A 102,504-nucleotide genomic window follows, 5' to 3' on the forward strand; every position below is an offset into this window, starting at 1 on the left:
CCCAAATCTTGTTTTCCGAATTTATACTCAACTCCAACCCCTGAGGTATTATTGGGTATATCGCCCAAGTTATTGGCATACATGATAATGTAGTTACTACCGGGTTGCAGTTTCACCTGCACAGCTTGCTTTTCTTTTTTAAGGCGAAGGTTTTGAACTACCCAAACCCCGTTAAGGTTGATGGAAATAGTATCGTTATCCTCTACGCCGCTATCCCAAAAATAAAGGGTTACCATCGTGTCACTCACATTGGTGCAGCCTTGTATTTCAACATCGCGGGCGGGCTCATTGCTGTATCGCTTCATACCTGAGTACAAGAAGTTAAACTTGGGGTTAGCCAAATCAGGATTGGCGCGTACCTGCTGGTTTTCATCGTCCATAAAAATCTGCTGCTCTTTGGGGCAGCCGGTCATTATTTGTGCGGCAGGATTGTTACCCGTAACCAACAAACGCAGTGTTCCGTTGGTGTGCAGGTTACTGCTAAGGGTTGCTTTTCCTTCGTGCCCGTTTTCTTTTATGGCCATTGCGGCGGTATTGTCGTGCAAGTCGCCCAAATTATTGGCAAACAACAACAGTTGGTTTCCGCCGGGGGCAAGCACCACGTCCATTTCTTGTTTGGCATTTGTTAAACGGAAATTACTCAATATCCACTGACCGTTCAGTTGCACCGATACAGTATCGTTATCCTCCACTCCGCAATCCCACAATACCAGTTTCACGGTGGTTTGTTTCACCTCCATGCAGGCTTGGTTATTGGGCAACCGTTTTTGGGTAGCTGCCGTAAGAGCCGCCGCTTGTTGAGCCGAAATTGGCTGGGTAGTAATGGGTGTTATGTTTTGCGCTATCGACGGAAGTGCCAATGCGCCGCTAAGCAGATAAAAGGCAAGTGTGTATAGTTTTTTCATAGCGATAGTAATTTACTCATTTACAGTACACCAAAATAATGCCATAAGTTCAATTTATTGCTGTGAATAATTTGTAATGAATTGATTGACGGGTATAAAACCTCATAACTAATGAAAAAAAGCCCCGAAGAAGTTTGCACAACCCCGGGGCTTTATATAACAAATGGTGGCCTGTGTGTTCAGGAAATTATTTTAGGATTACTTTCTGATAAAAACGTTGGTTGCTATCATCAGTAATGATTATAAAATATGTGCCTTTTGATTGACGGCTCAAATCGATGGCCGTAGTAGTGCCTGTTACTGCTTCATCAAACACTTTGCGCCCGTCTGTCGTATAGGCTTTTACATTTTTAAGCGCATTGGTTGATGTAAGCAGAGAGATGTTTAACACTCCATCGGTGGGGTTAGGATAGGAAGAAACAATACCTGTAGCGGGTGTAATCCCTTCGGTAGTTAATACTTCCTCTATACTTTCTTTTGTGGCGTTGGTAAGCATTGCATCCATTTCGTCAACCGCTGGTTCTGACCCGTCAATTGAAGGGGTAAGCAATGGTGGCGGGAAATTATACACCGCTGATTGCGAATCGGTTTGGCATCCATTGTTCACTACCAATGATACAGTGTACGACCCATAGCTTGCATACGCATGTGTTGGGTTGCGCAGGGTACTTGTATTACCGTCGCCAAAATACCATTTGTAGGTGTGGGTGTAAGCGTTACAAGTATCATAACCATGCTTGTACTTTATTTTTCTGCCTTCGATAGCTCCGTTTGAAACCACTGCATTTACAAACGAAGTAAGCTGTTTTAATACACCGGAGCTCTGGTTATAATAAGTTCCGCTGGGTGATGTTTGCAGTTTTACGGCTTTTACATATAAATGGTTGGTGGCATAAGGCAAGCAATTGTATGTATAAGTGCTGTCGGTAATTAGGCTGTCGTTAAGTTTTGTATATACACTGTCGCCATTACTTACATAAACGTTATACCCCAAAACAGTATCGGTGGTTTTATTCCATTTTAGTTTACCGCTGCCAAACATCGGCGTTGAAGTAACGTTTGAAGCCGGTTTTATAACATCATTGCGCAAAGTTAAATCGCCCATTAATGCCTGATGAATTGCACGGGCGTAAAAACCGGTGGGCGCATATAACGATACATTGTTTTGCGATACATTGGTGCTGTACCCAATGTTTTCGCCCATTGCCATGTGATGGAAGAACCAATTTGGTCTGCCGCCCCAAACATTGGTAAGCGTAGTACCCGAACATAAAGGGGCACGCAAAAAGCAATTGCTGGCATCCCAATCTCCAAAGTAGCTGCCAAACAAAATGCTAAAGGTGGCTTTTATGCTATTATTCACAAAGCTATCGGTATTTCCTATGCCGCCGGCACTGGTGTAGCTTCCGCCACCGCAACCATACGCCCATTGGTATGATGAGTTTTTAAGGGTTGATATATAGTCTAACGATGATACATTGCTGCTGCCCACAATGGGTGCAATATTGCGCCAACCGTTAGCAGCAAAAGCCTCACCGCCAAAGTAGCCAAAGTTGTCGTCTACCAAACCGCGCTGAATGGTGGTATAATTTTTCACCCTGTAATCATGGTCTTTGGTAAAGTAATCCTGCATTAACTGCAATTCGGTTTTTGTGCTAAAAGCAGGCATATTGGCCAAATCAATACGGCCTACTTGTAACTCAACTGTACCGTCGGGCACATAGGTTTGGTCAAATTTTCCGTCGCCGGGTATATTATCGTTTTGTGTGCGCGATGCAGATGTGTTGTTAACGGATACATCCGTCCAGGTACCGTTCATATCACCATAATACACATCGGCAGGCCAAGCCCCAATATGGTCGCCATGCCCGTCAGGAGCAAAATTACCGCTGTAAGGTACAGGCACATGCCCCACCAGCATTACCGCTTTTGTGTTCGGCGAATCAACATTATAGGCAGTAACAATAGTACTTTTTACGGATGCCGCCGTTGCCGAACGACTTACGTAAAAGGTTTTCACCCGCCAGCCGTCGGCTTTCATATCAGCTATGTAAGTTCCTATTTCTGTGCTGAGTGATGAAACAAAAGTACTGTCGATAATCAGTAACAGTATGCCCCTGTTGGCTACGGCAGCAAGGTTTATCCCTGTGTTTATGTAGCCGTATCCGGTGTATGTGGTTGCTCCTATTGTGGCGGTGCGGGTAACTTTATATTCATAGGCTGTGTTTACGGTTACGTTTGTATCTTGAAATGAAGTGGCTGAGCCGCTAAGTGTGGCAATTGCACTGGGCCATGTTTTATCGGCTTTGGTTTTACGGTAAACAGTGAACCCGGTGGCTGTGGCTCCTGAAACGGCTGCCCACGATACTGTAATTGAAGGTGGACTTACTTCTGTGGTGGCTTGTAGTTTAACACTAACTGTTTCTGACGTTTGCGCTGTTAAACCGGAGAAAAGCATAAAAAGTATGCTTGTAAGCAATAATGGTTTGATAGTTTTTTTCATGATAAGATTGATAATGATTAAAAAAAATCCTGCCCTTTGCACGGCCGTTGCAAAATGAAGGTTGGGACAGCTTAAATTGATAGTTTTTTAGCGGTCTTTTCCCGTTTTCAGGATAATAAACAATGCGAATCGATTCTAAAACGAAGATAATGAGCGGGTTTTAAAAAACAAAGTTAACTTACCATTAACTAAACACGCTTACAAAAAAAAGCACCTCCCCTGCCGGAAAGATGCTTTTATACTAGCTACAAGAAATCATGTTATAGTCCTACCAACTCCGCAAACTGTTTTGCGTTCTTTACCCCACTAGCGTCTACTTTTTTCATGGCAATAGCTCTCCGCCCAACTGCATTTTCGGCTTTACCGTCGATACAATACACCGTCTCGTCTTCCCCAATGGCTATAATTGTTTTTGTACTTTTCTTGCTCAAACTCACATAACTTGAGCTGTAGGTAAGCAAGCCATTTATTTTTCTATCAACAACAAATACAGTAAGCGGTGTAATGGTTGTATCCTGTGTTTTCACCAACACATCGGCAATAACTGTCGGTGGGATATCAAACTTGTAAAAGGCATCGCAGTTAAATACGCCCAATCCTGTAAGTCGCAACGTCCTGCCTACCGCACCTCTCATTGTCCCGTCATCAACATAGCCTTCAAGGCCTATACGAGCCATTTTTTTGCGTTGTTCCAAAGCATTGTTCAATCGTTCAATACGCTTGTTTAATGAACGTTCGTATCTTTTATACCTGCGCGCAAAGGCCTGTTTAGCATACGTTTCCCCAAACCCGCTTTTTCCTTGAGTAATGTCCGCCACCAAATCAATAAACCCTTTTGCAGTTTTTAAACGAATGGTGCAGTAATCGTTGCCCTTTTCATATTCAATCCGAACATCGTTGTATTGCTGCTTGCGCACATACATTTTCTTAAACTCTTTGCGGGTGGTTTCGTTAGCTGCATAAAAAGTATAACCTTTAAACGCTATCAACTCATTAAAAAACGGATGCTTGCTTTTAGCAATCCCTGTATACAGCTTAAATTTTACTTGGTGTACACTATCCGCTTTCACCTTTTCGGCAGCATCCACCTGTACTTTAAATAAAGTCCGTTGTTTGCCAATAATCTTTGAAACTCTATATCCAAGCCTGCCCTTGCGGCTTTTCGCTATTTCACCCACATCGCCTTGTTTTTCATTTTCATCAAGCATGTATCGGTAATTCACGTTTGCAAAACGTTCTTCAAACACAGTGGTATCAAATCCATACGTAAAATCTGTATCCACAATTTGCAAAGGCTTGCTTTTGGTTGAATCTTGTGCCGGTTTTTCACGATTATCCGCAGTTCCCTCAAACTCCCAGTTGGCGGTTTCGGGGTTCAGCTTGTAAAGATTAAACCCGTTGTTTGCATCTGCTGAAACAAACTCAACATCAATGGTTTTATCTTGAGCCAGTGTTAAAGGTTCGCCTTCTTTAAACGCCAATAATTCAAAATTACCGGCCGATACAAACTGGTTGGTTACCCCGCCTGAATCGTAGGCCATCGGCACCCCGCTCATCAGCATATCCAAAGGGGTTATAATTTCGCGGTAAGTAATGTTTACATTGCCCGTAACGGGTTTGCCGGTTGCATCTACAAAAGCATCCTGCGGAATGGTAATTTTAGTACCGCTGTTTACTTTGATGCTTACTGCGCTTTCAGCGGGAATATTAAACACTTTGCGTTTTACATCGGCTTGAGGTAACAGCGGTTTGAAACCTACAGTTGAGGCAAAAACATCCGCGTTAGCCACTTCATTTGCCGTTGCTGCGGGCTTTTCTTGATTTTCTTTTTCACCCAACAAGTAAAAATCACTAAACAATGAGGTAAAGGCTTGTCGTTCGGCATCACTCATATCCGCCATTGTGTTGTAGGTAATGCTAAGTAAACGGGTACACTCATGGCCCTCTTTTGCCATACGAAACCTTTTTGCCACCAAGTCAGCCTCAGCTGCATCTATGTCCTTTGCTTTTATTACCTCTAGATTTTTAAGCTTGGTAAGGGATTTTAATTCAGCGGGCAGGCTGCTTATGCTTTCTGTTGTAATTAAAACTGAGGTTAGTTTTTCAAGCCCTATTAATTTCCCAACCAACACATCATTTTTTGAAGGTTGTTTTGAAAGTATTTCTATTTCTTCTAACTGCTCAGGAAATTCAAAGTCTTTAGGAAGTTTTACCCTTGTTGAAGAGTTCAGGGTTAAAGCAGGACTTTTTAGTTTCTTAATGTCTAAAAAGGCTTCGCTTCTAAGTGTAAACGGCTCAATCAACGTGATTTTATCAACGGTTTGCAAACCGGCCAATATCTCTATTAACCCCGTAAGGCTATCGCATTCTACAATAACCTCGTCAAGCTCAAGGTGTTTAATGCCGTTTATTACGTGTTTTAATTCATCGGCTGTAAACCCTCTTTGCAAGTACACCGTGCTTAGTGCATCAAATTTGTTGATACGTCTTAAAAATTTATTGGTCTTGCGGGTTTCGTAGGGATTTATAATTACCCCTTCGCAGTATGAAGGATGGTCAAGAGCTTCGCTAATGCTTTCGCAACTTACCTGCCCCCTAGAAATGAGTACTGATACAAGAAATACAGTTAGTGCGGCAATCTTCTTCATAGCAAAAAGTATTTATACCTCTATAATTCCCTTACGGGTAAAACGATACAGTATAAATGCTAAAAGCCGGTTTTTATTTTAATTCAAGAATTAACTTACTGTCTTTCAGCGACAAAATATTTTCAGGGTCGTAAAATCTTTTTACTTGGGGCATACTTCGCACCCGCTTTGTAACCTCGTTTTTCAACACTCCGTTTCCTTTGCCGTGTACCACTGTTACTGTGCGCACCCCTTGCTGCAATGCCAGCGCCAATTTATAATCCAAATAATCCAATTGGCCTTGCAATACAGGCGTAGTACGGTAGTTTTTGGGCAATTTTTCAGTGTGTAAATCAATGGTGATATGCTTGGGTACGGTTCCTGTTGGGATTTCTTTTTTAACGGAAGTTTTTGCCGTTAGCTCTTCGTACGAAGCCTCTACTAAAATTAATGTATGAATGGAATAGTCCATTTCCATCCCTGTTTCATCGTCCAAAATCACCACGTGGCGACTGTCGAGCAGCTTCACCACCTCCCCTTTTAGTGAGGTGTTCTTGCAACATACTTTATCGCCTACTTTAAATTTCATCTTCTGCTTGCTGTGTGATTTGGTTTATTTTGCGGGTGCAAAATACAAAATCTATGCAGCACGATATTGTGATAGTGGGCGGAGGTATTGTGGGCCTTGCCACAGCTTACCAACTAAAGCAGCTTAATCCTTCTTATAAAATTGCCCTTGTTGAAAAGGAAAACATGCTGGGCAAACACCAAACAGGCCACAACAGCGGTGTGATACACAGCGGCTTGTATTACAAACCGGGGAGCCTTAAAGCACAAAACTGCATAAACGGCTATGCCATGATGATTGATTTTTGCAATACCCACGGTATTAAGTATGAACTGTGCGGCAAACTGGTAGTAGCAACCCAACCGCACGAACTGCCTTTGCTGGATAATTTGTACAAACGCGGACTTGAAAACGGTCTGAATAAAATCAGCTACTTAGAAAAGGAAGCCGCCCACGAGGTTGAACCCCACGTGGATATGCTAAAGGCTATCAATGTGCCTTACACGGGTATTATTGACTATTTGGAGGTGTGTGAAAAGCTGGGCGAGCTGTTTAAAAATAATGGCGGTGAGATTTTTATGGGTGAAAAGGTAACCGACATTACTGAAAAAAAAGGATTTAGCGAGGTGATTACCCCCAACCGCACTTTGCTGGCAAAATTAGTGGTTAACTGTGCGGGCTTGTATTGTGATAAAGTAGCTGCTTACACACAAAAAAATCTGGATACACGCATCATCCCTTTTAGGGGGGAATATTATATGCTGAAAGAGGAGAAAAAACACTTGGTAAAAAACCTGATATACCCCGTGCCCGACCCTAATTTTCCATTCTTAGGCGTGCATTTTACCCGCATGATTGACGGCGGGGTTGAGGCAGGCCCGAATGCAGTGTTTGCTTTTGCCCGCGAGGGATACACCAAAAGTGATATTAATTTGAAAGAGCTTTTTGAATCGCTGGCATGGCCGGGTTTTCAGAAAGTGATGTGGAAGTATTGGAAAACAGGTATGGGCGAAATGTACCGTTCGTTTTCAAAGGCCGCATTTACTAAAGCTCTTCAACGGTTGATTCCTGAATTGCAGGAAGACGACCTTGTGCCTGCCGAGGCCGGTGTTAGGGCGCAGGCTTGCGACCGCACGGGTGGTTTGATTGATGATTTTAAGATTGTAGAAGATGCGCTAACGATAAACATTCTTAATGCTCCGTCGCCTGCTGCAACCTCTTCGCTATCCATCGGAAAAACGGTAGCTGAAATGGCGGTAAGGAAGCTGTAACTGTTTTATTGTTTTAAAACTTCTTCTTACGAGGGTTTTGACGAGTATCGTAAAACCTTAGTAATTCTATGTGAGAGGGTTTGATACGGTAAATAAGCAAGTTGTGCTTTGTAATAAGTACTTCGTGAACGTTTTCCCTGCCCGATGACCTAAATTTTATGTTACCAGTACTAATTAAGGATAATACCTTTTCAACTTTAGCAACGAAACTAAACACTTCTTTCTCTGTCCATTCTTGTTCCAAATACTCGATAACCTTTGCAAAGGTTTGCTTGGAGCGTGGAGACCAGATTATTTCTTTCTCCATTTTGAAAACTCTTGCATTACAACTGCATGAGGAATACCCTCGCCCCTATCAAGTTCAGCGATGGCCTCCTCAACATCCTTCCGCACCTCATCGTCCCATTCGTCCCAAATATCGCTTTTGGTTCGTGAATCAAACACGGCTTTTAGTTGCTTAAGTATACTTTTATCCTCAGTTTCCAAAAGCATCTTCATCAATTGAAGCTTTTCGGTTTGTATATCCATTTTGATTCGCTATTTATTCTTCGTACCGTAATTCAAAGTTACAAAAAACCTTCTGTTTTATGACCCTCAGAAAAGATCCTAATCATTAACAATTCTTTAGTTCTGTGGATTTAAACTCTCATTCAAAACTGTCGAAGACGCGCTAACGATAAACATTCTTAATGCTCCGTCGCCTGCAGCAACCTCTTCACTATCCATCGGAAAAACGGTAGCTGAAATGGCGGTTAGAAAGCTATAACTACTTTATTGACTTAGAAACTGTAACTTGAAAGTGAAGAAATAAGCTTACAGGTATCACATTTAAAATCATACAGATGACAGGTTTTTTCCTTCAATAACCACTCACCGCCACAGCATGGACATTTTCGTTTAATATCCTGCGAGTGTCTAATTCTCCTGTAGTTAAACAAATAATAGTAGGTAGGTATTTGGCTAAGTTCGGTTATCTTTTTACAAATTTCTATCCCTTGTTTTGACAGTTGAGAGTTAACGTCCCACATTTGTTTCATCGCCCACTTTTCACCAACTGTACAATTCATGTTTAATCTATCACAAGACTGATAATTACTTTCCCAACTTAGTATAGAGCCATATCCATGATCACTGTAAATAGGAAGTTTATAAAGAGGGACAGACCAATTACAAGTACTACAAACTATTGGTGAAGCATAAGAAACATAATTGGTTTGTAAAATATAATATTCGCTTTGGGCACATTTGCATTGCCCATTATAGTCCTTATGTGATTTTCCGACGGTTTTAAATTGGAGTTTAGACTTTGCCATTTTTTCTATTTCTTTACTCCATTTATTTACATAGTAGTTATTATATTTTGCACTTAGTGCATCTTCTTCAAGGGTGTAAGGGTAGCAAATAATGGTGTCATTTGTAACAAATTGGCTTTCAACCTTTCCTTGTGTCTGCCCACTTGTACGATACGAACTCATGAGTAAATCAAAAGTTTCTATTAACAAATCATAGTCAGCACTATCATTAATTTCTATTGATATTTCTTGCGTGTACATAGTTGGGGTTCAAAATTATCAAATCAACAAATCTCAAAATCACTCAATGTTACTACTTGGTCTTGTTTGAAATCATCCCAGTTAACCTCCCCTACTGGCCTAATCCCGTAAGTATTAAGTCGAGGTGTTCCATCCTTATTTAATATTCTTAAAAGATGAAATAGAGGTTCAATGGGATACCCGGCAAGTTTAGAGTTTTCTGTAAGCTTAAAATTGATTTCCGGATTCAAAATTTCAACCACCACAAATCTCGATTTTCGACCTGTAATTTTAAAAACCGCAACAACCAAACATTTAATTTCCATGCTTTACTTCAACCTATCCGGGTTATTTTTAATAAAACTTTCCCAACTGCCGTGTTTTACTCCTTTGCCTTTTAATGATGTATTTTGAAAGAAATGACACACTGCCGCTGCCAAGCCATCCGTAGCATCAAGGTAAGTGGGCATTTCTTCAAATTTTAAAAGGGTTTGCAACATAGCTGCCACCTGTTCTTTGCTCGCAGTACCCTTGCCGGTAATACTTTGTTTAATCTTTTTGGGGGCATACTCAAAAATAGGGACATCGCGCTGCAAGGCCGCTGCAATAGCAACGCCTTGCGCCCTGCCCAGCTTCAACATACTTTGTACGTTTTTTCCGAAAAAGGGAGCTTCAATGGCCATCTCATCAGGGTGGTAAGTATCAATCAAATACGTAATGCGTTCAAAAATCTTTTTCAGCTTCAACGCATGGTCTTCTAATTTGCTCAGGTGGATAACCCCGGCATTTATTAACTCAAATTTTTTGCCCGTACACCCCAACAAGCCATATCCCATTATATTTGTGCCCGGGTCGATACCCAGGATGATTTTCTCAAAGTTATCTTGACTGTTGCCCACCATACTAAACCCCAAAAATAGCGCATACCTGTTTGAAAACCCCTACCCTGCTAAAAAAACACTGGTTGCTACTGCTGAAAGTAGTGGTGCTTGCCGTGAGTTTGTGGGTGCTGTACGACAAACTAGTAATCGACGGGGGTACTACCTCTGTTTCAATTCAAGGCCATCATTTTATTGCATTACTCTCAAACCCCATGCTGGGGGGAGTGGTTTTGCTGATGTGCCTTAACTGGAGCATTGAAGCCCTGAAATGGAAATTGCTTATCAACCGTTTTGAGCAGGTAAGTTTTTTAACGGCCATAAAAAGTGTTTGCACAGGAGTGTTTATCAGCCTGTTTGTAAATATTCTTGTGCCCAACCGCATTGGTGAGTTTGCAGGCAGGATTATCTACGTTAAAATAAATAAAATCAAAGCTGCCCTTATTACCACTATCGGCAGTTATGCGCAGTTTGCGGCTACCGCCATTTTTGGGGCTATTGCCTACTTACTGTTTTGGCACACCTTTTCGGCCTCGCAGTGGGAGGAGTACCAAGGTTATTTGCTAATAGCAACCGTAGCCTTTGTGGGCTTACTTATTCCATTGCTGTATTTTAATATTAACGTGGTTTCGTGGGTGCTTGGCAAACCCAAACTATTACGTAGGTTTAAGAAAATCACCTCGGTATTTTATTTTTATAACAACGTACTGTTACTTAAAGTCTTTGTACTTGCAGTGCTGCGTTACGCCGTATTTTGCACCCAATTTATATTGCTTTTGCAGTTGTGCGGAGTGCAAATAACCCCAAGCCAAGGATTGCTTGCCGTACCTGTTATCTTTTTGGTGCAAACCGTAGTGCCCAGCAATGCCCTCAGCGATTTGGGCGTTCGCGGGGCGGCATCGGTTAGTTTTTTAAATTACTACAGCGATAACAACACAGGTATTTTAACTGCCGCCTACCTGCTTTGGGGCATCAATATTCTGTTGCCCGGATTACTTGGGGCTGCCTTTTTTGCTGTTTTTAAATACCGTAACGGGAATGGTTCTAATCAGTAGCATAGTTATACTTCTTACCGTATTTTATACAGTGCTGATGGGTGCCTACCGCAAGGGCTGGCGACAAATACCCGCGTTTGAGACAACCCAAACTGCACCTACCCTGTTTGTAACCGTTATTATCCCTGCCCGCAACGAGGCACAGAACATTGTACGCATACTTAATTGCCTGCAACGGCAAAATTATCCGATGGGTAGTTTTGAAATTATTTTGGCCGATGACCACTCTGACGACCAAACGGTGGTTGTAGCCAACTCATTAGGCATTGCCAACTTACGAATTATAGAATTGGCTCAAATACCCGGAAAACGGTATAAAAAAGCAGCTATTACCGAAGCTATAAAACAGGCCAAAGGTGAGATTATTGTTACTACGGATGCCGATTGCTCAATGAATGAATATTGGTTAAGTACCATCGTATCGTTTTTTGAACAAACGAACGCTGCACTGGCAAGCGGTCCGGTATTGTTTGATTGGGAAAAATCATTTTTTAAGTCCCCTGCTAATTTTTTACTTACCATACAGCAAGTTGAGTTTGCCGGTTTGGTAGGCATTGGCGGTGCGGCATTGCAATTAAAATTCCCCAATATGTGCAACGGAGCCAACTTGGCCTACCGCAGGCAGGTATTTGATGAAGTAGGCGGTTATATGGGCAATGACAACCTGTTATCAGGCGATGATGAGTTTTTAATGCACAAAGTATTTAGCCGCTATCCTGATAGAGTTCACTTTTTAAAGCACCCTTCCGCTATCGTAAAAACCCCGCCGTCGTTTACTTGGGGGCAATTTTGGGGGCAGCGGATGCGTTGGGTATCAAAAAGTACTAAATACAGCGATAAGCGCATTACTGCTGTGTTGGCAATGGCTTATGTATTTAATCTGTTAATTGTTGTCAATTTGATTGCTGGCTTTGCAAACCCTTTCTATTGGGTGCTTTTTGCCCTGCAACTGGCTGCCAAAATTATCATCGAGTACTATTTTTATACACCACTGCTCAACTTTTTCGGGCTACCGAAGTTGCGCAGGTACATTATACTTGCCGAGCCTTTTCACATAGGCTATGTGCTGGCCATTGGTATTTTGGGTAATTTTGGCACTTATAACTGGAAAGGGAGAAAACAATGAGTACCATGCCGCCCGTGCTGGAGAAGAAGATTTTAACATCGCTGCTGTTTACAGAGAGTTTTGAAACCATACTGGAAGAAACTAAGCAAAATGAGTTTTTGGTGGCAAATGTGCTAAAGTGGCTTATCACCCGCAGGTACGTAACTCCGATGAAATACAACGAGACCAAAAAAGACTACGAGCCCAGCTTTATATACGATAGCGATAATATGCGGGCATTCCATTACCGCATCACGGCTGAAGGGCTTAAGTTCATTGGTACAAAGTTCTGAACGCGGTATTCCCGATGGGGTATTTCAGGTTTCAAATCTATAATTTCATTACTTTGCAGTTGTGCAGGCAAAAAGCCCGTTTTATAAAAAGTTTGTAGCAAACAAACTGGCTGTGGCCGGTGCTGTATTTATTGCTGTTATCATACTAATGGCAACATTTGCCTATCTGTTTATACCTGATAAAACCACGTATGCCAATAGTATGCAGCTATCGCTGGCATTACAAAAACCCGGTTTTAGTACCCAATTTTTCAAAATCCCCCAAACCACTGAAAAAACAAGTTTTATCAGTCGTGTGTTTAATGGGACAGAAGAGGAACACCGACTTATCCCTTTAGAAAAATTTGAAGTGGTGGGCGACACCGTAGTTATCTACGAATACTTTGGGGTAGACGGCATACAAGGCCCAATTACCAAACTGGGCAAAAGCGACCTGCAATTACCCGATTTAAGCAAGGAAACCATCCAAAAGCTGTGCATTACCAACAATACTTATTTATTGGGTACTGACCGTTTTGGACGTGATATGTTTAGCCGAATGGTACTTGGTTCAAGGGTTTCATTGGCAGTGGGTTTGGTTTCGGTGGCCATCTCGTTACTAATTGGCATAGTTTTGGGCGGTATTGCAGGGTATTATGGTGGCAAAGCCGATGCGGCCATCATGTGGCTGATAAACGTAATATGGTCGTTGCCTACCTTGCTAATGGTAATAGCCGTTAGCGTGGCATTGGGCAAAGGCTTTTGGCAGATATTTATAGCAGTGGGGCTTACCATGTGGGTTGAAGTAGCCCGTGTAGTACGCGGACAGGTAATGGCTTTGAAGGAAAAAGACTTTATAAAGGCTGCCCAAATGTTGGGGTATACCGATATGCGTATTATTTTCAGGCATATTTTGCCCAACGTTACCGCCCCTGTGATAGTAATAGCCGCAGCCAATTTTGCATCGGCTATCTTGTTAGAAGCAGGGTTGAGTTTTTTGGGCATTGGCGTACAGCCGCCCATACCCAGTTGGGGCATGATGATAAAAGAACACTACGGCTACATTGTGCTTGATACTGCTTACCTTGCTATAGTGCCGGGAGTAGCCATTATGTTGCTGGTAATGGCATTTAATTTTGTAGGTAACGGATTGCGCGATGCGCTGGATGTGCGTATGAAAGGATAAATTTTATCAGGTTTTAAGTTGTAGAGGACATATATGAAGGTTTGGTTAGCTTTTTTTAAAAACAGGTGGTTGGCGCTGGGAGTATCGGTATTGATACTTTCGGTAGCTTATTACATTGATAACTACCGCCAAAAAGCTGAAAGCAATTATGAGGAGCTGACCCGAACCCTGCAAACCCATCTTCACGACAAAGAAAAAGGTATTGAAAAACTACTTGCCAACGACTCTTTTCTAAACAGTTTTATTAAAGACGGTTTTAGCCTTGAAGGAAGAAAAAGGCTGGATAAGCGCGATTTCTCCCTGATGGTGTATAAAGACACCTCGCTGGTGTTTTGGTCGGATAATGAGGCCGACCCTGACGTGGTGCGGGAAAAAAAATCGGAAGAGATTGATGTATTAAAAACCAACAACGGTTGGTACTTGCACAAAACCCGCAAAATTGGTCGTCATAGTTTTGTACTGTTATACCGTTTTTATACCCGTTACCAATACCAAAACCGTTACCTGCGCAGCAGTTTTGCAGACGGTGTGGGCATAAAAAACACCGCTGAAATATCGCCCAAGGCGGTACAGGATTTTGCCCCTGTAAAAAGTATTTACGGCAAAAAACTGTTCTATTTAGCTCTGCATCCCTACACGCATAACTCGTTTACTATTCCCGTGGTGGTGCTTACCCTGCTTGGGTTGTGGTTGTTCTTTATTTTCCTTTCCAACCAATACGAATGGTTTTTAGATAATGGCCGAACATTAGCAGGCACATTGTTTTTTGCCCTTGTACTTATACTGGTTAAAATACTTATTGTCGACTTAAAGTTCCCGTCGTTTCTGCAATCCAGCTTATTGTTCGATCCCGGAGTGTATGCCTCTTCGGGATTATTCTCCTCGTTGGGGGCCTTGCTGGTAAACGTGGTACTGCTGTTTGTGTTTGTATTTACGCTTTCAAAACAAATGGCCAGTGCAAAAGACGATGATAAACCGATTGTCGGAGGTATTAGCTCCTCGTTGCTGTTCATCCCTGCATTTTTTGTACTGATTGTTTTCACTGGGTTTATTATTAATATCATCCGTAGCCTTATTATCGATTCAAACATCCCGTTTGATATCGCCAACATATTCCATTTTACTTGGTTCAGTCTCATCGGCCTTTTGATTACATCGTTGCTAGTTTCCATCCATTTCTTTTCAAGCAGCATGGTGTATCACTTAATGAACAGGCTTAAACTAAGTAACAAAATGCTGCTTATAAACGCTGCGGCTTCTATAGCATGCTATGCGGTGTACCAACTGTTTTCAGGCCAATGGCAGCCCTCACTGCTGGTACAGGGGCCCGCTTATGCTTTTGCTATTATCATCGTTTTACAGCTTAGTAAAGATTTAAAAGTCGCCCAGCGTACGTTAGGCTATGTATTGGTAGTATCTGTGTTTGTAGCGTTACTTTTTTACCGGTTTAATATTGACAAGGAACACGAGATACGGAAGCTATACGCCATACAACTGAGCGACGCTAAAGATATTGAGGCTGAAAACACTTTTACGGATATTGAACACCAAATAGCTAACGACCCGCGTATTTTTAATTATTTCACCAACGCCATTTTCTCAAAACGCGACCTTGAAAAACACATCAATCAGTTGTATTTCACAGGGTATTTGGGCAAGTATGATGTAGAAATATTTGACTACGATACCATTGGCAACTTTTTCAGGGAGAACAATTATTACACTTACGAGTTTGTAAACACGCTGTATAACAGCCATTCGCAGCCTACCCTCAGCAATTATTTTTATTACATCGTATATCCTTCGGTGCAGTATTCATACATCGCCAAATACGATTATTGCGCAGGCAAGCACACTATGGGCAGTTTATTTATCCTGCTCAAACGTAAACTTACCCAAGACCCCAGTTTATTTACCCAACTGCTTTCGCAATCCAATTCTGATAACAAAACACCGCCCTACAATTACTCGTATGCCTTGTACCAGAACGATAAGTTGGTAAACAAGGGGGGCAAATACAGCTACAGCCTCAATTTTACATTTGATACTACTGAACGGAAAGAATTTGTAGTATCCGACGGGTATTCTCACCATATAAAGCACGAACCCAATAATTTAATTGTGGTAGTAAGCAAAAAGGTTGACAGTGTGCTGCAACCGCTGGCCGTGTTCTCTTTTTTGTTTTTAATGCTGCTGCTGTTTATTGCCCTGCTGTTTGCTTATAACGGCTTAGTAGTACTGATACGGGCAGGATTGGCGTATTACACGGGCAAATGGAAATCGCTGTACCGGCTGCATCATTTTGCACGGTGGTTAATCCCGATACGGCGTATGCGAGGACTGCTGTTCAGCACCCGTATCCAAGTTACCATCTTTTCGCTGGTATCGGCTATTTTGCTGCTTTCGGGCTATATCTTCCTCCGATACATTGATTATAAGTACACCGAGCGGCAGCGGGATAAGATGGTGCAAAAGATAAAATCGGTAAGCGGTGCTTTTGAAAACCGTGCACAGCTTGAAATGCAACTGATGCTGCCTACTGAATTAACGGCTTTTGTAAACCAAATCGGCGACTCTTACGAAACGGATATTAACTTTTACAATGTAGATGGGCAGTTGGTAACCTCTACCAAAAACAAAATTTACACCAGCGGTTTGGTGGGAAGGCAAATTCACCCCGAAGCCTTTGTAAAATTGCAAAAAGAGGCGCAGTCGTTTTATATCCACGATGAAAAAATAGGTTCGCTTAAATACATTTCAGCCTACGTGCCTGTGCTGGATGCTAAACACACGGTAATAGCCTACCTGAACCTGCCGTTTTTTACCAACGAAGCCGAGTTGAACGATGAGATTTCAGCCTTCTTTGTCAACTTTGTTAACCTATATATTCTTTTCTTCTTGGTGGCTGCATTGATAGCCTACCTAATCACCCAACGGGTAACCGCACCCCTTACCATCATTCAGAACAAACTTTCTAAACTAAGCCTTAGCAGTAAAAACGAGGTGATTGAATGGAAAGGCGATGATGAAATTGGCGAGCTGGTAGCACAGTACAATAAAATGCTGATAGCCCTTGAGGAAAGTGCAGGCAGGCTTGCACAAAGCGAGCGCGAAGGGGCTTGGCGTGAAATGGCCAAACAAATTGCCCACGAAATAAAAAACCCGCTTACTCCCATGAAACTCAGCGTGCAACATTTGCAGCGCGCTTGGGCTGCCAAGGGAGATAATTTAGAAGACACTTTTAAACGGGTAACACAGGTATTGATTGAGCAAATTGATAGTTTATCAAACCTTGCATCGGAGTTTTCGGCGTTTGCAAAAATGCCTGAACCTGTTTCTGAAAGGCTTGAACTAAATGAGTTGGTATTGCTTACGGCTACCTTGTACGAAACGACCGAAAACCTGTCGGTATCGTTTTTCCCCTTACCCGTAAAGGCATATATTAATGGGGATAAAGACCAGCTTTCGCGAGTGCTTACCAACATTATTACCAACGCAATACAAGCCATCCCCGAGGAGAACCAAGGCAAAATTGAAATCAGAATTGTGCACGAGGGGGATATTTATAAAATTGAGGTGAGCGACAACGGTAAAGGCATCCCCGATGATGAAGCTAACAAGGTATTTATTCCCAGTTTTAGTACAAAAAATTCAGGTATGGGATTGGGATTGGCTATTTCTAAGAAAATTGTTGAGGGGATGGGCGGTAAAATTTACTTTGTATCGCAAGAGGGCATCGGAACAACTTTCTTTATTGAGTTACCCAAGGTAGAAGCTCCTATTGAATAAGCTCAGGCAACTTTTTTTACTCTTACCGCGTTTAGTACTTTAATATCAATATACTAACCAACCATGCAAAGAATTATTTTCTGCTTATCTGCTACATTATTGTTGTTTATAGCGGCTTGCAAGAAAGATAAGGGAGACAATAAAGATACTGCACAATACCCCGCAATTCTGCCCTTTACTACTCCCGAAATGGAAACATACGGAGTGGGTATGGTACGCAATAATAATGGCCGTTTTACTGTTCAATTGGTGGATAAACAAGATGGAGGGGTGCTTCACTTTGCAAAAGCGTTGAGTTTAAGAATTGATCCTTCAAGTACTAACATAGTAGCATCTCAACGACAATTAACTGCCGGTCCATCACCAATTTCGGGTAGTCTTCATTTCGATAAACTGAATAGCAACAGCGTTTCAATTGCACAAACAAAGGGAGCCGGTGATACGGTTTCCTTCTTTACGTTCCATAAATTTAGTGAGGTATTATTGCCTCTTGAGATACGCAACACATCAGAAGCGAATTTTGAGTTGAGCAAAATGATACCTGTAGCCAATGGTTATCTATTTATCGGTTCAGTGCTAAAAAACAATCAGCGTGATGTATGTGTAATAAAATACTCTAAAACCTTAAATAGGGTTTGGACGAAAACTTTTGGCGGTAATTTGAATGATGCTGGGATGGACGGTGTTGAACTTTGTGACAATAACTACGGGATTCTTGCATATACCTATAGCATTGGTTCAGGTGACCGTGATATATGGTACTTGAAACTCAACACGAATGGTGATTTTATTTCAGGAACTACCTATGGCGGCAGCGGCTATGAAGAACCCCAACAGATTATTAACAATGGGTGCGATGTTTATATTGCAGGGCACTCTGCAAGTTTCGGTAATCCTGAACATCACGGGTATTTGCTAAAAATAACCGATAACGGCACTAAAATTTGGGAGAACACCTACGGTACAGGAAACCACGACGGTTTTCAAACAGTTACGTTTACTGCTGATAAATCGGGCTTAATTGCTGCGGGAAGAAGTATGCAAAGTACGACAGGCCCTGAAGATTTGTTTATTGTGTGTACTGATTTGAATGGCAACGAACTATGGCGTAAAAAATACGGAGAGGCTGATTTAACTGAAAACCCTGTTGCTATTCTTGCTGACGAAGAATTTTATTATGTGCTCTGCAACCGTATTGACTTAACGGGCAAATTCACCGCTGTTTTTATAAAGGATAAGTTACCTCAATAGTTTTACTTCCAAACGTGCACCACACTTTTGGTTTCAAAAAATTCTTCGGTGTAATATTCTGATAAGGGATAGGTATCTATCACCAATTTAGGATGCGCACTTACCAATTCACTCAATTCTTCATCAAGGTCGCCTCCTTTAAGGTATAAAATACCGTTTTGTAGCGGGTTACGCTGCTCTCCCGATATTTTGTTTTTTACCCAGCCGTAAAAAGGCGTAATGCGGGTAACTGCGCGACTCACAATAAAGTCAAACTGGCCTTTTAGTGTCTCGGCACGTTGGTTCAGTGCTTTAACGTTTTGCAAGCCAAGAGCCGATGAAACCTCTTGTACTACTTTTATTTTTTTACCTATGGAATCTACCAAGGTAAACTGGCACTGCGGAAACATAATTGCCAGCGGAATACCGGGGAAACCTCCGCCCGTACCCACATCCAATATGCGGCTTCCGTTCTCAAACATTACCACTTTTGCAATGCCCAAAGAGTGCAGGATATGACGTTCATACAACGCCTCAATGTCCTTGCGCGAAATCACATTAATTTTCTCGTTCCACTCAGTATAAAGCGGCAACAACGCATCGAACTGCTTTAGCTGCTCTTCGGTAAGGTGATCAAAGTATTTGGTAATGATTTCAGGCATTTAATTTTAAAATGATAAGCGTATTTACCAAACCCATTGTTTTTGCTTTGAAAATAATGTGCGCAAGCCCACCAAAAGGTAATACACAAAGTAAAAAATATCTAACAGTATAATACCCCAAATAAGGTTGTTTTCTTTTAGCTTGTCCATTGCTAAATAATACACAGGGATAATGGCCAATAAGCGTACCCCGTATGCAATACCTACCCACATAGGCATAAACCAAAACGAAAGCAATACAATGGCGCTGGCATAAAACAATATATGACTGATGTTTAGCACAGTTAAAAGAGTCTTTGTACCGGTTTTGTAATGCTTGCCAGTGTACATATGACGGCGTTTCTGCTTGAACCAATCTCCCCATTTTGTTTTTGGGTTTGAAATGGTAAACGCTGAAGGGCGAATGCTAATCTCTGCATTAGACGCAGTTGCCACCTCATTAACAAAAAGGTCATCATCGCCTGATATAATGTGATTATGGCTGGCAAATCCCTTTACCCTAAAAAATGTATTCTTTTTGTACGAAAGGTTGCGGCCAACACCCATATAAGGTTTGCCTGCTAACGCAAACGAAAGGTATTGCAGAGCAGTATAAAAAGTTTCGTAGCGAATAAGGTAGTTTAGTAATCCGCCTGTTTTTTTGTAGGCTCCGTAGCCCAAAACAACCTCGGTTTTTTGTCCGTATGCCTGCTGCATTTGGGTAATCCAATCAGCACCAGCGGGCATACAATCGGCATCGGTAAGCAAAAGAGTATCGTATTTTGCAGCCTTTATACCCAAAGTAATGGCAAACTTTTTACCCTTTGGATAGCGTTCCTGCTCTTTAATAGTAACAATGTGCAGGTTGGGATATTGCAAGGCAAACTCTTTTAACAATTCCTCGGTTCCGTCCCACGAAACGTTGTTAACCACCACAATTTCAAACTCAGGGTGGTTTTGGTTAAAGAATAACGGCAGGTAATTACGAAGGTTTTCAACTTCGTTTTTTGCAACAATAATTACTGAAACGGGTAATACAGGCTGCGGAACAGCCTTAGCTTTATAGCCGGCCAAGCGACTAAAGAAGCCTAGAATGTATACAAGCTGGACAAGAGTAAATACCCCGAGCGCAAATAAAATTACCTGTAGCCAAATCAAATCCATCGCTGCAAAAATAAATTGCAACAACGGTTGGCTGAACAATATAATGTCCACAGTAATCTATACCTATTTGTTAATAATTTATTTGCAATAAACGCGTTGTATTAAAAATGAGTTAAATGTTTTAGATTTTTCACTCACAAAAGCACTTTTTTTGACTTTTTGTTTTGCATTTAACAAACTTTTTGATATACTTGTGAAGTTTTAAAAATAAACACTTAAGTTCTATTTATTAATGATGAGGTTTTTGAGGGGTGCTATAGCTACGGCACTTTTTTTCATTTCGGTATCTGCAGGTATTTCGCAAAGCGTTACTAAAGGCTTTGCCAGCACTTATCCGCTTGCAATGGAAGGCAGCAATACTGCCAGTGGTGAATTGTACATCTCAACAGAATTCACTGCTTGTCACTCATCATTACCCTTTAATACCTTAGTAAAGGTTACCAATCTTAAAAACAACAAATCAGTAACAGTTCGTATCAACGACCGTTTCAACTTCCGTAACTCAAGGGTTATAGATGTTTCTAACGCTGCTGCAACTGAAATCAGTTTGTTTGATGAGATTACCCCACAGGTTTCTATAGAAGTTATCGGTATTGCTGATGCCATTATGATGGCCTCTGTAAAGGCAAAACAAGATGCTGCCAAAAACCCTGTAAAAATAGCTTCAACTCCTGCACCCACACTTAAAAAGAAAGTTCCTGCCGAAAAGCAACAACCTGTTGTAGCATCTGTAACTACTACACCTGCTCAACAACCTGCAACTCCTGAAAAAACTGCTCCTGCAACTGCCAGCGTAACTCCTGATGTTGCTAAAACACAAGTTTCTTCAGCCCTTGCTTTGGCAGAGGTTAAGAAAGAGACTCCTGAGTTGCTTTCAGGAATCAAGATATCAATCCCTACTATTTCAGTAGAAGCCATCAGCAATTTGGCTACCATCTCTATCAAATACCTTTCGATGGGTTTTTTGAGAAGGTAATTGATTAGCGAAGCTTGTACATTTTTCCTGGCAAACTCTTCACCACGTTTTTCAATTCCAGTTCCAGCAATACCATTGCGGTTTGGTTTATTGTGAGGTTGGCAGCATAGCCAATATCATCCATCCCTACCCCGTTATTGTTCCTTAACACTTCAACTACTTTATGTTCGTCGTTTGACAGTTCAAACAACAGCTGCACTTGTGGTGCCGGTTGATTGGAAGTACTTGCCTCCCACCCCATCATCTGGGCAATATCTTCGGCACTTTCAATCAATGCCGCCTTGTTGGTTTTAATTAAATGATTACACCCCCTATTAGGGTTTGAAGGCGATGTAGGCACTGCAAACACATCACGGTTATAGCCAAAGGCAATTTCAGCCGTAATCATCGACCCTCCTTTCACGTCTGTTTCTATCACTACCACGGCATCGCACAATCCGGCTACAATACGGTTTCGGGTCGGGAAATTTTCTCTGTCGGGGTTAGTCCCTGTAGTATATTCTGTAAGTAATCCTCCGTTCTCAAGCATCCGCTTTGCTGTGTTTTTATGCGTAGCGGGGTACAACCTATCCAAACCGTGCGCAAGCACTGCAATGGTAGGCATTTGATTATCTATAGCGGCTTTGTGGGCGGTAATGTCAATTCCGTAAGCAAGCCCGCTAACAATGGTACAGTTATAGGTTTTTAATTCGGCAATCAATCGGGTACAAAACTCTTTGGCCTCATCGCTGGCTTTCCTCGTTCCTACAATACCCAACATTCTATGAGATTGCACGTTCATTGCCCCTAATGTGTAAACCATCATAGGCGCATCGGCAATGTGTTTTAGTTTTTCAGGATAGCCTGTATCGCTAAAGAATAACGGAGTAATGCCGTGTTTTTCAATAAAATCAAGTTCGGTTTGGGCTCGGTCAAAGGCTGAAAATGTTAAAATACTCTCAGCCACCTGCGGCCCAATGCCCGGCACCTTTAGCAATTTTGCTTTGGATTGATTAAACACGGCTTTTGCACTACCGCAATAAGCCAACAGGCTTTTGGCCAAAACATTACCCACATTAGGTATTAATGTAAGGGCAATTTTGTACAGAATATCAGGGGGCAAGTTATTGTTTGTTTTTGCGTCGTTTGTCCAATTCTTGTTTCAGACTATCATACTTACCCCTATCGTCAACACCCGGTTGAGGTGCTTGCCACAAGCTGTCGCTTGCGGGCTCAGGCTGCGCAGTTTCCTGTTTTGTTTTGCAGCCTACTATCAGTGCAAGTATGCTAACGGCTAATAATAACTTTCTCATTTTTGATGATGGCAGCACCGTTTTCAATGTTCAAATAATACACCCCGTTTGTAAGGGGCAATGTATTAAATGTGAACTTGTTGGTACCGGCCTTTACCTTTACTTCCGCCAATTTTGATACCAGTTTACCGTTAACGTCATATAAGTTGAATACCAATTGGGCCGACTGAGGTAAATCAAATTCTACATTAAACCACTCAATTGCAGGATTGGGGTAAATGTTCATATCAAATTTTGACTGTGAAGCTTCGGGGGTAGATAACGCAGGGTCGGGGTTGGTAATTTTACCAAGAACAGTAATATGGCTGGGCGATTGGGCAAGGCTACCCGCTAACCAAAACGTACGCGGCTCGTTGTATTTGCGTTGGATACCTGTATAATCTCCCCAACGTTCAAGAGTATCGGTAAGTACGTTAATTACACCTGTGCCTTGTTTCACATCAATCACATCAGAGTATTGAAAATCTCTGTTTACATACATTGCCACAGTACCTGCATTGTAATTTTTAGACACTTTTGAGAAGGTTAGCATGGCACTATTGTCCCACGATTCGCCATTACCTGCATACGCAATATCGGGATAGCCGTAATCTACTGAATCAGCACTGATAATGTTTAGGGTGGCAGTGTTTGCATTTACGTTCATATACCCGTGAAAAATACCCGCAGTGTAGTAGTTAGTGTCTACACAGTTGCCTGCAAATTGTATAATACCGTTTTGTATCATGGCAGTAAGAATACGGCCGTCGTTGGTAGATAGCCATTGCTGGCCGCCCGGTTGAGGCGCATTGGGAGGGAAACCATAACTTCTGCTGGCTTTTACCAAACGAGTGCTTAGGGTAGCCGTGCCCGAATTAAGGGTATTGGTTATTTCGTGCAGAAAAATGCTATCGTTTTGAAAATCGGTAGGGCGAACAGATAAGAAATAGGCATTAGGCCCTGCGGGAGACAAACCGCCTTGTGCAGGACAAATACTCCACACATTGCGATTGCCGTATTTAATACCGTTCCATTTGTTGTATTTCAATGCGGTGTCGCCATTGTAACCGCTATTTTTGTTTACCTGCCAAATCATCGACTCGATAAAACCATCGCGCCACCCTCCGTTGTTTTTAAGCATATTAAGGGTGATGAACAAATCTTCTTTAGTAAGGCTGATAATCGGGTAATCAGACCATGTATCGTTTTGAAACAAGTTAGCTCCGGGCAAGGCATAGGCATACCATTCGCCGGTAGGGTCGTTAGTTTTTGAAACGCATACGTATGTTTTGCTATCGGCATCCCTATCGTTCAAAAAAACAATAATAAAACGGTCGGCATCAGGGTCGTACACTACCCGTGGGTCAAATGCTGAACTTTGTGCTAAGGGAATATTACCCAAAATACGCAGGGTAAAGTTTTTAAGTATCTGCCCTGTTTCGCTAAACACCCGCATATTGCTGTTCATCACGCTCACAATCTTGCCGTCGTTGCTAATGGCAATATCGTTATCGTTGGGTGTGCCGTTGGGTGAGTTACCAAGTGAAGTAAACGCTACAGTGGGGTTTACAGCAATCCCGGCTTTGTGAATAATAGGCTGCTTGGTGCTTTTATGCTCAAGACGCAAGCGGTTCACAACTTCCTTTCTGTAGTTAAAATCGCTACCTGGTTTGGGCATCTCGGTAATGGTAAGTATGCTTGGGCTAAAACTCTTTTCAACCTCTTCAAACCTAACTGTACCAATTAACTTTACACTCCCTGTTTGAGGGGTAATAACGTTTTGCTGGGCACTAACCGCCAAAGGAGCCATACAACCCAAAAAGGCTATGTATTTAATAAACCTATTCTTCATAATAACAAATTTAAGATTTATGACCGTTGCACGAAGGATTTTGTTGTTTGGTGTAAATGTGAACCCCGGTTATTTTTTAATTAGTGCTTTGTGTTATAAATTAGCTTTATGAAATACACTAACCAAATAACTATAAACCAACCTATTGCAAAAGTTATTGAATTGTTTGACAATGCTGACAATATGCAATATTGGATGCCCGGTTTTGTGAGTTATGAGTTTATTGAAGGGGTGCCCGGCCAAGTAGGTTCTAAAATGAAGCTGACTTTTAAAATGGGCAACCGTGAAATGGTATTGACAGAGACAATTACTGTGCGCAATTTACCGCAAGAGTTTAGCGGAACGTATGAGCACAAAGGGGTTTATAATGTGGTAAAAAACTTTTTTAGTGCGGTGGATGAAAACACCACGTTGTATAAATCCGAATCGGAGTTTCAGTTCTCTACCTTTGGGATGAAACTATTGGGCTGGCTGATGCCGGGCGCTTTTAAAAAGCAATCACAAAAGTATCTTGAACAGTTTAAGGCTTTTGCAGAGAAATCGTAATAACGGCTTATCCTTTTTCGTAAATATTCATACGAAAAATAGACATATACCTTTTGGGGTCTTTTACGATGGTAAACCCAAACTGTTCGTACAGGGTATGGGCATCTTGAGTACCCAGCATAATGTTGCGCAAACCGCTTGCATACTCGTTTGAAATAAAGTGAGCTACCATAGCTTTTGATAAGCCTTTGCCCCTGTGGGCAGGCAATACAAAAACATCGGCCAAGTAAGCAAAGGTGGCGTAATCGGTAATAAACCGCGCAAACCCTACTTGCTTGCCTTCGTGGTAAACACCCACGCAATCAGCACCAAGTATTGATTTTTCTACTACCTGCATCGGTATGTTTTTGGCCCAATACGAGTGTTTGCTTAAAAATTCATGTATTACGGTATGTTGCAAAAGGCTTTTATCTTCTGAAAGAAAGTAGCCGTTCCCTAAGTCCTTCATACTGCAAATGTATAACGCAGCCGTTGCCCTTGCTTATCTTTTTAAAAAGCATAACAAGCATCCCCGCGTTTGCTGCCTTTCAGTTTTATATTTAGGGTGATATAAAGTACTGAGTAATTATCAGTTGATGACGGATTTCCGCGTGGCTCTCCGCCCGGTCGTTTTATCCCGCCCGGAAAACGGTTTTTATCAGCTATCTCAGCTGCAATATCCCCTTTAAGTTGTCGTAGGGATGTGTTATTATAATAAGACGCACTCACATCGTCCATATCATCGGTAAAGGTTTTATTAAACACCAACTCGGCACCTAAAGATATGCCTCGCCCCAGTAAGTATTTATACCCCGCACCAATGGGAATGGCTAACGTATTCAATTTATACTCCGAAGGCCCTCCGGGAAGCCCCTGCCCTGCTGTTGAAAGTTCAGGTAATGAGTACCATTGCCCGTATAAACTGCCATAAGGACGGAAAGTCATTATTGACACTCCTGCAAACACATATAGATTTTGTTTTTTGGTAATGTATTTCTTTTGTGCTGTACGTCCGTTTCTAAAATTCCAGTTAAGTAGCGAATATTCCAGCGTGGCGGCAAAACCAAATACATTTGATTTGAAATCGAGGTTGCGTTGTTTACGGTACTGGCTTGATGATAATGAATCGAATCCTTTTACCTGTGCATAGGCAAACGTTCCTCTAACAGCCACCCTGTTTGTTATATGATACCTTAGCCCTCCCTGAAAAGCTGCGCCTGATGTATTACCATCAATACTGGTAGGGCCATCGGCACCCAAGTCGCCTGAGAAATAGGTGCCGCCCACACCTAACACCAGCTCTAAGCCCTCTGCCCCGCTGCTTCGCTGAGCCAAGACAGAGGCTTGGGTAAGGAGCAGTAATAGCAGCAGTTGTAGTTGCTTACTACGATAATGTGAAAACAGGCCGGAAAAAGACATTGAACCACCATAGCAACGGGTGTTTGCAGCAGTACAGTTTATTGGCATATAGGGTGTAAAGTGTATCTAATTTACACAAAAAACTTAACGTAGCAAGCTGTATCACCCATTAATCGGTATAAGCCCCGCTGTTTTTTAGCAACCCTCACTAAATATTTCCAAAAGGTTAATAACGTTTTGAAAATGTTTAGGTAGCTATTTAATAATTGCCAGCCAACCTTTTAGTAACCATTTGCAAACATTTGATACAAAACGTACAAGCAATTTTGGACGAAGAAATCTATTCTAAAAACAATGAAAAAACTGTACGTTAAAGTCTTGCTAATCAGCATACTTTCCTTAACGGGAATTACTGCTTTGCAAGCACAAAAAACGCTCAGCGTGAAAATTACAAACGCTGACGATGATCAGGAAGAATGGCTGGCAGGCCCAAACCAAACTAAAGTTGTAGGCGACCTTGACGCCGGCAGCAGTGACCTTGAGTTGGGAACTGAAAGCAGCGGCAACGACCCTCAAATAGTGGGTATGCGTTTTGCCAACATCACTATCCCTAAAGGGGCATTAATTACCAGTGCATATATTCAGTTTACTGTGGATGCTACCAGCAAAAACAGTGACCCTTGTGTACTGAATATTACTACCGAAGACAATGCAAACCCTGCAACCTTTAACCCTACTGTTAAGTTTGACATTACCAGCCGTGCTAAATCAAGCCAATCGGTGGTATGGAATGTAAGCGGTGCTTCATGGGGAACTACAGGTTCGGCAACTGCTGACCAACGTACTCCTAACCTTAACGGTTTGCTGCAATCACTTATCGACCGTAATGCATGGGCCAGCGGTAATTCTGTTGCCTTTTATATAACAGGTACAGGTACCCGCGAGGTAGAATCAGCCGACGGTAACAACCCCGGTGCTGCAACGTTGGTTATAAACTATATTGAACCTAAAACACTTTCGTTGAAAATAACTGCTGCCGATGATGACCAAGAAGAATGGTTGGACGGTGCTAATGCAGGTAATTTGGATGCCGGTAGCAGCGACCTTGAATTGGGTACTGAAAGCGGTGGTACTGACCCACAAATGGTAGGTATGCGTTTTGGTAATATAACAATACCAAAGGGTGCTGTAATTACCAATGCATACATACAATTTACGGTAGATGCTACCAGCAAAAACACTGACCCTTGCGTATTGGCTATTAAAGCTGAAAATAACGACAACCCTGTAACTTTTAATCCAATTACTAAGTTTGATATTACAAGTCGCCCAAAATCAGCTGACTCTGTACTATGGACTGTTAGTGGTGCTTCGTGGGGAACTGTAGGTTCTGCAACTGCCGACCAACGCACTCCCAACCTTAAAAATCTTGTACAAGCCCTTGTGAACCGCACCAACTGGAGCAGTAACTACGCAATGGCATTTTACATTACAGGTACCGGAACCCGCGAAGTTGAATCTTCTGACGGTAACAACCCCGGTGCCCCTACCCTTGTTATTGATTATATTGAGCCTACTGTATTAAGCACTAAGATTACTGCTGCTGATGACGACCTAGAAGAATGGTTGGATGGCGCAAATGCAGGTAATTTGGATGCCGCCAGCAGCGACCTTGAATTAGGTACTGAAAATGCAGGTGCTGAACCTCAAATGGTGGGTATGCGTTTTACAAACATCACCGTACCACAAGGTGCTATTATCAAAAATGCATACATACAGTTTACCGTAGATGCTACCAGCAAAAACACCGACCCTTGCGTGTTGACTATCAAAACTGAAAACAACGATAACCCCGTAACGTTTAACCCTGCAACTAAGTTTAACATTACCAGCCGTGCTAAAAGTGCTGACTCAGTGCAATGGACGGTAAGCGGAGCTTCGTGGGGAACTGTTGGTGCTGCTACTGCTGACCAACGTACTCCCAACCTTAAAAACCTTGTACAAGCATTGGTTGACCGTGCAGGTTGGGCCAATGGTAACGCAATGTCGTTTTATATCACCGGAACCGGAACCCGCGAGGTTGAATCAGCCGACGGTAACAACCCCGGTGCTGCTACACTTGTTATTGAATATTTGGGCGGTGCAGGTGCACCTGTAGGTCCAAAACCTCAAATCCCTGTAACTAACTTCCCTATTGCTAAAAAATCAAACTGGCTATACAACGATAGCGGATATGTACCTGCCAGCAACTGGACTGCTGAAGCATACAAAGGCGATACTTTGTGGAACTTTGGCCCTGCTGTTTTGGGTTACGGTGAACCTGTATTGGGAACTACCATTAAGTTTGGCCCTGATGCAAACAACAAATACACCTCGGCATACTTCCGCAAACCATTTAACGTAGCTAACATTACTACCTTGGCTGATACGCTTGAACTAAACGTTTTGGCTGATGACGGTTTTGTTATTTACATCAACGGTACTGAAGTATTCCGTCGTGCAATGCCAGCCGGAACTATCGGTAATAACACTAAAGCGAACAAACGTAGCGACGGTGCTTATGAGACTGTTTATTTCTTAAAAGATATCCCTAAAACACTGCTTAAAAACGGTGTAAACATTATTGCTGCTGAAGTTCACCAATACGACAGCTTAAGCTCGGATTTAAGTTTTGACCTTGAACTTAACAACCGTACAAACATTGGTAATGCTCCTGCATTGGCTTGCACAGGTAGCGGTGATACGCACATCTCTTGCTTTACCTCACTATTGCCTACCGACCAAACTGATACTGTAGGTATTCCTGCTTCACATACCTTCCAAGCTATCTTCTCTCAAGGCGAAGCATATAAAAACCAAGCCGGCAATGTTCCGGGTAACTTCGACTTTACCGGTTATGTACCTAAAAACGGTAGCAGCACCAACGGTTGGTTATCAGTTAACCACGAAACTAACCCCGGTGGTGTATCAATGCTTGATATCCATTTCGATTGTAACAATGGTAAATGGATAGTTGATTCAAGCCGTGCTGTTGACTTTACAGGTGAACTAGTGAAAACCGAACGTAACTGTTCAGGCGGTGTTACTCCTTGGGGTACCGTTATCACCAGCGAAGAGACTATGACTGCAGGTGATGCTAACAGCGATGGATACGAAGATGTGGGTTGGAACGTAGAAATTGACCCTGCTACTAAACGTGTTAAAGAATACGGAAACGGAAAACGTGAAAAACTTTGGGCAGTAGGCCGTGTAAGCCACGAAAACGTAGTAGTTGCTAACGACAGTATCACTCTTTACTACGGTGAAGATGATGGCAGCAGCAACGTGTTTAAGTTTATTGCCGACCAAAAAACCAACCTTTCATCAGGTAAGTTGTATGTGTTGAAACTAAACAGCGGTTTGGTAAGCAACGAACCTACCAGCACTGTAGGTACTTGGGTTTTGGTACCTAATACTACTAAAGCCGACCGTAATAATACTAAAGCATTGGGCGCTTCATTAGGCGGTACAATGTTTAACGGTATCGAAGATGTTGAAATAAGCCCTCTTGACGGTAAAATTTACTTTACTGCAAAAGGTAACAGCCGTACCTACCGCTTTACTGACAACGTTACTACTGTAGCCAACTTTGAAACTTTTGTAGGTGGTAAAAACTACCGCATCAATACCGGTTCTGAGATTATTTCTGAGCCATGGGGTTCAGGTAATGATAACCTTACTTTTGACGACCGCGGTAACCTTTGGGTATTGCAAGACGGTAGCCGTAACCACGTTTGGATGATACGTCCAAACCACACACAAGCCAACCCTAAAGTTGAGTTGTTTATGGTTACCCCTATCGGTTCTGAACCTACCGGTATGACTTTCTCTCCTGACTTCCGTTACATGTTTATATCAATCCAAAGCCCTGCTAACAACGCGTTGTCTCAAACCGATGTAACCGGAGCTTCAGTTAAATTTAACGCTAGCAAAACGATTGTAGTTGCCCGTAAAGAAACTTTTGTTTCAGGCAATGCAAACGCAAACTTTACTATCGGCGGTAACACCAGCCAATGTTTGAAAGGTAACAGCTTCAACCTTACTGAAAGCGTAAGCGGCGGTTCAAACTTATGGAAGTTTGGCAATGGCAAAACTTCTACAGTGGCTAACCCAACCCAAAGCTATACAGCAGCCGGTAACTATACCATCTCACTTACTAAAACAACTGCCAACGGTTGCAACGACGTAGTAAGCAAACCTGTAACAGTGCTTTCAACTCCTGTTGTTCCTTCAATCACCGGACCATCAGTAGCACAACGCGGCAGCACCCAAAACTACAGCGTTGTAAACAATGCAGGTTCTACTTATAACTGGACTGTAGTAAACGGTACTCAAGTATCGGGCGGAACTACAAACGCCATCAGTGTAACTTGGGGTAGCCAAGCTATCGGCGACTTGAAAGTTGTTGAAGTTGGCAGCAGCTCATGCCAAAGCGATACTGCTAAATGGCGTGTAGGCTTGCAAAATGTAGGCATTAATGATATTTCTGCCATCGACGGTTTGCAAGTGTACCCTAACCCAGTAAGCACTGAGTTGACAATTAAATCAACCAATGAACTTACTTACGAAGTAGTGGATATTAACGGCCGTGTAGTACTTAGCGGTACTAAGCCTGCAACTATTGCCCACTTGGTAAATGTTGAAGGTCTTACCAACGGTATGTACATCCTACGCATAAACGAGGCCGGAACCCTTGTTAATTTGCAGTTTATAAAAAATTAACATCTTAAGAACGTTATCATAAGAAAAGGTTGCCATGTTTGGCAACCTTTTCTTTTTATATAAATACGACCCATGAAAAATCACATAAAAAAAGCCTCGCTACTAGCAGTATATATTTTACTACTGTTCAACCCTTTGTTTTCACAAACAGAAGAGGGAGACTTTAGCCTGTACGACCCCAAAAACGTTTACAGCAATTTTGAACTGGCTTTAAAAGATTCGTTAAAGGTGGTGCACCTTAACCAACGTAACCAATACCTCTCGCAAATTCCTGAGGGTATTAGCAAGTTTAAAAACTTGCAAGCGTACAGTGTGATGAAAAATGAAATTAAGGTGCTTAGCGACGAATTATTTGAGCTACCTGAATTAAAGGAGTTACTGATTAGGGATAACCAGATTAAACACATCCCCGCAAAAATTAAGCAACTAAAGAACCTTGAGGTGCTTGAGGCTCAAAAAAACCTGTACGACAGCTTGCCCGAAGAGGTTGCTGAATTACCAAAACTAAAAAAGCTGAATGTTGAAAAATGTAAGCTGGTGAAACTGCCTGCAAACCTTGGTAAACTTAAATCGCTGCAAATACTATCCGCCAACTACAATAGCTTGGAAACATTACCAGCCAGTGCCGATAAGTTGAAAAACATGAAGCACCTGGAATTGAATTATAATAAGATTACCCGTTTTCCTGAGTGCATTGCCTCTATGAAAAAACTGGATGCCTTATACCTTGAGGATAATGGTTTGGAAAATGTGAGTGCTGATATCGATAACCTTAAGAATCTTACTGTGTTGGTTTTAACATCAAACAACCTTAAACAACTGCCCGAAAGCATTACCAAATTAAAGAAGCTTGAATCGTTGATGATTAGCTTTAACCAATTAACCGTATTGCCTAAAAACCTGCACAAACTTAAGAACCTTAAAACGTTGATAGCCATTGGTAATAACTTTAGCAGCGAAGAAAAAGAGCGCATTAAAAAAGCACTACCCGACTGCGATATACGTTTTGAGTAACCCTATCATGCGGTTGACGGTTAAAACCAGTTATTTCGTCGGTTTCAGCTATTTGTACAACATTTTGCTCAATAATATTGTCATTACTTATACAGCACATAATGCTGCTGTTACAGATTAATATTATTGATTATGAAAAAAACACTACTTATCGCATCTTTCGTTGCATTATCGTTTTCGGTTTCAGCGCAAGATACTATTACCAACCGCGGCTTTGAACGTTGGACACCTTCGGGAAAACCGGCTCCGTTTGACTGGCAAGAACCAGAAGCGTGGACCAGCAGTAACGGTCTTACTGAGTTTATTGGTGCAGCAGTTACCAAAACCCAGTACCCTAACACTATTTCTAATCAAGTAAAAATAAAAACACTGAATGTGTTTGGAAATGCCGTACCGGGTTTACTTATAAATGGTGATTTTACTTTGAATGTTAGCGACACCGGAACATTGCCACTATTAGGCGGTGTACCTTGGTCTGCGGGCAATAAAACTATATTGTACGGTTTATACAATTTTACCGCAACGGATACTACCGACTCAGCAATGGCCATCGTAATGTTTAAACATTATGACAACTTTAATAATGTACCTGTTGCTGATGCAGGCGGTTCAACTTTATTACCGCCAACAGGTCCCGGCATGTTCCCATTCACGGTGGATATTTCACAAATAACGTTTAATACCCCTGATTCTATGGTAATCACCCTTGTTTCAAGTAAAGAAGACAACTTTAAAATGGGTGGTGAACTAACTGTAGACTTTGTAAGCTTTGACCAACCGTTGGCAGTAAAACCGATTGCTAATACCAATATTACCGTCTACCCAAACCCTGCTACCAATTTAGTTTCGGTATGGGGAGTAGAAAGCGGTTTGCCATACAACGTGCTTGACATTACCGGTAAACAGCTAATCAGCGGAACAACTACCTCTTATACTTCAATTGATGTTGACCACCTTGACAACGGCTGTTACATCATAAATATAAACGGTGCTACTACCCGCTTTATCAAAGAATAAATACGAAGCAAAGCAATATACAGAAACAAAAAAGGCCGCTTATGCGGCCTTTTTTGTTATAGTGTTATGAGTTTTATATCAATTACAACGCATCATAAGCAGCTTTGATGGCTGCTGCCATTGCGGTTAACTCACTAGCTTCGGGTTTTAGTTTTGGCTTGGTAAAGTTAATATCACCCACCTCATCCATCGGTACTAAGTGCATGTGTGTATGCGGCACTTCCAGTCCAATCACAGCAACTCCGATACGTTTGCAAGGCACTGCCGACTTTATTGCTTTTGCTACTTTTTTGGCAAATAACTGCAAGCCTGCTAATGCATCATCTTCCATATCAAAAATGTAATCAACTTCTTGTTTAGGCACCACCAAAGTATGGCCCATACGCAAAGGGAAAACATCTAAAAAAGCAATGTAATCGCTGGTTTCAGCAATTATATGGCCCGGAATTTCGCGGTTAATGATTTTGGTGAATATACTTGCCATTAGCGTCCGATTTCAAGTACTTCAAACTCCAATATGCCTGCGGGGGCTTGTATCTGTACCGATTCGCCTACCGTTTTGCCAATAAGGCCTGCACCGATAGGAGATTTAACAGATATCTTACCGCTTTTAAGATCGGCTTCTTTTTCAGTTACTAAAGTATAGGTGATTTTAGCGTTGTTCTTAAGGTTTTTAAGAGTCACCTTACTCAAAATCATCACTTTTGAATTGTCAATCAAACTCTCATCCAACAAGCGTGCATTAGCCAGCATGGTTTCCATCTCGGCAATTTTGGCCTCAAGTAATCCTTGAGCCTCTTTGGCTGCATCGTATTCTGCATTTTCCGAAAGGTCGCCCTTGTCCCTAGCCTCCGCAATTTGTCTTGAAATTGAGGGTCGCTCAACGGTTTTCATGTGATGGATTTCAGCCTTTAGCTTGTCTAATCCTTCTTTAGTAAAATAATGTACCTCTGCCATAATCGCTCGCTTTAAACAAAAAGAAAAGTTCTGAGTCCGAAACTCAGAACTTTCCAGCAAAAATAATTTATGTTATTGAATATTAAAAAAACAAATACATGTTATCAGTCATTACCCAAAGCAAGGCGTAACCCGAATGAGTGAATACCTTGGAAAGGGTTTGTGCTACGGTATGAATAATCGATACCAATTGTGTTGCTTGAGAAAGGTACTTCAAGTGTAACACCACCGGCAAAACCGGTAAGTGCGTTAGTACGTTCTTCAGCATTAAACAAACCATCTTCGTAGTTAAAACCGGCGCGGAACATGATAAACTCTTTGTAAGAATATTCAAGACCAACACCTAATTGGTTTTTAGAAAATGTGTTTGAAGTAAAGTTAGTAGCCGCTGTTAACCTGTGGAAGTAGCTGTTGCTGTCTTTATCCAACCTGAAATCGTATGCAAAACCAATGTTTAGCAACGAAGGTAGGTTGAATTTAGACGCACGGTTTTCTAAAGTGCTTGAGTAAGAAGCGTCGTTTATAGAACCTGTGATAGATAAACCATCACCACGGAAAACCATGTCAGGACCTACGTTACGCAAAGCAATACCAAAACGCATATCCTCGCGGTAGCGACCTTTAGAGAACTTTGGGTTACCAATGGTACGTTTTACTGAGGTGGTAGCGTATTGGATACCTGCATCAATAGCAAAACCTTGTGCTTTTACGTTCACCACCTCTTGCGAAATAGCCCTAAGTAACAAACCACCTGTAATAGATGATGAGAACCTGTGAGCGTATCCCAAACCGATGTTGATGAACTGTGGCCTGAAGGTACCTAAACCACCTTCGGGTTGGCTAACGGTAGTGATGGGTATATCACCAAAACCTATTGAGGTAATGGTTAATGCCAATACTCCGCTTTCGCTCACCCTTTGGCCCAAACCAATGTTGTTAATGTTAATTCCCGAAGGCACTAACCAATTGGTGCGGGCTGCTATCACTTCAGTAGAAGATAAGTGGGCCAAACCCGCTACGTTAAGTGTGGTTGACTCAAGCCCCCTGATAGAGGCTGAGTTTACACCGCCCCATCCTGAGCTGCGGGCCCAACTGTTTACTTGCAGTTCGGTTGCCCCGGCTTGTCCGGCACGGTCAGGGTTACCACCCCTTGCATTTATAACACAGGCAGTGATACCTGCTACTATCAACGTATGCTTTATAAGTTTTTTCATGTTAAATTTCCATTAAAGTGATTAGAAGGTATCCAAATCTATCTGCCTCATAATACCAAACCATTTCAAGATTTTAGTACCAACGCCTTCGGCATCTACGTGTATAATATACATACCTGATGCGATGGGCACGTTAGCTTGGTTTTTCAAATCCCAATCAACTGAGGTTGACTCATCATCTTTCTTAATAGTACGAACAAGGGTACCGCTGAAAGTGAAGATTTTAATGGTTGTTTTTTGTGGAAGGTTGATAAATTTAACCCTGTTATCCAACCTGCTACCTTCATACTGTGAGTATGCGTAGTAAGGGTTAGGAACAACACCAATCAAATCAAGAGCACTGCGCTTTGCATTGTCAGAGTTTGGATTGGCAACAATATCGTTGGTGTTGAAGGTAAACAAAGGTTGGTTTTTGTTTACGCTATCTTCAGCAGCGTTATAGTTTTGGTAAGGCTTAGAAGCCCTGATACGTATCCTTACTTCATAAGGAGGAATACCACTCTTAAGGTTGAAACCTGTTTCAGCAAGAGCAGGCATTACATACATTGCTTGTGAAAACACACGCCTGCGCTCAAGAACACTGTTTGATGACAGCATCGGCTGGTACATCGCTCCTTCATCATAAATAGGTCCGTTGAAGTTAATTGCCCTGTAGCTACCCATAATGTAGAAGTAGTGTTTACCACCCAATACAATACCTTGTGATGATGATAGGTTACCGGTTGGGTTCCATATCATATCGGTACCGTTTTCATTTGGAAGGTTAGAGTCTTCACCAAAGATAATGTTCAACCTTTCACCTGTTTCAAGGTTAATAGCATAACCGGGGAACCAGCTACGGCCTTGGTCGCCATTGGTCATTGGTTTAAAGTCTTTATCCAACGATGGGCTACGACGTAATTGGAATTTCTCTGCATTACCCAAAGAAAGCAATGGGTCTTCAGACATTTCAACTACAGCACAACGAGTCCATTTTGATTTATCAGGAGTTATTACAATATCCACACTAGCCAACTCGCTGTATGGGTTATCGGTAAGTGGTTGTTGTGAGTATGCAGGGCCATAAGTGGTACGACCAGAAGCGTTTGCCGGAGCACGGGCAGCCAAAGCATACGGAGCTATACGACCATCCAACATTTTCTCCCAACGTTCGCGGGGGTCAAGTGGGTTACCTGCGTTAGCAAAGTCATGGGTATAAACATCCGAATAGCTGGGTGAACCGTTACGACCAGCCCTAATCCAGTTGAACCAAGATAAAGTTGGGCTAGTAGCAAATGCATCGTTATCCTGCAAAGCAGTCAACCAAGGTTTATCGTCGTTAGCATATTCCATTGAGGCGCTCAAGAAACCATTACTGTTATCGGTAATGTTATCAGGATCGCCGGGGCCTACTACTTGTTTAATAGTTAGAGATATACCCCAAGCTGGAATTACTTGTTCGTTATCAATATGTATTACTGTATCAGAAAGTACTGATTGACCAGTGGTAGTATTGGTTAAAATCCAACGGGTACGGTATGGGTTGGTAATAGAGTCTTGGAACCTGAAAGCAGTGCTGTTTAGGTGCAATGAATCTATAAACTTCAATTCATAATCGCCTTTTTGGATTTTGAATGGGTCGATAACTTTAATGTTAAACGGACCTGCTCCGCCTTTGTATTTAATACGTGGAACGTGTGCGCTTGAGCTATTTAATATTGCAGCTTCTGACTCTTCGTCTAGTTCAAGGTTGATACCACCGTTACCACGGCCGGCTATACGTGTGATAGCTGGACCATCACCATAGTTAGCACCAATTTCAGTACCAGAACCACGGGGTTCGGCTTTGTGAGGAATACCTCTCAAGCCACCGGCTACTAGCCTACCGCCCAAGAACTGCAAATCATCGTTAGGATCGTTTGTTAAGCTAGCGTATGATAATACTAGGTAGTGGTAAGTTTTAAAGTTTACCAAACGTTTATCACCGGCTGCAAAAAGGTCATCAGTAAGTTTAAAAGTATGCTGAACGCCTTTGTTGTTACCGTTTACTTTCTCAACAGGAACAGTTACACCTACAACGTCATCAAATTCTTGGTTGATAATTTGTGCGGTTTCGTCTTTGATATCGCATTGGAACACCAAACGTGCTTTATCAATGTTGTTCAAGTCAGCAGATGTTACGTTAGCATCTTTCAACTGGTACACCATGTACCCTTGGAATTTGTAGCGCAACTCTTGACCATTACCACCAACAACTGATTCACTGTACTTTTCAACACGTGGAGTGTTTGTACCGGTGAAGGTTACAATAAGTTCACGATCAAGTTCAGTAATTTGAACTATTGGTGCATCAGGACCATCAATAATGTCAAAGTTGTTGTTAAACAATTTTTGAGCTTTATCACTTGCCAAACGCAATAGCGAAAGAGAGCCTGTAGCACCACCGGTGGTAGCACGTGCCCAAACCACACCCACTGTTACATAGTTAACAGCACCGGGTTCAAGTGTAAATGGACCAGAAGATTGGATGTAACGACGGTCTCCAGGAGTGTTACCTGCTGATTTTTCGTGCCATCCGCCTGATTTTGCAGGATCGTCAGGGAACATAAAGTCAGCACGTGAGCCTGTGTTATAACCGTTACCACCATAAGTTACAGGTGAGTTATCTTTCCATATACCACGCAAGTAACCGTAGTAATGTTCAGCAAGGGTTGGGTTACCGATTACTGAAAAGTCGTTGTTATAGTAAACAAATTTAGCTAAGCCTAGTTCTTGTCCGCTTTCGTTACGAGGACCTTCGAAAAAGTCAGTACCTACTGAAGGAGGGTTTGTACCATATCCTAAGATACCTTCATCATCATCATCACCGTTGTAGCAGAAACCTAAGTCGCGAGAAGTATCACAACCTACATAGTCATCAGAATAGTTACCCAAATCGGCATCTACCCATTGGCCAAAATAACAATCTCTAACAGCGTCGCGTGAGCGGTTGGTAATTTTGGTTTTGTAGAAAGTCATGTTGTTAATCTCGTCGTTGGTTTTAAAACCAAAGGCGGTAGTAACCAATTCCAAACCGATAGGAATACCTGATGTTTCAGAGTGAATATTACCTTTATCGTTATAGATAAAAGTAAGCATCTGGTCAGGTTGATCTTCAGGTTTGTTTTTATCAGCAGGGCGGGTTGGGTCTAGTACGGGATATTCAGTACCGCTGGCTACATCATAAAATGCATCACCGTTGGCATCGAAAAATGGAGCCAGAACCCTTGATTCTTTAAAGTTAATATCACCGCTACCGGGGTAGTTACGGATATCGTCAGTAGGTGTAGCACCACTGTCGATAAATGCCATAATATCGTTACGGTTGATTTTAAAGATTTTGTCGTAGAATTTACACCTTCCGGCTTCGGTAGAGGCAGAACCGCCTGTATCCAAAGGACCTGGGTAATAATCACTACCACTTTGACGGTAGGTCATAGCAGCAACCTTTAGGTTACCACCCGGATCAAGACCACCAATCCATATAGCACCCGCAAACAGCGAGTTTTTGCGAATGGTATTAGCATCGCTTACTTTAGGTATTTCGTATTTGGCCACACTATTCAAATCCCACCACATATCACCACCGTTCAAAATACGGGCGCGTACGTTGTTGATATCTAAATCGGCCTGAAATGTAGCAGGCTCGCATGCTGCAGCTTTACGCTGCAGTTTCTGCCCTCCTACTGAAGTAGGAAGCCCGATAACTTCTTTTGCCATTAGATTGCTGCCTGCAAATAGCATAACAGCCACACTAACTAATGCCTTTATATTAATAATTCTCATAACCGTAATTTTTTTTTAATTAAAACTGCAACGATACGCTCAGCCTGATACGACGTGGCAAACCATAATAGCCGGGGTTAGCAAGGGCTGTGTTGTACAAATCAACAAATGATTGTGCATCAACTGCGTTCCTTATCGACTCACGACCAAGGTTTGAACTCAACCAACCATCATCAGTTGCTGAACCGGTGTATGGGTGTACAGCCCTAATGTTATCTATGTTTAGGAAGTTTTGTATCCAGAACATAAACTGCATTTGTCCCATTTTAGGCATACCTGATTTGTTACGACCCAACTTCACATTTACACGTTTGTAAATGTTAATGTCGTTTTGCAACTGCCATGGAAGGCGTGAACCAAAAGGAGTACCTTTAATTGGGCTACGAACTACTACGCCTGATTGTGTGTTTGGAGTAGCAATTTGGTTAGCTGTGTATGGTAGACCAGAGAAGGCGTTAAAGATTACGCTGATACCTGCATTTTCAAGTACTTTGGTTTTCTTTTTACCCCAAACCGGGCCGTTGTACCTATCGCCACCGGCAAATTCATAGTACAAGTTAACTTTGATGTTGTGCCTTACGTCGATGTTAAGTGGGAACAAAGTACGTAAGTTGGGCAAACCAACTGAAATAAGTGATGCTTGAGAACCTGTGCTTGAACCTGTACCATCAGCAAATTGCAAGGTATAGTTAGCGTCCATGTTAAGGTTACCCAAATCCCTCATTTCATATTCAAGCCTGAAGCTCTTAATGGTTGAAAAGTCGATGTTACCAAATGAAGTATAGTCAATAGGATAAGCATAGTTATAACGGAACAACTGGATAAGGTTACGTTGTTCGCGGTATGAAGCAACTATACTCAACGCTGATTGATGCTTGCTGGTATTATCTGTTAACCTTTGTTTGAAACCAAGCTCATAGTCAGTAGTAGTTTGGGCTTTCAAGTTAGGGTTGTTAAGCGTTGTAGTGGGGTTAAAACGCAAGTAGTAGTAATCATCAACAGTAGTAAATACGTTTGATGGCCTTTGTGCAATAACGTCGTAGCTGGCAAAGAACCTAGATGCTTGGTTAATTGGGAAGTCAAACCAAATACGTGGCAACACGTTGATGGTTGGTTTGAAATCGGTGAACGAAGCAGCAGTTACGTTTTCGTTATTAGGGTCAACCAAGTAAGGTTGGATTTTACCGGTACGAGAGTTGTTAGCAAGTACTGAAGGGTCAGCAATTTTGATACCTTCTTTGTTGTACCATTCCAAACCATCACGGTAACCCAAAATACGGGTTGGGTTTTCAATGTTATCTACATACACTGCATAATCGTTACCTACAGAAGATGGGTGAGTAACGGCAGTACCTCCTACTTCTTTCACTTCACCTGCTGAGCGAATTGGATACAATGAATATGGATCTTTAAGTACAGGTAGGTTGTTATCAAACCTTTCAACCCTCAAACCTAAACGGAAGATAAGGTCTTTAAAGGCGAATTTATCTTGAACAAACACTGCAGAGTAAATAGGCATATAAGCACCAATTTCACGCCTGCTTGGGTCTAAGAAATCAGCAATACCGCGATTTCCTTTTAGTTTGTTACCCATGTAATCGTAACCGAAATAGCTTACTAAACGGTTACCGTTGTTCAACAACTCATCAGCGCTAAAATCGCTTAGTTTAAAGTCGTTAGGGTCAAATGCGTTAATATCAACGTAAGAGTTTTCAGTAATAGGGTTGCCGTAGTTATCCATTACACCACGCTCCATTAACCTCTTACGAAAGTTTTTATCAAAAGTTGATTGGTTCTCTGATTGTTTGTAGTTGTAACGAACTGTATCTCGGAAAATACCATTTTGGTCAACTGACAAAATTGGGTTATCAGTATCCAACACAACACCGTTGTTCATCAACTGCCACATCAAAGTCCACAAACCGTTTGATGATACGCTCCAAGAACGTGATACACGTTGCTCGTAGTAAACACCAAATTTAATGTCATGGCCTTTAATGCTCACTTCACCTGAAGCGTTCAAGCTGTACTGCTCGTTTTGGCTTTTGCCATAACTAGAGGTTAGCGTACCTACGTTGTTCCACATCAAAGAGTAAATACCTATTGGGTTTTGTCCGTTAACCAAACCGGCGTTGCTACTACGCACATCAAATATTGAGTTGATAGCGTCTTGACCCAATAGGTCATAATAAGCAGAGGTGTAGTTAGCCCTGATAGGGTTACGGGTATTGCTACGGTCAAAAGTGAACAAGGTATCAATAGGCCTGTTACCTGTTTGACGGTAGTAGTTTTTGATGTAATAGGTTTGACCGTTGTATTGAACCGTATCGGGGTTTGAGTTTTCGTTACCTCCGCCTACAAATTCAAATGCGGGGCGGCTGTATGTTTTGAAACGGCCGATGTAGCCATAATCAAAGATGTTGTCTTTGTGAACTGCATCCTGGTTGATGTTCCAGTTTGATTGGTATTCTAAACGAATGGTGTAATAAGCACTTTCAACTAAACGCTTAGCGTTTTTGTCTTTGTTATCTTCTGATGTGATAAGCCTTTGAGTGAAGCTCAAGTAGCTTAACAAACTGTGCTGGATACTTTGTGCGTTATTATTATAGTTGAACAGGTTGTTTTGGAAGTTGTAGCCTATTGTGTTTGAATAGTCATACTTAGCACCCAAAATCACTTGTATTTTATCGGTTGGTGAAAAGTTTAAGTTACCCAAGGCTGTAACCACATATTGTGGCACGTTAGGAGTAGCTTGTACTTTTTCCAAGTCTTTATTGGTGATAAACTCAGCCGAAGGCACAAAACCTTGACCGATTGGTGCCGAACGGATAGGGCTGGCTTCCAATTCTTTTAGTTTATCTTCTTTCACACGCCAAACACCGATAGCTGATGGCGAACGGTCGGCAGTATAGTTAAAGTTACCTGCAAACAAATATCCCAACACTGTACGAGCAGTTGAACGACCTTTATTTTTAGTATAAATAGGACCGGTCATTGCCATCTCAAACAGGTTGAAGTGGTATTTATCAAAAAGACTTGAAGTGATACCTTCAAACGATGCGTTAAAGGTTGATGATGGCGGGGGTGTGGTTACGCTGATAGCACCCCCAACAAAGTCGCCATATTCGGCAGATACACCACCGGTAATAACGTTTTGCTGGCCTATACCGCGCTGAGGAAGGTTGATGTTACCAATTACCCTTACACCATCAATATAATAAGCAGTACCTGATGAACGAGCACCACGGAAACTTGGTGTACCACCATCAATAGATATGGTACCTGCAACCGTGTTACTAAGGCTGTTTACACCACGAGTGGGTATTTTGCCTACGTTATCAATGGTACGACCCAATTCATCCCCTTTTACAATGGGAGGGCGGGCTTTCTCAGTGATAACAACTTCACCTACGGAAATTACCGATTCGCCAATCTGCACATCCTGGAATGTGATCTGATCGGGACGAATGGCAAGACCTTCGATTTTCTTGCTTTGGTAACCGGTGTACTTAATAACGATGTCATAAGTTCCGGGTTTAAGACCTTTAATACGGTACACACCATCAATGTCGGTGGCGGCACCCGTAATTTTCTGGCCTCCCAAATACGCTTCTACAGTGGCACCTATCAGCGGCTCTTTGGTATCCTCGTCAAAAACGGTACCCCTGATTTCTCCCAACTGTGATTGGGCCATTGCTGTAACCGAAGCAATTACACCCAATAAAAACAGGTAGATTTTTCTTCTCATATCAACTTAGTTTGGTATTAGTTCCAATTCTCGAGTTTGCCCCTAAAATTGGGGGCACAATTTAAAATTAATTTTACACTTCCCGCAAAAAAACACTAAACATTTGGCTCTACAAAATCATATCTATTTTATAAACCACTATTTATATCCGATTAATGTTGTTTATAGGTACTGGATACCAGAACGACTTTTTTTATCAGGGGGTTGTAACGCCCCCTGATTTTTTAAGAAAAATTTCAAAAACCCTTTAAAAACAGTAGGTTATCAAAAGGTTAACGATACCCCTAACCTTATCCTGCGGGGCATAGTATAGTAACCGGGGTTTTGTAGCGCGGTGTTGTACAAATCAACAAATGATTGTGCATTCACTGCGCTTTCTACTGCCTTACGGCCTTGTTCTGAGCTTAGCCACCCGTCGGTTTCTGCTGAGCCGGTGTAAGGATGTATGGCACGTATGTTTTTTAGGTTGATAAAATTATTTACTGACAGCGTAAATCTAAACTCTCCCATTTTTTTGCTGCCGTCTTTTGAGCGACCCAAAACTGTAGGAATGGTTTTAAAGATACTTAAGTCGTTTTGTAGTTGCCAAGGCAAACGGGCGCCAAAGGGTGTACCTTTAATAGGTGAACGATTGGCGGCACCGCTTTGTGCGTTGGCCGTAGGTTGTTGGTTAACGGTGTAGGGTAACCCTGAGAACGCATTCAGGTTCATCACTACGCCCATGTTTTCAAATACCTTAACTCCCTTAATTTTAAGTCCTGTGTACTTATCTCCACTACGGGTGTAGTAGCTGACGTTGAACTTGATGTTGTTACGAACGTCAAAACTAAGAGGGAAAAGTGTGCGTAGGTTTGGTTGCCCCACTGCAACCAATGCCTGCTGAGAGCCTGCTGATGACCCTGTGCCATCGGCAAACTGTAACGTGTAGGATGCGTCCATTTCAATCCGCTCGTTTTTGCGCATAATGTATTGAGCGGAGAAACTTTTGATAGTTGAAAAATCGATGTTAGCAAAAGAGGTATAGCTTACCGGGTAAGCGTAGTTGTATTTATATAATTGTATAAGGTTGCGTTGCTCGCGATAGGCAGCGGTTAGTGCCAATGCCGAGTTTACTGACAACTTAACCCTAAAACCTAACTCGTAGTTGGTACTGCGTTGAGGTTTCAAATCGGGGTTACCTATTATATCGGTTGAGTTAAAGGGTAAGAAATAGTATTGTGCTATGGTAGCAAAGTTGTTGGTAGGTCGTTGTGCCAACACATCATAGCTGGCAAAAAAACGAGCTACATCCGTAACTGCAAACTCACAATACAAGCGGGGCAATAATTGCACCTGTGGCTTGTAATCGGTAAAGGCGTTAGCCTCTACCCTATTTTGTGTAGCATTGCTAAGGTAAGGCTGTATCGTGCTTCCTTTTGATTGCTCGGCAATAGTTGCAGGGTCATTTATTTGCAACCCTTGCGCATTGTACCAAGTATTACCGCTGCGGTAGCCTGTAATGCGTGTGGGATTGCGGGCATCATCAACATATACTGTATAATCATTGCCAATTGATTCAGGGTGCTTCACATCTGTACCGCCAATAGTTTTCACCTCGGCTGCTGTTTTAGCATCAAACAACAAAAATGGGTCTTTAAGCACCGGCATATTGTTGTCAAACCTTTCGGCACGCAAGCCAACACGCATGGTAAAACCTTTAAACTGTATCCTGTCTTGCACAAATGCAGCAGCATAAGTAGGCATATAAGCACCCACGGGGCGATTTAAAATATCATTAGTAAAAGCATTGATACTTCGTGAGCCATTGGTTTTGTTACCCAAGTAATCATACCCGTAATAACTTACATACCCGTTACCGTTGTTTAGCAACTCATCAGCACTAAACATCGAAAGTTTAAAATCGGCAGGATTGTATGAGTTGATATCGATAAACGAGTTTTCAGTAATGGGTTTGCCATAATTATCTACGGCACCTTGTGCTATCAGTGCTGCTCTGATGCGCTTATCAAAGGTTGACTGTGATGCTGATTGACGATAGCCGTATTTAACGGTGTCTCTAAACACCCCGTTTTGGTCTAACACCAGTTGGGGATTTTCAGTATCTAACACCAAGCCGTTGTTGGCCAATTGACCCATCAATGTCCAAAGGCCGTTGGCATCAGCACTCCAAGCACGTTGAAAACGTTGCTCGTAATACATACCGAAACGTAACTCGTGGTTTTTGGTGCTTATTTGCCCTGTGGCATTAATACCTACTTGCTCACTTTGGCTTTTACCGTAACCGGTTACTCCCAACCCCACGTTGTTCCACATGTTTGAATATATACCTATCGGGTTTTGACCGTTTACCAACCCTGCTCCGCTACTACGTATAGAGGTTAGTGAGTTTATATTCTCTTGCCCAAGTAAATCATAATACAAGCTGGTGTAGTTGGCACGCAATGGGTTGTGTGTTTCGTTGCGGTCAAATGTTACCAATGTATCAATGGGGCGGTTCCCTGTTTGACGGTAGTAATTCTTAACGTAGTACTTCTGTCCGTTTACCTCAAATGTGTCCGGCTTCTGGTTTTCTGTATGCGATACCAGTTCATACGCAGGGGTGCTGTATGTTTTAAAACGGCCTATGTGTCCATAATCAAACAGATTAGTACCGTGCTCAGGGTCTTGTGTTGTTGACCACGCTCCCTGATAATCTAAGCGAACATTGTAAAAGGCATTGGTTATCCAACCATTTTCTTTTGTTTTTAGTATGTGGTTAAAGTTTACATAGGTAAGCAGGTTGTGGTTAATGGTTTGTGAGTTGTTGCCGGGGTTAAACAGGTTGTTAGCAAAATTGTAGTTGATAAAATTGCCGTAATCGTACTTGGCACCAAATAGTACCTGAATGTTCTCATTGGGTACATAATTCAACTCGCCCAACAGTGAGGTGGTTTGCGAAGGAGTGTTAGGATTGGCACTTATTTTTTCCAAATCTTTTTGGGTGATAAACTCTGCCGATGGTACAAAGCCGTTTCCTTTAGGTGATGAGCGTAAAGGGGTTTCTTCCAATTCTTTCAGTTTGTCTTCTTTCAAACGCCAAACACCTACCGCCGATGGTGACCTATCGGCTTGGTATTGGTAATTGCCCGATAGTAAATACCCCAACTTAACTTTAGCACTGTCGCGACCTTTGTTTTCTACAATCAAAGGCCCCATAAAAAAGGCTTCTGCATAATTGTTATGGTATTTATCAAACAAGCTGGAACTAATGGCTTCTACTGAGCTTCTTCTTAATAACCCCGGACGAGGGGTATTAACGCTGATAGCACCGCCCAAAAAATCTCCGTACTCTGCTGAAAAGCCACCCAACATTACGGATGCGTTTCCAATGGCTGCAGTTGGGAATCCTGAAAGGTTTGAACCGTTTATCCAAACACCGTTCCATAGAATACGGCTTGAATTAAAACGAGCTCCGTTCATAGACATTGCCCCGCCATCTTGAGCAAATACACCGGGAGCTGTATTTGCTATGCTTGATAAACTAGACCTTATAGGAGATGCTATTAATCCATCCCGTCCGCAACCTATACATTTATCATTATCTACAATTTTTTTAACATGAGTTACGACTGTTTCTGTAACTTCTACTAACCCTACTGATATTGTAACTTCTGTTACATTATCAGCATCTACTGCCACACCTGCCAAAGTTTTATCTTGTGCCGCATAGTTTACGCGCACGTTGTATTTGCCTGCATTCAGGGGTTTAAAAGTTGCGATACCTTTTTCGTTGGTGCTTTGGGTCTTAATAACCGCTCCTTCTTGGTACAGGGTTACATAAGCAAACTCCACTAATTCCTCTCCATCGGTTACAGTAACCCTTAACTCCCCGGTGGTAGTTTGTGCCTGTAGTGCTACAGGAAGGGCAAAGCAAAGCCATAGGTAAATTATCCTTCTCATAGGTTGTTTTTTAAAAGTGAATAAAATTTTACCTGCACCTACTGGTGCAAAGGGTTTGCCGGCCGGCGATTATTTTTGATTTCGGTTTAGCCCAGTTGCTTTATTTTTTCAACTAAGCTTACGGAAATCTTGTAATAGGACTCATGCGTCCAGCCACCTGTGTGACTTGTTATTAAAACGTTAGGGTAGGCCAGCAGGTTGGAAAGTTGCTGACGTTCGTCGAAAGAATATTCGGGCAGGTTTTCGTTTTCCAATACATCCAGCGCACAACCGCGCAGTTTGCCGCTTTGCAGGGCTGATAGTACAGCGGGGGTATGCATTATTTTTCCCCTTGATAGGTTAAGTAAGTAAAAACTCTTTTTAAAGCTATTTATATAATCGGAAGTAATAAGGTGATGTGTTTCACTGGTAAGTGGTAAATGTACGCTTAAAACGTCCGCACGGGCATAAAGCGCCTCCATGCTGCACTCTTCTACCAACTCGTTGCCGTAATCGGTTTTGTATTTATCGTAGGCGATTATTTTGCAACCAAACCCTGAAAGCTTTTTTGCGAAGGCACTTCCCGTATGACCATATCCGACAATTCCCACTGTCATATAGGATAGCTCAAACCCGCGGTTGCCCTCGCGTTCCCACTCAAAGTTATTTACTTCTAAATATGATTTGTGAATGTTTGCCAATAAGCTCAACAACATACCTACGGCCTGTTCGCCTACGGCATCACAGTTGGCTTCGGGAGTGTTAAAACAAGTGATGCCCGCTTGTTCACAGTATTCTAAATCAATAATTTCAAGACCGGACCCTGCCCTACCGATAAATTTAAGTTTGTGCGCTTCTTGCAGAACCTCACGGTCGATTTTTGTTTTTGAGCGTACCACCAGCCCTTCGTAATTACCTATGCAGTTGATAATTTCAGCCCGTGATATATAAGGGAGATAATCAATCGCGTATCCCAACGCAGGCAAATGCTCGTTGAGGTAAGGATGTACATCGTCAATTATTAATACCGTGCCTTTAGGTTGCATGGGTTATTGCCAAAGCGGGTAATACTCAAGTTTTATTTTTTCTTCGAAGAAAATACGGGCAGTACTCTCAAATGCAGTAGTGTAGTCAGACACGAAGAATTTATATTCTGCAGGTCCTTCGGGGTTAAGGAGTTTTTTATCGTCCAACACCTTTTTTACTTGCTGGGCCACCACACTAGCCGAATCTATAATAGGTACTTGCTTCTTTTGCTTTTGGTAGTATTTCTCTATCTGAGCCTGTATCAGCGGATAGTGGGTGCAGCCCAATACCAACGCATCAATACCTGCAAGGGGTTTCTTTTCCAGATAACTATTGATAATTGTTTGGCTGATGTTGTTGTTAAAGTAGCCTTCTTCTATCATGGGGGCCAGCAACGGGGTGGCTAACTCTGCGGTAGCCAATGTTGGGGCTGTTTTTTTAATCTTTTTTGAATAGGCTCTGGTGCTTACCGTGCGTTTAGTAGCAATAATGCCCACTTTACCCTGCTTTACATTTTGTGACACGTGTGACGCCACAGGGTCGATAACATTTATGAGCAGGCTTTTATCAGCAAACATAGGCAGTAACGCCTGATACCCCGTAGCGGAAGCGGTGTTACAAGCTATCACCACCATCTTACAGTTATGTGATAACAAGAACGACGCTATTTTACGCGAATAATGCTTTATTGATTCTGCCGACTTATCACCGTAAGGTAAGTGTGCGGTGTCACCAAAATAAATAAAGCTTTCGTTGGGCATTAGCTTGGCAATGGCTCTTGCCACTGTTAATCCTCCAATACCTGAATCGAATATTCCTATGGGTTGTTTTTTTGCTTCCACAATTTTTGGCATATCGAATATATGCAAAAAAGTCCCTCAAATGAGGGACTTTTCCGTTATGTTTTCTATTATTTACTGAACTTATTTAATGCCCAATTTCTTTTTCACATCGTTCATCAGGTTGTCTGATGGTTGTGAGTAAAGAATACCGCCTGCGCTAGCATCTAACACATAGGTATAGCCCTTTTCTTTAGCAACTTCTTCGATGGCTTTACGTACTTTGGCAATAATGGGTTCGTAAACGGTTTGCCTTTTTGTCGCTACAGCGTCTTTAGCCGTTTGATCTAGCTGGTTTAACTTTTGAGTCCCTTCTTGATAATCTGCAACATCAAGTTTAAAAAAATCATCATTGGGTTCTTGACCATTATTATTATTTACGGCCTTCATGATTTTTTCATAAAGAACTTTTAATTCTGACTCTTTTTTTGAAAGCATATTCTCCCATTTTTTTACCTCAACTTGTATTGCGGAGTCTGCTTTTGCTGATTCGGGCATAAGTAACACCAATGAATCTGCATGAATGTGAGCTATTTTAGATTGTGCATTTGCCGTGATTGCGCAAATCATCAAACCAAATACTAAGGCAAGGGTTTTAATACTGTTCTTCATCGTAGCTATATTTTGTGTCGTTTTTGTTCTATACAGTTTAAGGCCGCAAGGTAAACACTTTTTTTATTCTTCTTCGGGTGTTTCACCTTGTCCCTCTCCTCCGGGGCTTATGCCAAGGGCTTCCAGCACTTCGTCGCTGCGGTCGTATTTGGGATTTGTGTACAACATGGTTACCCCACCCGATTTATCAAAAATAAAATCCAAGGCGTTGTCTTTGGCAACTTTTTGTATTGCTTCAAATACTTTGTCTTGAATGGGTTTCACCAATTCTTGGCGTTTGGTAAACAACTCTCCGTTAACTCCAAACTTTGACACCTGATACTCGCGCAACTCTTTGTTTTTAGCAGTTATTTCGTCGGTGCGTTGTTTTATAACATCATCCGTTAGCACTAAACGCTCTGCTAAAAGGTTTTTCTCAAGTTTGGCTATCTCTTCTTTTTTCTTTTCAATCTCTTTTTCCCATTGCTCCGAAAGAAAATCAAGCTGTTTTTGTGCTGATTTGTATTCGGGCATTTGGTTAAGTATGTATTCACTATCTACATAAGCAAACCTTTGGCCAAAAACCGGCAAGGCTATTAAAAATGCTATAACTGATATTATCTGCTTCATATCTTTTATAAAAATTATAATTGCTGACCTATGAAAAAGTGTACTTGTCCTTTGTTTGAACCGGGTGTATATGGGTTGTTATCAAACCCGTAACCCCAATCTATACCTAACAGGCCGAACATGGGCAGAAATATACGTACACCAACGCCGCCTGAACGTAAAAGGTTGTAAGGGTTGTAATCTTTGAATCGCGACCAGCTGTTACCTGCTTCTAAGAAACTGTGTACATACACGGTGGCTTGCGGGTTTGGAGAAACGCGGTAACGAAGCTCCATCGTAAATTTATTGTAGATAGTTGCACCCACATAGTTGCCTGAACTACCATCTTCATTTACTGCCCTTGGGGTAATTGAGTTATCCCTGTAACCACGCATCGAAATCAATTCACGACCGTCAAGGTTAAAGCCTATCAAACCGGCACCACCCACGTAAAAACGTTCGAAGGGTGAGTTACCTATATCGCGGTTATAAAAGCCCATAAATCCGGTGCGCACCATTGAAGCTAATACAAGATTTTTAGCCAGTTTAGTGTAGTGCATTGCATCAAACTTCCACTTATGGTATTCAATCCATTTAAACTTCTCTTGGGTAGTAGCTGTTTTATAATCAACGCCTGAGAATTTTGAGAATGGCGGCGTTAACTGTGTTGAGAAGTTGAACTGCGAACCTGCCTGTGGGAATATATAATCATCGGTTGAGTTACGCGACAACAGGAAACGGAAGTTAATGTTGTTTGAACGTCCGTCGTCAAACTCAAAAATACCGGTGGTATAGTTGCTAAGGTTATAATGCTGGTAGTTTATAGAATAGTTTACAGTGAACCAATCATCAGGCCAACGCAAACGTTTGCCTAATCCTAAGCTTAAACCTGATATTTTAAGTTTTGAAGGCGTGCCTGAGCTGTTGAATTGCTGAATAGAGTGGTATGCACTAAACGAAAGTGAATTGGGGCGTTTGCCGCCAAACCAAGGCTCTGTAAACGAGAAGTTATACGACTGGTAGTAAGTACCGTTTGATTGTGCACGAATGCTCAAACGTTGTCCATCACCTGATGGGTATGGATCCCAACCACCTTTTTTGAACATTTTTTTAGTGGCAAAGTTTGATAAGGTAAGCCCTAAGGTACCTACCACAAACCCTTGACCGAAACCACCTGAAAGTTCAATCTGGTCGCTTGATTTTTCTTCTACCTTATACTCAATATCAACAGTACCGGAAGCAACATTAGGCTTTGGCTGTACGTCCATTTTTTCTGGGTCGAAATAGCCCAATGCTACCAACTCACGAATAGAACGCTGTATATCGGTACGGCTGAATTTCTGGCCGGGTCTTGTACGTATCTCACGCAAGATAACGTGGTCGCTGGTCTTGCTATTACCCGTAACTGTTACCGAACTGATAGTAGCCTGCGGACCTTCCTGAATACGGATTTCAAGGTCAATAGAGTCGTTTTCAACTTTTACTTCAACAGGTACTACTGAGAAGAATAAGTATCCGTCGTCCATATACAACGCTGATATATCATACCCTCTTGGGTTCATAAACAGCTTGCTTTCAAGGGCTGATTGGTCGTACACATCTCCCCTTTTGATATCAAGCATTTTGCCCAAGGTATCGCTGGTGAATTTGGTATTACCCGCCCATGAAATATTACGGAAGTAGTATTTGCGCCCTTCGCTAAGGGTTAATTGAATGTTGATGGTTTTATCGTTGTGCTGATAGATGGTATCGCTAAGCAAAACAGCATCACGATAGCCCAAAGTGTTGTAATAACTTACAATACCTAATTTCTCTTCGTTATACGTATCTTCTATAAACTTAGACTTTTTGAATATACGCCACCATGCTTTGCGTTTAGTGTCACTAAACAGCCTGCGCAATTTTGATGATTTTACGTTATTGTTTCCAACAAAAACAATGTCGTTAATTTTTATCCTATCGCCGCGGTAAACGGTTAGTTGCAAATCAACAAAGTTTTTGCGGATGGGGCTGGGTACTTCAGTAATCTCTACTCTTGCGTTAAAATACCCTTTCTCTCTAAAGTGCTTTAATACTTCGCTGCGGGTACGCTGTATTACGTTTTCGGTAACAATTTGGCCGCTTTGAATGCTCAAATCTTCACGAAGGTTTTTGGCATGGCGCTTTTTTAGCCTGCGTATTTTTATCTCGCTTAAACGGGGTCTTTCTTCCAAATAAAAATCAATGAATACTTTGTTTTCTTCCATCTTTCTAAGACGGACTTGTATGTTCACAAAGAATTTTTGTTTCCAAAGGTTTTCGATGGCTTTTGTAAGCTCATCACCGGGCAATGATATGGTTTGCCCTTCGTACAACCCTGTTAATACTGATAAGATACGTTCATCCAAAAACTGAACGCCTATAATGCCTATACCACCTACCACAACTTTTTGCGGACGCTGGTAATCCATTGTATAGTATTCTTCAGTTTGTGTAGTATCGCCTTGTGCCCGCAGTAGTGCAGGCAATAATAACAGTAGTACTATCCTTAAATATCTCATCCTGCTTTTAACTGGTCGCCTGTTTTTCCAAACCTGCGTTCACGTTTTTGATAATCTATAATTGCTTCGTAAAGGTCTTCTTTCCTAAAATCAGGCCACAATACAGGGGTGAAATACAACTCTGAATAGGCAATTTCCCATAATAAGAAGTTGCTAATCCTTTGTTCACCGCTGGTACGTATCAATAATTCAGGATGGGGTATCCCACGTGTTGAAAGGTAGTTATCAATCAACTCGTCGTTTATATCGTTTACATCAATTTTACCGGCCTTTACATCGGCGGCAATATTGCGTATACTGTTTGTTAAATCCCATTTGGCACTGTAGCTAAGAGCCAACACCAGTTGCATACGGGTATTGCCTTTAGTTTCTTCAATAGCCGAGTTTAATTTTGTTAAACAGCTTTTTGGTAAAGACTGTAAATCTCCGATGGCTGTTAGTCGTATGCTGTTTTTTTGCAGCGTAGGGATTTCTTTTTCAATAGTATCCACCAACAGGTTCATCAAGGCATCCACTTCTTCTTTGGGTCGGCTCCAATTTTCGGTAGAAAACGCATATAGGGTAAGGTGTTTCACGCCCAACTCTGCACAAGCCTCAGTTGTTTCCCTTACAGAAATCACACCGTTGCGGTGACCAAATATTCTGAATTTGCCTTTTCCTTTTGCCCAACGTCCGTTACCATCCATAATGATGGCAATGTGCGAAGGCAGCTTATCTTTATTTATTTCATGGGCCGAACTCATGGGGTTATGCGCATTTTTTTCGAGGGTTGCAAAGTTAATCAACATTATGAAATCTCCTCGTTTTTGGCGGAAATGCGCAATAAATGGGCTCAATACGGTATGTAAGGGTGATTCCGGCAAATACGTACCAATCTTTTAGATGCGGGTCGCCGCGCATATCATTTTTGGCACTGCGCATCTCCCCTGCTCCTGCATTAACGCTAGAAGGGTCTGACAAGGCCACTGAGGCTGCTCCGTTGGCTTTGCGTAACTCAACTAAATCAGGGTAGTTACCGCTTACATCGTCTAAATAATCAGTGTATGTTTTGCGATAGCCTACTTCAAATCCTAAAATCCATTTTGGGGAAAACTTGAACTTATAACCCGCCCCAATGGGTATTGATACACTTACACGCGAGTATTTGCCTTTACCACCTTCAAGGTTTTGACCTTCGGTAGCAAGGGGTTGTAATGATACCCAAGTATTATCAAATTTAGCTTTGGGGTTAAAGTAAAACGCGTTTATGCCTGTAAATACGTAAAAAGATGATTTTTTATTCTGTGGGTGACTTAACCCAAATGGGCGAAAGTGGAACTCAATAATATTAGTTAGTTCCCAAATATTTGATTTAAAGGTAAGTCCTCTTAGTTCAGTTGCAGGTTGTAACGAGTCAGCTCCTGAAATTTGTCCAAAAGCGGCTCCAAACCTGTATGAAAAATGGCGTGATATGTTGTAGCGCCCCCAAAGGTTGATACCTATGTGAGTTTTGCTTAAAGTGGGTTCTTTTGAAATATCGCCTAAGTAATTGGTGCCGCCTAAAAGGCCGCCAATCTCCCAACGCTGCGCTAAGGCATTGTTGCTGCTTATTATAAATATTGTTACTATTAGTAGCGGGGCGACTCTTTTTAAAACTGATAACACTTTACTTTATGCAGATTAATTGTATATGAAAGCGATATACCCAAAAAGTTGTACCAATCTCTGTCTTTGTTATCGCCACGTTGTTGTCCTCTTTGGTTAATTATATCGTATGGCCCTTTATCTTCACCACTGCGGTTTGCTAATGCTGCCGACTGTGATCCGTATTGAGCCGAAAGGATAGCAGGGTTTACATAAGTTAAACTCACATCATCAAGATAATCGGTAAAAGTAAAGCGGGTGCCGTACTCAATACCCATTACAAAACGAGGGGCAAGTCTTATTTTAAATCCAAATCCAAATGGTATTGCTACCTGGGTAAGTGCGTATTTTTTACGGCTTTGCAAAGGGGTTGTTCCTTGTCCTTCGGTTCCTTTTGGCTGCAACTCATACACGGTATCGTTAAGTACTGTTTTAGGGTTAAACTTAAAAATACCTATGCCGGCGTATATGTATGGGCTAAAGCCTTTGCCACCTTTTGTACCCATTGCATCAAAGCCGGTGATGTTCCACTCAAACTGTCCTGAAAACTCAAACAACGGCGAATAAAAGTCTAGATTACGTCTACGCTTTTCTTCGCTTGAGAAGTTTGCATCATCACCGTTTATTTTACCGTAAAAAACATTTCCTCTCAATGAAATATTGTGGTTTGGGTTGTACCTAAGCATTAGCCCGCCTGCAAAATTCATTTCCTGAAAACGGCTCTCAGTCATGTCGCCAATGTAGTTAGTTTGACCTAACAAAATACCTACTTCTACGTTGTCTCTCTGAGCTGCTGAATTAATGGCAATAGCTAAGCCTGCCAAAAGCATAAACCGTTTTAATATCATCTTACCTTAGTGTTAACGAAAAATGTTTTGAATTATTATAAAAAAAATCGGGTCAAACATAAAGCTTGACCCGATTACAAATATCTTTAATTTTTTGTTAAAACCTACATTCGAATTTACGAATGGTTTTGCTAAGAGTTATACCATAAAAGAAGTATGCATCATTGTTATCAGCATTACCCCTAGGCCATTTGCTTGGCCATCCTTTTGAAGGATCGTTTGAAGGTACAATACCCCTGTATGCTAGTGCTTGTTCTTCTGGAGTTAAAGAAGCAAAGTTATCAGGAGCCCTGTCACTAACATCATCAAGATAATCAGTGAATGTTTTACGGTAACCAATTTCGATACCCAAGTTCCACAATTGTTTGCGGCCTATGCTGAATTTGTAACCTATACCGATTGGTATTGCAATACCAAGTGGGCTATAAGCACCATCCATTTTACCTTGTTCGGTTTTCATAGTACGTAGTGCATACTTAGTACCGTTAAGGTAAGTTTGAGGATTGTAGTAAAATGCTGCCAAACCTGCAAACACATAAGGAGTTGATTTGAATTTGCGTGAACCGGCCACGTACTTCATGAAGTTATATTCTCCTACTACTGAAAGCTCAGCAAGTGGTGAGTGAAAGCTAAGGTTCCTGTTTTCGCGATTGGTACCTTTACCGCTATAATCATCATAGCTGGCAATGTAGCCAAAGTTTAAACCTGTTTTAAGAGCCCAGTGGCTGTTAAAGTTATAGCGATAAAACCCTCCTATCGCAGGACGGGTACCCCTCAAGGGTATGGGTGACTGGGCCAAATCACCGTTATAGGTAGAAAGGCCTAAAAATCCTCCCCACTCTCTATCTTGAGCAGTTACACTCATTGTAGAGAGTGCTAAAATGGCAACCAGTAGCAAATTTTTAATCTTCATCATGGCTAAATTTCGATTGGCACAAATATAGGGTTAGTAAAGTAATTTTCTATTAAATTTTTAAAAACTTTCAATTTTAGCAACGGATTACCCCTTGTCAAAGTTCCTTTTATCAACTCCCCACATTAATTTTCTTCGCAAAGTACGAAGGTAATTATGGTCTTTTAATTGCACTAATTTAAGCTCAAAATCGCTCTTGCGAATGGCCAACTGTGACGTGAAAGGCACTGATACTGAGCGAGAATCCATACTTATAAGAAATGAATTACTTCGTCCTTCAACTTCAAAAGAAATTACATTTTTATCAGACACCACAATGGGTCGCACATTAAGGTTGTGAGGTGCGATTGGGGTGATTGCAAAACTTTCAGAATAAGGAAATAAAATTGGCCCTCCGCAGCTTAATGAATACCCTGTTGAGCCTGTTGGGGTAGATATTATCAGTCCATCAGCCCAATATGAGTTTAAAAATTCACCATTAAGATATGTGTTTACTACTATCATTGATGATGAATCGTTTTTGTGAATCACAAAATCATTAAGTGCATAATGCAGCCCCTCAAAGTAGGTTTCTGTGCTTTCAAGGTATAGCAATGAGCGCGTATCAATGGTGTAATTTCCTTTTGCCAAATCGGTAAAGGCTTCGTACACTTCATCTTTTGCTACATTGGCTAAAAAACCTAGCCGGCCTGAATTGATTCCTAATACAGGTATGTTTTTCTCTTTAACCAATGCTACTGTATCCAGCAAGGTACCGTCGCCACCAATAGATATAAGGTATTCAGCGTCGGTTTTAGAAAAGTTATTGTCGTTAAAAGGCTCTATCGCTAATGAAAACCCTTGTGTTAGTTCATTAAATTCATTGATAATGTTTTCATGAACAAAGGCAACGGTGTGATTTTCGGAAAAAAAAGCAGCAAGGCGGCTAATAAATTCGCCCGTACCGTTGCTTTTTAAATTGCGGCCAAACAGCGCTAATTTCATCTTATGTACAAAGGTACTTTTTAAAAGAGCATATTGTAGTGAAAAAATAAGCCCTTTTGTCCTTTGTTGTTAAAAGTGTATTCAACTTTAAATACCCTGTCGTAATAAGTTACTATGTCTATCCCTGCCCCTATGCCTCCCAAATAGCTGTTTGCAAAAGTATTGGTAGGTAAAGGATTATTATCGGTTACATAGCCTGCATCGTAAAAAGCTTTGGCAAATATGGTAATGGGTATGTTTCTGAATTTTTTTATCCCGCCGGTAGGAATGTGTATGGATTTGGGAGTAAGTATATTGTACAGGTAGTTGATTTTTCCTAAGGCAAAGTGCTGCCCGTCTATCACATAATATTCAAATCCGCGAACAAAGTATCCGTATCCAAGAGCTTTGTAAAGATTATAGGGCTGACGACCCGGACTTGAGTATTTTGCATCAATAGAGAATGATGCATAATGCCTGCCTGTTAGTTTTTTGTGGTAGGATGCCGTGATAAAAGCGTTGAACAGGTTTCGAGGTGAGTTTATGAAGAAATAATTACCCGCCTCTGCCGATAGGTACTTACCGTTTAATGGGTAATGTTTGTAATCAAGCATTTCATAAATATACCGATACCCTGCATAAAAGGTTTGCTGGCGTGTTTCTCCGTTTAAAAAGTAATCAGGGTTAACGCCTGCTTTGGCAACTGTATCGGCAATTTGCAATTGAGTATATTCTAAATCAATTAATTGCGATGAATATATTTTTTTTCTCAGACTGAAAGTAACCCCTGTTTTAAGGCGACGAAAGGATATTTTTCCTGTATCGTGAAAAAATTGTAGTTTATTATTTTGGGTGGCAAAACCCAGTTCTCTGTTGTCGGAGTAAGTGAAGTTAAGTGCTGCACCTATGGTAAGTGCTTTGTTTATATACGGGAAATTATAATCGACGGAAAACTTGCGGGTGTATCCTGCCTGTATGTTGATACGGATGGTTTCATTACGTCCCCGCAGGTTTGAGCGACGTATGCGTACCCCATAATTAAGGCGAGAAAGTTTGTTATCAGCCAGCCCCCATTGGTTAAAATTCCGGTCAGCAATCTCTACAATCGGTAGCACAAATAAGTACCACCGTTCTTTAAGGTAAATGGTAATGTGTGTTAGTCCCAAACTATCCGGCGGAGCTATTTGCATCTCAACCGAGTTAAATAACTCAAGGTCGAAAATCTGGCGAATGCCCTTTACTTTCATGGCGGCTAATTTGCTTGCTAAAAGTGTATCCCCACTTTTAAAATCAAGCTCGCGCAGTACAATGTAGTCTTTGGTTTTTTCGTGCCCTGTTAGTTTTACCGTTCCTATTACTAAAGTGCTATCAGCAACTTGTGCGCTAACTGTGTTGTTAGTTACCCAAAAAAGTAATGTTGTAAGTATCCCTACAAAACGAACTAATACAGAAGAGTGTATGGGCATCAAATATCGAGGTATTTCATCAAGGAGTCGAAACGGTTTTTCATGTCTTCCGTGTCATACTCTCGGTAATACGAGGCTACAATGGTGTATCCGTAACGCTCAAAAGTAGCCACCACCGATTTTATATCTGTGGTATTAAGTTTTATGTGAACCTGTAGTTGTGCGGGGGCGTCTTCCACCGTGTTTACATACAGGCTCAAAATTTTGGTGTTGTTATATTCTACAATGCGTGAAATTTCGCTCATAGAATAACTGATGGCGGGAAGCTCAAGCGTAATAATACTACCCGGCTGACTAAAGGCATTAAGCGATGCCATTTTATTAATCAGTTCTTTGGCGGATAGTATGCCTAAAAACCTATCGTTAATATCAACTACAGATACTACTGATGAGCTTATCTCGCTAAAAATGGTAATAATATCAAATAAGTGCTGGTTTTCGTACACTTTTGATACAACAGCACTGTTTGTTTTGGTTAAGATATTATCGTCAGGGTCGGCATCTAATAAATCTGATGCCGAAGCATAGCCTAAGTGTTTATCGCCATCAACAACGGGCAAAAAGGCAATATCGAACTCGTTCATCAAGTCGAGCGCTTTGCCGCACGAATCGGAAATTTTTAAGGGGAATAACCTGCCGGAAAGTAATTGCCCTGCAAGCATCAGCCTGAAATTGTTGATTTTTTGTACATCCGCGTTAAGAAATCATCCAAGATGCTGTTAAACTCTTCCGGACGTTCCATCATAGCTGCGTGTCCGCACTTATCTAACCAATGCAACTCAGCATTGGGCAATAATTGCAAAAACTCTTCAGCTACATCAGGTGGGGTGATGTTATCGTTTTTACCCCAGATAAGGCAAACGGGTACTTCTATTTTGCTTACTTCCTTGCGCATATTGTGCCTGATGGCTGATTTTGCCATAGCCAATATCTTAAGGGTTTTCATACGGTCGTTTGTTATTTCAAACACCTCGTCAACCAATTCTTTGGTAGCAGTAGCAGGGTCGTAAAAAGTATATTCTACTTTTTTCTTAATGTATTCGTAATCCCCTCTTTTCGGATAACTGCCTCCCATTGCATTTTCATACAACCCGCTGCTGCCTGTAAGCACCAAGCTGTGCATGTTGTGCTGGTTTTTTAATGAATATACAAGTGCTACGTGGCCACCCAAGGAGTTACCAAGCACTGTCATATTACTATAGCCTTTAAACTCTACAAATTCTTCAATAAACTTCGCTAGTCCTTTAACGCTGGTTGTAAGTACAGGCATATCGTAAATAGGCATCATGGGTATAACCACTTTGTATGAACCCGAAAAACGATCGATAACGTCTTTCCAGTTGCTAAGTGCCCCAAATAAACCGTGAAGCAAAAGCAATACCTCGCCTTCGCCTTCTTCTATAAATCTGTATTTACCTTCCTCTTTTAGACTGTAATCCATTGAACTCACTTTTTAACAATCAGCAAATATAATACTCGATTATACAAATACCATAGGTTTTGACGCCGGCACACAAGTTAACCAGTTTTTAAGCAATTCCATCCCGCTTTGTGTCAAAATTGCTTCGGGATGAAACTGCACCCCGTAAATGGGTAGTGTGTTGTGCTTAAGTGCCATTACCTCACCTTGTTGTGTATGGGCTATTGCAGTAATTTCAGCGCTTCCCTCCCACTCTACTATCAAAGAGTGATACCTGCACACTTGCATTGGTACGGGCAATCCTGCAAATAAACTGTCTCCTGCATGTAATACCTGTGATACCTTGCCGTGCATAGGGTAACTTGCTTTTATAAGTTTTGCGCCAAAAAACTCGGCAATAGCTTGGTGTCCCAAGCAAATACCTAAAATAGGTACGCTGGCGTGATACTCTTGTATTACTTTATTTAATATTCCTGCATCGGAAGGGCGACCCGGCCCCGGCGATATTACAATACCATTAAAGTTTATGCCGCTAAGCCCGCTGGTATCGGTCTCATCGTTACGTACCACAACGCATTCACACCCCAGTTGCTCAAAATAATCTTTGAGATTGTAGGTGAATGAATCGTAGTTATCCAACAATAGCAGGCGGTATTGCATCTTACTGTAAAATTATAGCCGGTGCAAAGTTTTGTAAAATAAAGCTTTAATACTATAATTACGGAACTTTAATTTTACTACGACAAGATACTTTAAACCACTCACAATCAAAACACTATGTTAAAGGAGTTTTTCATTAAAAACAGGCAGCACGTTATCATCATTGCGCTTTTCCTGGCAATATCGGTAATATACTGTTATCCCGTGCTTAGCGGTAAGGTAATGAACCAAAATGATGATTTGACTGCTAAAGCCCTAACCCGCGAGGCAGAAGAATATCATAAAAAAACCGGTGATTTTATTGGGTGGTCTAATACCATGTTCTCGGGTATGCCTGCGTCTGTGGGTTATACAGGTCCTTCAAACTATTCAATCCAACTTATTTATGCCTTCGCTAATGCCTTTGACGGATTTTCGTTTGATGTAATTTTTTGGTGCCTTGTGGGTATGTATATCCTGTTTTGTGCCTTGGGCATTACTCCTTGGCTGGGGGCATTGGGTAGCTTCATATTTGCCTTTTCAACATTTAACATACTAAGTCTTGAAGGCGGACACGTTCAAAAGACTTTTAACATAGCCCTTGTGCCTCTTTTGTTAGGCGGTATCTATCTTATTTTTCAAAAAAGGTATGTGTGGGGGTTTATTGCTGTAGCCTTTGGTGTTAACTACCAAGTGGGGCTATCGCATTATCAAATTACCTATTACGCTGCTTTAGCAGCAGCCGTGCTTTGCATTTATTACGGCATTGTATGGCTTAAAGAGAAAGAATTTAAGGCCTTGGGTGTTGCCATTAGCTTATTGCTATTGGGTGTGATTTTGGGAACACTTCCCAACCTTACGCTACTGAATACTTATTATGCTTCACATGAAACTACTAGGGGCGGTGCATCAGAACTTACCCAACCCGCAGGCACTAAAGGTGCTCCTGCTGAGGGTGAAGCGAACGGTGCAGGTCTTGATTTTGATTATGCAACACAATGGAGCTACGGTTTGGGTGAAACTTTTACCCTGCTAGTACCCGATGCTTACGGTGGTGCTGATAACGCTGTAGTTGACCGAAAAACAGGAAAGCCTAAGAAAGGCAGTGAGACTTACGACGCTTTGCAACAAAATGTGAAAGATAACAACGAGTTTAATCAATATATACAAATGGCCAGCTCGTATTGGGGAGACCAGCCTTTTGTGGGTGGCCCGATATATTTTGGAGCTATTGTGTGCTTTTTGTTTGTGATTGGAATTATCGCTTCTAACCGTAAAGAAAAATGGTGGATACTGGCTCTTACCGTATTGTTTTTGTTTTTAGCATGGGGGCGCCATTCGGTTATTTATGAGTTGTGCTTTAATGTGCTGCCTGTGTTTAACAAATTCCGTACTCCATCAATGGCGTTGGGTATTGTGCAAATAGGTGTAAGTCTATTGGCAATACTAGCTATCACGGCTATTGTAAACAATGAAAATAAAGACAAACTGGCTAAAATTGTATTGTACACCGGCTTGGGCTTTGGTGCTTTGTTGCTGATAATGATTATGGCTCCAAGTATGCTGTTCGGGTTTGAAAGTGCTAGGGAAGCTAGTATGCAATTGCCCGATTGGTTTACCAGTGCTTTGGTTAGCGACCGCGAGGCAATGATGAAAAGTGATGCTATTCGTTCGTTAGTGTACATAGCTCTTGCCTTTGGGTTGATTTGGGTGTATTTAAAAGGCATGATTAAAAGCAGTACTGTATTTATGATTGCTATTGCGGCGCTGATTGTGCTTGATTTATGGAGTGTGAATACACGCTACCTAAACAAAGACAACTTTGTAAAACGTAAGGATTATAAATACAAAGCTACTGAAGCCGATAACGCAATATACCAACAGGCTCAACAAGAAGGCTTGCTGCACTACCGTGTATTTAATGTTACCATTAACCCTACTCAAGATGCGCGTACCAGCCAACTACACCGTTCAATCGGCGGGTATCACGGTGCTAAATTGCGTAAATACCAAGAGTTGTTAGATTCTCAGTTGTATAAAAACAATATGGCTGTTTTATCTATGCTTAATACCTCGTATTTGTTAGTAAACGGACAAAACGGACTACAACCTCAATTACCTCCTGTTCAACCTATGGGTAACGCTTGGTTTGTGCGTGAGGTGAAACGAGTGGAGAATGCCGATAAGGAGATGGCTAGTTTGAATGTTGACAGTGCTTATGTTTTTGACCCTGCTAAAACGTTGGTGGTACAAAACAAAAACTTGCCTGACGGGCTGAAAAACTTTAACCCGGCTTACGATTCAGCTGCACAGATTAAATTGGTGAACTATGCACCGCATATTATGAAGTATGAATCGAATGCTAGCAGCGACCAAATGGCGGTGTTCTCAGAGGTGTTTTACGAACAACCAGACGGCGACGGCTGGAAAGCATTTATTGATGGCCAACCTGCTGAACATTTCCGCGGAAACTATGTGCTACGTGCAATGAAAATACCCGCAGGAAAGCACACTATTGAATTTAAATACGATGCCTCAAAAGCACTGGGCAGGGTAAAGCTGTCGTTTGTGTTTTTTGTACTACTACTTGGTGTGAGTATTTTGGCTATTTATCTACGCCGTAAAGGAAAACTAAAAGCTTTAGAACAATAATAACCCGTTGGGTACGATATAAAATAAGGGGGTATGGTTTCCGTATCCCCTTATTTATTTAAAAGACTTTGGTATAGTTGGGTAACCTTTTGCGCAATTACAGGGTAAGAATAATTTTCTACCGCCTTGTTACGGGCGTTTTCTTGCAAACGTTGCACGGCTTGTGTTTCCTTCAACACATAGTTAATTCCTTCCGCTAAATCATCCACACTCTCGTAATCGGCCAAGTATCCGTTGTGCATGTGTTGTATCAAGTCGGGTATCCCGCCTACCTCAAATGCAACGGACGGAACTCCGCAGCTCAAGGCTTCCATTATAGTATTGGGTAGGTTCTCTTCAAGGCTGGGCAACACAAAAACATCGCTGGCATTGTAAAAATCTATAATGCGTTCCTCGTCGTTCAAATAGCCTGTAAATGTATACTCAAAAGGTAAATCAAGGTTCACATCGGTTTTAGCCTCCCCCATTACCAATAGTTTTATTCGTTTGCTCCAATCGGGTTGTTTTACTTTAAGTTTCCAAAGAGCTACCCGCAAGTATTCAAATCCTTTGCGTACATCGCTAACATTAGCCGCTACAAAACTGATACACAGTGTCTCGTTATCTAACCCAAATTTTGCCTTTGCATCGGCTTTGTTATTAGGTTTATAAACTTCCGTATTGATGGGATTGGGGATTACTTCTATCCGTTTATCGCCTAATAAAGAGCTTTTGCGGGCTCTGGCAGCTAACCAATTACTACAAGCTATGAACGTTAGGTCTAAATCATTGTATGTTTTCTCTTTCTTTTCATGCACAGCAGATGAAACATCACTTTCGGATGGATTGCGCAAGTAAAAACAGTTACCGCATTGTTTTTGGTAGTTTTCGCACTCGCGACTGTGATGGCAACCGCCCGTCATAGCCCACATATCATGCATAGTCCACACAATGGGTTTGTTCAGTTTTTTTAGCTTACGAATACCTTTCAATGAAAGAAACCCATTGTTTATCCAATGCAGGTGAACAATATCGGCTTCTTTCACCAACGGGAAACTAGATATATCTAAACCCATGTTAGCCGTTGAAAACCTAAAACGGTCGGCCTTATTTTTTACCTGAAATGCAAACCATATTTTTTCCCACGCTAAACGGGTAAGGGCAATTTTTTTGCCCATAGGGTTGTTGGCTATCACGTGTACGTTTTCAAACCTGTCAGTAGCGGTTCCGTGCAAATACACTAATTGCGATTGCACTTCGTTACCGCTGTTTAATGCCTCATGTAAACGGTATGCAGCAACCCCCGCCCCGCCTTTATCAAACGTATTTAGTTGTGTGGTTTTCATCAAAAATTATTACAACTTAAAGTTTACATTGATTTGTCAAAAAAAAGAACGCAATATTGCATACAATAACAAATAAAACCATAGATGTCGAATAATATTCCATACTACTCTATCTTATCCTCAGAGTTTATAAACACCTTAAAGGGTCATGCCGTGTTTGAATTAACAAGCAAATTTGGTCGGACTTTTTTAAGCCGTAAGCCGCAGCCAAAAAAAGATGCTGAAAAAAACTTACTAAACTTAGGCGCCGGAACACTTTATTATGATGGATGGATTAATGCTGACTTCTTTTATTTACCAATAAAATTTTGGAAAAAAAGCAAATATAGAATCCCCGAATGGATGCTTGATTTGAGATACCCGTTGAATTGTGACGATAATTTCTTCGATGGGGTTTTTACAGAACATACTTTAGAGCATTTATACCCTTATCAAGTACTAAACCTACTTAAGGAACTTAACAGGACAATGAAAAGCGGTGCTTGGCTTAGAATTGCAGTTCCGGACTTAGAGAAGTATGTTAATTACTACGTAGGTAAAGAATCACATAAAAATTTCAGTGAAATGTGGCCAGAGAATAAAGCTGCTGCAATTCGCAATATCACACAGAACTATTTGCACATATCAACTTGGGATGGCGATTTATTAGTAAAGTTCTGCGAAATGGCTGGTTTTGTTAACGCGAAAAAGGTTGATTTTGGAATCGGAACTGATAAAACTTTAATAAAAGATGATTTAGGCAGAAGCTGGGAGACACTTTATGTGGAAGCACAAAAGGCATAATAATAAAATAAAAAGGGGGCTTTAGCCCCCTTTTTATTTATTGTACAGATATCCTTTGGCTTAAGAGTATTTCTTCAGAAACACTATCTAAAACCTGTGTAACATATAATCCTGCAGGTAATGCATCAATATTTATTACTCCAGTGTTATCTAAAGAGCTTTCAAGAACTTTTCTTCCTGTTAGGTCAAATATTATCACTTTAGTAGTTTCATATTTATACTCACCACTAACAAACAATTTATCGTTAGCAGGATTCGGGAAAACTTCAACTTTATTATTAGCGGCTTCAACATTTTTTATTGATGTATGTGTATTATTGTACAACGCAGTAATCTCTTGTTGATTCAACGCCCTGTTATATATCCTTACTTCATCAATCTTACCTTTGAAATATTGCTTTGAAGGTCCGGGAATTGCCATGCCAATACGTAGAGCAGAGTCTGAATATGCTAACGGGAAAGTCGCTTTTTCAAATTTTACCAAATTACCATCTACATAAACCCTCACGTTAGAATCTGATGCGTTCCTATCGTAAGTCCCTACCACATGTACCCAGTCATTAGTCTGAATAACCGCTGGGTCAATTGAAAATTGTTCGCTTGACGTATTTGCAACTCCAAATCCCCAATATTGATTTTGTCCGGGGCTACCTGCTCCGTACAACAAATATGAGTTGCCAGGCGAAGAATTATGTTTTAAGCGCTTACAAACAATAATATTCCATGAACTAAAATCAGTGGCATTAACCCATGCAGAAACGCTAACAGCGTCAACCGGTTCAATGGTTGGATCACTTTCAACCCTAACATAATCTCCATTGCCATTAAAAGTGTAGCACTTATTAGCATTATTCCACCTATCTGTTGTCAATGATGGTGTGCCTATGATTACTCCATCATTTCCGTTTCCGCTATAATCCTTCACGTCACCGTTAAACGGGTAATACGCCGCCAATCCCTGTCTTAGGTCAATTTGAGAGAAACCTTTGTCATACGCCAGCAAAGCAATAAAACTGAATAATACACTGAGGGTAATTTTTCTTTTCATATTTATTAATTATTGATAATGATTTTCTTAGTTGTAGAAGATTTGTCTTTGTCATTATAGAATTGAAAATAATACACTCCATTAGAAAGTGCATCAACGTTGATCATATTATTTTCTATACGTTCATTATAAAAAATTTGCTTTCCTGTGAAATCATAAGCACTAAAAGTGATATTTTCTATACTCTCACATTGAACAAAAAGCTCTGAACGTGCAGGGCTGGGGTATACTTTAACATCCAACTCTTTACTTGTTGCTTCTTCCACTGATTGAGTAAATTGTTGTTTACATAACGCATTTATCTCAACTTCATTTAATGCTCTATTGTAAATCCTGATTTCATCAAGTTTACCTTTGAAATATTGTTTTGAAGGTCCGGGAATAGCCATTCCGATTCTTAAACTTGAATCAGTATAGTAAATGCTACCCGAAGCCTGTTCTTGAGCAACCATTTCACAATCAACATATGCTCTAACATTTTGCAGTACCTGAGTATTATCACCCCCTGTTGTAGTTGCTGATGGTGATTTTTCATAAATCCCTACCAAATGAATCCATTTACCTGTTTGCGCTGTAGCATTATCAATTGCAAAATGGGTTTGGGTTTTACTTGACGCTATCCCGAACCCCCAGTTTTGAGGACTCCCCGCTGTTCCGGAGGCATAAAGAATATAAGAATTCCAAGGGCTTCCATTATGAACAGCACGTTTGCTAACTACAATATTCCACGAAGAAAAGTCTTCGCAGTATACCCAAGCGGCGATGGTCATTGCCGTATCGGGACGAAGTGTTGGGTGATCTTTCACCCAAATGTGGTCGCCATTACCATTAAACTTATAAGCACTATTTGAGTTGCCGTCTTTATCATTTACGAGAACAGGATTTCCTGATATTGTACCGTGGTTATTATTACCACTATGATCTTTCACATCGCCTGAAAAGGGATAATAAGCAACTAAACCCTGATTAAGATTAATTTGAGCTTTTGCAGAAAAAGCAAACGTTAATATACAAACTGCCAGAACAACACTTCTCATTATAAATTAAATAAAATTTCAGTAAAGATAATATTCAAAATCATTACCTTATAAGATACTTCCAAATTTTCGATAAAATCAATACATTTATTGATTGTACTTTTGCTATAAATGCTACGCACTCCGATACTATTTTTAGTTTTTAACCGTCCCAAGGAAACTGCTGTGGTTTTTGAGGCCATACGCAAAGCACAGCCTAAGCAGCTGTTTATTGCTGCTGACGGACCCCGTGCAAACAGACCAGATGATATTGATAATAGTGCTGCGGTGCGGGTAGTTTGCCAAAAAGTGGATTGGGATTGTGAAGTGAAAACTTTATATCGTGACCAAAACTTAGGATGCCGAAATGCGGTGAGTAGCGGCATTACTTGGTTTTTTGAGAATGTGGAGCAAGGTATTGTGTTGGAAGATGATTGTTTACCACACCCTGATTTTTTTACATACTGCGAGGCTCTGCTTGATAAATACCGCAATGATGAAAGCGTAATGCACATTGGCGGTAACAACTTTCAAGACGGGCTGAAACGTAGTGACGGAAGCTATTACTTTAGCAAAATCCCGCACATTTGGGGCTGGGCAAGCTGGCGCAGAGCATGGAAAAAGTATGACGTGAATATGCCCGCACTTGACAAGTTTATTGCTGAAAAGTCTAAACAAATTCCTTTTAAAACTACTGCTGAAAGGGCGTATTGGATGCAAACTTTCAAAAGGGTAAAGCGCGGAGAAATTAATACTTGGGATTATCAATGGACGTTTGCTTTGCTTAATAATAATGGAATGGCGATAACTCCTGAGGTTAATTTGGTTGAAAACATTGGATTTGGTGAGAGTGCTACCCACACCGGAAATTCTAACGACCGTTTGGGACAGCTACAAACCACCGGGATTATTCCCCTATTCCACCCAACACATATTGCAGTGAACCATGATGCTGATTTTTACTGGTATAAAAAGGTGATACCGTGGCAGCTGAAGTTGAAAAATGCTGTAAATTTTCTATTAAAGAAATAACGATTTTATTGCTGTAAGGATTAATGATAGCGGTGTGCTAAACACTGTTAACGGTTTTTTTAGTGCCATTCTTATCCAAGTTCTTCCTAAGTGTCTTTGCAAAGCCCGTTGGTTATATAATTTAACTTGGTTATTTTTTGATAAAATACTGCTGAACAACTTATTTACTGCCCTTACGTCCACTTTTTCTAATTGATTGGCACTGATATAATGGAAGTTATTCGCTTCGTATGGAGAAAGTTCTATGCCCAGTCTGTAAAGTTGCATTTGACGAATGCCGTATATCACCTCGTTAGACCGCTTAACCACTTCGGGTGATTTGGCTTGAATATCTATCCTGTAATCCAGCAATACTTCGGGAATGTTTGCCAACCTCAGCACTTGTGATGCACGTACCCACAAATCGTAGTCTTGTATTTTTTTAAGCTTGCTGTCGTACCTCAATCCATGCTTATCTAAGTCTCTTTTCCGCATCATCACTGTTGGATGTGCAATGGCTGAATTAAACAATAGCTTGCATTGTATTTCTTCGTGCTGAACAGGTGTTTTCCAAAGTCCTTTCCAATCGCCTGTTAAATTCACCCAACTGCCTGCTATTGCAACCTCCGGGTGAGCATCCATAAATGCTATCTGTCGTTCAAACCTGTTTGGGTAGCAAACATCGTCGGTATCCATTCTGGCAATGTATTCACCTGTACAAAGAGCTAATCCTTTGTTGAGTGATGCTGCTAGCCCCATGTTGGCTTCGTTGTGGTATATTTTTATGCGAGGGTCGTTATAGCTCTCAATAATTTCTATGCTATTGTCAGGGGTAGCATCATTTATAATTACCCACTCAAAATCACCAAACGTTTGATTCAATACGCTTTCAATGGCAGGCCGAATTAACTCTGCACTATTATATACTGCGGTAAGAACACTTATTTTGGGTTTAGTCATTGCTAAAGCTATGCTTCTCTACCCAAATGGCAAGGGTAAGTAATATCCAAGTATGGTAATTGTTTTTCTCGAAATACGGTTGGCATTTGGTATACTCCAGCAGGCTGTACATCTTATTGTTTTTATTGTACAGGTATTGCCTTTTTAGTTCTTGTACAGCAGGTATTTGCAGCCATTTGTTTACCGGTGCTCCAAACCCTTGCTTGCTGCGTTTACGGATACTCTCAGTCCACAATTGTCCCATTGCTTCACGAAGCAATATCTTATCGTTGGTACTGTTTACTTTTAATGTATAGGGCAACGCGATACAATACTCGGCAAAATCAACATCTAAAAACGGGGCACGAAGTTCAACGCTGCTGGCCATGGCTGCCCTGTCAGTTTTTACCAATATATCACCGGGCATATAATCCTCGATATCAGCCCGCATACCATCGTCGGGAGTATTATTAGGCTTGAATGAGAATGAAGGTTTTACGGCCTTGTCTTTAAGTCCTATAGCGGCTATTTCGCTATCACTAAAATAGGTGTTGTGTTGAGTATGGGCATTTAGCAGGCTGCCATATTGAGTATTGCGAATGCCTGCTTCGTATTTTTTGGCGTCAATCCCCAAGCCCAGTTTACGAGATAGTTTTAACCCAAGTTTTATTGCAGGGATAATGGCCTGCGGGGTTTTACCCCCTTTCATCATCTCTAACAATATTTTGTATGAACCATAACCGCCCAGCAACTCATCGCCTGCATCGCCAGTAAGTATTACCGTTAAATGTTCCTTCGCAAGTTTAGAAATAAGGTACGTAGGAATGTTTGATGAATCTGCAAAGGGTTCATCATAAATATCCTGCATCTTTAGCAGTAAATCAGCTATGTCAGCTTCCCGTTGTTGAAGCTCAATGTGATGCGTATTGTATTTTTGGGCTATTTCACGGGCAAACGGTAATTCATCAATGCTATCACCAAAGCCAAACGAAATAGTTTTAATCCCCTCTTTGTATTTGGCAGCAAGAGCTACAATGGTGCTTGAGTCCAACCCTCCGCTTAGAAATGCACCAACGGGTACATCGGCTACCAATTGCTTTTTTACCGCATCATCTAACAAAAAAGTAAATCGTTCGGCAACGTCTGTCAGCTTTTGCGAATCACCAACTTCAGGCAGATGCCAATACCGTTCGGTGGTTATTTTTTTGGTTTGAGGGATGTATTCTAAAGTATGTGCCGGTGGAAGGGTAAATATATTTTTATATATGGTTTTGTGAGGATGTATGTATAAGTGTTTAAGGTAGTGCGCCAAGCTATCTTTATCCAACACAGGCTCTACCAACCCCGAAGCCAAAATGGCTTTTATTTCTGAAGCATATAAAAACTCTCCGCCTTTGCCCATGGCATAGTAAAACGGTTTCTCCCCAAAACGGTCGCGGGCACAAAACAACGTTTGGTTGTTATCGTCCCAAATAGAGAACGCAAACATACCGGGCAGGCTTTTCATCATTGCTTTGCCTTGCTGTTCGTAGAGTGCAATCAGCAGTTCAGTATCGCTATCGTTTTGGTAGTTGTAATGGGTTTCTTGTCGTAACTTTTTATAACCGTATATCTCCCCGTTAAAAACGATACCTATGCTCTTATTGTGGTTAAACATGGGTTGCCAACCGCCCTCCAAATCGACGATACTGAGGCGACGATGTCCTAAAACGCATCGGTCATAGGCATAATGTCCGTCGCCATCGGGGCCGCGGTGCGCTATGGCACCGGTCATCCGCTTTACTGTTGACTCGTATTCTGCTGCATTATCAGCAACTATTCCGGCAATCCCACACATGGTTTTAGCGAATTCCGTTTACAACAGGGCCCCACCAATCCGAGGGTTCAATATTTTTGTAGTTGTTTTCTTTAAACCACATAAATACTTCGTAAGGGGTATGCCCTGATTGGTAACTTGGGGTAATGCTATCAAACGTGTCTAATATGCTCCACTTAAAATCTTTTAAAAGAAAGAAAGGGAAAAAGCTGTTTATCAACGTTCTTGTCCAAGGGAAAAGCCCCATTGGAAAGAACACAATATTTACAAAATAGGTATAGATAAGTGGAGGATAATGACCAAACACCGGCCATAAAAACTTGAACACTTTACGCCAAAACTTTACTGCGGGTAAATCGTAATACCCCCCTTGACCGTAAACGGCACAAGCTGTCCAGCCACCTTCCTTTACTGACTCAGCTATTTGTGAAAACCCTTTTTTAGGGTCGGGAGTATGATGCAGCACACCAATAGTAAATGCTCCGTCAAAAACACCCTTTTTAAACGGCGGAGCCAAAATATCACCTTGTACAATTAGCACATCAGGGTCGTTTGCAAAGTTCTTGCGGGCCGCTTCTACAGCACTGCTGTAATCCAATCCCACTACTTTTGCTCCTTTTATTCTGCCTGTTTCCACAAACCTGCCGGGGCCGCAACCGTAATCAGCAATAAGTTGTCCCTTTAAATCCCCTTTTTTATTGGTGATTTTCTCCCACATTGATTGTGTATAGCCTTCGTATTTCTTCCCTTTATTTTCGCTGTCAAATTGCACTTTGCTCCATTTATTCCATTGCCAGCCAAATGATTTTGCATAGTTTTCGTTGGCGTTATAGCCGGCAAAACGTGGCACTCCCCTCACAATAGGGTATGTGTTTGATTTTGATACTAACTCTCCTTCTATCACAAAACCGTTTTCTTCTTTGGTAATTTTCAGTTCAAAGGCTTCTTGCGTTTTAGGGTCACACAAAATGTCTAAATACGATGGGTGCATCTTATAGTTCTAATTTTAAAGGGCAAATGTACATTTTGGAGCTAAACTTTCAGCCACTTTTCGGGGATTATGTCATTTGAGTTGTGTTGCTTATCAGCAAACCATCTTTCGGGAGCAATGACAATTTTATTTTCATTTGGATTTAACCACGCTCCCCACCAACTGAAGCTACTGTTTGCAATAATATGGTGGTTGCACGCACTCATTAACCTGATATCTTCAAAACTGCTTTCACCCTTGTTGTGGTTAATTATCTCGTAAGGATGATTTAACGTGAGGTTTTGTTGCACCCATTCGGGCTCATCAGAAAATAAAAAGAAGTACGGGTTATCTATCACACTTTCGATGTGTTTTACCGCTCTTTCGTAGTAATCTAATCCGCAAACACCGTGTACCTTAAGGGTTTCGCTGTTGCTCACATAATCCCCTCTACGCACATGCAATGAAACAGCATTAACTGTTTTAATTTTCTCTAATAGTTCGGCGTTTTTTCCTGTTGCTTTAGTTTTAAAACTAAGCTCTTTGCGTATAACGTTTTCGTATTGTTTGAAGTATTTTTCTGACTGAAAACAGCCCTCTATGTATGTATCTCCGCTTATTTCAAAAAACTCAGGATGAATATGCACATGGGTTTCACGAAAGGTTTTTGCTGCCACATACATGTTTTTTACCCTAAAATATTTCTTTACCCAATGAAATGCAGGTTTCCTAAATCTTTCAATCACATTAAAGTGATGCAATTCGTATTGCCTAAGATTCTTTTTCCCTGTAGGTGTAGGTAAAAAATGGGTTTTATCCAAATACAACTCCGTATCCAAGCGAAGCATGTGCGCCCTTGCAGCAGCATACTGAAAAAGCTGGTTTCCTAATCCTCCTGTAAGTTGTATTATGAGCATTTATTAGATTGAAGGCGATTTTTTCACAAACCAAAAACAGCCACAGCCGTATACCTGCTTGTTTGCATCATCAGCGGTTGCGTTATCAATATACGCCTGTTGGAATTTGTAATCAGTTATTAACGAGAACTTTTTTAGTTCGAAACCCTCAAAATACTCCATGATTTGCGCATGAGTATATATGCGGTGTCCATTAAACTGTATTTGAGCTTTACCTCCAATTGGAGTAACAAATAGTAAATTACCATTAACTGCTGTTACCCGTTTTAACTCATTGATTGCTTTTAAATCGCCCATAGGGTCAATCGGGTCACCATAACGCCCTAAGCCAACGTGCTCGATAGTATGCATGCAACTGATACTTTCAATACTATTGCCTTCAAAGTGTAACTTAGTTAAATCAGCATGCTCACTTTCTAAGCCTGAAAGAGTTAACTCGGCAGGCCGATAGTCGTAAAATTTAACGGGAATGAATGCTGAAAGTTGTGTTGAAAAAGCCAATATCGATGATATATCAATATGCAGTTTAGGGTTTATTTGTGCAACCACTCTGGCTGCCCACGCAGGGTGATATGTATAATGTCTGTCGAATCCTGTGGTGCTTGTTCTATCATCTAAACAGGGGAAAAGATCTTTGGCATTTACCGTAAAACGACCGTCATTCAAACGCCTGAATTTAAGCCACTCATTAATAAAACTAAAATATGCCCCGATTCTCTTTAACCATGAAAACCTTATTATGTTTAAGAAGAAAATTTTTAGTCGATAAAGTAACATTATTATATTTTTTATAAAACGGGGCTGCCTAAATTTGTCCAGCAACCCCAATGGCAAAGTTAATACTAAGATTCTTTATAATATTCGCAATATGTGCGGGTATGTCTATAAAAACAAATGCTCAATGCTCTATCTCAACGATTAGTGATACCTCGGTTTGTTCAGCTTCCAGCGGTATCTGGCTACAAACAACTGTTTCCAATGCTATAGGTTACACATGGACACCTGCTAGTGGCTTATCAAGCACTTCTGTACCCAGTCCTATTGCTCGTCCCACAAGTACAACAAAATATATTGTAACAGCTATTATTCCTGATAATACTGAGCTTGTAACTAACGGTGATTTTGAATCAGGAAATACAGGCTTCAGTTCCTCATATACCTATAAATCCAACCCTGCGCCAGTAACAAACAACCTTTTAGAAGGACAGTATACTGTAAAAACCAATCCTAGTTCAACCCATCAATGCTTTGCTGCTTGTGGCGATAAAACTTCCGGTAATGGAAACATGATGATTTTTAATGGCTCGCAAACTGCTAATGTTTCCGTTTGGTCGCAAACTATTTCAGTAACACCAAACACTGATTATGTATTTTCGGCCTGGCTGCAAAATATTACTTGCCCTCCTTATGGTTTTAATGCTTCACTACAATTTTCAATAAACGGTAACTTAATAGGTAATATTTTTAACTCAGAAAGTACAGTTTGTAGATGGAAGCAATTTTATCAGTTGTGGAATTCTGGTAATAGCACCACTGCAATTATTTCTGTTGTCAACCAATACACCAGTGCTGATGGTAATGATTTTGCTTTAGATGATATTTCTTTCAGAAAACTATGTCCCGCAAAAGATTCTGTTACCATCACAATAGGTAAAACAGCCATTAAAAATGTTACTATTTGTAGTGGTGATAGCATTTTTTTACAAAAAGGTTACAGAAAAACAGCCGGTACATATTATGATACTGTCTCTACTGGCAGTTGCGATACCTTTGTTACTACAAATCTATCGATACTCAATAATTCTATTAACACCACTGATACTGTTCTTTGCAGCGGTGATAGTATTTATTTTGACAACAAATACTATTCTTCATCAGGTATTTACAGAGACACATTAAGTGCTGCCGGTGCTTGCTACAATATCAACATCATGAATTTGACTGTTGTAAATGAAACGTATCAAAATATAAGTAAATTGTTGTGTGGAGCAGACAGTTTTTATTTTGATAACCGATATATTAAAAGTAGTGGCACTTATTACGATACTGTTTACAGGAAGCATTGTTGGGATACTATTAAACGATTAGATTTAACAGTAAAAGCTCAGCCCATAACTTATTACACATTCAGAATTTGCCCCGGTGATAGTATTTTTTGGGAAGGGGGTTTTATTAAAGACGATACTGCGTTTTATGATACCGTTGCTGTGGCAAACAGTTGTGATTCTATTGTAATTACTACGGTTAAAGTAGTTGGAGTTCCGCCTGATTTGCCTGATACTGCTTTTTATTGTGACAATAATGTTGTGTTGGATGCAGGTATATTCAGGGGTTATTTATGGAGTGACGGAACTTCAGGCAGATATTTGAGTACCAATACGGATGGGGTTTATTGGGTGCAAATAACTGACACAAATAACTGCAGGTTTACTGATACAGCCTTAGTGCTTGAACGGTGTGAACCGCGAATTTTTGTGCCTTCTGCTTTTACACCAAACAACGACGGTAAAAACGATACTTTCAGCATCTATACGTATAATATATACGATCTTAAGTTTTTGATTTTTGACCGTTGGGGCGAAATTTTATATGAAGCCAAAGAACCGGGCTTTGTTTGGGATGCAACCTATAAAGATAAAGCTCTACCTACCGGAATATACCATTGGCTGGCATCATTCTCAGGTATTAACCGTGAAGGACGCATAGTGAAACAAACCCAGAAGGGTATGATTGTGCTAATAAGGTAGTTTATTTTTTACGTGCAAAAACCTGACCCCCGTAACTTAACAACTCGCTTGAATTTTTGCCCTTTGCACTAAGTTTAGTTAGTGACCACAGCAATAGCTGAACGCCCACCTTGCCGATAATACCTTGTTTACTACCCGTGTATTTTGCGGCAACAAAGTTTATCCTGCGGAGTTCCTGCGCTAAGTAATCAAAATAATTACCGTTTAACTTCAACTCAGTAATTTCAAAACCGTTGTTTGCAAGATGTGTCTCGTAAAAATAACGGCTAAAACCCGAATAAAAGAAATATGGGGCAAAGTGTGTAATGCTTGCAAAAGGAGCAGTAATAATAAGATAGCCTCCAGGCTTTAATAAACGTTTAAACTCACTCAATGCCGCCAAGGGGTCGGGAATATGCTCAAAAACTTCAACGCATAGTATTGCATCAAAAGAATTATCAGGCTCAGGGATGGCTGTTATGTCACTAACTATGTCAAGTTTTGTTTGATCCCAGCTTCCGGTTTGTAATCCGGTATCTCCACTTCCATCGTATTGACCAAAATCCTGTGCCACATAATTTAAATGACTACAATGCTTCTTAAACCTAAGTTCTCCTGCGCCTGCATCTAAAATGCGAGAGCCTGAAGGTATTTTTTTTAATGTATCTATTATCCATTGAACGCGAGCGCTATCATTATCCTGTCCTACTTTCATTGTCGTCGGGTTATATTTTAGATACAAAAATTGTGTTTATTTGGTTGTCTGCAAATACGTGATACCCATTTTGCTTCATTACGTCAAAAATCCCTTCTATTCTTTTAATCTGACCTGTTGGTTCAAAATAAGCGGTCTCGATGCAAAAAATTTCAGGTCTGAACTTAGAAAAATCAAAACTTCTTACAATTTCCTCGTTCCATCCTTCCACATCTAATGAAATGAAATTAGGGGTTGTTCCTTTGAAGTTTTCGCTAATAATGTTATTGACGTTTTTAAGCGGTATCTTAATTACACTTTTTATCTTAAATGTGCCCTCTTTATCCAATGCTTCTGCGTCTTCTTTTGAAAATGTATTTAGCGTATTTACACTCATCACGTAAAAATCAGCAACACTTTCTTCTCCTGATGATAAACCTACATTAAGGCAGACATCGTTTGGACGTTGAGACTTTATCACACGTACCAAGGAAGGATCGGGCTCAACACATACCCCGTTGTTTCCTTTTTTGTATAGCAAATAGGTGTTGTTGAATTTTTTTGGATGGTTAGTACCTATATCAAGGTAGGTGAGTTTGCTTAACCCCATTCGTTCAGCAATAAGTTGCACCACAATATCTTCTCCGGCTTGTGCATACGATACTTGTTTGTATGCCGCTCCGGTTATCTTTCTTAGCTTGTTTATTATTTTACCAATCATAGTTTCAGGTCGGGCAAATTTATACCTTTCACACTAAAGCATTTTCAACTTATTTTGCAAAATCATTTATGGGTATCATCATCCGGCAAAGTATTAAGGGCACTGTAGTTGTTTATACAGGCGTAGTACTTGCTTTTGTAATTAATCTTTTCATATTCCCGCTATGCTTTTCAAAAGGTGAAATTGGCCTTTTACGAGTACTGGCTGATATTGGAATGTTTATCGCCGGTATGGCTGCAGTTGGTATGCAACCCTCTGCTATTTTTAGGTTTTTTCCATACTTTCAAAACGACAGCAAAGGGCATAACGGCTTTTTTTGGCTGATAACACTTGTTCCCTTAGCCGGGTTTATTGTATTTATAGCGGTGTTCTATTTGTTTCAGGGTTTGTTCATTAAAACTTTTGGCAACGACTCTCCCCTGCTCACTCATTACTCCTACCTGCTTATCCCAATAAGTTTCGGATTGATGATGACAACATCATACGAAAGCTATGCAAATGCTAACCTTCGCATCGTAGTCCCCAAAATACTTAGGGAAATAGCCTTGCGCATCATCATCATTGCTTTTGCATTATTATACTTATACAAATACATAAACTTTGATGCCTTTTCATGGGTTTATACCCTATCATACATTGCCATTGCTGTTTTTATTCTCTTTTATATTAAAAAGCTTGGCAAACTATACTTAAACCCCATTTCATTCCCAAGTGCTGAAGTAAGAAAAGACATGATTCGTTATGGCACCTTCATGTTTTTAGGCGGGGTAGGCAGTTTGTTGGTAAACAGTATTGATGCTTTGATGATTGCAGCGAGTCCGCACGGTGATGAAAACAACGGTGTGTATTTAACAATGGTGCTGTTAGCATCGATGATTGAGTTGCCGGGCAGAAGTATCGGCCAAATCAGCGCCCCGATTGTTGCTACCCACATGAAAGATGAAAACTTGCCTGAAGTTCAAAAACTCTATCAAAGTACTTCGGTAATACAACTTAGTGTGGGATGTCTTTTGTTTACACTACTATGGTGTAATATCGACAATATTTTCGAGCTGATGCCCAACGGAAAAGAATATGCGGTAGGTAAATACTGTGTATTATTTATTGGTCTTAGCCAGCTATTTAATATGGTTACCTCGCTTAACGGAGCCATACTTGGACTATCAAAGTATTTTAAGTTTGGTTTTTATGCCATGCTGGGAATCGGTATCATTTCCGTTTTTATAAACTACCTGCTGATTTCTACCAACGGAATACTTGGTGCATCCATCGCCCGAGCGATTAACATTTTGTTGTACCAGTTTACTATCTTTTTCTTCCTCTACCTAAAAACCAAGTTATCGCCCTTTACAAAAAAATCAATACTACCGGTAGTAATTATGGGCATAGCCATGGGCATTTCATACATTATCCCTTACATGGGCAACGCCTTTATAGATACAGCCATCCGCTCACTGCTTATTATAGCTTCGTTTGTAGGCTTTAGTTTGTGGTTTAATGTCTCGCCCTACTTTAAAGAAATACTTGCTAAAGGCTTACAAAAAGTCGGAATTAAACAATGAGTACCAAAGGAACCTTATACCTAATCCCTAATTTTCTGGGAGAACCTGCCGAAAGCCCCCTTTTGGTGCCTGATGCACAGTTGGCAGTTATACGCACCCTCACTGAATTTATTGTTGAGAACGAAAAAAACGCCCGTGCTTGCCTAAAAGGACTGCAAATAAGCACTCCTCAAAACCAGCTTACCATTCATGTGTTAGACAAACACAATCCGCAACACAGCATAAACACTTACCTTAAAAATGCTGAAGGTGGCGGAAGCATAGGCTTGTTATCCGATGCCGGTGTGCCTTGCGTGGCCGACCCAGGTGCTGAGGTAGTAAAAGTGGCTCACAAAAAAGGAATACAGGTTGTACCCTTTGTAGGCCCTTCGTCGATTTTGCTGGCGATAATGGCTTCGGGGTTCAACGGGCAAAGTTTTGCTTTTCACGGGTACTTGCCCATTGATACTGCCGAAAGGGCAAAAAAACTGAAGTTCTTGGAAAAAGAATCGCGGGAACGAAAACAAACACAGGTGTTTATAGAAACTCCTTACCGCAACAACCCGCTACTGGCTGATATTATGAAGCACTGTTCACCACAAACCATGCTCTGTGTTGCCTGCAACCTAACCCTTCCCGATGAGTCTATCGTTTCTCAATCCATTGATAAATGGCTGAAAAACACCCCTGATTACCACAAAAAACCGGCTGTTTTTGTATTGTTTGGGGGTTGATTTATAGGTGGGACAGTTGGGACAATCTAAAAAACGGCGCAACCGACTCATTTAAAACAATTTAACAGCCAACAAATTATCCCAAATGCGTGGGACAAAATGGGACACTACAATGGCTTAACTCCATACTTATCCAACACACGCTTCACCTTCATTTTACTAACTCCAATACGTTCAGCGATTTTCCGCAACGACAATCGCGGGTTTTCCCGCTTCAACTTCAAAATCGAAGTCTCAGGCTCACCCAAAGGTGGTTGCAACAACTCTGCCTCCCTGCCCGTTCCCGTAAACCTAAACCCTTTAAAGTCTTTTTCTGAAACCACATCACAACAAAGCACATTAGATGCCCAATACACAATACCCTCAGTACTTTTAAACTGTATCAAGTACCGCCTGCCTGCACCATCGCCGCAAAAACCCATACCAAAAGCACTATCAGCAAACCCTGCCCAATACCTAACCCCCGCCATGTGCCTGTACAACAAACGCCCCCTGTGGCCAATACCCTGTGTATCTGTTACCACCAGCACCGATAAGTCAAGCTTGCGTTGCAATATGCGCAACCTGCTCGCAAAATAAAGTTCCTGCTTCGGGTCATAACAAGCCATATTTTTTATAGCTGTAACACTATCAATCACCAGCACCCGTGCACCGCTGTCCTTCAAAGTATTTTCAAGTGCTTCAAAATAAGCCGCACCCAAATAACTTGAATTTCCGTATAGCGGGTTAATACCCACACGAATAAAATTAGGGTCAAACACTATCCCGCCGCAACGCCGTTCAAAAACCTTCACGTCATGTTCCACATCACAAAACACCACCTTTTGCGCACCGCACTCCATGGGCATACCGCCACCGTCAACTCCCCTACTTATCGCATCGGCAATTTGAACCGCCAAAGCCGATTTACCCACCCCCTGCTCACCAAACAACAGCGCAAGCTCACCCCGTCGCCAAAAATCGCCCCATAACCTGCATACAGGTTCAACTCTTTCCCCTTTAACATAAGGCATCAATATACCCCCAACCGCCAATTCATAGCCGGTTTTCACTGTTTCCCCAAATGCATATTTCGGCATAACTTTTTTCTTTTGTAATTGGGGAAAAGAGGGTTTGAGACTTGGTTATTACATTGTATCCAAAGCCAATTGTGTATTTGCAAACTGTTGCACCCAAAAAGCGTGTTCCCTTCCTTGCTTAAAAGTTAAACTTTTAGGATCAAGATCTCTTAACTTGTTAATTTCTTCTTTAGCCTTTTCATTGAGAGACTTTAAGGCGTCTTTCCTAGTCTTTTCTGAGATATTAGCTAAATATTTCATAGGAATAAGATGTGCCTTTAATCGACTTTTTTCTATCGAATGCTGCTGACTTATAAAGTCGTTTGCTGACCATATGGCAAACAGTTCCCTTATTTGAGCTTCATCGAACACAATAAAGCCATGCTGATGTGCTTTTTCTCCAATAGGTATTTGAGAGTCTTCTACTATTAATAAAATGCCATTTTCATTTAATAGGGCAGTTATGCTTTTTATTAAATCAAGCCATTCAGAAGGGGGAATCTCGTGTAAAACGTTACATAACAATACAACATCAAAACTCCCTTTATGAACTGCCTTTAAATCAACCATTGAATTATAGTAACTATTAGATTTATGCTCATAAGCAGATGTAATTACCTCTTCACAGTAGCTTTTATTAGTAGCAAACTTATCAAACGCTACATAATCCAATGCTTGCAATAACTCTTTATTCGTTTCAACAATGTTTGCCAGTAACCTGCCTTTTCCCGCGCCGTAATCCAATAATTTTAAACTTTTATCTTTTCTAAGTCCGTCTAAAACATTTTTTATTTGGTTGGTTTGCGGGTCATCGGCACCCGTTTCCACCACAGCAGGTTCAAACAAACATTGGTACGCATATAAGTTAATAGCATATTGGGCAGGCAACCCAATAAAATCATGCAGTTTTCCAATCTGTTCTTCGTCTCCCAGCAATCCTTCCAATACCTTTTCAGGGGTAGAGCCCGCAAAACTCACTTTTCCGTCTTCCACATAATATATACTTGTTTCCGGTAACGATGCCAAATAAGCTATAATAGGCAATGAGTGTGTAGCAATCCATACTTGGCTTTCTTTAGTAGCTTCAATAATCTTATTTAATGCCTCAATTATTGCAGAAGGATGCATGTGGTTTTCGGGTTCGTCTATTGATATAATATAATTATTCAAATCTTTAGTTGTTTGATAAAGAGTAATGCAGAGCTGAAGAAGTATTGCTTGCCCATCAGATAACTTTGCATCACCAATTTTGAAACCAAAGAGACTTGCATTCCCGTTAGTATCTCTTTTAAGTTCAACACCTAAAAACTCTTTAACCCAATATTTTAAGTTTTGATATTCTATTTCCGCTTTTTCAATTTCGACTTTTTCCCCTTCAAAGCCCTCTCTTTTAACCTCATAATATCTATTTTGAATTGACTGTATGACTGGTAATACAATTGTTGGTAATTGAGGTAAGTTACCAAGTGTCAATCTGAGTGAACTCAATTGCAAATCACCATATTTTGAGTCTACAGGATCACTCATTGAAGTCACTTTTGGGATAAAGCTAATACTTCCTCTTGCTCCATGTGATGGCTTTGATAAATAACTATTCAAAAGAGCATCTAAGTTTTTTCTAGCATTTGTTATGTCTTTTGAGATTCTACCCAAAGTCTCATCTTTATTAAATGTAGTCGATCCAGGATGAAGTTTTTCTATCCTCTCAAAATTTTCTTTATTTCTATTATAATTATCTACATGGCTTGCTATAGCATTTTCTTCTCTGCTCAACTCAGCGTCCCCTATATTCCTATATACACTTGAAAACCTACTTAATTTTTCAAGAATCCGTGATTTGCCCGAACCATTTTTACCAACTAAAACAACTATTTGATTTAGCCGTCCCATTTCTATGTCAGCAATGTTATTATCGTATAACTCTTTGGGGATATAAAGTTTTGTAAAACGCATACACTTGTTAGTTTTCACAAAAATAAAATTTGTTTTCGGGTGTAACTCACTCAATTATCCCCACCACTTGACATTCTCAAACCAATCCCCTACCTTTGACTAACATACGTTAGTTATGCCCAACAGTAACGGAATTTCACGCAAAGAACAAATCACCGAAACCGCCGCGAAACTATTTAGCGAGCGGGGCTATATGGCTACCAGTATGCGCGACATAGCTGAAAAAATGGGTATTGAGGCCGCTAGCCTTTACAACCACATCAGCGGTAAAGAAGAAATACTGCACTCCATTTGCTTTGATACAGCCCATTTGTTTATAAAGGCTATTGATGAAGTGAATGATATTTATTTTGATGCGGAAAAGAAATTACGGATGGCCATACAAAACCACATTGGAATTTTAACGGCCAACCTTACCCGCTCAACCGTTTTTTTGCACGAGTGGAAATACCTTACAGGCGACAACCGCTCTGCGTTTATTGCCCTGCGTGATAAATACGAGAAAGAATTTACGGTGATATTACAAAACGGTGAGGATGAAAATTTGTTTAAAGACGTAGATAAAAAATTTGCGGTGCTAAACATACTCTCATCACTAAATTGGATTACCGAATGGTACAAGCCTACGGGAGAAATGACTCCGGAGCAGATTGCCACTAAACTTAGTGATTTTGTATTGATGGGTCTTAGCAAACCCAAACCTTACTAAATAAACTGTAACTAAAAACTGAAAACATACTACCATGTACGGAAGCGCATATATTGACCCTAACGACAAGTTTGCCAACGAGGATAACCCTGAGTTAATGGCAGAGTTTGAAGCCCGTATTGAACGTGGCGAAAAGATTGAACCAAAGGATTGGATGCCTACTGAATACCGTAAGCAATTAATTCGTATGATTGAGCAGCACGCCCATTCAGAAATTATTGGTGCGCTGCCCGAAGGTACCTGGATTACCCGCGCACCCGGTTTCCGCCGCAAATTGGCGTTGATGGCTAAGGTGCAAGACGAGGTAGGTCACGCTCAGTTATTGTACAGTGCTGCCGAAACGCTTGGTAAAAGCCGCGAGGACATGATTAATGACCTTATCAACGGTAAATCAAAATACTCAAACATATTTAACTACCCTGCATATACTTGGGCGGATAGTGCCGTAATAGCATGGCTGGTGGACGCAGGCGCAATTATTAACCAAGTGGCGAACTCTAAAGGTTCTTACGGCCCATATTGCCGTGCTTTGGACAGGATTTGTGCCGAAGAATCGTTTCACTTGAAATACGGACACGATAACGTGGTGTATTTGGCTACGGGCACTAAAACTCAACGCCAAATGGTGCAAGAAGCGCTTACCCGTTGGTGGCCTCCGTTGATGCACTTCTTCGGGCCATCGGATAAAATTTCGGTGCATACTGAGAAGCTGATGAAGTGGAAGGTGAAAATGGCTACTAACGATGATATGCGCCAGCAATTCTTAAACATGTACGTTCCAAAAATTTGGGACTTGGGCTTGGTGATACCCGACCCCTTGTTGCGCAAAAACGAGGAAACCGGCAAATGGGATTATACTGAACCCGATTGGGAAGAATTTAAACGTGTAATCAACGGCGACGGTCCTTGCAACAAAGAGCGTCTTGCCGTGCGCCGCACAGCCGAAGAAAAAGGTCGTTGGGTACGCGCAGCACTTGCCAATGCTGACGCACAATACGTAGCACCGCTTTCGTAATGAAAAAGAAAAAAACGTTGATGTTTATTATCATCGGGGTGGTAAATGTATTGGTGATACTTGGCCTTTACATTTTTATGACCTACTACGCCGATGATTTTATGATGCGTTAATCCTAACGCTTCTATATGCTACTAAGGCGCAAAGACACTAAGTGTTTTTGCGCTTTTTTATTTGGTGTTTGTCGGAGCTGATTTGATGTCGTAGGATTAAAATCCTACGCTATCGCAATTACGTTATGGTGAGGACTTAAGTCCTCACCATAACGTAATTGTAACAGGGATGGGTTTCAACCCGTCCCAATGAAACGGCAAATACTTGGCCTTTGTGATTAAAATTCTGCTTAAAAGCTCCGCTTATTTGCAAACTCACACTTAACAAACACATCATTTTTGAACGTAATTCCCTAATTTCGCACAAAATTTAAAATAACCCCGATGGCTTTAGATATTAAAGTACCTACCGTAGGCGAATCGATAACAGAAGTTACCCTTACCAGTTGGTTGAAAAAAGATGGTGATTATGTGGAAATGGATGAAGTGCTGTGCGAGCTTGAGAGTGATAAAGCAACGTTTGAATTGAATGCCGAGGCGGCAGGTGTATTGAAAATAACCGCTGCCGAAGGTGATACTATTGAAATTGGTGCCATTATAGGCAGCATTGATACATCGGCGGCTAAACCTGCCGGAGCAGCTCCTGCCCCTGAAAAGAAAGAGGAGAAAAAAGCCGAACAGCCTAAGGCTGAAAGCAAACCTGTTGAAAAAGCAGCAGAAACCAATGCTACTTATGCTTCGGGCACTGCTTCTCCATCGGCACAAAAAATACTTTCGGAAAAAGGCGTTGATCCTGCTACTGTGAAAGGTACAGGCAAAGACGGCCGCATCACCAAAGCGGATGCCATGGCTGCTAAACTTAGCATCACTACAAATGATGAGAAGAGCCGCAACAACCGTCGCGAAAAAATGACCAACCTGCGCAAGGCGGTTGCTAAACGTTTGGTGTCGGTGAAAAACGAAACGGCCATGCTTACTACCTTTAATGAGGTGAACATGAAGCCGATTATGGATTTGCGCGCTAAACATAAAGACAAGTTTAAAGAGGCACACGGCATCAACTTAGGCTTTATGTCGTTCTTCGTGAAGGCGGTATGCAATGCATTGAAAGAATTTCCTTCGGTAAATGCACAAATCGACGGCGAAGAAATTGTATTCAATGATTTCTGCGACGTTTCTATCGCGGTATCAGCCCCTAAAGGCTTGGTAGTTCCTGTGGTACGTAATGCTGAGGCCATGACGTTTGCCGAGATTGAGGCGGATATTGCCCGTCTTGCAACCCGTGCCCGTGATAATAAACTTTCGATTGAAGAAATGACAGGCGGAACCTTCACCATCACCAACGGTGGTGTGTTTGGCTCGCTAATGTCAACACCGATTATCAATCCTCCGCAATCGGCCATTTTGGGTATGCACAACATTGTTGAACGCCCGATTGTGCTTGACGGACAAATTGTAGCCCGCCCGATGATGTACATTGCCCTTTCATACGACCACCGTATTATCGACGGTCGCGAATCGGTTAGTTTCTTGGTGCGTGTAAAACAACAATTAGAAAACCCAATGCAATTACTAACCGGTGGTAAAGACCCCGGCGCATTTTTGCTAGGCTTATAAGCTCATAAACGTTTTTAAGTTTAAAAGTCCCGCGGGTAGAAATACTTAGCGGGATTTTTTTTGCTTAGAAAAAGGGGATAAACGGAATGGTGAACCCAACAGCGGAAAACATCAACATTAAAATTGCAAAAATGAGTATGGACAGAAATATTGTTCCTAAAGCTACCCCCGCTATTGCTGACGCCCTGTTTTTATACTTTTCAGGTTCTGCATCCATTTCTCGTAAAGCCTCCATTCCCCGCCTTATCGCAATGATTGCAAACGCAATAGAAAAAGCAATTCCAAGAATAGGTATCAAAATTACAACGTAAGCACCTATGCCATACCCTAAACTACCAATAGCTTTTTTGTTTGGCTTAGGATTCTCCTCATTCTCTGTTATTATTGTTGCTACGGCTGATTGAGACTCGTTTTCTTCGTTCGTAATTACATGCAGAACTGAACCTGACTTGTTACTTACAGGCATTGAAATGGACTGAGGTAAAGCTGTATCGTTATAATTTGTTACTGAAATGCCCGAAGCTTTGTTTGCCAATTTTTCAGGTTGCTTAACCAATTGTTTTCGGCTACGATGTACTTTCTCGGTTACATCCTCCCCTCCCCGCTTCACATAGCCATAATGTCCGTAGCGGCTGCCCGTGCAAGCTGCAAACAAAATAACAAACAAGCTAGCTACAACTACCGGTTTCATAGTTTTGGTAAATATCACCCAAACTATCCGTAAACTTTTTGCAATATTTGCAAGCATATGAAATTTATTTGCATAGGCCGCAACTATGCCGACCACGCCAAAGAACTGAAAAACGACGTTCCTGCTGAACCCGTTATTTTTCTTAAACCTGATACTGCCCACCTGCGCAACAACTTGCCGTTTTACATCCCTTCGTTTAGCAATGATGTGCACCACGAGCTTGAGTTGGTAATACGTATTGACAAGCACGGTAAAAAAATTGAAGAACGCTTTGCCCACAAATATTATAACGAAATTACTGTGGGTATTGACTTTACCGCCCGTGATAAGCAAAGCGAGCTAAAAGCAAAAGGCTTACCGTGGGAACTGGCTAAAGCTTTTGATTACTCGGCTGCTGTGGGGAACATGGTGGATAAAACCCGCTTTGCCGATTTGCAAAACCTAAACATACAGTTGCTAAAAAACGGGCAGCTGGTGCAAAACGGTAATACGGCTGATATGCTGTTTAATATCAACAAAATAATCAGTTTTGTATCTCAATACATCACGCTTAAAAAAGGAGATTTTATTTTCACAGGTACTCCTGCCGGAGTGGGCCCCGTTGCCATAGGCGACCGCCTGCAAGGCTTTCTAGAAAACGAAATGCTGTTTGATTTCGAAATAAAGTAAGCCTATCAACACCTGTGTATATATAACCCTGCCAAATACGGCATGGTAAATGTATTTTGCTAAGTATGAAGCGTTGGATAGTGTGTTTACTTACAATCGTAGCGGGGGTTGCTGCAAAAGCGCAAAACTACCCCACCGGATATTTCCGCTCACCCATTGATACTACCCTTTATCTTTCGGCCAATTTTGGTGCTGTAAGGGGTAATCATTTTCACTCAGGTATAGATATTAAAACCTTTGGCAAAGAGGGGCTTCCCGTTGTGGCCGCCGCCGATGGATACATTGTCCGTATAAAAGTTTCGCCCTTTGGTTATGGCAGGGCGTTATATATGAATCACCCCAACGGATACACCACAGTGTATGCACACTTGCAACGCTTTAGTCCCTTGCTGGATAGCATAGTGCGTGCCGAGCAATACCGCCAAAAAAGTTTTGATGTTGAGATGTTCCCGCAAAGAGCTTTATACAGCTTCAAAAAAGGCGACACTATTGGATTCTCAGGCAATAGCGGGGGCTCTACTGGGCCTCACCTGCACTTTGAAATACGCGATACCAAAAGCGAAGAAATTATAGACCCCTTGCTGTTCGGTCTACCCATACAAGACAGTTACTCACCCCGTTTGGCAAAGAGTTATTTGGTGTATGAGATAGATGAAGATTTTAAACACAAAAACGGCCACTACCCTTATGTTGAAGTAAAGCAAAAAACTGACGATACAGTGAAGGTGCGTCCGGGTAATTATGCCTTTGCCGCTTGGGGCGAGGATTTTATAAACGAACCAAACGACGGGGTACACATTAATTATTTAGACGTATTGGCCAACGGAGAGAAGATTTTCGGGTGCGGGATTGACCGTTTTGCCTTTGACGATACCCGAATGGTAAACGCCCACATTGAATACAGCGATTATAAAAACAATAGCAACCGCTGGCACAAGTGTTTTGTTGACGATGGTAACCAAATGCCGTTTTACGACCCATTGCCCAAGGCAGCCGTTAAGCTATCACAGGGTGAAACTAAAGCAATAGCCATCAGAGCCTACGATTTAGCAAGCTTTGCAGATACCATCAAAATATTGTTACAGGGCGATACCAACCAGCAGGCGTTTATGGCTTTCTTTCCGCAAACAAAAAGCACCACGTATGCCTACTCTTCAAAAAATTATACGTACACCGGCAGCGGCTACAGCTTCACTTTGCCTAAAGGGGCTTTGTATGATACCATTGTTGTTACTTCAAAAATTACTCCTGCTAAAAGAAAAGGATTGTACGCAGGCTATATCAGTGTGATGGATGCCAATGTACCTTTGCACAAATCGTTCAGCATTTCCATCACCCCAAAAAATACAAAAGCCCTTGATGTTGAAAAACTGGTGGTGGTGCGCCTTACGGGCAAAGGACTGAAATACATGAGCAGCGAAGGCGGCAGCTACCAAAACGGAACGGTGACAGCCAACAGCAAAACCTTTGGTATTTTTAGTGTAGCGTATGATGATATACCGCCTGTGGTTGACCGTTTTAAAGTGCGTGACAGCCTTGTATCAGTGCGCATTACAGATGCCCTGAGCGGGATTGAGAGTTATAATGCCTACATTGACGGTAATTGGTGGCTGATGGAATACGATGCCAAAGACGATATGCTGTACGGAATTTTGCCAAAAGAAATGACCGCAGGAAAACATGATTTCAAATTGATTGTTACTGATAAAAAGAAAAACACTACAGCGCTGCTGCAAACCATAGAACGATGACAGAATTGAAAGAAGGCGATAAGGCCCCCTATTTTAGCTTAAACAACCAAAACGGAAAAACCGTTACCCTTGATAGCCTGAAAGGTAAAAAAGTAGTGTTGTACTTTTACCCCCAAGACAGCACCCCAACTTGCACCGTTGAAGCCTGCAACCTGCGCGATAACCATGCAAAACTGAAAAAAGCAGGATACACCATATTGGGCATAAGCCCCGATAGTGAGCAAAAGCACCGCAACTTTATAGCCAAGCAAAACCTACCCTTTGATTTGCTGGCCGATACCGAAACCAAAATGGTGCAGGATTATGGCGTGTGGGCTGAAAAAACATTGTTTGGCCGTACCTATATGGGCGTTTTACGTACCACCTTTTTGTTGGATGAAAACGGCATTATCACTGAAATAATCCGCAAAGTGGTATCAAAAGATCACGCCAAACAGATACTTAAAAAGTAAGCCCTCCGAGCCTGCCAAGGATTACTGAGCTTGTCGAAGTATCCTGAGCCTGTCGAAAAGTCCTGAGCTTGCCGAAGGACAAATACCAAACCGACACGCATCAGCGTTATCCGGTTATGTTGGCATTCTTAAACGTTTTCTTCTTCGTTTTCCATACCGTATTCATGTTATTTAATATGTTCGGCTGGATATGGCCGCGCTTGCGCCGTTGGCATTTATACGGACTTGCCCTTACCTATTCGTCGTGGTTTATTTTGGGCATTTGGTACGGCATGGGCTATTGTGCCTGCACCGATTTGCATTGGGACATTCGCCGCCAAATGGGCATTATTGATACCAGCGAATCTTACACCCACTTCCTTATTTTAAAAATCACGGGATTAAACCTCAATCAGGTATTGGTAGATTACATTACGCTGGGTACTATGGTAGCTGCCACCATTATCAGTATTGTACTTGCAGTGCGTGATAGGAAAAAGAAAGTAACCGGTAAGGTTTAATAGCTGGCGCACTTTCCTCTGTCCTGCTGAACAATAGTGAAGCATCTTATTAGACTCTGTTAACACATTTCAAATAAGGTTCTTCGCTGCGGTCAGAAAGACAGTCCATATCAACCATCATAGCTTTGCGCAAGCTTTCCCCTATCAAGGGGAAATACAAAGGAGTGTCGCACTACACACTCCTTCGGCAGGCTCAGGATGGGCAACCGCACTCGTACGTCTATCGTCATTGCGATAAAACCGTCTTCGGTTTAGAAGCAATCCTTTTACAAGTCAACAGTTTTTAGAATTTCTTGTTTAGAATTTAGAATTTTAACCGCCTGTGTGCAAGCTTTCCCCTATCAAGGGGAAACACAAAGGGGTATCGCCCTACACACTCCTTCGGCAGGCTCAGGATGGGCAACCGCACTGTACCCGCATTCCGTCATTGCGATAAAACCGTTTTCGGGTTTAGAAGCAATCCGTTTACAATCAACAGTTTTTAGAATTTCTTGTTTAGAATTTTAACCGCCTGTGCGCCAGCTTTCCCCTATCAAGGGGAAATACAAAGGGGTGTCGCCCTACACACTCCTTCGACAGGCTCAGGATGGGCAACCGCACTGTACCCGCATTCCGTCATTGCGATAAAACCGTCTTCGGGTTTAGAAGCAATCCGTTTGTATTGATTAGGTGAAATTACTTTGTGAAACCTTGCAATGACTGGGTTTACTGTCATGCTGAACGATAGTGAAGCACCTTATTAGACTCTGTTAACACATTTCAAATAAGGTTCTTCCCTGCGGTCAGAAAGACAGTCTATATCAACCATCATAGCTTTGCGCAAGCTTTCCCCTATCAAGGGGAAACACAAAGGGGTGTTAGCCTTATTGCTTAATGAATTTATGTATGTACGATGTGCCTTGCATAGTAATTACTTCAACGGTATAAAAACCTTTGGCCAACAATGAAACGTTGTAGGTATTCCCCTGAATGAGTTGTATCGTAACTGCTCTGCCCGATACATCGCGGCAAACAACTTGCCCAATCGTTTCCAAACTTTCAACAGTTACAACATCCGTTGCAGGATTGGGATATACCGCTATCCCTTGTTTAGAGGCCACTTCATCAATCCCCACAGGACTAATCCCCACTGTAAACTCAATGGTATCGCCCACACAGCCAAAAACGGTAGTGGCTACCACCCGCAGTTTACCTACAGGACCGTTATTCCACACTACAGTTATCTGCGGGGTGCCGTTTCCACTTTGCAACGTGCCGCCATCAACCCACCAGCTATAAAAAGTACCCGCCGACGGGGTTACTTGATATACTTGGGTGCTTCTGCCCAATACGAAACTGCTTCCTTGTATCACAGGGGTATCGGGTTGAGGAAATACACGCACAAGTGTTGCTGTTGAATCAGAGCAACCTATATCGTTTATCACTTTATGCCAAACGATATAACTACCTGCCGCAGCGTATGTTTTAACAGCATCAGCGGTGGTATCGGGGTTTGCGGTTCCCATTTCCCCAAAATGCCAACCGTACTTCACAATCGTTCCCTTTGATGTATCTGTAAACTTAAACTTATTGTCTTTCAGACACATTTGAACATTATCTGTCATAAACCCGCTAACAGGGGTTTGCAATACTATTACTGTTGCTGAATCGCTGTTACTGCAATTGTTAGCTGCCCTTACCTTAAGTTCCACCTTATAAATGCCGTCATTTGCGTAGCTGTGCGTAGGGTGTTGCAGGGTAGATTTGATATTATCACCAAAATCCCACAGCCAATCTACAGCCGCATCCGTACTATCGGTAAAGCCAAATAAATTTCCCAAACGGCATTGTGCAGTATCATTTATAAGAAAACGAACATCGGGCTTTGCTTTAACAGTGATGGCCGCGCTTGTCAGGGTATCGGCAGGCATAGATGATATTACCTGTATTCTGTAATTATACCCCGGCGGTAAATTTTCGGGAAGGCGAAAAGTAAAACTGTCTGAACCCTGTAGGTAGTTTTTATCCAGTGCAATTGCTGGTTGGGTTTTACTAAACTCCCCTACGCTATCGCTTAGATATGCTGTAAAAGTATTGCCTGTATCTAATTGTGTAATTACCGTATAATCTATCCTAACGTTTTCACCGGGGCAAAGCTGCTGTTTCACAATGGGCTGTAAACGGGCAGCCTTGGGAGAAAATTTCACCAAATACGCATCGGTTACACTGTCTTTTGTATTCTGATGTCCGTCTTTTGCAATATCCGAACTGGTGGTAGTACCGCACAAATACAACAACCCAGCAGTATCAATGGCTACAAAACCATCTTCCTCCGCATCACCTCCTACGTACATGCCCCAATCAAGGGCTCCGCTTGCAGTGTGTTTCACTACAAAAGCATCGGCTCCCCCTTGCAATGTATTGCCGGCCTGCCCGAATGAAATGCCGGCTGTGCTTCGGGTCTTTCCGCTCACATATACGTTGCTCTTGTTATCTGTTACTATTTTCAGCGCCTCATCGTCGTCGTATCCGCCATAGTAAGTGCTCCATACAGGCGTTCCGCTACTATCTGCTTTTGCAATATAAATATCACCCAACCCTGCTATGGTATTGCGGTAACCGCCGTTTGCTACCTGCGATTTACTATACGTAAGCCCTGTAAAATATAAATTGCCTTCGCCATCGGTTGTAAAGTCTTTTACATCATCGTATTCAGTCCCTCCAAAATAAGTACCCCAAATACGATTGCCGTTGCTGTTAAACTTCACCAAAAAAGCATCCTTCACGCCCGAAAAAGTATTTTTATGACCATTTTCGGCAATATCGGTACTGCTTTCCGTATGACCTGCCAAATACACTTCGCCTGCGGGCCCTGTGGCTACAATACCGTATTCGTGGCTAAAAAGTCCACCATAGTAAGTCGCCCAACGCAAAATTCCGTTCCTGTCAAATTTGGCTAAAAAGGCATCGGGCAATACATCGTCGTTATAACTGTTCAAAAAACCATTAAAGCCTATTCCTGTAGGACTTGTAGTAGAGCCTGACAGATATATATCCCCGTCGCTTCCTACCGCACAACCATAGGCCAACTCATCGTTGTAGCCTCCAAAATAAGTAGCCCAAAAACGCACCCCGCTGCTATCAAATTTCACCAAAAAAGCATCCTTATCACTGGCTTTCCCCTTGCCCCCCTTTTGGGTTTGGTGCCCGCCAAATGCAATCAACGAATCACTTTGAGTAGTGCCGCACAGATAAAACCCTGCTGCCGAGTATGGGGTAATTTTAGTAAGCCTGTCGTTATTCTCACCGCCGTAATACGTAGCCCACAAACGGTTGCCGTATTTATCAAACTTGGCTATAAAAGCATCACAGTTATCAGTGCGGGTATTTTGGTGGCCGTTTTGGGCAATCACATGATCGCTAAACGTATTACCGCCCAAATACACATTACCGTCCACATCCGTATATACCGAAGTAGCTTCATCGTTTTTAGTGCCGCCGTAATACGTGCCCCAAATTTTTATCACGGGGTCAATAGTCAGCGTCAGGTACGGATGAAAACCTAGGTCAAATGCAAATCCCACTGTAGTTCCCGCAAGCACGTACTTAGATTTTATCTCCCCTGTCCTTTGGTAAGAAACAGGAGCAGCCTCGGTAATGTTACCCAACGGAGTTTTTATGATTAACTCGTTTTGGGGTGATAAAAAAACTGAGTCAGCCCCTTTGTAGTTGATTTTTATTTGATTGGGATTACCTCCGGGATGGACTACAAAATCGTATTCAAGCAACCCGTTATTATCATACAACACCACATCTGTAAACGGATAAATGTTATGTAGTACCACCCTTTTATAGGTTTTTACCCCCATAATTCCTTGAGGGCAATGCGAAAGATAAAAGTTTTCGTGACCCTGAGCCTCCTCCCCTATTGATAAGCCCTTTTCGGCAACACCCTGCCACTCAACATCCAGGCGGTAAGTAGTAGTTTTGTTATTAAATACGTAATTGATTCCCTTACGGGTGATGTATGCTGTAGCCCCGTTTAGCTTGGCAGTATATAATATTGTTGCGTCAGGAATGCCGTTTTCATCGGTTATCTGTCCCTTGTTTTCAGTGAAACGAATTGTACCTGATAACGATTGGGCGTAGAGTTGGCCACATCCCATAAGAAATGCCAGCACTACCAGTAAAGTATAGGGTTTATACATCAGTAATTAAAAAACTATCCCAACAACTGACATAAAAATAGACTAAAAAGCGGGGCGTAACTTACTGAAAACGTATATTATGACACAAAGATTACAAAGCCCCTCGGCAGGAACAGAGGCCTCGGCTCTTGCAGCTGTTATGCTGAACGATAGTGAAGCGCCTTATTCCATTTTGCTAATACATTTGAAATAAGGTTCTTCCCTGCGGTAAAAATGACACGGGATTGAGCTATCGGTCAATCATCAAAAGGGAAATACAAGGGAAGTTATCAAACATCGGGGTTGCCCCCTACCGCTTAATAAAACTTACCAAAACCAATGAGCCTGCGTACTTCTTTGATGGTAGCTTGAGCACTTTCACGGGCTTTTTCAGTACCTGTTTTCAGTGCATTGGCTATGTAGGTATCGTCGTTGCTAATTGCCTCCATTTTCTCACGAATTGGGGCTACAAACGCATCCATATCTTCGGCAATCTGCATTTTAAAATCACCGTAGCGTATGGCACAGGTATTATACAAATTATCGAAATGAGCATAGGTTTCTGGTTTTGAAACCAGCTTCATCAAATCAAACAGGTTTTGTATCGGTTCGGGCTTGGCTTGGTTGGGTTCAGTAGGGCCGCTATCGGTTACCGAGCGTTTCATCTTTTTGATAATCTCGTCGCGGGTGTCTTGCAAAAATATCGAAGTATGGTCACCGTTACTTTTGCTCATCTTGCCCTTGCCGTCCAAACTGGGCACTTTCACCAACTCGTTACCAAAGTTATATGCTTGCGGTTCGGGGAAAAACTCCTCGCCATACAAATGGTTAAAACGGTTCCCGAAGGTGCGGGCCATTTCCAAATGTTGCTCTTGGTCTTTGCCTACAGGCACATACGCTGCACGGTGAATGATAATGTCCGCCGCCATCAGTACGGGGTAGGTTAGCAAACCAGCGTTTATATTATCGGGCTGAGTTTTAGCCTTGTCTTTGAAGGTAGTTACACGTTCCAATTCACCTTTATAGGCAAGCATATTCAGGTACAGGTACAACTCTGCAATTTCAGGTATATCGCTCTGTATGTACAATGTAGCCACGTTAGGGTCGATACCGCAAGCAAGGTATTCAACCAGTACATTGCGAACGCTGCTGCGTAAATCGGCAGGAGTTGGGTGCGTGGTGAGCGAGTGCCAATCAGCAATAAAAAAGTAGCAATTGTGTTGCTCCTGCATTTTTAAAAAATTGACAATGGCACCAAAATAGTTGCCCAAGTGCAGTTTTCCTGTGCTGCGTATACCGCTAACCACTATTTCCTTCATAGGGGCGAAGATAATAGTTTGCATTATTTGACAAAAGAAGTATACTTGGCTCTTTTCCATGCAACATAAATTTAATTCTCTAAAAAGTGCTTTACTGCTGGGATTAACAAACTTTATTCTTATTCTCGCAGTGTTGGTGCTTGTAGTCTTTCTATCAGAAAGCATAGTGGGTGCTATAGTTAAAATACTACTGTTTGCTACAGGAGGAATGTGGCTGCTTTTGGTTGATAGCTATGTTATTGTATTTGTTGATGACTACTCTATTACATTCTTTTATCCATTAAGACCATGGAGGCGAAATACAAAATTAAGGTATGATGAAATAGACACAATTAAAGAGGGATATCGGAGAAATTTTATTGTCAAAAGGAATTCTGGTAAAGAAATCTTTTTCACGCACCACTTTTTTCCTTCGGAGGTGAAAAAAATTTTGGAAATAGTGAGACAAAAAATGGGGTTATCCTATTAAAAAAATCAAGTTTAGTAGCTGTCTCTTCATATCCATTTAATTTAACCAACAATAGAGAGTAGTTTTAGGGTTAATCACATCTTTTGCTCAGCTAAACAAAAATCCCCCTCGTCCGGCTATTGACAGAGGGGGTATACCAAAGTTTCTTTGATATGAAAAAAACAGGTGCAAATTACACCCATAATTTTACAGCTAAGTTTTGGCAATATTATTTTTTAATAACGTGAAACGTCCGTTATTGCTGATAAAACAGACAACAAGGGCAACGCATTATGGGTTATAAACCGTGTTTATTTGAAATCTTTTCCCGATAAATCAGCCCTTAATATGCGTAGCACGAAATTTCTTACCGATGATTAGCGAAAAGTTTTGAAGACTATAGCGAATTATTACCCTGCCTGCCCTGCCAGTAGGTACATTACCGCCATACGGATGGCTACTCCATTTTCAACCTGTTGAAGAATGATACTGTGATCGGGGCTGTCGGCTACTTCGCTGGTTATTTCTACCCCGCGGTTTATAGGGCCGGGGTGCATAATGGTTATTTCTTTGTCCAATGAGTTTAGGATATCCAGCGTAAGTCCGTATTGCAACGTGTATTCGCGCAGGGTAGGAAAATATTTAATATCCTGACGCTCTAACTGTATGCGCAGCATATTAGCTACATCGCACCATTGCAGTGCGCGGCGCAGATTGGTTTCCACCTTCACGCCAAGGGTATCAATGTATTTAGGTAGCAGCGTTGTAGGGCCGCACACCATCACCTCTGCACCCAGTTTTTGTAAACACAAGATATTGCTCAAAGCCACGCGGCTGTGCAAAATATCGCCCACAATCACCACCTTTTTGCCTGCCACATCGCCCAACCGCTCGCGGATACTAAAGGCATCCAGTAAGGCTTGTGTAGGATGCTCGTGGGTGCCGTCGCCGGCATTTATTATCTGGGCATCAACGTGCTTGCTCAAAAATACACAGGCACCGGGTTTGGGGTGACGCATCACCACCATATCCACTTTCATGGCCAGTATGTTGTTTACGGTATCTATCAGTGTTTCGCCTTTTGATACCGACGATTGCGAGGATGAGAAGTTGATGATATCAGCACTTAAACGCTTTTGCGCTAACTCAAACGATATGCGGGTGCGGGTACTGTTTTCGAAAAAAATATTGGCAATGGTAACATCACGCAGGCTGGGCACTTTTTTAATGGGCCTGTTGATTACCTGTTTAAAGGTATCGGCGGTTTCAAATATCAACTGTATATCATTTTCGTTGATATTCTTAATTCCGAGTAGGTGATTAGAGCTAAGCCTGCTATTCATTGCCTGTTATTAGCAAAACCTGATTGTTTTGGTTTATAGGGTCAAAAAATACTTTCACTTTATCATTGGCGCGCGTATCCACTTGGCTGCCCACATAATCGGGTTCTATAGGCAGTTCGCGGCTGTAGCGGCGGTCAATCAGTGTCATTAATTCCACGCGATGTGGTCGTCCGTAGGCCGTCAAAGCGTCCATGGCGGCACGCACATTGCGACCCGTGTAAAGTACATCATCCACCAGCACTACATTTTTACCTTCAATCAAAAAATCAATACGGTTGGTACTGGGTATCAAAGGCTCTCCGCGCCTGAAATCATCCCTGTGAAATGTAGTGTCCAACTCGCCAAACGGAATCTTATCGTTGCCCGAAATTTCTTTCACCTTTTCCCACACTACTTTCCCAAAATGTACGCCGCGCGGCTGTAACCCGATAATTACCGTATTACTTAAATCGCCGTGGTTTTCATACAATTGGAAGGCAAGCCTTTGCAGGATAATGCTGAGCTTTTGCGGGGTGAGTAAGATTTTATCTTCCAAGTTCGGAGGTTGTTTATCGCGGCATCAAAAATATGTATTTTTAACGGAATGTAAAGAAGACGGTACGCATTTATCATTGAACAGTACATTAACCAAGGCAGAATAAAAATTCTGAACATGATTTGCCGTAAAGACGCTAAGTAAAACACTTTGGCCGTTCGTACCTTTGTGCCTTCGCGGCTCACATTTGAAGCAGCATATAAAATGCTGCTCTTTTAACCGGCTGCGCCTTCGAGGGTTTAAAACCCTCGAAGACGATACGCTCAACAACGACGGGTTTCATACCCGTCGTGCCATTGTTGCAAGCCCGGCTATCGTAAATATCCACATCCACACCAACTCTTAAACAAAATCACCAAATTCGCTGTTCTTAATAAAACAATATGACTTTTATCCCTTCTGACTATAAAGTAACCGATTGGGCTTCGTTAGAGCCTTATTTTACACAACTTACCCAACGACAAATCAACTCTCCCGAAGAGTTTAAACAATGGCTGAAAGACCGTAGCGACCTTGAGAGCATTGTGAGCGAAGACCTTGCATGGCGGTATATCCGCATGACTTGCGATACAGCAAACAAAGAAATTGAGGACGCTTACTTGTACTTTGTGAGTGAGATACAACCCCAAATTTCGCCCATTGAAAATACGTTGAACGAAATTATGGCTCACTCGCCGTTTGCAAAGCAACTTACCGATAGTGCCCACAGCATTTACTTGCGCAATACGGCTACTGCTTTGGAACTGTTTAGGGAAGAAAATATACCAATTGAGGTAGAGTTGCAAACCGAAAGTCAAAAATACGGCACCATAAATGGCGCTATGACAGTGGAACTGGAAGGCAAGCAACTAACCCTACAACAAGCGGGTGCCTACCTGAAGAAAACCGACCGTAACATACGCCAGGAAGCGTTTGAAAAAATTAGTGCCCGTCGCCTGCAAGATAGGGAAACACTGGACACCTTGCTGGATAAACTGATTACCCTTCGCCACAAACTGGCCACCAATACAGGGTTTGATAATTTCCGCGATTATATGCACCGCGCCCTTTGCCGTTTTGATTACACGGTTGAGGATTGCTTCAAATTTCACGAGGCAGTGGCTACTCAAGTAGTGCCTATTGCAAAAAAATTGGGCGAAGAACGTAAAGCAAAATTAGGGTACGAACGTCTGCGTCCTTGGGACGGGGATGTGGATGCCGACGGTTTGCCCCCCGTTCACCCGTTTAACAACGGCGAGGAGTTGGCTGAAAAAACTATTGCTGCGTTTAACCGCCTCGACCCGTTTTTTGGGGAGGTAATCAGTACCATGCGCGCCAAGGGGCATCTTGACCTTGACAGCCGTATTGGTAAAGCTCCGGGTGGGTACAACTACCCCCTTGCTGTGAGCAACTACCCCTTTATTTTTATGAACTCAGCAGGGTTGTTGCGCGATTTAGAAACGATGGTACACGAAGGCGGCCATGCCATACACAGCGTTTTAACCAAAGACCTTGAACTGAATGCCTTTAAGAGCTGCCCCAGCGAAGTAGCTGAACTTGCCAGCATGAGCATGGAGTTGATAAGCATGGATGTGTGGGACGAGTTTATGAAAGATCCTGCCGAATTGCGCCGTGCGAAAGCCGAGCAACTGGAAGGGGTGATTAAAACCCTGCCTTGGATTGCTACGGTAGATAAATTTCAGCATTGGTTATATACCAACCCTACCCACACCGCTGCTGAACGTACCGAGGCATGGAAGCAGATTTTTGCTGAATTCGGCACAGGACTAACGGATTGGGGCGGGTACGAGGATGCTTACAACACTGCTTGGCAAAAGCAACTGCATATTTACGAAGTACCCTTTTATTACATTGAGTACGGTTTTGCCCAATTAGGAGCAATAGGTGTTTGGAAAAACTATACCGAAAACCCACAACGCGGGTTACAGTTGTATAAAGCAGCTCTTAGCTTGGGTAATACTGCTACCATCCCTGAAATTTATGCCGCTGCCGGTGTAAAATTTGATTTTAGCCCTGAATACATTAAGCAACTGTTTGACTTTGTTTGGGCTGAATATGAAAAACTGAAATAGTTTTTAATTACTATACAAATATTCGGGGAGTAATCAAATGAATTATTCCCCAAGTATTCAAAAACAGCATATGTAATGTCTCAATCACATTCTTTAGCTTGGGGAGCAAATAATGAAATAGTCATTTTCTATATTAACACCCTTTTTCTTTTTTTTTATCTCTTTATAACTGTATTGATTTCACTGAAAATTTATGACCTAACATCTTTTTATGCTCCAAACAAGGCTAAAATGTTTCCAAATGACAGTAACGTACTAAAATCACTTTTCAAGACATTTAGTTGTTTACTTAATTTTATTCCGGATGAAGAATCTCTTAGACGTCTCAAAGAATATGGAAAACAAAAAGAGTGGGTTTCAATTTATAAACTAATGAAGATAAGAAAGGCTCTCAAACAATACTATGTATATTTGGCCACATTGATTATAGTGTTAAACGTTTTATTATCAGTAATTTGAATCGTCTACATTGGTCTCTTGCTCACAATTAAAAAATCTTGACTTTCCTTAATCAAATGAACAAGTACATTTTCCTTACAATAGTTGTTATACTCTTATTAACTGCTTGCAGACCTAAAACTACTGATTCAACGGATCGAAATAGTAATATCGATTCTGTTTATAGTGAGATTTCTCTAAAATACCCTGAGAAGGACAGCCTTTTTACTTATCACGTAACAGTTCATCATTTTGATGATTATACAGTAACCATTGAAACAACTTTAAAAAACGATTCTACTTATTTGAATGACTTAGTTTTTCAAGGAGGAAATAACGTAGTTATCAATCAGCAGATAATCTTCAGAAAAAAAGATTCTGTACTAGCAGTTAGACAACTCCCTTTTGATGAAATGAACGAAGACGAACATTTTATCAATGGAAAAAATGTAAAACTTCCTAAATATCTAATAGTTGATATACTGGCTACAACATCTAAAACCGCTCAGGGTATCTTGTACATATATTCTTCAGAACTAAACAATGGCAGTTTGGAAAGGTCTGTTTTTTATACCAAAGAAGGAGAGTTATTATGTTGGTTTAATTGTAGCAGACATTCATGCGATACAATCGGAAATGCTAAAGCACTAAACAGTTATAGCATTGACTCTGTTAATTTTAAAAGTATTAGTGTTTTTCCGCCACAATATGCGGGTGATATTTAATAAATATCTTACTTAACTCCACTACGAATCAAACCTCGAACCGTCCCATGTTACTCCTGCTGGAAATAGCTCTTTTTGGCGTTTCTTCATTTCTGCTGCTATTTGCGCACCGTCTCCACCTTGCTCTTCGAGTTTTGAAATAATATTCAGATAGCTTTTTTTATCCCTGTTCTGGCTCAGTTTAAATACGTTGTCCATCTTCTCAGCCTTTATCTCAAAACCGGCAATAGCGGGCATCATTTTACTTAAAAACGAGTCGGGCAGATTGTCGTAAATCGTCAAAGAGTCCGTATTACCATTTTCAAACTTCAAGGTAAACTTCCGCATAAATGCTATTAATTCATCGGCAGTCATCCACCTCAGCTCACCCGTTACGTGAACGCTCATATAGTTCCACGTTGACCCTATTTGGGGGTTGGTGTACCACGAAGCACTCACATACGCATTAGGCCCTGTAAATACGACCAGTGGATTAGGGTTTTCAACCAATGCCTTGTGGTGGTCGGTATTGCGCATGATATGCCCCTGCAAAAACAACTCACCGTTGCGTTCGTCTAACAACATAGGCACCTGTGTAGCCACCTGTTGCCCTGATAAAAAACTTCCCGTTAAAAAAGCAAACGGGTTGCTCTCCATAAACTCCAGTAATACCTGTCTTTCCTTTTCTTTGAAGTATGAAAAATTGTACATCCTGAACTCTATTAACTTATCCTGAGCCTGCCGCCCTTCGGCAAGCTCGGGGGTGCTTACTCCACTTTCCTAACCACCAGCAAACCGCCTTGTTCCTTCAAAACAATCACAAGGCTGCCCCTTTCAATATATTCGCCCAGCGAAGTAGCCGCAAAAATCTTTTCACCTATTTTTATCTTTCCTTGCGGACGCAGGTTGTCAAAGCATTCGCCTTGCATACCAATCAACGGATTATCGGGGTTGATGGTAATCGTATTGGCTTTAGAGTCTGCCAAATCATCCGTCAATACCATCCGTTTAAAAAGTTTAGAGCGGAAAAACGATGCCCCGAAAAACAACAAAAACACTATAAACGCACCCAGTGACACTACTACCCGCATGGCAGCCATGCCCAAATCGCCGGGGGCACTGTAGCTAAAATCAAACGATACATTGCGCACCAACGCCAGCACCAGCGATATAAACACCACTACTATGCCCGTTATGCCCACAATGCCAAACCCCGGTATGGCAAACAACTCTACCAGCACCAGTATTACCCCCACTATAAACAACAAAATCTCCCAGTTGGCGGCCAAGCCTTCCAGATATAACGGAGCAAAGTACAATGCAGCGGCCACCAAAGCCACTACGGTAGGTAAGCCGAAACCGGGACTTTGCAACTCGTAATAAATGCCTAAAAATATCAGCAGTATTAATACCCCGCTGGTACCGGGGTGCATCAAAAAGCCCATGATGCCGTCCATAGCAGTGTCCTGCACTTCTACTATATCATATTCTTTTTACCC

Annotated in this window: 82 protein-coding genes and 1 pseudogene (1 of these 83 running past the window's edge); 28 read left to right on the forward strand and 55 right to left on the reverse strand. The window is 41.5% G+C overall.

What is annotated here, in order from left to right; translation table 11 throughout:
* The 4 genes from F9K23_08750 to F9K23_08765 all read right to left on the reverse strand — a co-directional run.
* Nucleotides 1–905, reverse strand: the 5' portion of a protein-coding gene (locus tag F9K23_08750; GenBank protein KAB2916189.1) for a hypothetical protein. Its footprint begins 391 nt before the window's first position; only the first 905 of its 1,296 coding nucleotides appear in the window; it begins with the start codon at nt 903–905; the stop codon falls past the left edge of the window.
* Between the two features lie 187 nt (nt 906–1,092).
* Nucleotides 1,093–3,408 (reverse strand): T9SS type A sorting domain-containing protein, encoded by a 2,316-nt coding sequence (locus tag F9K23_08755; GenBank protein KAB2916190.1) that lies wholly within the window; start codon nt 3,406–3,408, stop codon nt 1,093–1,095.
* A gap of 260 nt (nt 3,409–3,668) precedes the next feature.
* Complete coding sequence (locus tag F9K23_08760; GenBank protein ID KAB2916191.1) at nt 3,669–6,056, reverse strand: hypothetical protein; 2,388 nt, start codon at nt 6,054–6,056, stop codon at nt 3,669–3,671.
* A 73-nt stretch (nt 6,057–6,129) separates the two neighbouring features.
* Complete coding sequence (locus F9K23_08765; GenBank protein ID KAB2916192.1) at nt 6,130–6,624, reverse strand: hypothetical protein; 495 nt, start codon at nt 6,622–6,624, stop codon at nt 6,130–6,132.
* A gap of 53 nt (nt 6,625–6,677) precedes the next feature.
* Here F9K23_08765 and lhgO point away from each other — a divergent pair, with 53 nt between their 5' ends.
* Nucleotides 6,678–7,874 (forward strand): L-2-hydroxyglutarate oxidase, encoded by a 1,197-nt coding sequence (gene lhgO, locus F9K23_08770; protein KAB2916193.1) that lies wholly within the window; start codon nt 6,678–6,680, stop codon nt 7,872–7,874.
* A 13-nt stretch (nt 7,875–7,887) separates the two neighbouring features.
* Here the strand turns inward: lhgO and F9K23_08775 are convergent, their stop codons facing one another.
* The 5 genes from F9K23_08775 to ruvC all read right to left on the reverse strand — a co-directional run bounded on the left by F9K23_08775 (nt 7,888) and on the right by ruvC (nt 10,308).
* Complete coding sequence (locus tag F9K23_08775; GenBank protein KAB2916194.1) at nt 7,888–8,181, reverse strand: type II toxin-antitoxin system RelE/ParE family toxin; 294 nt, start codon at nt 8,179–8,181, stop codon at nt 7,888–7,890.
* Complete coding sequence (locus F9K23_08780; protein ID KAB2916195.1) at nt 8,166–8,402, reverse strand: hypothetical protein; 237 nt, start codon at nt 8,400–8,402, stop codon at nt 8,166–8,168. Before F9K23_08780 ends, F9K23_08775 begins: the two co-directional genes overlap by 16 nt.
* Before the next feature lie 251 nt (nt 8,403–8,653).
* Nucleotides 8,654–9,427 (reverse strand): DNA-binding protein, encoded by a 774-nt coding sequence (locus F9K23_08785; protein ID KAB2916196.1) that lies wholly within the window; start codon nt 9,425–9,427, stop codon nt 8,654–8,656.
* Nucleotides 9,428–9,450: 23 nt separating this feature from the next.
* Nucleotides 9,451–9,732 (reverse strand): hypothetical protein, encoded by a 282-nt coding sequence (locus F9K23_08790; GenBank protein KAB2916197.1) that lies wholly within the window; start codon nt 9,730–9,732, stop codon nt 9,451–9,453.
* A gap of 3 nt (nt 9,733–9,735) precedes the next feature.
* Nucleotides 9,736–10,308: a crossover junction endodeoxyribonuclease RuvC gene (ruvC, locus tag F9K23_08795; protein ID KAB2916198.1), complete on the reverse strand. Its 573-nt coding sequence runs from the start codon at nt 10,306–10,308 to the stop codon at nt 9,736–9,738.
* Between the two features lie 14 nt (nt 10,309–10,322).
* Here ruvC and F9K23_08800 point away from each other — a divergent pair, with 14 nt between their 5' ends.
* From F9K23_08800 to F9K23_08825, 6 genes and pseudogenes are all read left to right on the forward strand, one after another.
* Complete coding sequence (locus F9K23_08800) at nt 10,323–11,339, forward strand: hypothetical protein (protein KAB2916199.1); 1,017 nt, start codon at nt 10,323–10,325, stop codon at nt 11,337–11,339.
* Nucleotides 11,323–12,465 (forward strand): glycosyltransferase, encoded by a 1,143-nt coding sequence (locus F9K23_08805; protein ID KAB2916200.1) that lies wholly within the window; start codon nt 11,323–11,325, stop codon nt 12,463–12,465. The genes F9K23_08800 and F9K23_08805 overlap by 17 nt, the downstream gene beginning before the upstream one ends.
* Complete coding sequence (locus F9K23_08810; protein KAB2916201.1) at nt 12,462–12,737, forward strand: hypothetical protein; 276 nt, start codon at nt 12,462–12,464, stop codon at nt 12,735–12,737. The genes F9K23_08805 and F9K23_08810 overlap by 4 nt, the downstream gene beginning before the upstream one ends.
* A 70-nt stretch (nt 12,738–12,807) precedes the next feature.
* Nucleotides 12,808–13,902: pseudogene (locus tag F9K23_08815) on the forward strand (ABC transporter permease).
* Nucleotides 13,903–13,935: 33 nt separating this feature from the next.
* Nucleotides 13,936–17,691 carry a HAMP domain-containing histidine kinase gene (locus F9K23_08820; GenBank protein KAB2916202.1) on the forward strand — a complete coding sequence of 1,252 codons (3,756 nt, stop codon included), beginning with the start codon at nt 13,936–13,938 and terminating at the stop codon, nt 17,689–17,691.
* A 63-nt stretch (nt 17,692–17,754) separates the two neighbouring features.
* Entirely contained in the window at nt 17,755–18,942 is a 1,188-nt protein-coding gene (locus F9K23_08825; GenBank protein KAB2916203.1) for a hypothetical protein, read from the forward strand.
* A gap of 2 nt (nt 18,943–18,944) precedes the next feature.
* On the opposite strand, the gene rsmG is transcribed toward F9K23_08825, so the two are convergent.
* Nucleotides 18,945–19,583: a 16S rRNA (guanine(527)-N(7))-methyltransferase RsmG gene (gene rsmG / locus F9K23_08830; protein KAB2916204.1), complete on the reverse strand. Its 639-nt coding sequence runs from the start codon at nt 19,581–19,583 to the stop codon at nt 18,945–18,947.
* A gap of 24 nt (nt 19,584–19,607) precedes the next feature.
* Complete coding sequence (locus F9K23_08835; protein ID KAB2916267.1) at nt 19,608–20,726, reverse strand: glycosyltransferase; 1,119 nt, start codon at nt 20,724–20,726, stop codon at nt 19,608–19,610.
* Nucleotides 20,727–20,958: 232 nt separating this feature from the next.
* On the opposite strand from F9K23_08835, the gene F9K23_08840 reads away from it, so the two are divergent.
* On the forward strand, nt 20,959–21,702 hold the full coding sequence (locus F9K23_08840) for a septal ring lytic transglycosylase RlpA family protein (GenBank protein KAB2916205.1): 744 nt from the start codon (nt 20,959–20,961) through the stop codon (nt 21,700–21,702).
* A gap of 4 nt (nt 21,703–21,706) precedes the next feature.
* On the opposite strand, the gene dprA is transcribed toward F9K23_08840, so the two are convergent.
* From dprA to F9K23_08855, 3 genes are read right to left on the reverse strand one after another with little or no spacing between them, the layout of a single operon-like run.
* Nucleotides 21,707–22,804 (reverse strand): DNA-protecting protein DprA, encoded by a 1,098-nt coding sequence (dprA, locus tag F9K23_08845; protein ID KAB2916206.1) that lies wholly within the window; start codon nt 22,802–22,804, stop codon nt 21,707–21,709.
* Nucleotide 22,805: 1 nt separating this feature from the next.
* Nucleotides 22,806–22,994, reverse strand: a complete 189-nt coding sequence (locus tag F9K23_08850; protein KAB2916207.1) for a hypothetical protein — start codon at nt 22,992–22,994, stop codon at nt 22,806–22,808.
* Complete coding sequence (locus F9K23_08855) at nt 22,969–24,825, reverse strand: T9SS type A sorting domain-containing protein (protein ID KAB2916208.1); 1,857 nt, start codon at nt 24,823–24,825, stop codon at nt 22,969–22,971. The genes F9K23_08850 and F9K23_08855 overlap by 26 nt, the downstream gene beginning before the upstream one ends.
* Before the next feature lie 108 nt (nt 24,826–24,933).
* Here F9K23_08855 and F9K23_08860 point away from each other — a divergent pair, with 108 nt between their 5' ends.
* A complete protein-coding gene (locus F9K23_08860; protein ID KAB2916209.1) occupies nt 24,934–25,371 on the forward strand; it encodes an SRPBCC family protein in 438 nt (145 codons plus the stop codon).
* Nucleotides 25,372–25,378: 7 nt separating this feature from the next.
* Here the strand turns inward: F9K23_08860 and F9K23_08865 are convergent, their stop codons facing one another.
* Nucleotides 25,379–25,819 carry a GNAT family N-acetyltransferase gene (locus F9K23_08865; protein ID KAB2916210.1) on the reverse strand — a complete coding sequence of 147 codons (441 nt, stop codon included), beginning with the start codon at nt 25,817–25,819 and terminating at the stop codon, nt 25,379–25,381.
* A gap of 41 nt (nt 25,820–25,860) precedes the next feature.
* Nucleotides 25,861–26,817, reverse strand: a complete 957-nt coding sequence (locus F9K23_08870; protein ID KAB2916211.1) for a porin family protein — start codon at nt 26,815–26,817, stop codon at nt 25,861–25,863.
* 246 nt (nt 26,818–27,063) lie between these two features.
* Here F9K23_08870 and F9K23_08875 point away from each other — a divergent pair, with 246 nt between their 5' ends.
* From F9K23_08875 to F9K23_08885, 3 genes are all read left to right on the forward strand, one after another.
* Complete coding sequence (locus F9K23_08875; GenBank protein ID KAB2916212.1) at nt 27,064–31,470, forward strand: DUF839 domain-containing protein; 4,407 nt, start codon at nt 27,064–27,066, stop codon at nt 31,468–31,470.
* A gap of 72 nt (nt 31,471–31,542) precedes the next feature.
* Nucleotides 31,543–32,484, forward strand: a complete 942-nt coding sequence (locus tag F9K23_08880) for a leucine-rich repeat domain-containing protein (GenBank protein ID KAB2916213.1) — start codon at nt 31,543–31,545, stop codon at nt 32,482–32,484.
* A 132-nt stretch (nt 32,485–32,616) separates the two neighbouring features.
* The gene (locus F9K23_08885) at nt 32,617–33,501 is read left to right on the forward strand and encodes a T9SS type A sorting domain-containing protein (GenBank protein KAB2916214.1); all 885 of its coding nucleotides are present in this window, start codon (nt 32,617–32,619) and stop codon (nt 33,499–33,501) included.
* An 82-nt stretch (nt 33,502–33,583) separates the two neighbouring features.
* On the opposite strand, the gene F9K23_08890 is transcribed toward F9K23_08885, so the two are convergent.
* From F9K23_08890 to F9K23_08985, 20 genes are all read right to left on the reverse strand, one after another.
* Entirely contained in the window at nt 33,584–33,985 is a 402-nt protein-coding gene (locus tag F9K23_08890) for an HIT family protein (protein KAB2916215.1), read from the reverse strand.
* Nucleotides 33,985–34,458: a transcription elongation factor GreA gene (gene greA / locus F9K23_08895; protein ID KAB2916216.1), complete on the reverse strand. Its 474-nt coding sequence runs from the start codon at nt 34,456–34,458 to the stop codon at nt 33,985–33,987. The genes F9K23_08890 and greA overlap by 1 nt, the downstream gene beginning before the upstream one ends.
* A gap of 104 nt (nt 34,459–34,562) precedes the next feature.
* Nucleotides 34,563–35,672, reverse strand: a complete 1,110-nt coding sequence (locus tag F9K23_08900) for a PorV/PorQ family protein (protein ID KAB2916217.1) — start codon at nt 35,670–35,672, stop codon at nt 34,563–34,565.
* A 21-nt stretch (nt 35,673–35,693) separates the two neighbouring features.
* A complete protein-coding gene (locus tag F9K23_08905) occupies nt 35,694–39,476 on the reverse strand; it encodes a hypothetical protein (protein ID KAB2916218.1) in 3,783 nt (1,260 codons plus the stop codon).
* Nucleotides 39,477–39,495: 19 nt separating this feature from the next.
* A complete protein-coding gene (locus tag F9K23_08910; GenBank protein KAB2916219.1) occupies nt 39,496–43,224 on the reverse strand; it encodes a TonB-dependent receptor in 3,729 nt (1,242 codons plus the stop codon).
* A gap of 264 nt (nt 43,225–43,488) precedes the next feature.
* On the reverse strand, nt 43,489–47,163 hold the full coding sequence (locus F9K23_08915) for a TonB-dependent receptor (protein ID KAB2916220.1): 3,675 nt from the start codon (nt 47,161–47,163) through the stop codon (nt 43,489–43,491).
* Between the two features lie 86 nt (nt 47,164–47,249).
* Nucleotides 47,250–48,188 carry a hypothetical protein gene (locus F9K23_08920; GenBank protein KAB2916221.1) on the reverse strand — a complete coding sequence of 313 codons (939 nt, stop codon included), beginning with the start codon at nt 48,186–48,188 and terminating at the stop codon, nt 47,250–47,252.
* Nucleotides 48,189–48,191: 3 nt separating this feature from the next.
* On the reverse strand, nt 48,192–49,010 hold the full coding sequence (murI, locus tag F9K23_08925; GenBank protein KAB2916268.1) for a glutamate racemase: 819 nt from the start codon (nt 49,008–49,010) through the stop codon (nt 48,192–48,194).
* A gap of 81 nt (nt 49,011–49,091) precedes the next feature.
* Nucleotides 49,092–49,619, reverse strand: coding sequence for an OmpH family outer membrane protein (locus F9K23_08930; protein KAB2916222.1), 528 nt, complete (start codon nt 49,617–49,619; stop codon nt 49,092–49,094).
* A gap of 63 nt (nt 49,620–49,682) precedes the next feature.
* Nucleotides 49,683–50,228 (reverse strand): OmpH family outer membrane protein, encoded by a 546-nt coding sequence (locus tag F9K23_08935; protein KAB2916223.1) that lies wholly within the window; start codon nt 50,226–50,228, stop codon nt 49,683–49,685.
* 14 nt (nt 50,229–50,242) lie between these two features.
* The gene (gene bamA, locus F9K23_08940; protein ID KAB2916224.1) at nt 50,243–52,747 is read right to left on the reverse strand and encodes an outer membrane protein assembly factor BamA; all 2,505 of its coding nucleotides are present in this window, start codon (nt 52,745–52,747) and stop codon (nt 50,243–50,245) included.
* Entirely contained in the window at nt 52,744–53,535 is a 792-nt protein-coding gene (locus tag F9K23_08945; protein ID KAB2916225.1) for an isoprenyl transferase, read from the reverse strand. The genes bamA and F9K23_08945 overlap by 4 nt, the downstream gene beginning before the upstream one ends.
* The gene (locus tag F9K23_08950; protein ID KAB2916226.1) at nt 53,525–54,391 is read right to left on the reverse strand and encodes a hypothetical protein; all 867 of its coding nucleotides are present in this window, start codon (nt 54,389–54,391) and stop codon (nt 53,525–53,527) included. The genes F9K23_08945 and F9K23_08950 overlap by 11 nt, the downstream gene beginning before the upstream one ends.
* The gene (locus F9K23_08955; protein KAB2916227.1) at nt 54,376–55,218 is read right to left on the reverse strand and encodes an outer membrane beta-barrel protein; all 843 of its coding nucleotides are present in this window, start codon (nt 55,216–55,218) and stop codon (nt 54,376–54,378) included. The genes F9K23_08950 and F9K23_08955 overlap by 16 nt, the downstream gene beginning before the upstream one ends.
* A 97-nt stretch (nt 55,219–55,315) precedes the next feature.
* Entirely contained in the window at nt 55,316–56,134 is an 819-nt protein-coding gene (locus F9K23_08960; GenBank protein ID KAB2916228.1) for a PorT family protein, read from the reverse strand.
* Between the two features lie 84 nt (nt 56,135–56,218).
* Nucleotides 56,219–57,115 carry an NAD kinase gene (locus F9K23_08965; protein KAB2916229.1) on the reverse strand — a complete coding sequence of 299 codons (897 nt, stop codon included), beginning with the start codon at nt 57,113–57,115 and terminating at the stop codon, nt 56,219–56,221.
* Between the two features lie 20 nt (nt 57,116–57,135).
* The gene (locus F9K23_08970; GenBank protein KAB2916230.1) at nt 57,136–58,560 is read right to left on the reverse strand and encodes a hypothetical protein; all 1,425 of its coding nucleotides are present in this window, start codon (nt 58,558–58,560) and stop codon (nt 57,136–57,138) included.
* Complete coding sequence (locus F9K23_08975; protein KAB2916231.1) at nt 58,560–59,222, reverse strand: CBS domain-containing protein; 663 nt, start codon at nt 59,220–59,222, stop codon at nt 58,560–58,562. The genes F9K23_08970 and F9K23_08975 overlap by 1 nt, the downstream gene beginning before the upstream one ends.
* Entirely contained in the window at nt 59,222–60,001 is a 780-nt protein-coding gene (locus F9K23_08980; protein KAB2916232.1) for an abhydrolase domain-containing 18, read from the reverse strand. The genes F9K23_08975 and F9K23_08980 overlap by 1 nt, the downstream gene beginning before the upstream one ends.
* Before the next feature lie 39 nt (nt 60,002–60,040).
* On the reverse strand, nt 60,041–60,640 hold the full coding sequence (locus F9K23_08985; GenBank protein ID KAB2916233.1) for an aminodeoxychorismate/anthranilate synthase component II: 600 nt from the start codon (nt 60,638–60,640) through the stop codon (nt 60,041–60,043).
* A gap of 117 nt (nt 60,641–60,757) precedes the next feature.
* Between F9K23_08985 and F9K23_08990 the strand changes: the two genes are divergently transcribed.
* Nucleotides 60,758–63,271: a YfhO family protein gene (locus F9K23_08990; GenBank protein KAB2916234.1), complete on the forward strand. Its 2,514-nt coding sequence runs from the start codon at nt 60,758–60,760 to the stop codon at nt 63,269–63,271.
* A 50-nt stretch (nt 63,272–63,321) separates the two neighbouring features.
* On the opposite strand, the gene F9K23_08995 is transcribed toward F9K23_08990, so the two are convergent.
* Complete coding sequence (locus F9K23_08995; GenBank protein KAB2916235.1) at nt 63,322–64,596, reverse strand: glycosyltransferase; 1,275 nt, start codon at nt 64,594–64,596, stop codon at nt 63,322–63,324.
* Between the two features lie 84 nt (nt 64,597–64,680).
* On the opposite strand from F9K23_08995, the gene F9K23_09000 reads away from it, so the two are divergent.
* Complete coding sequence (locus tag F9K23_09000; protein KAB2916236.1) at nt 64,681–65,379, forward strand: hypothetical protein; 699 nt, start codon at nt 64,681–64,683, stop codon at nt 65,377–65,379.
* 37 nt (nt 65,380–65,416) lie between these two features.
* Here the strand turns inward: F9K23_09000 and F9K23_09005 are convergent, their stop codons facing one another.
* Both F9K23_09005 and F9K23_09010 read right to left on the reverse strand, forming a co-directional pair.
* Nucleotides 65,417–66,427, reverse strand: coding sequence for a T9SS type A sorting domain-containing protein (locus F9K23_09005; GenBank protein ID KAB2916237.1), 1,011 nt, complete (start codon nt 66,425–66,427; stop codon nt 65,417–65,419).
* Between the two features lie 5 nt (nt 66,428–66,432).
* Nucleotides 66,433–67,464, reverse strand: a complete 1,032-nt coding sequence (locus F9K23_09010) for a T9SS type A sorting domain-containing protein (GenBank protein KAB2916238.1) — start codon at nt 67,462–67,464, stop codon at nt 66,433–66,435.
* Nucleotides 67,465–67,575: 111 nt separating this feature from the next.
* Here F9K23_09010 and F9K23_09015 point away from each other — a divergent pair, with 111 nt between their 5' ends.
* Nucleotides 67,576–68,475 carry a hypothetical protein gene (locus F9K23_09015; GenBank protein KAB2916239.1) on the forward strand — a complete coding sequence of 300 codons (900 nt, stop codon included), beginning with the start codon at nt 67,576–67,578 and terminating at the stop codon, nt 68,473–68,475.
* Here F9K23_09015 and F9K23_09020 read toward each other — a convergent pair.
* From F9K23_09020 to F9K23_09040, 5 genes are read right to left on the reverse strand one after another with little or no spacing between them, the layout of a single operon-like run.
* Entirely contained in the window at nt 68,464–69,414 is a 951-nt protein-coding gene (locus F9K23_09020) for a glycosyltransferase (protein KAB2916240.1), read from the reverse strand. The two genes, F9K23_09015 and F9K23_09020, sit on opposite strands and share 12 nt — an antisense overlap.
* A complete protein-coding gene (asnB, locus tag F9K23_09025) occupies nt 69,407–71,230 on the reverse strand; it encodes an asparagine synthase (glutamine-hydrolyzing) (GenBank protein KAB2916241.1) in 1,824 nt (607 codons plus the stop codon). Before asnB ends, F9K23_09020 begins: the two co-directional genes overlap by 8 nt.
* A gap of 4 nt (nt 71,231–71,234) precedes the next feature.
* Nucleotides 71,235–72,200, reverse strand: a complete 966-nt coding sequence (locus F9K23_09030; protein KAB2916242.1) for a class I SAM-dependent methyltransferase — start codon at nt 72,198–72,200, stop codon at nt 71,235–71,237.
* Nucleotides 72,201–72,241: 41 nt separating this feature from the next.
* Nucleotides 72,242–73,096 carry an alpha-1,2-fucosyltransferase gene (locus tag F9K23_09035; GenBank protein ID KAB2916243.1) on the reverse strand — a complete coding sequence of 285 codons (855 nt, stop codon included), beginning with the start codon at nt 73,094–73,096 and terminating at the stop codon, nt 72,242–72,244.
* A 3-nt stretch (nt 73,097–73,099) separates the two neighbouring features.
* Nucleotides 73,100–73,873, reverse strand: a complete 774-nt coding sequence (locus tag F9K23_09040; protein KAB2916244.1) for a DUF268 domain-containing protein — start codon at nt 73,871–73,873, stop codon at nt 73,100–73,102.
* Nucleotides 73,874–73,923: 50 nt separating this feature from the next.
* Between F9K23_09040 and F9K23_09045 the strand changes: the two genes are divergently transcribed.
* Nucleotides 73,924–75,843, forward strand: a complete 1,920-nt coding sequence (locus F9K23_09045) for a gliding motility-associated C-terminal domain-containing protein (GenBank protein KAB2916245.1) — start codon at nt 73,924–73,926, stop codon at nt 75,841–75,843.
* Nucleotide 75,844: 1 nt separating this feature from the next.
* Here the strand turns inward: F9K23_09045 and F9K23_09050 are convergent, their stop codons facing one another.
* Nucleotides 75,845–76,537 carry a methyltransferase domain-containing protein gene (locus tag F9K23_09050; GenBank protein ID KAB2916246.1) on the reverse strand — a complete coding sequence of 231 codons (693 nt, stop codon included), beginning with the start codon at nt 76,535–76,537 and terminating at the stop codon, nt 75,845–75,847.
* 10 nt (nt 76,538–76,547) lie between these two features.
* Complete coding sequence (locus F9K23_09055) at nt 76,548–77,237, reverse strand: FkbM family methyltransferase (GenBank protein ID KAB2916247.1); 690 nt, start codon at nt 77,235–77,237, stop codon at nt 76,548–76,550.
* 68 nt (nt 77,238–77,305) lie between these two features.
* On the opposite strand from F9K23_09055, the gene F9K23_09060 reads away from it, so the two are divergent.
* Nucleotides 77,306–78,799: a hypothetical protein gene (locus F9K23_09060; protein KAB2916248.1), complete on the forward strand. Its 1,494-nt coding sequence runs from the start codon at nt 77,306–77,308 to the stop codon at nt 78,797–78,799.
* The gene (locus F9K23_09065; protein ID KAB2916249.1) at nt 78,796–79,512 is read left to right on the forward strand and encodes an SAM-dependent methyltransferase; all 717 of its coding nucleotides are present in this window, start codon (nt 78,796–78,798) and stop codon (nt 79,510–79,512) included. Before F9K23_09060 ends, F9K23_09065 begins: the two co-directional genes overlap by 4 nt.
* A 107-nt stretch (nt 79,513–79,619) precedes the next feature.
* On the opposite strand, the gene F9K23_09070 is transcribed toward F9K23_09065, so the two are convergent.
* Together F9K23_09070 and F9K23_09075 are read right to left on the reverse strand one after the other, a co-directional pair.
* Nucleotides 79,620–80,591, reverse strand: coding sequence for an AAA family ATPase (locus F9K23_09070; GenBank protein ID KAB2916250.1), 972 nt, complete (start codon nt 80,589–80,591; stop codon nt 79,620–79,622).
* Between the two features lie 48 nt (nt 80,592–80,639).
* The gene (locus tag F9K23_09075; protein ID KAB2916251.1) at nt 80,640–82,523 is read right to left on the reverse strand and encodes an AAA family ATPase; all 1,884 of its coding nucleotides are present in this window, start codon (nt 82,521–82,523) and stop codon (nt 80,640–80,642) included.
* A gap of 133 nt (nt 82,524–82,656) precedes the next feature.
* Here F9K23_09075 and F9K23_09080 point away from each other — a divergent pair, with 133 nt between their 5' ends.
* The 3 genes from F9K23_09080 (at nt 82,657) to odhB (ending at nt 85,917) form a co-directional block, all read left to right on the forward strand.
* Entirely contained in the window at nt 82,657–83,232 is a 576-nt protein-coding gene (locus F9K23_09080) for a TetR/AcrR family transcriptional regulator (protein ID KAB2916269.1), read from the forward strand.
* Nucleotides 83,233–83,266: 34 nt separating this feature from the next.
* On the forward strand, nt 83,267–84,247 hold the full coding sequence (paaA, locus tag F9K23_09085) for a 1,2-phenylacetyl-CoA epoxidase subunit A (GenBank protein ID KAB2916252.1): 981 nt from the start codon (nt 83,267–83,269) through the stop codon (nt 84,245–84,247).
* A gap of 437 nt (nt 84,248–84,684) precedes the next feature.
* The gene (gene odhB, locus F9K23_09090; protein ID KAB2916253.1) at nt 84,685–85,917 is read left to right on the forward strand and encodes a 2-oxoglutarate dehydrogenase complex dihydrolipoyllysine-residue succinyltransferase; all 1,233 of its coding nucleotides are present in this window, start codon (nt 84,685–84,687) and stop codon (nt 85,915–85,917) included.
* A gap of 64 nt (nt 85,918–85,981) precedes the next feature.
* On the opposite strand, the gene F9K23_09095 is transcribed toward odhB, so the two are convergent.
* A complete protein-coding gene (locus F9K23_09095; GenBank protein KAB2916254.1) occupies nt 85,982–86,626 on the reverse strand; it encodes a hypothetical protein in 645 nt (214 codons plus the stop codon).
* A 39-nt stretch (nt 86,627–86,665) separates the two neighbouring features.
* Between F9K23_09095 and F9K23_09100 the strand changes: the two genes are divergently transcribed.
* The 4 genes from F9K23_09100 to F9K23_09115 all read left to right on the forward strand — a co-directional run bounded on the left by F9K23_09100 (nt 86,666) and on the right by F9K23_09115 (nt 89,980).
* The gene (locus F9K23_09100) at nt 86,666–87,277 is read left to right on the forward strand and encodes a fumarylacetoacetate hydrolase family protein (protein ID KAB2916255.1); all 612 of its coding nucleotides are present in this window, start codon (nt 86,666–86,668) and stop codon (nt 87,275–87,277) included.
* Between the two features lie 65 nt (nt 87,278–87,342).
* Nucleotides 87,343–89,028 (forward strand): M23 family metallopeptidase, encoded by a 1,686-nt coding sequence (locus tag F9K23_09105; GenBank protein KAB2916256.1) that lies wholly within the window; start codon nt 87,343–87,345, stop codon nt 89,026–89,028.
* Complete coding sequence (locus F9K23_09110) at nt 89,025–89,480, forward strand: thioredoxin-dependent thiol peroxidase (GenBank protein ID KAB2916257.1); 456 nt, start codon at nt 89,025–89,027, stop codon at nt 89,478–89,480. Before F9K23_09105 ends, F9K23_09110 begins: the two co-directional genes overlap by 4 nt.
* A 116-nt stretch (nt 89,481–89,596) precedes the next feature.
* Nucleotides 89,597–89,980: a DUF2784 domain-containing protein gene (locus F9K23_09115; GenBank protein ID KAB2916258.1), complete on the forward strand. Its 384-nt coding sequence runs from the start codon at nt 89,597–89,599 to the stop codon at nt 89,978–89,980.
* A gap of 863 nt (nt 89,981–90,843) precedes the next feature.
* On the opposite strand, the gene F9K23_09120 is transcribed toward F9K23_09115, so the two are convergent.
* Both F9K23_09120 and trpS read right to left on the reverse strand, forming a co-directional pair.
* The gene (locus tag F9K23_09120) at nt 90,844–94,167 is read right to left on the reverse strand and encodes a PKD domain-containing protein (protein KAB2916259.1); all 3,324 of its coding nucleotides are present in this window, start codon (nt 94,165–94,167) and stop codon (nt 90,844–90,846) included.
* A 296-nt stretch (nt 94,168–94,463) separates the two neighbouring features.
* Nucleotides 94,464–95,465: a tryptophan--tRNA ligase gene (gene trpS, locus F9K23_09125; protein KAB2916270.1), complete on the reverse strand. Its 1,002-nt coding sequence runs from the start codon at nt 95,463–95,465 to the stop codon at nt 94,464–94,466.
* Between the two features lie 58 nt (nt 95,466–95,523).
* On the opposite strand from trpS, the gene F9K23_09130 reads away from it, so the two are divergent.
* Nucleotides 95,524–95,934, forward strand: coding sequence for a hypothetical protein (locus F9K23_09130; protein KAB2916260.1), 411 nt, complete (start codon nt 95,524–95,526; stop codon nt 95,932–95,934).
* A 389-nt stretch (nt 95,935–96,323) separates the two neighbouring features.
* Here F9K23_09130 and F9K23_09135 read toward each other — a convergent pair whose 3' ends face one another.
* Entirely contained in the window at nt 96,324–97,256 is a 933-nt protein-coding gene (locus F9K23_09135) for an aspartate carbamoyltransferase catalytic subunit (GenBank protein ID KAB2916261.1), read from the reverse strand.
* Nucleotides 97,249–97,791: a bifunctional pyr operon transcriptional regulator/uracil phosphoribosyltransferase PyrR gene (gene pyrR, locus F9K23_09140; GenBank protein ID KAB2916262.1), complete on the reverse strand. Its 543-nt coding sequence runs from the start codon at nt 97,789–97,791 to the stop codon at nt 97,249–97,251. The genes F9K23_09135 and pyrR overlap by 8 nt, the downstream gene beginning before the upstream one ends.
* A 383-nt stretch (nt 97,792–98,174) precedes the next feature.
* On the opposite strand from pyrR, the gene F9K23_09145 reads away from it, so the two are divergent.
* Together F9K23_09145 and F9K23_09150 are read left to right on the forward strand one after the other, a co-directional pair.
* Nucleotides 98,175–99,863: a M3 family oligoendopeptidase gene (locus F9K23_09145; protein ID KAB2916263.1), complete on the forward strand. Its 1,689-nt coding sequence runs from the start codon at nt 98,175–98,177 to the stop codon at nt 99,861–99,863.
* Between the two features lie 515 nt (nt 99,864–100,378).
* Nucleotides 100,379–101,026, forward strand: a complete 648-nt coding sequence (locus tag F9K23_09150; GenBank protein ID KAB2916264.1) for a hypothetical protein — start codon at nt 100,379–100,381, stop codon at nt 101,024–101,026.
* A 21-nt stretch (nt 101,027–101,047) separates the two neighbouring features.
* On the opposite strand, the gene F9K23_09155 is transcribed toward F9K23_09150, so the two are convergent.
* Together F9K23_09155 and F9K23_09160 are read right to left on the reverse strand one after the other, a co-directional pair.
* Complete coding sequence (locus tag F9K23_09155) at nt 101,048–101,716, reverse strand: FMN-binding negative transcriptional regulator (protein ID KAB2916265.1); 669 nt, start codon at nt 101,714–101,716, stop codon at nt 101,048–101,050.
* A gap of 56 nt (nt 101,717–101,772) precedes the next feature.
* Nucleotides 101,773–102,477, reverse strand: a complete 705-nt coding sequence (locus F9K23_09160) for a hypothetical protein (protein KAB2916266.1) — start codon at nt 102,475–102,477, stop codon at nt 101,773–101,775.
* Nucleotides 102,478–102,504 lie beyond the last annotated feature (27 nt).

The sequence above is a fragment of the Bacteroidota bacterium genome, assembly GCA_008933805.1.
Lineage (GTDB): Bacteria > Bacteroidota > Bacteroidia > UBA8524 > UBA8524 > SB11.

What these genes read in the sequence shown, in the direction of transcription:
- paaA (KAB2916252.1), top strand. Translation starts at nt 83,267, where the DNA reads ATGTACGGAAGCGCATATATTGACCCTAACGACAAGTTTGCCAACGAG.
- F9K23_08985 (KAB2916233.1), bottom strand. Translation starts at nt 60,640, where the DNA reads ATGCAATACCGCCTGCTATTGTTGGATAACTACGATTCATTCACCTAC.
- F9K23_09105 (KAB2916256.1), top strand. Translation starts at nt 87,343, where the DNA reads ATGAAGCGTTGGATAGTGTGTTTACTTACAATCGTAGCGGGGGTTGCT.
- F9K23_09070 (KAB2916250.1), bottom strand. Translation starts at nt 80,591, where the DNA reads ATGCCGAAATATGCATTTGGGGAAACAGTGAAAACCGGCTATGAATTG.
- F9K23_08930 (KAB2916222.1), bottom strand. Translation starts at nt 49,619, where the DNA reads ATGAAGAACAGTATTAAAACCCTTGCCTTAGTATTTGGTTTGATGATT.
- bamA (KAB2916224.1), bottom strand. Translation starts at nt 52,747, where the DNA reads ATGAGATATTTAAGGATAGTACTACTGTTATTATTGCCTGCACTACTG.
- F9K23_09115 (KAB2916258.1), top strand. Translation starts at nt 89,597, where the DNA reads ATGTTGGCATTCTTAAACGTTTTCTTCTTCGTTTTCCATACCGTATTC.
- F9K23_09000 (KAB2916236.1), top strand. Translation starts at nt 64,681, where the DNA reads ATGTCGAATAATATTCCATACTACTCTATCTTATCCTCAGAGTTTATA.
- F9K23_09100 (KAB2916255.1), top strand. Translation starts at nt 86,666, where the DNA reads ATGAAATTTATTTGCATAGGCCGCAACTATGCCGACCACGCCAAAGAA.
- F9K23_09120 (KAB2916259.1), bottom strand. Translation starts at nt 94,167, where the DNA reads ATGTATAAACCCTATACTTTACTGGTAGTGCTGGCATTTCTTATGGGA.
- F9K23_09150 (KAB2916264.1), top strand. Translation starts at nt 100,379, where the DNA reads ATGAACAAGTACATTTTCCTTACAATAGTTGTTATACTCTTATTAACT.
- F9K23_08760 (KAB2916191.1), bottom strand. Translation starts at nt 6,056, where the DNA reads ATGAAGAAGATTGCCGCACTAACTGTATTTCTTGTATCAGTACTCATT.
- F9K23_08850 (KAB2916207.1), bottom strand. Translation starts at nt 22,994, where the DNA reads ATGAGAAAGTTATTATTAGCCGTTAGCATACTTGCACTGATAGTAGGC.
- F9K23_08980 (KAB2916232.1), bottom strand. Translation starts at nt 60,001, where the DNA reads ATGGATTACAGTCTAAAAGAGGAAGGTAAATACAGATTTATAGAAGAA.
- F9K23_08970 (KAB2916230.1), bottom strand. Translation starts at nt 58,560, where the DNA reads ATGCCCATACACTCTTCTGTATTAGTTCGTTTTGTAGGGATACTTACA.
- lhgO (KAB2916193.1), top strand. Translation starts at nt 6,678, where the DNA reads ATGCAGCACGATATTGTGATAGTGGGCGGAGGTATTGTGGGCCTTGCC.
- F9K23_08885 (KAB2916214.1), top strand. Translation starts at nt 32,617, where the DNA reads ATGAAAAAAACACTACTTATCGCATCTTTCGTTGCATTATCGTTTTCG.
- F9K23_08910 (KAB2916219.1), bottom strand. Translation starts at nt 43,224, where the DNA reads ATGAGAAGAAAAATCTACCTGTTTTTATTGGGTGTAATTGCTTCGGTT.
- F9K23_09075 (KAB2916251.1), bottom strand. Translation starts at nt 82,523, where the DNA reads ATGCGTTTTACAAAACTTTATATCCCCAAAGAGTTATACGATAATAAC.
- F9K23_09005 (KAB2916237.1), bottom strand. Translation starts at nt 66,427, where the DNA reads ATGAAAAGAAAAATTACCCTCAGTGTATTATTCAGTTTTATTGCTTTG.
- F9K23_09020 (KAB2916240.1), bottom strand. Translation starts at nt 69,414, where the DNA reads ATGACTAAACCCAAAATAAGTGTTCTTACCGCAGTATATAATAGTGCA.
- F9K23_08780 (KAB2916195.1), bottom strand. Translation starts at nt 8,402, where the DNA reads ATGGATATACAAACCGAAAAGCTTCAATTGATGAAGATGCTTTTGGAA.
- F9K23_08945 (KAB2916225.1), bottom strand. Translation starts at nt 53,535, where the DNA reads ATGTTGATTAACTTTGCAACCCTCGAAAAAAATGCGCATAACCCCATG.
- F9K23_09060 (KAB2916248.1), top strand. Translation starts at nt 77,306, where the DNA reads ATGGGTATCATCATCCGGCAAAGTATTAAGGGCACTGTAGTTGTTTAT.
- F9K23_08825 (KAB2916203.1), top strand. Translation starts at nt 17,755, where the DNA reads ATGCAAAGAATTATTTTCTGCTTATCTGCTACATTATTGTTGTTTATA.
- asnB (KAB2916241.1), bottom strand. Translation starts at nt 71,230, where the DNA reads ATGTGTGGGATTGCCGGAATAGTTGCTGATAATGCAGCAGAATACGAG.
- F9K23_09135 (KAB2916261.1), bottom strand. Translation starts at nt 97,256, where the DNA reads ATGAATAGCAGGCTTAGCTCTAATCACCTACTCGGAATTAAGAATATC.
- F9K23_09155 (KAB2916265.1), bottom strand. Translation starts at nt 101,716, where the DNA reads ATGTACAATTTTTCATACTTCAAAGAAAAGGAAAGACAGGTATTACTG.
- F9K23_08805 (KAB2916200.1), top strand. Translation starts at nt 11,323, where the DNA reads ATGGTTCTAATCAGTAGCATAGTTATACTTCTTACCGTATTTTATACA.
- F9K23_08865 (KAB2916210.1), bottom strand. Translation starts at nt 25,819, where the DNA reads ATGAAGGACTTAGGGAACGGCTACTTTCTTTCAGAAGATAAAAGCCTT.
- F9K23_09040 (KAB2916244.1), bottom strand. Translation starts at nt 73,873, where the DNA reads ATGTTACTTTATCGACTAAAAATTTTCTTCTTAAACATAATAAGGTTT.
- F9K23_08975 (KAB2916231.1), bottom strand. Translation starts at nt 59,222, where the DNA reads ATGCTTGCAGGGCAATTACTTTCCGGCAGGTTATTCCCCTTAAAAATT.
- F9K23_08840 (KAB2916205.1), top strand. Translation starts at nt 20,959, where the DNA reads ATGATGAGGTTTTTGAGGGGTGCTATAGCTACGGCACTTTTTTTCATT.
- rsmG (KAB2916204.1), bottom strand. Translation starts at nt 19,583, where the DNA reads ATGCCTGAAATCATTACCAAATACTTTGATCACCTTACCGAAGAGCAG.
- F9K23_08755 (KAB2916190.1), bottom strand. Translation starts at nt 3,408, where the DNA reads ATGAAAAAAACTATCAAACCATTATTGCTTACAAGCATACTTTTTATG.
- F9K23_08915 (KAB2916220.1), bottom strand. Translation starts at nt 47,163, where the DNA reads ATGAGAAGGATAATTTACCTATGGCTTTGCTTTGCCCTTCCTGTAGCA.
- F9K23_09065 (KAB2916249.1), top strand. Translation starts at nt 78,796, where the DNA reads ATGAGTACCAAAGGAACCTTATACCTAATCCCTAATTTTCTGGGAGAA.
- ruvC (KAB2916198.1), bottom strand. Translation starts at nt 10,308, where the DNA reads ATGGTGGGCAACAGTCAAGATAACTTTGAGAAAATCATCCTGGGTATC.
- greA (KAB2916216.1), bottom strand. Translation starts at nt 34,458, where the DNA reads ATGGCAGAGGTACATTATTTTACTAAAGAAGGATTAGACAAGCTAAAG.
- F9K23_09050 (KAB2916246.1), bottom strand. Translation starts at nt 76,537, where the DNA reads ATGAAAGTAGGACAGGATAATGATAGCGCTCGCGTTCAATGGATAATA.
- F9K23_08875 (KAB2916212.1), top strand. Translation starts at nt 27,064, where the DNA reads ATGAAAAAACTGTACGTTAAAGTCTTGCTAATCAGCATACTTTCCTTA.
- F9K23_08860 (KAB2916209.1), top strand. Translation starts at nt 24,934, where the DNA reads ATGAAATACACTAACCAAATAACTATAAACCAACCTATTGCAAAAGTT.
- F9K23_09130 (KAB2916260.1), top strand. Translation starts at nt 95,524, where the DNA reads ATGCAACATAAATTTAATTCTCTAAAAAGTGCTTTACTGCTGGGATTA.
- F9K23_09055 (KAB2916247.1), bottom strand. Translation starts at nt 77,237, where the DNA reads ATGATTGGTAAAATAATAAACAAGCTAAGAAAGATAACCGGAGCGGCA.
- F9K23_08995 (KAB2916235.1), bottom strand. Translation starts at nt 64,596, where the DNA reads ATGAAAACCACACAACTAAATACGTTTGATAAAGGCGGGGCGGGGGTT.
- F9K23_08920 (KAB2916221.1), bottom strand. Translation starts at nt 48,188, where the DNA reads ATGCAACCTAAAGGCACGGTATTAATAATTGACGATGTACATCCTTAC.
- F9K23_08900 (KAB2916217.1), bottom strand. Translation starts at nt 35,672, where the DNA reads ATGAAAAAACTTATAAAGCATACGTTGATAGTAGCAGGTATCACTGCC.
- F9K23_08870 (KAB2916211.1), bottom strand. Translation starts at nt 26,817, where the DNA reads ATGCCAATAAACTGTACTGCTGCAAACACCCGTTGCTATGGTGGTTCA.
- F9K23_08960 (KAB2916228.1), bottom strand. Translation starts at nt 56,134, where the DNA reads ATGATGAAGATTAAAAATTTGCTACTGGTTGCCATTTTAGCACTCTCT.
- F9K23_08880 (KAB2916213.1), top strand. Translation starts at nt 31,543, where the DNA reads ATGAAAAATCACATAAAAAAAGCCTCGCTACTAGCAGTATATATTTTA.
- F9K23_08955 (KAB2916227.1), bottom strand. Translation starts at nt 55,218, where the DNA reads ATGATATTAAAACGGTTTATGCTTTTGGCAGGCTTAGCTATTGCCATT.
- F9K23_08855 (KAB2916208.1), bottom strand. Translation starts at nt 24,825, where the DNA reads ATGAAGAATAGGTTTATTAAATACATAGCCTTTTTGGGTTGTATGGCT.
- F9K23_09010 (KAB2916238.1), bottom strand. Translation starts at nt 67,464, where the DNA reads ATGAGAAGTGTTGTTCTGGCAGTTTGTATATTAACGTTTGCTTTTTCT.
- F9K23_08785 (KAB2916196.1), bottom strand. Translation starts at nt 9,427, where the DNA reads ATGTACACGCAAGAAATATCAATAGAAATTAATGATAGTGCTGACTAT.
- F9K23_08775 (KAB2916194.1), bottom strand. Translation starts at nt 8,181, where the DNA reads ATGGAGAAAGAAATAATCTGGTCTCCACGCTCCAAGCAAACCTTTGCA.
- odhB (KAB2916253.1), top strand. Translation starts at nt 84,685, where the DNA reads ATGGCTTTAGATATTAAAGTACCTACCGTAGGCGAATCGATAACAGAA.
- F9K23_09030 (KAB2916242.1), bottom strand. Translation starts at nt 72,200, where the DNA reads ATGCACCCATCGTATTTAGACATTTTGTGTGACCCTAAAACGCAAGAA.
- F9K23_09015 (KAB2916239.1), top strand. Translation starts at nt 67,576, where the DNA reads ATGCTACGCACTCCGATACTATTTTTAGTTTTTAACCGTCCCAAGGAA.
- F9K23_09110 (KAB2916257.1), top strand. Translation starts at nt 89,025, where the DNA reads ATGACAGAATTGAAAGAAGGCGATAAGGCCCCCTATTTTAGCTTAAAC.
- F9K23_09045 (KAB2916245.1), top strand. Translation starts at nt 73,924, where the DNA reads ATGGCAAAGTTAATACTAAGATTCTTTATAATATTCGCAATATGTGCG.
- F9K23_08765 (KAB2916192.1), bottom strand. Translation starts at nt 6,624, where the DNA reads ATGAAATTTAAAGTAGGCGATAAAGTATGTTGCAAGAACACCTCACTA.
- F9K23_08990 (KAB2916234.1), top strand. Translation starts at nt 60,758, where the DNA reads ATGTTAAAGGAGTTTTTCATTAAAAACAGGCAGCACGTTATCATCATT.
- F9K23_08820 (KAB2916202.1), top strand. Translation starts at nt 13,936, where the DNA reads ATGAAGGTTTGGTTAGCTTTTTTTAAAAACAGGTGGTTGGCGCTGGGA.
- F9K23_08835 (KAB2916267.1), bottom strand. Translation starts at nt 20,726, where the DNA reads ATGGATTTGATTTGGCTACAGGTAATTTTATTTGCGCTCGGGGTATTT.
- F9K23_08935 (KAB2916223.1), bottom strand. Translation starts at nt 50,228, where the DNA reads ATGAAGCAGATAATATCAGTTATAGCATTTTTAATAGCCTTGCCGGTT.
- F9K23_08905 (KAB2916218.1), bottom strand. Translation starts at nt 39,476, where the DNA reads ATGAGAATTATTAATATAAAGGCATTAGTTAGTGTGGCTGTTATGCTA.
- F9K23_08965 (KAB2916229.1), bottom strand. Translation starts at nt 57,115, where the DNA reads ATGAAATTAGCGCTGTTTGGCCGCAATTTAAAAAGCAACGGTACGGGC.
- F9K23_09145 (KAB2916263.1), top strand. Translation starts at nt 98,175, where the DNA reads ATGACTTTTATCCCTTCTGACTATAAAGTAACCGATTGGGCTTCGTTA.
- F9K23_08790 (KAB2916197.1), bottom strand. Translation starts at nt 9,732, where the DNA reads ATGGAAATTAAATGTTTGGTTGTTGCGGTTTTTAAAATTACAGGTCGA.
- F9K23_09035 (KAB2916243.1), bottom strand. Translation starts at nt 73,096, where the DNA reads ATGCTCATAATACAACTTACAGGAGGATTAGGAAACCAGCTTTTTCAG.
- F9K23_08890 (KAB2916215.1), bottom strand. Translation starts at nt 33,985, where the DNA reads ATGGCAAGTATATTCACCAAAATCATTAACCGCGAAATTCCGGGCCAT.
- F9K23_08810 (KAB2916201.1), top strand. Translation starts at nt 12,462, where the DNA reads ATGAGTACCATGCCGCCCGTGCTGGAGAAGAAGATTTTAACATCGCTG.
- trpS (KAB2916270.1), bottom strand. Translation starts at nt 95,465, where the DNA reads ATGAAGGAAATAGTGGTTAGCGGTATACGCAGCACAGGAAAACTGCAC.